A 115343-nucleotide genomic window follows, 5' to 3' on the forward strand; every position below is an offset into this window, starting at 1 on the left:
TCCGCCTATTTTCTTTTTCCGTGCCCGCTCGAAGTCCTTCTCAGCAAAGCCAGACTTTAAGATCTGATCCACTTCTTCTTTAATTCGTTTTAGCAGCAAATCCGGGTCCTTGGTATCTCCACCCATAGCTGAAAAAGCATATTGTTCTGAACTATTAAATTCATGGCCAAAGCTGTCTGAGATCAGTTCTTCATCATAGAGCTTTTGGTACAACGCTGTGCTGCTGCCAACCAGCAAATCAAGCATAAGCTTAGTGGCGAGATCACGCTTAAGCGCAGCTTCACCTGTAAGACCATCAACTTTTTCCTTAAATCCAAACATAATCTTAGGCATCGAAACAGCGAGTTTGCTTTCTAAGCGCTTCGTAGCGACTTGTTCCGGCTCCTCTTCAAAAATACGCTTAATCTCACCTTGTTTACCATAAGATTTCCCCTGCTGATTGCTGCGAATCAAGGAGAATACCTTCTCCGGATCCACACCACCCACTACGAACAACAGCATATTGCTGGGATGATAAAAAGAGTTGTAACAAGTGTAGAGTGTTTCTTTCGTAATCGTACTAATCGACTCTATAGTTCCGGCAATATCAATCCGAACCGGATGTTTCGAATACATCGCCTCAATAAGGCCAAAGTACACGCGCCAGTCTGGATTATCTGCATACATATTGATTTCTTGACCAATGATCCCTTTTTCCTTTTCTACATTCTCATCCGTAAAATAAGGTCGTTGCACAAAATCAACGAGTGTACTAAGGTTGGTCTCTATGTTCTCTGTTGCCGAGAAAAGATAAACCGTCTGATCAAAACTTGTAAAGGCGTTAGCTGAAGCTCCATTTGAGGCAAAAGTGGCAAATATATCGCCTTCTGGCTCTTCAAACATTTTGTGCTCCAAAAAGTGAGCTATACCATCAGGAACAGTGGTCTCTTCTCCACCTGCGACATGAAAATGGTTATCTACAGAACCATATTTAGTTGCAAATGTGGCGTAAGTTTTTTTGAATGTTGGTTTTGGCAATACATAAACCTGAAGCCCATTCTCCATCACCTCATGATAAAGGGTCTCTTGAAGTCTGTCGTATTGAATCTGTTCCATCTCTATTCCTCCTTCCCTGTCAAGAAATAAATCGTATCCAGCTGAAAGGTCTCCGCTGCAGCTTTTACTTCCCCTGCACCGATTTGTTCCACCTCTTCTAGCAGCTGATCCGCTGTCCGTTCTTTTCCTGACAACTGGCGGTTGAAGTCGTAAGAGATCATCTCAAAAGCAGAATCCGGAATCTCGGAAAGCTGATTGCGGATCATGGCTTTGGTCTGGCTTAACTCCAGATCACTGATATTGCCAGCTTTCATCTCTTCCAGTTGTTTCTCTATAATTTCAACAGCTTTGTTGTAATTTTGAGTTTCAATACCTGATTGTATCGTTCCAATCCCCTTGTGACCGTCATAGCGTGAAGAAGCATAGTATGCAAGACTGGCCTTTTCCCGTACATTGACGAAGAGTTTGGAGTGTGGATACCCTCCTAATATTCCGTTGTACATAAGTGCGGACGCATATGTATCGTCCTTATACGTAATTGATGTGCGCAGACCCATGTTCAACTTGCCCTGACTGACATCCAGCTTCTCCTCTACCGTCCGTACCTCGCTGACGGATACTGGGACAAACTTGGAGCTATATAAGCCCACCTCCGACTGAATGCGTCCGAAGTGATGCTGCACAAGCTTTTCAACTTCCTCAGTAGTCGTATCTCCCACTACATAGAGATCCAAAATAGCTCCATCCAGCCATGAGTTATAGGATTCGTACAAACTTTTTGGAGTAATCCGATCCAAATCCGCTCTTTGACCCAGTGGATGAAGGCGATAGGGCTCGTTACGGCACATTTCTTCGATACAGCGTTCCGCAGCATAACGAATCTTATCATTTACGATAGATTCCAGCTTCTTGCGCACTGTTTCACGCTCTGTTGCAACATAGGAAGAACGGAAGCTTCCATCCTCCACCAACGGACGGGTCAGGACTTCTCCTAGGAAAGCAAAGGATTGTTCAAGCAAGCTCTCCTGACTCTGCACGAAGGAGTCATTAATGGTGTCCATGCGAAACTGAACAATCTGATAATCGCCTCTTTTATAAATATCAAAACCAAATCCAGCGCCATACAGCTCCTCCAAACGCTCGCGGAATTGAGTAGTCTCTGGATAAGAAGCGGTACCTCTGCGGAGCACAAATGGGGCAAGTGCTGTAGGGGTTACCGTATCCTCATTAAGTGGGACGCCGGCATAAAGTGAGATGGCGTAGGTCTTGAACGCCTTGGTAGGCATCACGTGAATACGCATACCTGCAACGTTGCCATGCTGAAATACATTATTAGTCAAGTCCAAAACTCCTTTACCGCGTGGATAGTTGCTCATTAACATGTTTATGAATTAATAACCATTCTAAACCATTCCAAAGTAAGGAAGCAACCGGATGCCTCTTCCCGGTTGCTCTCTGGATTTACTTCTTTACTTATCTACATACAGAAAATATGCTGGCCGATAGTCTTGACCTGTGGACGAGTCCAAATCCATTTGGAGGTCGCCGTTTTAGGGTTGAAATAATACAAACATCCACCCGAAGGATCCCAGCCATTCAGCGCTTGCTGCACTGCTTTTCGTGCCTGCTCATTTGGTTCCAAATAAATCTGCCCGTCAGCTACAGCTGTAAAAGCCCCCGGCTGAAAAATAACGCCAGACGGCGTATTTGGAAAGCTCGGAGATTTTACCCGGTTCAAGATTACTGCAGCAACAGCAACTTGACCTTCGAAAGGTTCACCTCTCGACTCACCATAGACGGCATTAGCCATGATTTTGAGATCATTTTCTGATAATCCCATCGTATTCCCTGAAGACAGAGACGCTGAATCCGAATTATTGGTTGTATTTGTTTTGTTACCGGTGTTGTTGTTTGCTGTATTATTTCCGGTTGCTGAAGCCGACTCTGTTGGCTTCCAGTTCTTAGTTGCGTTATACAATTTCAGCTTAGTCTTAGCGCCTACGATGCCATCAGACTTCATTCCAAACTTCCATTGAAACCACGTTACTGAATTTTTCGTTTTCGGACCAAACTGACTGTCTATTTTCCCTTCATAAAAGCCCAGATGTTTTAAACGTCCTTGCAACTCATAAACATCCTGACCAGAAGAACCGAGTTTAATCGGAGTCGTGCTGAAGGCAGGCAAGGCCTCTTCTTCAGGATGATTTAGTTCATGGACAAATGACGCAGCAGCACTTTGCTTGGTCTGTAGTATGCCATTACCCTGGAGCAGCATTCCTGCAAACGGCGCGGCAGCAAGTGCAAGGGTTAAAGAAGCAAAGATCCACAACTTATGTTTCTTCATAGGGGTTCGCTCTACCTTTCTTTTGTGAGTTCTGCATGGATGGCTAAAGTTATTATGACGACTGTCAGGACATCCTATGCATTACTAAAAAAGAAGTAATAGCGTTTCATTGTAATTGAGAATAATTATCAACTATAATCGAAATAAGAAAACGTTGGAGTTGATATTAATCATGAATTTAAAGGACCACATTTTATTGTGGAACCACGCATTAATAGAAATTATTGATATACGCCATACTTTTCAACGATCAAGTGATCTGAATTCACATTATCAGCTGCCCTCAAGCGCATTCTTATTGATCATAAACGGCAAGGCCGAAATACTGATTGACGAGGTCCCGCACGAGATCGGCAACTTTCATATCCTTCATGGTGGAAAAGGAATGAACATTCAATTTTTACGCACGGAGGAACTACTGGAGTATTACTTAATTTTATATAAAGCAAACCTTTCACTCGCCTCACGCAACAATCTAAAAGCAATTATGGAACACAATAATCCCTTCAATCTCCAATATGGATTTACGCCTACTAGTCCACTGCCCTTATTTGATAAGATGGAGAACATGTTTACTGATTGGGGCAAAACAGGTCTTTTGGATCGGCTGCATGTTAAAACACTGTTTTATCAATGGATTTATGAGATGCTTAGGCAGCTGCATACGCTGGAAATACAGTTAATCCAACCTGATCCGCTAGATCAAGCAATTCGCTATATGCAGACTTATTATAAGGAAACCTTCTCTCTTGAAAAATTAGCTAAAGCGGTAAACAGCAGCCCTAGAACATTATCCAGATTATTCAGAACACGGCTGCAGACTAGCCCTGCTCAGTACTTAATCAGCATCCGCATGGAAAAATCGAAAATACTGCTCCTGAACACTGAGGCGAGCTTGCATGACATCGCAATTGCAGTAGGTTATCCTGATGGCTATTATCTAGGGAAAATGTTCAAAAAATATTACGGAACCTCCCCTGTCCGATACAAAAATAAATTGATCACCCAACCCAGTTGGCGTGATATGCCATCCCAAGGTGCACAAATTGACATTGCCCGAACACAACCTCTCCGTTATATTGATTATGATAATCATTATCAATATAACGGAGAAGGGGAATTACCAATGTTTAGAAATGCCAAACCATCCTTACTGCTCACCCTGTTATTATGCTTTACCATAGTGTTAAGCGCTTGTTCCACGGGAACCACAAATTCAAATGCGTCAAGCAATGGGACACCAACCCCCTCAGCAGAAACAAGTACAGGAGCAAATACAGACAAAGCTGCTGTCGAAGCACAAACCCGGATAATTTCCACAGTTAAAGGAGACATTGCCGTTCCCACTAGTCCACAAAGAGTCGTAGTTCTTTATTTGCTCGGTGATGTACTGGCTCTAGGCATTAAACCTATAGGTGTATCCGATGTATCCGAGGGTGCTGCATTTGAAGATGAGCTAAAAGATGTGCAAAAGCTTGGCACCTGGTTTGAGGCTAGCCCTGAAGCAATCCTTGCTCTAAATCCTGATCTTATCATCGTGCCGTCAGAGGAAACTTATGAAGCCCTCCACCAAATTGCACCAACAGTGTTAGTTCCGTATGAAAAAATGTCAACAGAAGAACGGGTGTTCTTTATTGGACAAGTCGTAGGCAAAGAAGATCAAGCAAAAGAATTATTTACTGATTTCCATAAAAAAGTTGAAGACAGCAAACAAAAGCTGCAAGAAGCTGGTATTCTGGATCACACAATATCCATCATGGAAGGTGGAAAAGACAACAGTATGGCTGTTGTGGCAAGCAAACAATTCGGACGTGGTTCGCAAATCATTTATGAATATTTAGGCATGAAGGCGCCGGAAATCATTCAACAGAAAATAGATACGGCGACTGGTGCGGATGGCGAATCCGTATCCTTTGAAGTCCTTGGCAAATACAGCGGTGATTATATCTTCCGCTCCTCTTATGATGGTATGGCTGATCTGACCCAAAACCCAATTTGGAACAATATCCCTGCCGTGAAAGAAGGCCGTTTGATGGAAATTGATTTTGGATTAGGTTATTACAGTGATATCTATTCTCTAAATGTGCAACTGGATTATATTGTTGAAGCTTTGCTTGCTGCACCAAGAGTCAAATAAGTACTCAGGATACAAAAAAGAGATGGTCCACTTCATAAAGTGGCCATCTCTTTTACTGTCTACTGAAGGTTTCGACGGGCTTGTCCAGCTTAGGAGCTGATCTTGTTATGCTGATATTGCTCAAGTGACACCAGCACCTCACGCGGCTTGCTGCCCTCGTAAGGACCGATGACTCCACGAGCCTCCATAGAGTCAATCAACCGGGCTGCACGGGTATATCCGACACGCATACGACGCTGTAGCAGAGACACTGAAGCCTGTTTAGCCTCCAGCACAATTTGTACGGCCTGCTCGTATAATTCATCCTGCGGCTCCTGATCCTCTGTGATTGTATCATCCACTTCAGGAACGATGGACTCATCGTATTCGGCTTCACCTTGACTGCTGACATATTGAACAATAGTCTCTACTTCTTGGTCGCTCATAAAAGCTCCCTGTACACGAATAGGTTTAGATGCGCCCATTGGCAAGAACAACATATCACCTCGGCCTAACAGCTTCTCTGCACCGGGCATATCCAAAATGGTACGTGAATCCACATTGGACGATACGCCAAAAGCGATCCGGGATGGAATATTAGCTTTAATTAAACCTGTGATGACATCTACTGAAGGACGTTGTGTAGCGATAATTAAATGAATTCCAGCCGCCCGCGCCATTTGTGCAAGTCGGCAAATTGCATCCTCGACATCATTGGCTGCAACCATCATCAAATCCGCAAGCTCGTCCACAATAACAACGATATACGGGAGAATTGCCGCTGGATTCTCAGCCATTAGCTTATTATAACCTTCCATATTCCGTGTTCCCGATTTGGAGAATAGCTCGTAACGCTTCTCCATTTCCACAACAATCTTCTTCAAAGCAAGACTTGCCCGCTTGGGATCTGTGACAACCGGAGCCAGAAGATGGGGAATTCCGTTATACACATTCAGCTCTACCATCTTAGGATCGACCATGAGGAATTTGACTTCATCAGGTTTAGCTTTGTATAAGATGCTTGTTATAATCCCGTTGATGCAGACAGATTTACCGGAGCCTGTTGCACCGGCCACCAATAAATGGGGCATCTTAGCCAGATTGCCAATAATGGTCTGGCCGGAAATATCACGGCCAAAAGCAATCGATAATCTGGATTCAGCCTCCTGAAAAATCTGTGTTTCCATAACTTCGCGCATGGTAACAATAGACACCTCAGAGTTCGGAACTTCTATCCCAATTGCAGATTTACCCGGAATCGGCGCTTCCATCCGAATATCTTTGGCTGCAAGTGCAAGGGCAATGTCATCCGTCAGATTTACAATACGGCTAACCTTAACCCCAATATCCGGTTGTATCTCATACCTCGTAACCGCTGGGCCTCTTACTACCTCCAGCACCTTAGCCCGTACCCCAAAGCTTTCAAGTGTTGCTTCTAACTTACGGGCTGTCTGCATATAATCATTCTGATCTCCAGCTTTGCCACCATTGTTAGGTTTGGCTAGAAGACGGAACGATGGCAGCTTATATGGCTTCGGTGGAGGTGGTGCTGGAGGAGCAGGAATAATCTCTCCATCTGGAGAAGCACCTAGCAGGCCTTCCAAGTCTATGCTTACATTCTCCTCAGACTCATCCGTAGGCTGCTGCTTAACGGCATTAGGTCCGGCTACAGCAGGTTTAGCTGCTTCACCACGAGCTGCGGGTGAGAATTCACTCCACTCTTCCCGGTCTTCTTCGTTTAACCCTTCTGAACGGATATGTTCAAAGAAGTCACGAATAATAGGCGTCACAGGTTCAATATCCAGATCCGCATCATCAAAATCATGATCGATATCGTCTAATGGAATTACATGACTATCTGGAGTTAATCCCGAAATAATCGGACCGGTTGAAGCACTTGCCACAATTGGACCCTGATCGTCATCCTCAGAATCTGCTTCCACCTGTGAACGCGTGGAGCCTGAGAACCAGCCAGATATTTTTTTCAAAAGGACAGGTTGTTTGCGATTAGGCAAATACCGATCGTCTTCGTCTTCTTCCTCCTCGTCATCATAGACAGGCTGCTTCACCTGCCGAGCCTTAGCTGGAGCAGCGGCTCTAGAAGGTCTAGCCGCTACGGGAACCGCCTTCGGACGGTTTGCAGCATGGAGACGAATCCCCTCCACAAACTTAACCAAGCGCACTCGCAAAAGCGTAAAAATCTCCACATAGGACAAGTTGGTAATTAGCATAAAGCTGATCGCCAGCATGACGATCATAAGCAGCTTAGCGCCCAGACTACCAAAAAGCCATAACAGCGCTGCATACTCCAACCCGCCGATGTACCCTCCGCTTATATCCTTACCCAGCATATAGACATTGCTTTCGTTCGAGCCAGGTGAAAGTGATCCCGAAAGATCATTATGTATTTGTGTCATTACATTGCCAGGATGTAACAAAGACAACGGGCCAAGCTTCTGCTCCATTGCAGATATTGTGCTCATAAGGCACATAGACAATAGAAGCAGAAGCACGCCAGTATGCCTGCTGTTCCACGAGGAAGGCCATCTTCGATGGATCATCACCATAAGTCCATAAAAAATGCCGATAAGCGGCAACACAAAATAAAATCTCCCTAATAAGTAACCCGCCATACTTGAAAGTGAGCGCCCTACGGCTGCTTCACCAGACAGTGCAATGACGGAAATAGTTATTAATAAAATTCCATATATTTCATATTTTAAAACGCTGCCGAGCAGCGCTTTTTTCTTCTTCTTTTTTCGTTTAGCCACGCCAGCCACCCCCGGAACAACATTATACCATATAATGGCGTGGCGTACCTATGTTCTCTTTTGTCAGAAAATGAATCTTTATGTTAATGTAATTATCGAACCTGGAGAGAACGCCGGATCTAGATAACGGTTCAGCGGACAATCCAATAATCTCACAATCCGCGCACGTCCTTCCTCCATCGGTTCAACCTGCATCAGCATGCCCTGCACACTAACTTCTCGGGTTGCGGCATAATTGTTAAATGCCCCCTCCCACACCTGTTCCATTGCAACTACTGTGTACAGTGTCATTGCGTAATCCCTCCTGGAGTCGATGCTGAGAAATCCCCGCCGATCATTCGGTTAAGATGCGCAAGTGCCGCTCCGATCCCGCCGACCTCATCCATCAGACCATATTTAACGGCATCCAAGCCCCCCACAGCCGTCCCGATATCACGATTGAGCTCACCTGTCTTAAACATGAGATCACGGAACTGTTCTTCAGAAATGCGCGAATGGGAAGTCACAAATTTAACGACACGTTCCTGCATTTTCTCCATATACTCGAAAGTTTGCGGCACTCCGATCACTAAACCATTCATTCGGATCGGATGAATCGTCATCGTTGCACTTTCAGCAATAATCGAATAAGTGGAGGAAACTGCAATCGGCACCCCGATGCTGTGCCCGCCTCCAATGACTACGGTTACCGTTGGTTTGGAGAGGGATGCAATCATTTCCGCAATTGCTAATCCCGCTTCTACATCTCCACCTACCGTATTTAAAATGATAAGCAGGCCTTTGATGTTTTTATTCTGCTCAGCTGCCACCAGCTGCGGAATGATATGCTCATACTTTGTTGTTTTGTTCTGTGGAGGCATAACAATATGTCCTTCAATCTGACCAATAATCGTTAAGCAAAAAATATCAGGCTCTCCACTTGGGACTACTGTTTGTCCTAGCTCCTTAATCGCTCCCATTGTAGTGGGCGGCATATTTTCATTAGGATTCGGATTAGTTTCTCCTGGGACAACTTCCTCATTTTTTGCTCCATTTGATCCTTCGATGTAGTTCATCTTCGCAGCTCTCCCTTGTTATATGCAGCTCTAGTCTGCTGTTGCCTTACTAACAATCCTTAGTATGACGTTTCAGGGTGCTGCATTATGCAATTTTCAGCTTATGAACATACAAAAACCCCTTCTCCCGTGGAAACCGTCCAATATTTCCGGGGAAAAGGGGCTCAGCCCTAGCTATATATTCATTGAAGGAGAAACTCTCCTTACACTTCCATGATAATTGGCAAAATCATCGGTCTGCGGCGCGTTTGTTCATATAAGAAACGGCCCAGCGAATCTTTTACGCTTGTTTTAAGGGAAGCCCACTCATTTACTTTTTCACTCATCAGGCGTTGCAATGTACTGGATACAATTCGGTTAGCTTCGTCGAGCAGCCCTTCGGACTCCCGAACATAAACAAAACCACGTGAAATGATGTCAGGTCCAGAAACAATTGCACCATTCTGCTTGCTAAGTGTAACCACGACAACCAAGATACCATCTTGAGACAGCAACTTACGGTCACGCAATACAATGTTACCAACATCGCCTACACCTAGTCCGTCAATCAATACGTTACCAGCTGTTACTTTACCAGCCTTACGAGCGGCACCGCCCTGGATTTCAACAATTTCACCGATTTCAGTGATGAAAATGTTCTGTGGCTCTACGCCAACCGATTCTGCCAGTAAAGCATGTTTGCGCTGCATGCGGTATTCACCGTGGATCGGAATGAAGAATTTCGGTTTCATCAGGTTAAGCATAAGCTTAAGTTCTTCTTGACTACCGTGACCGGATACGTGAACGCCGGAGTTGGAACCGCTGTAAATCACATTAGCACCAAGACGGAACAATTCATCGATAGTACGGCCTACATACTTCTCATTACCTGGCACAGGTGTTGCCGCAATAATAACGGTATCGCCTGGCAGGATATCTACTTTACGATGACTAGAACGTGCCATACGTGTCAATGCAGACATTGGCTCGCCTTGGCTGCCTGTGCAAAGAACAACTACACGATTTGCTGCCATTCTATTCATTTCTTCCGGTTCGATCAGCATTCCGTCAGGTACGTTCAAATATCCAAGCTCTGAAGCGATGGATACAACGTTGACCATACTGCGGCCAATTACCGTAATCTTACGACCCGTAGATTCTGCTGCATTAACCACTTGTTGAATACGGTGCACATTGGAAGCAAAAGTTGCTACAACGACACGTTGCTCAGCCTTGCGGAAAATATCTTCCAGCACAATACCGACATTCTTCTCAGATGGGGTAAAGCCTGGTTTCTCAGCATTCGTACTATCTGACAAAAGAGCAAGTACGCCCTTTTGGCCAATCTCTGCCATCCGATGCAGATTTGCAAATTGACCGTTGACTGGGGTGTGGTCAAATTTGAAATCGCCCGTATGAACAACATTTCCTTCCGGAGTCTCAATGCATACACCCACGGAATCAGGAATACTGTGGTTGGTTCTAAAGAAAGTTACCTTAAGTGAGTTCCCCAATTGAATTTCTGAATCTTCGTTGATCAGAATCCGTTTGGTGTCACCCAGCAGGTTCGCTTCCTTCAATTTGTTCTCTACAAGACCTAAAGTCAATCTTGTTCCATAGACTGGAACATTCAAATTCTTCAGGACATAAGGTAGACCACCGATGTGATCCTCGTGTCCGTGAGTAAGCACAATACCTCTTACCTTGTCACGGTTCTCTGTCAAATACGAGATATCAGGAATTACGATGTCAATACCGAGCATATCCTCTTCCGGAAACTTGAGTCCCGAATCCACGACTACAATGTCAGCTCCGTATTGAATAACATACATGTTTTTCCCGATTTCTCCGACTCCGCCCAATGCGAAAATCGTCAATTTATCGTTGTTGTTTTTTTTGGACAAATGAATCTAACCCTCCTATGATGTTGGACGTCATACTTTTATTGGTAAATATCGAACTTCGATTATTTCAGCGGCGCTGAACACATTTCTTTCAAACAGCCAATAACTTCCAATCGACGAGGAAATTCCTGAAATCTGTAAAATGCGCAATGCGAAAGCTCCCGATTCCGGGCAGTAAAGTTCATATTGAAGCGGACAAACGCCGTCAAAATTCACCGTCGCGCCCCTCGCGCGAAGACATGTCATTTATTTAAACAGACTCATCTTGGGACCTATCCTGTCTCACAATGTATTACATTGACGGAAGATTACCGCATATTTAATTTTAACCGCACCCAGTCACTTAAGATCATTATACATGATTTTTTTGGCAAAAGACAAGTCATCCGCCTCGTATCCAAATTCTTTCCTTAAATTCGCCTCAATATTTCAGAAAAAAAATATAAATGCAAAAACCGGCTCCCTCAATAGAGTAGCCGGTTTAGAACGTACATCAGCAATGATTAATTCTTAGTGAAAAAGTGCTTCAATAAAAGCCGCTTCCGCTTCCGTTGGCGAAATAAGCGGCAATCTGACTCCGCCCACAGGGATCCCCTTGAGTCCTAAAGCATATTTTACAGCTGAAGGATTGGGCAGCGGTTGTGGGCATTCAAACATTCCTTTAAAAATCGGGAACAGCTGGCGATGAATCTCTCCAGCAAGCTGAACATTGCCGGAGGTATAAGCGTAAATCATTTCTGACATCTGCGCACCAACCACATGGCTAGATACACTTATAATTCCGTATCCACCGACAGCCAGACTGGCAAGACCTGAGGCATCATCACCCGTATATACACGGAAATCATCTGAACAAGCAGAGGCAATAAGTGTTACCTGATCTACAGACGCGCATTCTTTCGTAGCAACGATGTTCGGAATCTCAGCAAGTCGCAGGGTAGTGGCCACGCTCATACTTACACCTGTTCGACCTGGAACATTATATAGAATCACTGGTAATGAAGTCTCTGAAGCAATCGTGGAAAAATGCTGATAAAGACCTTCCTGATTCGGTTTATTATAATAAGGAACGACCAAAAGCACTCCATCTACGCCTATTTTCTCCGCTTCCTTCGTCAGATGAATGGAATGTTTCGTGTTATTGCTGCCAGTTCCAGCAATAACTTTACAACGTCCATTCGCCTTTTCCAGCACAAAAGAAAACAGCTGCAGCTTTTCCTCATCGCTTAACGTAGGCGATTCCCCTGTCGTTCCGCAGACAACCAAAGCCTCTGATTTCTGTACCTCAATTAAATAATCGACAAGCTGTGAAGTTACATCCCAGTTGATTTCTCCACCCCCATCAAAAGGGGTTACCATGGCTGTTATTAATCTTCCGAAATCCACTTTGAATTCCTCCTTGTCAGCGGTGCAATTCAAACATAGCATGCAGCGAACGCAGGGACTGCACCATATCTTCTTTTTTCACAAGCACCCATATCGTTGTATTCGAATCCGCGGATTGTAGAATTTGAATGTTTTGCGAGCTAAGCGCCTCAACAATGCGCGCCATAATACCAGGCACACCATTAATTCCGCCCCCGATAACAGAAACTTTGGCACAACCCGACAAACTCTTAGGTCGCAAACCCAGCTGCTGTAGAGCAGAAATAGCCTTCTCTGATTTGTCATCAAAAACCGTATAAAGAGCTTCCGTAGGTGTTACATTAATAAAATCAACGCTTATCCCGTTATCTGCCATACTCTTAAAGATTTGCAGCTGCACTCCGGTTCCGTTACCGTCCGGGCATTCCACAGAAATCTGTGTAACATTGCTGACATAAGCAATCCCTGTAACGAATCGATCCACAATTCCCCCTGCTTGGATATCGTTAAATCCTTCTGGATTCGTAACCAACGTACCTTCAGCTTCTGAAAAGGTTGAACGAACACGAACTGGGATCTGTGCCTGCATAGCAATCTCAACCGCACGTGGATGAATGACTTTTGCTCCCTGATGAGCCATATTGCAAATTTCAGTATAACTAACGTAAGTTAATGGCTTAGCATCTTCAACGATCCGTGGATCTGCTGTAAGAATTCCGTTAACATCCGTATAAATATCCACCATATCAGCATGAAGAGCAGCACCCAGTGCTGTAGCAGAGGTATCACTGCCGCCACGGCCTAAAGTTGTCAAATCACCCGCCTCAGTCTGGCCCTGGAACCCGGTAACAATAACTACCTTATCCTCACGCAGCTCACGGAGAATGCGTTCCGGACGCACATCCAGAATTCTGGCATTACCGTAGTTGCTGTCTGTCAGAAATCCTGCCTGAGCTCCCGTTAACACTGTAGAAGCGATGCCTTCATTCTCCAGCAGCCCACATAGAGTAGTAGCTGAAATAATTTCGCCACAGCACATCAAGAGATCTTTTTCCCGGTCTGGAAGTGCATCTCCGTTCTGCACAGCCCAATCCAGCAAAGTGTCAGTTGCGTAAGGCTCTCCACGACGGCCCATAGCCGATACAACAATTACAAGACTATAGCCACTTGCCAGCTCCCTTTTGACATTGCGGATTACGTGTTCTCTAGCTTGCGGTGTGGATAGCGATGTTCCTCCGAATTTTTGTACCAGAATACCCATGTATAATTCCCCCATTATTATCAAAGCAAACACACTAATCATTCGTGAAAAGATTACGGTACGTGAGCTTATTCGTTAAGTAAGTTGTTAAATAGCTGTACCGCCCTCGAACCTGAGGACGGTAGCAATACTGCTTATATTTTTTTGATAGCAATGAACTTAGCTGGTTCCACTACGTTATCTTGGCACTTCTCATTGCTCATTTGGTGCATCTCCCCTTTTATTGTCCACAACAAAATCAGCCGAGCTCTGTCAATTTTCTATGCTGAATGAAACCGTTCGATGATCATCGGCTGTAGTTGTTTACCTTGCAAAGCGGCATAGCAAGCTTCCGGGATAAGATCCATGCGTGCCACGAGCGAGTTAGGTTTACCCTCAGGGTTATCTTGACCGAATGGTACAAAATAAATATGTTTAGCCACCAGAAGCTTAGCAATATTTGCGGCATTTAGGCCCAATCCATCATTTGTAGATATCGCTAGAACTAGTGGACGTCCGTTGCGCATCTGTGATTTAGCTGCCATTAGCACGGGACTATCCGTCATGGCATTAGCCAGTTTACTCGTTGTATTTCCTGTGCAAGGTGCTATTGTCAGCACATCCAGCAGCTTGGAAGGACCCAGCGGCTCCGCTTCAACAATTGTAGAAATGATATCATTCCCTGTTATATCTTTCAACTGTTTTAACCAATTTTGCGATGTCCCAAAGCGGGTGTCTGTTCCTAGTACAGAGGCAGAAACTATAGGTACTACGTTTGCTCCCCCGTCTACGAAGCGCTGAATTTGTGGCATTACCTCAGCAAAAGTGCAATGAGATCCAGTGATCGCATACCCTACTGTTTTTCCGTGCCAATCCATTTTATTCGTCCCCCTTGATTAAAGCCTCGTCCGAAATCGACTGTACCAGCGCATTTGCCATAATAATCCCAGCGCTTTTTGGAGCTACAATGCCAGGGAGTCCTGGAGCCAGCATCGCCTTAATCCCACGTTTCTCAGCATAACGAAAGTCACAGCCGCCTGGTGCAGATGCCAGATCAATAATTACGCAATGCGGCGCAAGCCGCGAGAGCACCTGCGCGGTGATGATCATACTTGGTATCGTGTTAAATATAAGATCCACATCCGGTACGTGAAGCAGCAGCTCATTGGTCATAAAAGGCTTCCAGCCCATTTCCTCAGCACGTGCATAATGTTCTTGTTTTCTGACACCAACCTTTACACTGGCCCCCAGTCCCTGTAGACTTCGAGCCATTGTAAATCCAGTTCTACCTAAACCCAGCACCATTGACTTCGAGCTGTGAATTGTAAAATCCGTGTTCTGAATGGCCATTACCAGCGCTCCCTCCGCTGTCGGGATAGAGTTGTAAATAGCCACATCATCACGATTAAGCAGTTCGATTAACTTCAGTGAGTGCTTGGTACACATCCCGCGCAAGTAACTTTTAGCCATCCCGGTATACACTAAACAATCGGATGGCAGCGCAGTGAAATGCTCCTCCAGAATCGTTAAACGCTCAGAAGAAAATAGAGCACTAATATTTCCTTCATCATCACAGCCTACCGTAGGCAACACTAATACATCTGCATTACTCAGCAGCTCTACCGTCAATTGTTCCAGGCTCACCCCTGGGCTAGGGGCCTCCCACTTATCGAACCCGGCAGCGCTTACCGTCGCATCCAATTCCACACATTTCCGAATCACTTCAAGCTGTCTCGCGTCCCCGCCCAGGAACACGATCCTGACGCCAGTAAGCATAGGGATGACGCTCCTTTCAACATACACTATCGACTATAAAGCATCTTATGCTGGGCATAGTTAATGGGTGAAGAGCGGAAATGAAATCCCCGGCACGCAAGGCTGATGATGAACTAATGGGTTACGGGTTACGGGTTACGGGTTACGGGTTACGGCTGATGAGTTAAGGACCGAGATGCAACTATTTGTGTATTTTTTGCCTTTTAGGAGGAGTTTCGGACTGGAGAGCTCTTATTCGATGTAAATAGGTTCGTTAACAGGTGTTATTGATCAAATAGTGACACTAGGGTCCGAAAACAGCCGAATTAAGCAGAATTGTTATAAATAAGAGCACTGGGGTCCGATAGGGGCTTCGTCTTTACTTTGACGGTAGGGTTAGAGTAGTGGCAGAGCGCCAATGAAAATGCTGAGTTTATTCGATGGGGGAATCGGAGTTAGTTGCATAACAATCGAAGAAATTAAAGTTTTGGATAATTAACTCTGCATATCAAAAAAAGCTCACGAATCATGCCTTGGGCATGAATTCGTAAGCTTTTTAAATGAATTGTAACAACAATCTTACTTGCCAGTATGGCCAAAGCCTCCGGCTCCGCGTTGTGTTTCGGACAACTCTTCCACTTCCACCAAATTAACCACTGGAACGGCTTGAAATACCATTTGGGCAATCCGCTCATTGCGAGCGATAGCAAAAGGCTCCTGCCCCAGATTGATCAAGAGCACTTTGATCTCTCCGCGGTAATCGGCGTCTATAGTTCCAGGTGTATTCAAGCAGGTAATCCCGTGCTTCAAGGCCAGTCCACTACGCGGACGGATCTGCGCTTCAAGCCCCTCTGGCATAGCCAGTGAAATCCCTGTTGGAATTAATGCCCGCTCTCCTGGTGCAAGTACAATTTCACCCGCAACGGCAGCATAAAGATCATAACCGGAAGCTTGCTCCGACATTTTACAAGGAAGATTTACATCCTCGTTTCCAGCAAGTTTATTGATTTGTACGTAATAAGACAAGATCATCTCTCCTAACATTTGCAATAGCTTTATCTGATGAGCCTACCATCGCTAAAGAAAGCGGCTCCGCGAACATATGGTCCAGTACACTGTTGATATTGTCCATTGTCACTAGCTGAATTTTGGCGATCATATCGTCCAATGTATTATGTCTTCCGAGCATAAGTTCATTTTTTCCGATACGATTCATTCGGCTGCTAGTGCTTTCGAGACTAAGGATGAGGCTGCCTTTAAGCTGCTCCTTACCTTTTCTCAGCTCATCTTCACTGAGGCCGTTGGTAGCAAGTTCGTACATCATTTCCTTGATTAACTCCATGACATCCTTTGTTTGCTTGGGCGCTGTTCCAGCATAGACCGTAAACAGACCAGAATCTGCCTGGGAGCTGTGATAGGAATACACCGAATAAGCTAATCCGCGCTTTTCACGAATTTCCTGGAACATGCGGGAGCTCATCCCTCCGCCTACGGCATTATTAATCAGCACCATAGCGTACTGCAGGGGATCGCCAGAACGGACACCTGGTAAGGAAAGACAGATGTGATTCTGCTCTGTTTTCTTGCGGTGAAATAAGAGCTCTCCATAGTAATCTGGTGGAGTCAGCGGAGCACTTGTACCATGATTATCAAAAGAACCAAAATGCTGTTCCAGCAGTTCAATCAATCCATCACTAATGTTGCCGGCAACGCTTATAACCGTATTCTCAATCGTGTATTGTTCCTTCATATACGCCCGAAGATCATCCGGCTTCATCTCCATTAGCCGTTCCTTCAAGCCAAGGATGGAATACGCAAGCGGATGGTCCTTGTAGGCAGCAGCACACATCAAATCATGCACAAGATCATCCGGCGTGTCCTCGCACATGGAAATTTCCTCAAGGATAACATTCTTTTCTTTCTCCAGCTCTTCAGCGTCCATCCGTGAACGGAAGAACATATCCGCTAACACATCTACAGCGATAGGCAGATGCTCATCCAATACTTTAGCATAATAACATGTATATTCCTTTGAGGTAAACGCATTTACATTGCCGCCGATGGCGTCAAACTGCTCAGCAATATCCTTGGCGCTGTACCGATCCGTACCTTTAAAAAGCATATGTTCTACAAAATGGGATATCCCGTTGTTTCCAGGATGTTCATTCCGAGAGCCTGTCTTTACCCAGATTCCGAAAGAAACGGACCGGCCGGTCGGGATTTTCTCCATTACCACTCGTAAACCATTGGATAACACTATTTTTTCCACTTCAAGTCCTCCTGGCTAATAGCCATGTTCTATCTAATTTAATTACACGTGCCTATAATCCTACCAGAAATACATCTCTCACTCAACATTAGAGGGGATTAGCCGCTCTGCTGAGAGTGTTTGACTAACTGTGCCTAGCTGTAACCCTTTTGCTTTGATTCCACGTATCATGGCCTTCAGAGCTTTGGAGGATGCGGCTGTGGGATGCATTAGGACTAGAGTGCCCGGTTCCGCTTTGCTTGTGATTTTGGCAACCACAGATTCAGGAGACGGATTTCGCCAATCTACGGTATCTACGGTCCATAGTACGGTTTTGAGCCCTAAGCTGCCTGCAATTTCTACCGTCTCCTGATCGAAATCACCAGAAGGGGGGGCGAACCATTTATTAGTGACTCCAAGCGATTCCTTCAACAGCTTTTGTGTCTTCTCAATTTCTACAGTAGCTCGTGCACGACTTAAAGTACTCATATTAGGGTGGGTATAAGCGTGATTCTCCATCTCATGACCGCGTTTTAGCATTTCTTTAGCCAGTTCCGGGTTTTTACTCAGCCAGCTCCCATCCAGAAAAAACGTAACTTTAACGTTCTCTTCATCCAAAACATCCAACATTGGCACAATGTACTCATTTCCCCACGCCACATTAATCATCAGCGATACCATCGGCTTAGCCGGATTCCCACGATATATGGGTTCAGCTCCCAGTTGATTCAGGGATATCTGTGGTTCGATCTGCCGATACACAAATTTTATAGGTTCTTTTGGTGCCAAAAGAGCATTCCGATATGTACTCTCTACATCAATTTCAAGCCCGTTATAACCCGGAATCGCCTTCCATACCCGATCAACCACAGCATTCACTGGAGGGGCATTAAGCTTGGCTGCGGCGGTCTCAATCCGTGCCCGAAGATCATTGTTCTCCGCCTTAGAAATATCCTTCCACACAGCTAGGTCATCCTGCGGCTTCAATTGCGCAAGCATGTCCTTTACCGGTCCCTGAGTGCTGCCAATTCCTATCACGATCGCAATACAAGCAACCACTAAAGCCACTTTTTCCGTCTTCATGACGACTTCCTCCCCGGTAGAAACGACTTGTAGTCCGTTCCACACGAATACAAAGACACTTTGTCCCAATCTATGAGACAAGAGAGGAATTTATGTCATAAGAACAGAGGCCAGAGGCGTGATAGTGATGCACATTACTTTATTTCATATAAAAAAAGAGCCAGAACGCAATCGCTTCTGTCTCCTTTTATTATGCTATTAGGTACTTTAGAAAAGGTACCTCTACAATCGAAACTTAAGCTTTAGCTCCAGTTTCCGAAGTCAATACCGCTTTACGCGACAGGTTAACCCGGCCTTGTTGGTCGATTTCGGTAACTTTAACGGTAATTGTATCCCCGACAGCTACAACATCTTCAACCTTAGCTACGCGCTCAGTAGACAATTGGGAAATGTGTACCAATCCGTCTTTACCCGGAATTAGTTCAACAAATGCTCCAAATTTCTCAATACGTCTAACTGTACCCACATAGATTTCTCCAACTTGTACTTCACGCACAAGTCCTTCGATAATCGAACGCGCCTTTTGGATCATTTCTTCATCTGAAGAACCGATAAAGACACGGCCATCTTGTTCGATGTCGATTTTCACGCCGGTTTCTTCAATAATTTTATTGATAATCTTACCACCAGCACCGATAACATCACGGATTTTGTCCGGATTGATGTTGATAATAATGATTTTTGGAGCATATTTGGACAGATTAGGTCTTGGCGCAGAGATCGCTTCATTCATTTTGTCCAAGATGAACAGACGGCCTTCTTTAGCCTGCTGAAGTGCATCCTGAAGAATTTTGCGATCGATACCGGCAATCTTAATGTCCATTTGAATAGCTGTAACACCTTCTGCTGTACCAGCTACCTTGAAGTCCATATCTCCGAGATGATCTTCCATACCTTGAATATCCGTCAGGATGGAGACATGCTCTCCGTCTTTGATCAGACCCATTGCTACGCCGGCTACAGGTGCTTTGATTGGCACACCAGCGTCCATCATAGCCAGAATGCTGGCACAGATACTTGCCTGGGAAGTAGAACCGTTAGATTCAATCGCTTCTGATACTAGACGAATCGTGTACGGGAATTCAGTTTCACTAGGAATAACCTTGGATAATGCACGTTCTCCAAGTGCTCCATGACCGATTTCACGGCGTCCTGGTGCTCTAAGCGGACGAGCTTCCCCTACGCTGAACGGCGGGAAGTTGTAATGGTGCATGAAACGTTTCGTTTCAGTAGGATCGATTCCGTCAAGAATTTGCACATCACCTAGTGCCCCAAGAGTACAAACGCTAAGGATTTGTGTTTGTCCACGTGTAAACAGACCGGAACCGTGTGTACGCGGTAACAGACTTGTATCACATTCAATCGGACGGATTTCATCAAGTTTACGTCCATCTGGACGAACCTTATCATGTGTGATTAGACGTCTTACTTCATCCTTCACGATATCATGTAGGACTTCTTTAACATCTTTCAGAAGCTCCGGTGCTTCTATGTACTTCTCTACGAAATACGCAACCGCTTCATCATTAACGACATCAATCGCTTCCTGACGCGCATGTTTTTCAGCTATTTTAACGGCTTCCACCAGACGAGCCTCAGCAAATGCACGGACCTCAGTATTCACGTCAGCATTCACTGTATGCAGCTTCACAGCCATTTTTTCTTTACCAGCCACTTTAACCAGTTCTTCAATGGTTGCAACGATCTTGCGGATTTCATCATGACCGAACATAATCGCTTCGAGCATCACATCTTCCGTCACTTCGTTCGCTTCTGCTTCAACCATCATGATTGCATCCTTCGTTCCAGCAACCACCACATAAACATCACTGATTGCTTGCTGAGACATATCCGGATTGATCACAAACTCTCCATTAATCCGACCTACAGCAACGCCGCCGATGGGTCCATCAAAAGGCACATCGGAAATACTAAGTGCAGCTGAAGTACCGATCATAGCAGCAATATCTGGTGCGCAGTCCTGATCCACACTCATTACCATGTTCAATACCTGAACATCGTTACGGAATCCTTCAGGGAATAGTGGTCTGATTGGACGGTCTGTCAAACGGCTTGACAGAATCGCTTTCTCACTCGGTCTACCTTCCCGTTTAATAAATCCGCCAGGAATTTTACCTACCGCATATAATCTTTCCTCATAGTTAACTGTAAGCGGGAAAAAATCCAGATCCTTAGGCTCTTTTGAAGCCGTAACGGTACATAATACCGAAGTATCCCCGTAACGCACCATAACGGCTGCGTTTGCTTGTTTAGCCAGGCGGCCCGTTTCCAGCACAAGGCGTCTTCCACCCAGCTGCATTTCTACACGTTTTTCCATAAATACCTCCTTGAATAGTAGTAGACCCGCAGTCTAAAATAGCAGGTTCACATATCGATCTAAATGAATTGGAAAGGCTTGTCCCAAAGGGAGGCTGCCTATTCTGTATGCATATAAGAAGAAACGGCTGGGCCTTACTGAAAAGTAAAGTCGCCGTTTTTGCGAATAATCTCATCGATCCTAATATTAAGTTTTCCCTAAATTTTCAAAAAGCAACCCAGCTGTCCCGCTGTCGCTCCGAGAAGGACATACGGTATACAACCAGGCTGCTTTAAGAGTAATCTTATGGAAAATTAACGACGCAATCCCAGTCTTTCGATCAGGGCGCTGTAACGTCTGATGTCTTTGTTTTTCAAATACGCCAGAAGTTTACGACGTTGTCCAACCATTTTCAACAATCCACGACGGGAGTGATGATCTTTCTTGTGCGTACGCAAGTGGTCAGTCAAATTAACGATGTTCTCCGTTAGGATAGCAACTTGCACCTCAGGGGATCCAGTATCGGATTCGTGAGTTTTGTGCTCGTCGATCAATTGATGTTTACGTTCTTGAGTTAATGCCATCCTGTTCACCTCCTTCAATATAATCGCCACTAGCCTCGTCACCGTCGGTGAGAACGTGCAACCAAGCTAAGGTTATGATGCTGTAAGCCAGCAACGTTACTTAGTATAGCATCTCCATTAACAAAAGTAAACGGCTTGTCCGGGATGACTATAAATTATACTCCAGAATCTTCTTCGCGGTTTCTGCATCCTCGCCAATCTGAGTAATCAATGCTCCAATGGAGTCAAACTTCCGTTCTGGACGAATGTAAGCTACCAATTCTACCTTAAGCTCTTGATCATACAGGTCACCCTCGAAGTCAAAAAGATGAACCTCAAAGCTCGGAGTTAACACACCCTCATGAAAGGTTGGTTTAACACCCACATTCATAACCCCGTACAGAACTTTATCCTTATAAAAGACTCGGACCGCATATACACCTTTGGTCGGAATGACAAAATGATCACTGAGCTTCAAATTGGCAGTTGGAAAACCAATTGTGCGGCCTCTCTTCTCACCATGCCCCACTTCACCACGCAGATGATAGCAACGTCCGAACCAGGAGTTTGCCAGCCCCAGATCTCCATTTTGGAGACTTTTACGAATGCCGGAGCTGCTAACCTTTTCACCTTCAAGCAGAAAAGGAGGAGCAACTTCCACATTCATAACACCTTCACCCAGTTTGCGAAGCATCTCAACATCGCCTTCACCTTGGTAGCCAAAGCGAAAGTCAAAGCCAACAACTGCTGTTACAATATGTAGCGGTAAAAGCATAACAGAGACAAAATTCTGTGGACTAACCCGGGAAAGCTGCTCATTAAATTCAACAACATACAGGATATCGACACCCATGCTGGCAAGAATCTCTTGCTTTTCAAAGGGTGGCGTCAAGTACCCTTCATAATCTCCCTTACCCATAACATCTTTGGGATGAGGATGAAATGTAAGGACTGCAGCCGGCACACCTTGTTTACGGGCTAAGGCTACAGCGGATGTAATGACGCTGGCATGTCCACGATGCAGGCCGTCAAACTGCCCTAGAGCAGCCACTTGAGGTTGTGCCCATTCGGCAGCAGTCTCCGGCGACATCGGATAGGTTAACGTTACGGTTCTCACGCTGTTTCTCACCTACAATTCACTTGGTAAAATTGATTTAAGCTTGTGCAAACACCTTTACTGGGGCAATAGCACCTGTCTCTTCCAGCTCATAAATGCCAAGAAACAATCCCTGAAGATCGTATAGCCGAATTTGACCTGTTGTCTTCACTTCTGGAGCAATGAACCGCGAAGACAAACGTTGCCCTTGCAGTGCTGCCTTCTTCTTCTCATCCATAACGGTATGCTTAGGCAAATGCGAAATTGCCTCATCAGCAGCGATTAAATGATCTTCCAATGTTCCGGCTTCCTTGTGCGCGGCAATATCCTCAAGGGATAAACAATGGCTGGCAGAAATTCCTGCCGACATTGTTCTCTCCAGCTTCACCATTACACCCGGCAGTCCAAGCGCACGACCGATATCTACACAAAGTGTACGAATATACGTGCCTTTGGAGCATAATACCCGGAAAGTGATGTCGGGATGATTACCTTCCCAAGTCATATCCGTCATTTCGATTTCATAAATCTCTACTTCGCGACTTTTCCGTTCAACGGTTTTGCCTTCTCTAGCCAATTCATAAAGACGTTTGCCGTCGACTTTCACCGCAGAGTACATGGGAGGAACCTGAGAAATTACGCCTTTGAAAGAGGCAAGTACTGCAAGAATCTCTTCCTCAGTTACATGAACCTCATCAACAGTTTCCGTAATGGTTCCAGTTAAGTCTTCAGTATCACTGGACATCCCCAGTCTCAGTGTTGCCACATATTCTTTGGGCAGCTCCTGAATATACTCCACAACGCGAGTCGCACGTCCCAGACAAAGCGGCAATACACCAGTCACTTGGGGATCTAGTGTCCCCGTATGACCAATTCGTTTCATGCCGAGAATCCGACGTGCCTTGGCTACAACATCATGTGAAGTGAAGCCTGCCGGTTTATAAACCGCCAGAACACCTTCTAATTCACTCATAAATGACGTCTTACCTCCTCAAGCACCTGAGCTATTGCCTCTTCAAGCGTAGCTTCTATACGCGCACCTGCAGCACGGGTATGACCGCCGCCTCCAAACGTTTGCGCCAATGCAGCCACGTCAACTTTACCGGCAGAACGCAGGCTAACCTTGACCGCATGTTCGTGAATAACTTTAAAAAGAATGCCTACTTCCACGCCCCGAATATTACGAGGGTAGTTTACGATTCCTTCCAAATCTTCATTAGCAGCAGCACATTCGATCATATGCTCGGGTGTAACATATAGCCAGGCAATATCTCCTTCAGGAGATAATTCCAGCGTATTTAAGGCTTTATTTAATATTTTAACCTGTGGCAGCGTCATTTCTTCAAGCAATGTCTCAGCGAGTTCAGGACCGTTAACCCCAAGGGATAATAGCTCAGATACAGCTGCCATTACTTTTGGTGATGTGTTGGTATAACGAAAACCACCGGTATCTGTTAACAGACCCGTATATATAGCTGTGGCGATATCAATATCCCATTCGATCTCGAATGTCTTCAGCAGGTCGAACAAAATTTCCGCTGTCGCAGCTGCATCCGGTTTGATTAAATTAACGAATCCATAACCGTTATTTGTTGGATGGTGATCAATGTTCAGGATAAGAGCCTCATTCGCAAAATAGCGATTTGTCAGCCCTACTCGCTGAAAATCCGCACAATCCACACAGATGACGTTGCTGTATTGACGGGGCGGTTCACTAGAGGCCATATTGATGATTTCATCCGAATGCCATAGGTATTCCATTCGCTTCGGGATCGGTCCTTCATTCAGCATAGTATATTTTTTGCCCAGACATGAGAGAAGCCAGCCCACCGCAAGGGTGGAGCTGACTGCATCTCCGTCCGGCTGAACATGCGACACTACAAGGTAATCGTCGTGTTCCAGCAGAAACTCACGGGTCTGCTGGAGACTTTGTTCATAGCTCTGCATTCGCCGTCTCCTTTTTAAAGGTTGTTCAAAATAGCATAACGCTATTTTGAACCCCACTTTAATCACTTATTTCTAATCGTTCTTATGAAGCTCTCCAAGAAGCTTCTCAATATGACTGCCATAAGCGACAGATTCGTCGAACTTGAAGATCAGCTCCGGTGTATGCCGAAGGCGAATGGCCTTGCCAAGCTCTGAGCGAAGAAAACCATTGGCTTTCTCAATCGCTTTAAGCGAGTCTGACTTCTGCTCTTCATCCCCGAACACGCTTAGGTATACCTTGGCTTGCGATAGATCGTTAGTCACGTCTACGCCAGTTACAGTTACAAAACCGATTCGAGGGTCTTTCAGACCGCTTTGGATAAGTTGACTAAGCTCTTTCTTGATCTGCTCGCCCACTCGTCCTGCTCTAATTTTAGACATCTATATTCACCTCTTCGCTTAGCGCTCTACAGTTTCCATAAGAAACGCTTCGATAATGTCGCCCTCTTGGACGTCATTATAGCGTTCCAAAGTTATGCCACATTCATAACCTTGCGCCACTTCTTTGGCATCATCTTTGAAACGTTTCAAAGTATCAACCTTACCTGTGAACACTACGATTCCGCTACGGATCAAGCGCATTTCAGCATTACGGGTAATTTTACCGGAAGTAACCATACATCCTGCAATGGTACCCACTTTGCTGATTTTGAACACGCTGCGAACTTCGGCGTGACCGATAACATTCTCTTTATAGATAGGATCGAGCATACCTTTCATGGCACTTTCGATTTCTTCAATTACATTGTAGATAATGTTGTGCAGACGAACATCTACTTTTTCTTGCTCAGCAGCTGCTTTGGTCTGTGCGTCTGGACGAACGTTAAAGCCGATAACGATAGCATTCGATGCTGCTGCAAGCGTAATATCGGATTCAGTAATCGCACCAGCACCGCTGTGAATGATCTTCACGCGCACGCCTTCCACTTCGATCTTAGCCAAAGATCCTTTAAGCGCCTCGACTGAACCTTGTACGTCAGCTTTGATAATCACGTTAAGGTCTTTGATCTCGCCATCTTTAATGTGCTGGAACAGATCATCCAAAGTTACACGGGTGTTCGTATTCAGCTCAGATTGACGTTGGGAAGTAGAACGTCTATCAGCAATCGCACGCGCTTTACGCTCGTCTTCAAAAGCCATAAACGGATCGCCAGCTTGTGGCACCTCAGTCAAACCAGTAATTTCTACTGGAGTAGATGGTCCAGCTTCTTTGATCTTACGACCTTTATCATTGACCATCGCACGTACACGTCCGAAGCAGTTACCTGCTACAAAGGCATCGCCGACTTTCAACGTACCGTTCTGAACGAGTATACGAGCAACTGGTCCACGGGATTTATCAAGCTCAGCTTCTATAACAGTACCGCGTGCCCGTTTGTCAGGGTTCGCTTTGTACTCATTAACTTCAGCTACGAGCAGGATCATTTCCAGCAGTTCTTCCAAGTTAATACGTTGTTTCGCAGAGAGGTTAACGAAGATGGTATCTCCACCCCACTCTTCAGGAACAAGTTCATAACTTGTAAGCTCTTGCTTCACCTTATCAGGATCTGCACCCGGTTTGTCGATTTTATTAACAGCGACAATAATCGGAAGTCCAGCAGCCTTAGCGTGTGCAATAGCTTCAACGGTCTGAGGCATAACACCGTCATCAGCAGCTACTACGATAATTGTCATATCCGTAACCTGTGCACCACGAGCACGCATAGCAGTAAATGCTTCGTGACCAGGTGTATCAAGGAACGTGATTTTCTTTTGGTTGATTTCGACTTGATAAGCACCGATGTGCTGAGTGATTCCGCCGGCTTCGCCTAGCGTCACATTGGTCGAACGAATAGCATCAAGTAGTGTAGTTTTACCATGGTCAACGTGACCCATAATAGTAACTACTGGAGGACGAGTCTGAAGATCCTCTTCATTGTCATTCTCTTCCACTGTTTCGAAGCTGTCCTCGTCAACAGGAATCTTCACTTCTACTTCTACGCCAAATTCAGCAGCGAGTAGCAAAATGGTGTCGATATCAAGTTCTTGGTTGATGGTAGCCATAACACCCATCGAAATCAGCTTTTTGATTACTTCAGAAGCATCCTTGTGAAGCAATTTCGCTGTTTCACCAACGGTCATGCTGCCACGAACGATGATTTTCTTAGGTGTGTTATCGATCTTCTCGCGGTGTACCATTGGCTGGTTCTTGCCACGGCCATTCTTACCACCACGACCGCGGTAGTTACCACCTTTACCATCATCGAAACGTCTTTGATTATTATTCGGTCTGCCACCAGTTGTGTTCTTTTTAGGACCTCTGTCATCACCGCGTGTGAAACCTCCGCCTGTGCCAGATTGACCTTGTGGACGGCTGTCAGTGCGTGGTGCACTGCTTTGTCCTTGCGGACGGCTGCCACTTGTGTTGCTGCCTTGTGGACGGCTTCCACCAGTGTTGCTGCCTTGTGGGCGGCTACCACCAGTATTGCTACCTTGCGGACGGCTGCCACCAGTATTGCTACCTTGTGGACGGTTGCCGCCAGTATTACTGCTTTGCGGACGGCTGCCACCGGTATTGCTACCTTGTGGGCGATTGCCGCCAGTAGTGCTGCCTTGCGGGCGGCTGCTGCTAGTACTGCTAGTACTGTTAGTACGTGGAGCACCGCTTTGTTGCGGACGTGCATTCTGCGTTGAACCTGTTTGTGTTCTGCGGGAATCTTGTCCGCTTTGGGGCCTTGGGGACGTCGTCGATTGGTTGTTGTTTTGGTTACTGTTCATACCTACCTGCTTTTCCTGTTGATTTTTGTTGGCATTCTGAGCACTTTGAGGTTCGGCTGTTACCGCACCGGTTGTTACCGGCCGGCTGCTGGTGCCGGTATCCCGCTTGGCTGCAGCGTTTGATTTGATATCCTTAAAGAACTGTTCAACTTTGTTCACGGATCCATTCTCCATGACACTCATATGATTATTCACAGGGACATTCAAACGCTTCAGAATAGTAATAATTTCTTTACTGCTCATGTTTAGTGACTTGGCGTATTCGTACACGCGCAATTTATCTTTGTTCTCTTCTTTAGTCAATAAATCCACCTCCGACAGTATCTCCGAGTTGCTTGGAGATCATTTCCGCGAATCCTTTATCCGTAATGGCCAGTACTACACGCTGGTCTTTACCAATACTTGCACCGAGTTCATCCCGGTGAAATGCGATTACTAGTGGAATATCGTAAGTTCCGCATTTATCACGGAACTTTTTTTGGGTATTATCTGAAGCGTCACCTGCCAGAACGACCAGCTTCGCCTCTGAAGACCGTACAGCTTTGAGTACAGCCTCGTCACCGGTGACTATCTTGCCTGCTCTCATGGCAAGCCCTAAATAAGAAAGCGCCTTACTCATTATCCTCACTATCCTTTGCTGCTAGAAACTGCTCTTCCACGGAAGTAAACTCCCGGGCTAGCTGGGCGTAGATTTCAGGACTCACTTGACATTTCAATGCACGGTCAAGTGCTTTGTTCTTTTGTGCCAGCTGAAAGCATTCAAGCTTGCCGCATATGTAAGCACCACGGCCTGACTTCTTGCCCGTCAGATCAATCAGCACTTCACCTTCAGGCGTTCTTACCACACGAATCAGCTCTTTTTTAGGCATCATCTCTTGGGTAGCAACGCATTTACGCAGCGGCACTTTTTTTTGTTTCATAACAAACGCCTCCCGTCAAGCAGGTTAATTAATCTATGGAGACGGAATCCTGATGCATTTCATCAATAGAAGATTTCGGTCTGCCGTATTCCTGCTCCGCTTGAGTTTCACTCTTGATATCAATCTTCCAGCCGGTAAGTTTAGCGGCAAGACGTGCATTTTGCCCTTTAATACCGATAGCCAGTGACAATTGATAATCAGGAACGATAACTCTCGCCATCTTCTCCGCTTCAAAGACTTGAACTTCAAGAACCTTTGAAGGGCTAAGTGCATTCGCAACATATTCCTGCACCAGATCAGAATAACGGACGATATCGATCTTCTCACCGCGAAGCTCAGTAACGATGGTCTGAACGCGTGTGCCTCTTGGACCTACGCAAGAACCAACGGGATCTACTTCTGGATTGCGGGAATACACAGCAATCTTCGAGCGGAAGCCAGCTTCACGGGCTACAGAACGAATCTCAACTACACCATCAAATATTTCAGGAACTTCAAGCTCGAACAGACGCTTCAGTAATCCAGGATGACTGCGGGAGAGCATAATCTGCGGACCTTTTGTTGTATTCTCAACTTTTGTGATATAAGCCTTGATGCGTTCGCTTTGTTTGAACTTTTCACCTGGCATCAATTCGCTAAGCGGAAGAACCGCTTCGATTTTACCAAGATCAATGTAAATGTTCCGCATATCTTGACGTTGAACTAGTCCAGTAACGATATCATCTTCTTTGTCGATAAAAGCATTATAGATAAGTCCACGCTCTGCCTCGCGAATTCGTTGAGTTACAACCTGCTTAGCAGTCTGTGCGGCAATACGTCCAAAATCACGCGGTGTCACTTCAAGCTCAGCGATATCTTCCAGCTGGAAATGCGGGTTAATTTCTCTGGCTGCCGGCAATGAGATTTCAGTCCTTGTATCCAGGACCTCCTCAACAATTAACTTGCGGGCAAACACTTTAATGACACCTGTATTGCGATTCATGTCAACACGCACGTTCTGTGCTGCATTGAAATTACGTTTATAACTAGAGATCAGCGCCGCTTCAATCGCTTCAAACAGCACATCTTTACTGATGCCTCTCTCCCTCTCCAGCTCATTCATTGCTTCAATAAACTCCATACTCATGAATTTCCGGCCCCCCTTTCAAGACGTTAAAAAATAATGGCCAATCTCGCACTTGCGACCTTGGCGTACGGTACTACATGTTCTTTTTTGCCCGCGGAGATGAGCAGTTCCTCGTTCTCGAACGAGAGCAAACGACCTTCAAATTCTTTGAGTCCTTGAATCGGCTCATAAACAGTCACATACACGTCCTTACCTACCGCTTTAGCTACATCCGCAGCTTTTTTGAGAGGACGCTCTGCTCCCGGCGAGGAAACCTCAAGGAAATATGCCTCAGGAATAGGATCATTCTCATCTAACTTCTGACTGAAATATTCGCTAATGATCCCGCAGTCATCAATATCAATGCCGCCTTCTTTATCTACGAATATACGCAGAAACCAATTGGAGCCTTCCTTCACGTATTCAACGTCCACCAGTTCGAAACCATTGTCGTCGAGATAGGGCCCGAGCATCTGCTCTACCGTTTGTTTAATTTTAGATTTGGGTGTGCTCAAAAGAAAATTACCTCCACGAACTTGTCTTTTGCTATATACCAAAGATAAAGAGTGGGTTTCCCCACTCTTTACACAACGGACTTATCTCATTATTACCAAAGAAATTATACCATAGGGAAACTGGACTGACAAGTGCTAGCCCTTGACTCCCCCTTTGGAGCACTCTTTTCTAGCCATGAAATAAGTGTTGTTAAAGCCTTTAAAATAGGGAAAGTTGATTGCTTTCCGGTAAGCCGCGGAAGCAGCCCATGCCGGTCAGCAGCTCTATAACCGTCTTACTTGCCTTTGATTTCTGCTGGAAATCTTCAATAGACAGGAACTCGCCAGCATCTTTCGCAGCAGCTATGTTGATAGCAGCATTCTCACCAATTCCCGCTAAAGCAGAAAACGGAGGAATCAAACTCTTGTCATCAACAATAAACTTATTCGCTTCTGAGCGGTAAAGATCAATGTTTTTGAATGTAAACCCACGTGCCGTCATCTCCAAAGCCATCTCAAGGACAGGCAACATAGCCTTTTCCTTAGGCAAAGCTTGAAATCCTTTTTGCTCAATCTCTACGATCTGACGGCTGATGGCTTCATACCCCTTACAGCACAATTCAATATCAAAATCTGCTGCACGTACAGAGAAATAAGTCGCATAATATTCAATAGGATGATACAGCTTGAAGTAGGCGGTACGTACTGCAGAAATTACGTATGCAGCAGCATGCGCCTTCGGGAACATGTATTGAATCTTTAGACAAGAATCAATATACCATTGTGGGACCTTGCACTTTTTCATTTCCTCGATCCATTCGTCAGACAAACCTTTACCTTTACGAACACTCTCGGTAATTTTAAAGGCCAAGCTCGCATCCATTCCCGCTTTATAAATTAAGAAGAGCATGATGTCATCACGACAACCGATAACGGTCTTAATGTTACAAGTGTTATTCTTTATAAGCTCTTGAGCGTTACCAAGCCAAACTCCAGTACCATGAGACAAACCTGATATTTGCAGTAAGTCAGCAAAGCTGGACGGCTTCGACTCAATAAGCATTTGACGTACGAACTTGGTACCCATTTCGGGCACACCATAGGTCGCAACCGGTGATCTGATTTCGTCAGGTCTTACTCCAAGTGCATCTGTAGAGTTAAACATGCTCATTACTTTCGGATCATTCATCGGGATAGAAGTTGGATCAACACCTGTCAAATCCTGAAGCATCCGCATCATCGTCGGATCATCATGACCCAGAATATCAAGCTTCAGCAAATTCGCGTCAAAAGCGTGATAATCAAAGTGTGTGGTCTTCCATTCAGCATTGACATCATCCGCCGGGAATTGTACTGGCGTAATATCTTCTACCTCCATATAGTCTGGAACAACGACTATACCACCCGGATGCTGTCCCGTACTACGTTTAACGCCTGTACAGCCAGCCGCCAGACGGCCAACTTCAGCTCCACGCCAACGTTTCTGGTGAAGTTCTTCGTATTTTTTTGCAAATCCGAAGGCTGTCTTCTCAGCTACGGTACCAATCGTTCCGGCACGGAATACATTTTTCTCACCAAACATTTCTTTGGTAAAGTTATGTGCATTCGGTTGATATTCCCCTGAGAAATTCAAGTCGATATCGGGGACTTTATCCCCCTTAAATCCAAGGAAGGTCTCGAACGGAATATCCTGGCCTTCACCTTTGAGCTTCAGACCGCAATCCGGGCAGACTTTATCTGGTAAATCGAATCCGCTCCGCACACTACCGTCCAGGAACCATTCATTATGGCGACACTCGGGGTTTAGGCAAATATAATGCGCAGGCAAAGGATTAACTTCTGAAATTCCTAGAAATGTAGCTACTACAGATGAACCTACGGAACCCCGCGAGCCTACGAGATACCCATCCTGATTTGACTTTTTAACGAGACGTTCAGAAATCAAATAGTTGGCAGAGAACCCGTATTTAATAATCGGTGCAAGCTCTTTCTCCAAACGGGCAATAACTACCTCAGGCAGCTCTTCACCGTAAATGGATTTGGCAGTATTGTAGCAGGTCTCGCGAATTTCTTCGTCCGCCCCGTCAATAATTGGTGTAAATAGCTTATCTGGAAATAGCTCCAGTTCTTCAAAACGCTCCGCCAGCTCAACTGTATTTGTGACAACGACTTCCATCGCTTTTTCAGCACCAAGAAATTCGAATTCAGACAGCATTTCATCTGTTGTGCGGAAGTGTGCATCCGGTTTGCGTTGGTCTTTAAGCGGACTAAAGCCCGTGATCCCATTAATCGTAATATCACGATACAGCTTGTCCCGGGGTTCAAGATAATGTACATTCCCCGTTGCGATAACAGGTTTATTCAACTGTTCCCCTATTTCGCAAACCTTCCGGACTACATCGCGAAGCTCATCAGGGCCTGCTACAAAGCCCTTGTCCACCAAGTGCATGTACATGGTCAATGGCTGAATCTCCAGCACATCATAAAAATGAGCAACCTCCATGGCTTCCTCAGTCGTTTTGTTGAGTACTGCTTCAAAAAACTCTCCACGTTCACAACCGGAAATCACTAGCAGTCCATCTCTATGCTCTTCCAGCTTGGATTTTGGAATACAAGGTACACGTTTGAAATATTCCGTATGTGACATGGAAATGAGCTTATAGAGATTCTTTTTCCCTATTTGATTTAGTGCATAAATATTACAGTGGAACGGTCGTGTGTTCGAAAGATCATTACCCACATAATCGTTTAGTCGATCAAGGCGGGTCATGCCCTTCATCTTTTCAGCATCTGCGAGCAATCCTGTTAATATACCGCCGAGTGCTATGGTATCATCAATCGCACGGTGATGGCTTTCCAGAAGAACTTTATATTTATCGGCTAATGTGTTCAGCCTGTGATTCTTCATGCTTGGATATAGTAACCGCGCGAGCTCAAGCGTATCAAGAGATGGATTCGGAAGCACAGGTTCACCTATTTTACGTAACGAGGCCTGAATAAAACCCATATCAAATCTGGCGTTATGAGCTACAAGGATACTGTCACCCACAAATTCAACAAACTTACGCAGCACTGGTTCAAGATCAGGAGCATCCTTAACCATTTCATCCGTAATATTGGTCAATTGCTGAATATGATAAGGGATTTTCTCATGCGGATTAACAAAAGTAGAATAACGGTCTACTTCTTTGCCTTCGCACATTTTAATGGCCGCCAGCTCCGTAATATTATTGCGGGTAATCGATAAACCCGTGGTTTCTATATCAAACACTACATAGGTAGCTGTCTTCAAGTCCAAAGGCTGAGCGTTCTCAACAATATTCACAGAGTCATTCACAACATTAGCTTCCACGCCATAAATCATTTTTATCTTATGCTTATGAGCTGCATGGTTTGCATCAGGAAAAGCCTGAACGCCGCCATGATCAGAAATCGCAATCGCAGGATGCCCCCACTGGGCAGCTGTTTTGACATAGGTAGTGATCGGAGTGACCGCATCCATCGTACTCATCGTAGTGTGAAGGTGGAATTCCACCCGTTTCTTAGGAGCTGTATCTTTACGCGCAGGCGGTGCCTTAACTTCCGTTAAATCCGAAGGGATCATCACGAGCTCAGGAATCTGCATAAAACGGTCATATTCTACTTTCCCGCGTGCTCTTACCCATTTGCCATTAGCTAGCTGACTCATAACCTTCAGATCATCTTTAGTCTTCGCGAACATCTTCATTTGTAGAGAATCCGTAAAATCGGTCAGACTGAAAGTGAACAAGGTACTGCCATTGCGAAGCTCCTTACGATCCAGACCAAAAATGGTACCCTGAATTGTAATTTTCTTCTCTTCATCTTGAATTTCAAGAATCGGCACGGCCTGTTCCTTAATTTCATACCCCACTTGAAGCTTAATTACTTCATTAGGATCGCTATCATCAGCAGGAGCTTCTGTTTCCACAGCAGTCATCATCTGCTCAACGATCTCGCGTTGTTCTTGCTGAAGCTTTTGCTGAAATTCTTCGAATGCTTCAACATTATTATTTTCGTTCTCCGCCATTAGTAATTTAACCTTTAAGGAGAGACCGAAATACTTATCATAAAATTTAATAATTGCTCCATCGATGCTTTTTTTGCGAGCTAACTCCATCGAAGTGGAATCACTCATCGTTAACATTAAAGTATCCTCTTTAAGCTCCTGCGAGGAGCGGGTCAGCCAGCCGTTTACCGATGGAATCTCCCGATGTACCCACTCCAGAAACAGTCCCCAATATTCCTGGACAAGCTCCGCTCTGCTAACCTTCTCATCATATAGGAACAAAAAGCTTACTTTAGCTATATGCTGTAGCTTCTCACGCATTCTAAGGCAAAATGTCCGATATACCTGTGCTGGAACCAGACTATCTTTCGCTATAACGATTTGCCAGTCCCGGTTGCCACGACTGATCTCAACACGTTCTATATACCCATCCAAAAAGTAGGGGTCCATGATTGCAGGTGGAATTTCACCCTGCTTCATCAAGAGCTCGAACCTTTTTCTTCTCTCCTGGTTTTGTTCCATGCTTTCCTCCCACCTTTAATAACCCAGTTAAAACTATCCATGATATACAGTGAAAGTACAATATGATAAGAAGAAACGATGTAGTCGACTTTTAAAGACGACAACTGTTTCTCGTAAAAATATAAGAATTTATAGTGAAAACCTATAAATTCTTATATTTTAAAAAGCTTCTGGGTTCAAAAAGCATTGGGTTCTTACGGCCCGCCGACTCCTCTCGCCAGAAGCTAAATTAAAATACTACAAGACTGTTGATCGGTGCCTAAAGATTAATATGCCTTTGCAAAAACCACAGTATGCTTGGCTGGTTGGCCACAGCATATGCAGACTTGCTTAGTCTCCGCTGGATCAAAAGGAATATTGCGGCTACCCGCACCTGTCTCTTCCTTAACTTTGGACTCGCATTCTTCGGAACCACACCATCCCGCTAGAGCAAATCCACGTTTTTCGTCCATCGAAGCTTTCATTTCCTCCAAGGAATCCACAGAATAGAAATGGTCCTCACGGAATTTCAGCGCACGTTCGAACATTTCATTGTGAACCTGTTCAAGCATTGTTTGAACCTCTTCTACGAGGTTTTCCTGTTGAATAACCTTCTTCTCACCGGTGACACGTGAGACGAGAACGCAGACGCCATTCTCCATATCGCGTGGTCCAAGCTCCAAACGTACTGGCACTCCACGCATTTCATATTCATTAAACTTCCAGCCTGGGGTAACATCTGAACGATCATCTACACGTACACGAACGCCAGCATTCTTCAATTCCTTAAACAGCTCGTCCGTCCGCCCAATCACAGCTTCGCGGGTCTTAGGAGGTCCGATAGGAATCATAATAACTTGCGTTGGAGCTACCTTAGGCGGCAGAACAAGACCGCGGTCATCTCCATGTACCATAATCAAGGAGCCAATCAAGCGAGTGGTTGAGCCCCATGAAGTAGTGTGTACATACTCCAAATTATTGTCACGGCTTAAATATTGAATCTCAAAAGCTGTGGCAAACTTGGTGCCAAGGTAATGTGAAGTAGCAGCCTGAACAGCGCGTCCATCCTTCATCATCGCTTCAATAGAATACGTATCTACCGCACCGGCAAAACGCTCGGAAGGTGTCTTTTGTCCGGTAATAACCGGAATGGCAAGATAGGTCTCGACAAAATCACGGTAGTTATCCAGCATCCGCATAGTTTCTTCACGAGCTTCCGCTTCATTCTCATGCGCGGTATGCCCTTCTTGCCAAAGAAACTCAGTAGTGCGGATAAATGGCAATGTACGTTTCTCCCAACGAACCACGTTCGCCCATTGATTGATAAGTACAGGAAGATCACGATAAGATTGAATCCATTTGGAGTACATGTGGCCGAACATGGTCTCTGAAGTAGGACGAACTGCGAGACGTTCCTCAAGTACGTCACCACCCGCTTCTGTTACCCATGGCAGCTCTGGATTAAAGCCTTCAATGTGATCCTTTTCCTTCTGAAAGAAACTCTCTGGAATGAACACTGGAAAATAAGCGTTTCGATGCCCAGTTTCCTTGAGTCGACGGTTCATTTCCTCCTGAATATGCTCCCATATTTCATAGCCTTCTGGCTTAAATACAATACAGCCACGAACAGGAGAGTAATCCATCAAGTCTCCTTTTTTAATAACATCAATATACCAGCGTGAGAAATCCTCGCTTTGCGGCGTGATTTCCGTAACGAATTGTTTATCTTTTGCCATGTAATGGAATGCCTCCCGAAGAAAATTAGCCGCTGATCAAACGTAAAATATCATTATACGTAACAGCAATCATTAATAAAAATAGCAGTGCAAAACCTACAAAGTGAACCATGCCTTCATGACCCGGATCCACAGGTTTGCCACGCAGTGCCTCTACACCTAGGAATGCCAGACGGCTTCCATCGAGTGCCGGAATCGGCAAGAGGTTAAATATCCCCAGATATAGACTCAAAATAGCGGCCCAGTATGTAAGATACTGAATACCTTGTTGAGCAATTTGACCGGTTACTTCAAACGTACGAACCGGACCTCCAATATCATCCATATTGAATTTATTGATCAATTGTTTAAAGCCCAAAAAGATAGCTTCTGTCGTATCGACCATAGCTTTTCCTGAACCTGTTATCGTCTCGCCAAAACCAGCTTTACGAGTAGGCAGCTCAGGAGTGATGCCTATTTTACCGCCTTCTTGCCCTTCCATACTACGAGGAACTAGCGTAACGTTAAGGGTTTCCTCTCCCCGCTGCAGCGTCCAGTTCATTTCTTTCCCTTTGGACTCCGAGGTCAAGCTAATCATTTTTTGGTAATCAGCACCGATCTTCTCACCATTGATGGAGACAATGATGTCGCCCTTTTGGAGTCCTGCTTCTTGCGCAGGCATTCCTTCGGAGACGTCGCCAATCTTAACAAAAGTAGGATTTTCAACTTGAATACCGACCATTTGCAAATGGATGGCGAAGAGTACAAAGGCTAACAGAAAGTTCATCACAGGACCCGCAACAATAGCCAACGCACGCTGACCCACGGTCTTGCTGCCGAATTGACGATCTTTAGGTGCAATTTGTGTCTGTTGCGTTCCTTTAATCATCATCGCTTGCGGATGAACATCATAAGTAGTAACTTCTCCGTCCACATCTAAGGTAATCTGCAATTTATCCTCGAGATCGGTATTCAGCGCCTCACCACGGATAACATTTCTACGGGTGTCTAGTGCATCCAGATAAATGTTTTTAACTTTATTGTCTTGTCCGAGCCTTACCGCAATGGTCTGTCCAGAACCAATCTCGACAATCTCAGGATCTTCACCAGCCATACGGGCATAACCGCCAAAAGGCAGTAAGCGAAGAGTGAACTGAGTCTCATTCCGTTTATAAGAAAACAGTTTCGGACCGAAACCGATAGCAAATTCCCTCACGAGAATACCGGCGCGTTTGGCAAAATAATAGTGACCCCATTCGTGTACAGTCACAAGTACAAAAAACATGAGCACCGTTAAAAAAACGACCTGAACCATTTCCAAACGTATCATCCCCCTTTAGGTGTAAGACCGAAGTATGTCCTCTTAATTTATCATTATTCTCCGATCAGGCACAAGAGAATCAACTGTCCCAACCTATTTTTAGGGCAAAGTAAGTATTTCCAGTCAAGCAATAACACCATCGGTGTCCCTTAAGGAGTCGGTACGCGTTTACGCGAGAAATATAAGGATACTGTATAAAGTGAAACTTATACTTTCTTATATTTCTAAAAGGAGATCTTTCAACGTTCTACAGCGTAGCTGCCAGTTCTCGAACACGTCTATCACAGGATTCAATTTGTTCCAGATTCGGATTATGCTCGTTATTATGACGATCTAGCACTTCTCCGATAATCTCCTCAATACGCAGAAAAGAGATCTCATGACTCAAGAATCGAGCAACAGCTATTTCGTTCGCAGCATTAAAAGCCGTAGTCGCTGTTCCACCAGCTTTTCCACAATCTATCGCTAGCTTCAGTGCAGGGTAACGTTCAAAGTCCATTTCACGGAAGGTCAAACGTCCTATCTCTGCTAACGACAAACGCTGTGCCGGAGATTCCCAACGAGCTGGATAAGTAAGTGCATATTGAATCGGGACACGCATATCGGGATTGCCAAGCTGGGCAATAATACTGCTGTCACGGAATTCAACATAAGAGTGAATGATGCTCTCCGGGTGCAGCAGCACATTCACTTGTTCATACGGAAGACCGAATAACCAATGCGCTTCAATAACCTCTAGGCCCTTGTTCACCATTGTAGCAGAATCTATCGTTATTTTCGCGCCCATGCTCCAATTCGGATGACGAAGCGCATCTTCTACCGTCACATCCTTAAGCTGATCACGCGTAAAGTCACGGAATGAGCCGCCGGATGCTGTTAAAGTAATATAGGCAATATCTGAGATGTTCTCGCCATTGAGACATTGATAAATAGCTGAATGCTCACTATCAATCGGCAACAGCTTAACTCCCTTACGATTAGCAAGATCAGTGACCAAATGTCCGGCCGTTACTAATGTCTCCTTATTGGCGAGTCCAATATGTTTGCCAGCTTCAATTGCCGCTAGTGTTGATTGAAGCCCTACGCTTCCCATAACAGCCGTTACGACCATTTCGGCATCGCCGCCAGCCGCCACTTCAACAAGCCCTTCATTCCCGCTGTAAAGCTCTATACCAGAAGGTAGGCTGGATCTAATCTCATCTGCCAGCTCTTTCGTTGCCACAGAGACTCTACGCGGGTTAAAACGACGAACTTGCTCCAGTAATAATGTTGTATTTGTTCCGGCCGCCAAGCCATCTACTTCAAAAGAGTCTGGGTGCATTGCGATGACATCTAGAGTCTGAGTGCCGATCGAACCCGTCGAACCTAGAACACTTATTTTTTTCATAGTTATACTCTCTCTCCCTTCGTTTAATAGTAAGGCATAAGCATTACAATATGTACGAATGGAAATACGATAATCCAGCTGTCACATCGATCAAGAATACCGCCATGCCCTGGCAAAAGTGTACCTGAGTCTTTAATGCCATACGCACGTTTATAAGCTGACTGCACAAGATCTCCAAGCTGTCCTAATATCGCACAAGAAAGCCCAATAAGCAATGCTCGTCCTATCGTCAAGTGTTCAGGAGCAAGCAGCGCAAACACGATAGAAATAAGCATCGAGATCAGTACCCCGCCAACAGCACCTTCCACCGTTTTGTTAGGACTGATGGCCGGCCAGAGCTTGTTCTTGCCAAAGCTTCTGCCTACAAAATATGCCCCCGCATCACTGCCCCAAATGCAGAACAGGAGCAAAAAAGTCCAGAACAAACCATGTCCGTCATCCGATGCACGAGCCACGGCCATATAAGAGAAGCCCATTCCAATGTATACAATACCAGTAAACAGCAAGGCTGTTACTCGAATATCTAATTTATTTTTAGTAAAAACGGTGACCAGAAGAAACAATAACAGCAGAATCCAAATCCCTTGCTCCCAGGACAACGGCTCATTAACACCAAGCAAATTCCATGGGATCATGAAGCTTAGAATAGCTGCGTAACCCAGAACAGTAGTACCGGAAAGCGTAGGAATACCTATCATTTTGACAAATTCATAAAAACCTATAAGAGCCATAGCAATAAGCAGAACCTGATACGGCCAGTTTCCCAGTACACATAACCCTAAAAATAATACTCCGGCAACAATTCCGGTAATCAATCGCTGCTTCAAAGGTTCCATCTCCTAACAAGCTACTTCAGTCCACCATAACGGCGTGTTCGTCGTTGATATTCAGCAACGGCCTGATGCAAATGCTCTTTGTCGAACTCAGGCCAGTACACATCAGTAAACCACAGTTCACTATAGGCAACCTGCCATAACATAAAATTGCTAAGCCGAATTTCTCCGCTTGTACGTATCAGCAAATCAGGATCGGGTAAACCAGCAGTTAATAGTCTGTTGTTAATCAACTCTGATGTAATTTCTTCTGGCGACAATATACCAGCTTGGATATCTTTCCCTAAGCTGCGCATACAGCCTTCTATTTCATTGCGTCCACCATAGTTAAGAGCAAAATTTAAGATCAATCCAGTATTCTCTTTTGTTCGAGCTACCGCCTCTTCCATAGCCTTACGGGTATATGAAGGTAAAGCGTCAGCGTCACCCATCATGCGTACTTGAACATTCTTCTCGATTAGCTCATCAAGCTCAATCGCCAGAAACTCCCCAGGCAAACGCATCAAGTAATCGACTTCTTCTTTCGGGCGTATCCAGTTTTCTGTCGAGAACGCATACATCGTTAAGTATTTAATACCTAATTCGTCTGCAGCGATCGTAGCACGTTTGACAGCCTTCATGCCGTTCTGATGACCCATAACGCGCGGTAAGCCGCGCCGTTTAGCCCAGCGTCCATTACCATCCATTATCACAGCCACATGCCGGGGAATGTTATCCGGTGAAATCTCGACTGACTGTTGCCTGTCTTTACGGCTCAGCCACGCTTGAATCCGTTTGATCATTTCCGTTTCCTCCAAGCTCTTATCAGAAAGAGACAAACCCCACCATTAACGGAGGGGCCTTAAGTCTCTTGAATATCATTAAACTTCCATAATCTCTTTTTCTTTGGAAACAAGCACTTTGTCAACTTCGGCTATGAACTTATCCGTTGTTTTTTGAATGTCTTCCTGATGTCCACGGGACTCATCTTCAGAGATACCGTTTTTCTCCATCTTTTTAATATCATCGTTGGCATCACGGCGAATGTTGCGGATCGCAACTTTCGCTTCTTCACCAAACTTTTTAGTCAGCTTAACCAAGTCCGTCCGACGCTCTTCAGTCAGCGGAGGGATAGAAAGACGAATAATGGTGCCGTCATTGGCAGGTGTCAATCCGATATCGGATTTCATGATCGCCCGTTCAATATCAGACATCGATGTTTTGTCCCACGGCTGAATCAACAGTGTCCGGGAATCCGGAGTACTAATGTTGGCCAGCTGATTAATTGGAGTAGGTGCCCCGTAATATTCAACTTGAATACGATCGAGAAGTGATGTTGTTGCACGTCCTGCACGTAATGTTGCCAAGTCCCGTTTCAGCGATGAAATCGCTTTTTCCATACGCTCTTCAGCATTTTTTTTGACCGATTGTGGCATTAATCTACACTCCCTTTAACAATCGTTCCGATCTTCTCACCGAGAACGACACGTTTGATATTGCCTTGTTCTGTAATGGCAAATACAATGAGCGGTATATTGTTATCCATGCATAAAGATGAAGCTGTTGAATCCATAACACCGAGGTTTTTGTTCAGAACATCCATATAAGTAAGCTGTTCGAATTTCTCAGCGGTACTATCTTTGAACGGATCAGCAGAATATACTCCATCAACCTTATTTTTCGCCATCAGAATAACTTCTGCTTCGATCTCTGCCGCTCTAAGTGCTGCAGTAGTATCTGTTGAGAAGAATGGGTTACCTGTGCCTGCTGCAAAAATAACAACACGGCCCTTCTCCAAGTGGCGAATCGCACGACGACGAATGTATGGTTCAGCAATTTGCTGCATCGAGATCGAAGTCTGTACTCTTGTTGGCACATCGATTTGCTCCAATGCATCCTGCAGTGCAAGTGAGTTCATTACTGTTGCCAGCATGCCCATATAATCTGCAGTAGCGCGATCTATGCCGCTTGCGCTGCCCGCGATCCCGCGCCAAATGTTCCCCCCGCCACAAACAATCGCAACCTGAACGCCAAGTTCTACAACTTCCTTGATCTGTTCAGCGATGGAAATAATCATGTCGGCATCAATACCATATCCGTTTTGTCCTGCCAAAGACTCTCCACTTACCTTAAGGACTACTCTCTTAAATACCGGCTGTTCCAAATGTATACCCTCACTTTCTGCAAAAGACGGAACACTACGTGTACGTGTTCCGCTCTTCTGATGCTTGCCTTTATTCAATTCTTCACATTTATGATGAAACTATTATTGATTAACTTGTGCCATAACTTCTTCAACAAAGTTATCCACTTTCTTTTCCAAACCTTCGCCTAGTTCAAAACGAGCAAAACGACGGATCGAGATGTTTTCTCCGATGGTGCTGATTTTTTCATTCAACAATTGGGAGATTGTTTTGTCAGGGTCTTTAACGAAAGTTTGCTCAAGCAAGCAATATTCTTCGTAATATTTACCAATACGTCCTTCAACCATTTTTTCAATGATTTTCTCAGGCTTACCTTCGTTCAAAGCTTGAGCTTTCAGGATTTCTTTTTCTTTCTCAACATCTTCTTGTGGAACTTCTTCACGACGAACATAACGTGGGTTTGCTGCAGCGATTTGCATAGCGATATCGCGAGCAAATTCCTTGAAGGAATCTGTTTTACCAACAAAGTCAGTTTCGCAGTTGATTTCTACAAGTACACCAATACGGCCGCCAGCGTGGATGTAAGATTCTACAACACCTTCAGTAGCAATACGTCCTGCTTTGTTTGCTGCTGCGGACAGACCTTTTTCACGAAGTAATTCTGCTGCTTTAGTGATATCGTTATTAGCTTCTTCAAGCGCTTTTTTACAATCAAGCATACCAGCGCCTGTTCTTTCACGAAGTTCTTTTACTGCTTTTGCATCAACTGCCATTGTTTATTCCCTCCAGGTAATTGTCGTTTTCTTACATTATTCAAGGCCTTTATCCTAAAAAAAGGGCAGTGAGAGGTTATCCACCTGCCAACCACCCTTTTCATTTAAGTTCTTGTATGTGTTAGTCGCTACTTAAGCAGTAGTTGTGTCTTCGCCTTGGTGAGCTTCAACAACAGCGTCTGCCATTTTACCAGTCAACAATTTAACAGCGCGGATAGCGTCGTCGTTACCTGGAATTACGTAGTCGATTTCGTCTGGATCACAGTTAGTATCAACGATAGCTACGATTGGAATACCCAATTTGCGAGCTTCTGCAACTGCAATACGCTCTTTACGCGGGTCAATGATGAACAGCGCGCTTGGAAGACCTTTCATGTTCTTGATACCGCCCAAGAATTTTTCAAGACGATCTTTCTCTTTGCGAAGAAGGATAACTTCTTTCTTAGGTAGTACTTCAAAAGTACCGTCTTCTTCCCAAGATTCCAATTTCTTCAAGCGATCAATACGCTTTTGGATAGTTTGGAAGTTGGTAAGAGTTCCGCCCAACCAACGTTGGTTAATGAAGAACATACCGGAACGTTCTGCTTCTTCTTTTACGGAATCTTGAGCTTGTTTCTTTGTTCCTACGAATAGGATTGTGCCGTTGTCACCAGCGACGCTTTTTACAAAGTTGTAAGCTTCCTCTACCTTTTTGACTGTTTTTTGCAAGTCAATAATGTAAATTCCGTTTCTTTCAGTGAAGATATAACGATCCATCTTTGGGTTCCAACGACGAGTCTGGTGACCGAAGTGTACCCCAGCTTCTAGAAGCTGTTTCATGGAGATTACTGCCATCTTCACACACCTCCTAAGTTTGGTTTATTGTGTGTCTCCTCCGCCATGCGTCATCTTTCAGCAAGACTTTCTTCAGAAGAAAGCACCCCTTGTCGAAATCAACCGGCGTGTGTTTTAACACCGTCAATTACTATACCATATTATCTCAGTGTATGCAACGATCACTTTAAAGTTATTAATTTCTCTATTATCGAGTCAATACTTTCTCCCTTATTAAAGCTATAAGAACCGGATTGAATTTTGGTATTAATCTTACGTTTGTTTGCAGCCTCTAGAAAAGTAGACTTATCTTTAATGACGCCAGCCTTCGCTAAAATATCTGTTGTTGCGGTCAATGTGCTGCCAGATGGAATTCGAACAGAAACACTAGCATTTGCTGTGACTTTAGGCGTTACAGGAGCTACAGCGGTTGGAGCGGCACTGGCCTTTGGAGTGACCTTTGGCTGCTCAACCTTGCCGTTAGTAGGCGTAGATGGCTTGTTCGGCGCAATGGCTTTATCAGAGCTCTCAGGCGTTGTAGGTGACACTGCCGGCGTGGGGGAGGCTGCAGCAGCCGGCGCAGAGGGGCTGACGTTCTCCTTGCTTTCTGCTGTCGCCCCCCCGGTCTCTGTGACTTCCTCTTTATTATCATTCTCAGTTTCCCCTGAGGAAGGTACTGCAGCTTCATCGATGACTTTCATATTCAGTTTCTCCGCACCCTGTAGAACTTGTTCTTTGGTAAGTGGAGCCGCTCCACCGGAGATCATTAATTGAAGTAATAAAGCGCCAGTAATTAGTCCTGTGCCTAGCCCGAACAAGAATGAACGGTTCTTAATCATACCGATTCCTCCTGTTTGGCAAGTTGCAGAATCAGTTGCACTTCCCCTCGCTGAAGTCCAGCTGTCTTGGCAATGGAGTCTATCGATTTGCCCTGCTCATGCAGTTCAAACAATCTTGGGTAACGTAATTTTATCGAACTAATAGGTTTCGCTTTCACATCTGGCGACACTGAACTCATCTCTGCTGGGAGAGACGGATCTTCGTTTACACCAACTTTAACCTTCGAACCTTGTTCAACCGACACTGCAAGTTCTTTCAAACTCTTTTCTTCCTCGGCCACTCGTGCTTCTAGCTTTAAAGAGCTGTTCTGCAACTCTACCACTTGACTCTGTAATTCATTAACCTGTCCCTGCAGTACATTATGATTAGTTTGCGATTGTTGTTTAATACTACTAACTAATTGTACCAGTTCCTCATTCTCGCGCTCTATGTCTGCCATATATAGCTCAAGCGCAGCCTCTGTATCTTTGAGGCTTTGCTGATTAGCTTTTCCTTCCTTTACACGTGCGGGAAGTAAAAGGGCATAAAGAATAGCGGCGACACCTACTAGCACAATATAAACCCATGGTTGCAAGTGCCTTATCTCCTTTTACATATCAGATGTAGATTCGTGTAGATTCTTATTAAAGACTTAGATCAATGCGTTGGCCTTTGTAAGGATGCTCAGCATCACGGGTTGCAGGCGGGTTCGAATGTTTATCTGACGAAGAATTGCCACCTGAATGCTGATTGCCTTTTCCACCGCCATCCCGTAAAGCTGATTCAGAAGACTCATCCACTTCAGTGCTCCGCATGGCCAATTCCTGACTTTGTTTTACATTTTGCCCAGCCAATTGATGTTGGTCGATAGCAGGACGTTGCTGAGATTCATTCTGAAGCTTGCCCGCCTCCGTGGTGCGAGGCAAAGCAATTTGCAGTTCCACCGGTTTTAGGCTCATCTTAACCCTTCTCTCACAAGTAATGGCCGGCCGCAAATGCTGCCCGCCCGATTAATTGTACGGCGTTAAAGATATATCCCCATCACTGTAAATAAACACAACCCGCTCCGTAGCATCCTTAACAAATCGGGTATATCTGCCGATCATGATCTTTGAACCGCCATAAATGGTTTTGATAACCTCAACTCTCGCTCTACCTGTATCTTCTAACATTCTTTCTATCTCTAGCACCCGTTCTTTAATTCTTTTTTCTTCACGTTGATGGGATTGTTTTGTAGCATTTAATTTGACGCGAAGCGCCACTTTATCCGCAGGGAGCTGACCGTTAGTAGCCAATTGATTTAATAGATACAAAGCTTTAGAGGTTTTATCCTCGTTCTCCAGCAGCTGCCGCAGCTCTTGACGAAGTTCATTAATCTCATTTCTAAGCTCTGGAACCACGCCTACCTCAATCACAGTCGCAGTGGACATGGTGTTACCTATAGTTCTTGCTACAACTCTTTCTCCAGACTGAACGATTCCACCCACAATCAAACCTTTAGAGCCGTTACAGATAACATCTCTACCAGCACGTATATTGGAGTGCATAATACTCTGAGAAACAATTACATCTTCCCCAGCGGTTACGTTTCCATCTTGAATGAAAGAAACCTTCACACTTTTTCCAGCGGTAACTTGGCCTTTGTTATATCCGATAATTCCACCAGTAATTTCAATGGAGCCCCCAGAGATTAACTCTGCACCTTCAACGCCGCCTACAACCCGAATATCACCGGCAGACTTTACCGTAAAGCCTGAAAGGACATTCCCACGTATGACGACTGTACCTACAAAATCAATATTTCCAGTGCCGTAATCGACATCACCATTCACTTCATATACAGGAAACACATTGATTTTCCCGTTATCAGTTAACGTGACCAGTCCATCAATCGCTGCGTACATCGAAGTGCCATCGTTATCAATGAGTACATTTTTCCCGATTTTAAAATGAGCTTCCTTTCCAGCCTTGAAAGCAAGCTCATCACCAGTTACAGTCATCCCTAACTTTCCAGGCTGGGCAGGGATAATTTTAGCTATTAACTTTCCTTTAAGCACATTACGAAGCCGGACCAAGTCCTTGTAGTCGACCTTACCATCCGCTTTCTCAAGCGGTTTGCGGTCCTCTTCCAGATCAACTGTAAGCATAACTCGTCCATCTGTGCCATGCACAGCAGGATAACCTGCAGCAATCGGAACTTTACTCCAAAAAAACTCCTCAGGATGACTACTAATACGTTCGACAACATCACTCTTGATACCGTAGCGAATATTGTGACTGTGCAGGAAGGCTTCCAGTTCTGTAGATGAGCAGGAAAAATTCTCATCCTTTTTGGAGAACTGCAAATACGCGATTCCTTTGTCCTCCGAAAAAGTTATACTCAAGTACTGATTCAAAGCATATTGACCGATCAAATTTTGCTCCCCCTTGTCACCGCTAACGGTTAATCGTTCTGCATAAGGAGATCACGGTTCTTCTCGAGCGTTCCCCTCAGCCGCAAAATAGCTTTGGAATGCAACTGCGAAATTCTTGAAGGAGATAACGACATGACCTCAGCAATCTCACTTAAAGATAAATCTTCATAATATAAAAGGGACACAACGGTCCTTTCTTTCACCGTTAATTTCTCAATACCTTTGGTGAGCGCTTCGCGCAAGTAGAATTCATTTACCTTGCTATCCGGATTCTTAGCTTTATCGTCCACCAGTATGGACATTCGGGTCTCTGATTCCTCTTCACGAATCGGGTCTTCCAGTGAACAAAGTGACATCACAGCCACATCCTGCAACATATTTTGAAATTCCAGTTCACTAATATTAAGGTATTGGCTCATTTCCTCGTCACTAACTGACCTTAAGTGCTTCTGCTCCAGCTGCTGATAAGCGTCCTCAATTTTTTTAGCTTTTTCCCTAACGGATCTAGGTACCCAATCACTTTGGCGTAATGAATCTAATATCGCACCACGCACACGCCAGGACGCATAGGTCTGAAACTGCAATCCTCGTTTGTAGTCGAATTTCTCAATCGCATCAATTAGTCCCACAACCCCATTACTGGCTAAATCATCTTTGGATACATTTTTGGGTAATCCCACAGCCAAACGACTGGATACATAATCAACAATATGGAGATAACTCTCTATCAGCTTCTTTTTGGCATCAGGGTCTCTGTGTTCTTTCCACTGTTCCCATAGCTCGTCAGTTTCCAATTGAGAAGCTTTACGCTCGTTCAATAGCTTTCACCCTTCCCAAAGTTTAGTCAGCGAGCATTCGCGGCGAAATGTACCTTCCAATAAGATCACCGATTCCGCCTCAGCCCTCACTTATTCTTCTTTCAGGTGACGAACGGCCTTGGCCAATTCTTCAGGATCCTTCATCGAAACTAGCTTAGGAGGTGTAAGAGGCTTAAATCCCTCGCTATTTTCGTTTCCTTGTCCTGGCTTCGGTTTTAGTAGATTGATTAATTCTTCATCCTCATTAGGCGTGCTGATATCCAGCTTCGCCCCAAGTTCTTCACCACCAGTATCCACTTCATCCGGAGGCGATGTTTGAATCATAATAAAACCCAATACCCATCTTACGAGGAAAGCAAGCAGAAACCAGATGATAAATGCAATTAGGCTTCTTAATAAACTAGTACCCAATACATTGTTACTGTAGGTTACAAAAAAGGTAAATATGAAACCTACCAAACCCGACACCAAGTTTATCAAAATGTTTCCAATCATATTCATAATTATAGTTCCTTAGCGCCTTTTTGCACACTGCGAATAAACAATATACCAGTGTTGCAGGCTATTTCTATCGTACGGCCATAATTGCCGCCTGTGTCTTCTGCGATTAACGGAATTTTTAAATTTTCAAGTGCTAGTTTACAAGATTCAACATTACGAGGCCCGATCCTCATGGTGTCGCTCCCCCCGGCAAAGGCAAACATTTGTGAACCTCCGGCCATCTTGGCTACGATCCGGCTCCGAACCGCCCCAAGCTCTAGCAGACGGGATAAGAGCTCCGGCACTGCAGTATCTGCAAACTTAGCGATGTTTAACTGCCCTTCCCTAGCAATCTCAGATGATGGGAGCATTACATGCGCCATCCCTGCAAGCTTTTTTCCAGGGTCAAACAATGTTAATCCCACGCAGGAGCCAAGACCTGTGGTACGAATTAAACTGTCTTGGCTACCCACGTTAAGATCCGCCATCCCTACTTTAATAATGCTTTGTTCTTCAATCATTTTCAAAAGGAACTCCTAGCGATTTGAAGATTTTCGGGAATGATTCCGGATCGGGAATAAGGAAAAATTGCCCTTCAATTTCGTTTTTTCCTTCGAAGAAGGTAGTGTCGATCAACAATGCATCGTCCCCCATCTGCCCGAATTGCAGCAGACCGTAGCTAAGGATAGCGCCAGCCATGTCCATAGCAAGGGCCGGCACCGTTGGATACATAGAAAGTGCGGTGAAATCTGCTAGAGAAGAAAGATACGATCCTGCCAAAATATTGCCAATTTCGCTTAGTGCAGAGAGCTCCATTTCTCCAAGCTCTTCATTACTCGATAGCTCAATGCCCGCAATACGACTAAGCAAGTTCATAGCCGCTTCTGGTGACAGAATGAAAAACAGGTTACCTGGAGCTTCACCCTCCACACGTAGAAACACCGCATATACAAGTTCTTCGGCTCCGCCAACTTTATCTGTTATTTCTTCAAAGTTAAGGAGCTGTACCTTAGGAACAGCCATATCTATCGGCTTATTCAAGAGCTGTGATAATGCGGTGGCTGCATTTCCAGCACCAATGTTCCCAACTTCCTTAAGCACATCCATTTTGAAATCCTTATAGTGCTTAAATAGTTCCACAGGTTAGCCCTCTAGGCTTTCTAATTGAACGATTTCGCTTTTGTTAAGCACTTCTGACAAGTTAAGCATAATCAGTAAGCGCTCGTCTCCAATCTTGGCCACCCCATCCAAATACTTTGCCTTGATGCCGCCAACAACATCAGGAGGTGTATCAATAGAATCTCTGTTCAAATCTATAACATCATTTGCAGAGTCTACAATGAAGCCTACTTCCATTTCATTAACAGAGACGATGATGATTCTTGTCTGATCGGTGTGTTCAGCCTCTTCGATGCCGAAACGGCCCCGTAGATCAATTACAGGAATAACAACCCCACGTAAATTAATTACACCTTTGATAAATGAATAGGTCTTAGGTACACGAGTAATGGGCATCATGCGCTCAATAGTTTGTACCTTTTCAACTTCAATTCCATATTCCTCTACGCCTAATTTAAACACTATCACTTTAATATCTTCAGCCATGGAATGAACCTCCCTGTTCTATCCTAGTTATTTAATAAAAGCGTTCGGATCAATAATAAGTGCTACTTGACCATCACCAAGAATGGTTGCGCCAGATATTCCTTGTACATCAGGCAAATATTTACCCAGATTCTTAATCACAACCTCGTTCTGGCCAATAAAATCCTGTACTGCTAAGGCAACTAATCTTTCTCCCTTGCGCACCACTACGATTTCTGTTTCTTCTTCGGTACTCTCATCATAATCTGGTACTGAAAAGAGACGACTTAGTGAAACCAGAGGAATATGCGAATCACGGAATTCTACCATTTTATTGCCATGGATTGTACGGATCTGAGATTGCTTCACGATTCCGGTTTCCACTATAGAGGTCAAAGGAATGGCATACTTCTCGGAACCTAATCGGATAAGCATTGCAGCAATGATTGATAGAGTTAAAGGCAGCTGCACTGAGAAATTTGTTCCTTTACCTGGAGCAGAATAAATCGTTACATTGCCGCCTAAAGAAGAAATCTTAGATTTCACTACATCCAGCCCTACCCCGCGGCCTGAAACATCAGAAATGACCTCTGCTGTACTGAAGCCTGGGGCAAATAACAACTGAAAAGCTTCATCGTCCGACATACTGGCTGCCTGCTCTTGTGTTATAACACCCTTCTTCACAGCAGATTTCAGAACCTTCTCTGGATAAATCCCTGTTCCATCTTCTTCGATCTCAATGAAGACGTGATTACCACTGTGGAAAGCCCGCAAATAGACCGTTCCGGTCTCAGGTTTACCAGCAGCAACACGATCCGCAATGGATTCGATACCATGGTCAACTGCATTACGCAATAAATGCACCAGCGGATCCCCGATTTCGTCAATGACCGTTCGGTCCAGCTCAGTTTCTGCTCCCGTGATGATAAGATCTACTTTTTTGTCTAGTGACTTGGCTAGATCACGAATCATACGTGGGAATCGGTTAAATACTGTATCTACTGGAACCATCCGCAGCTTCATTACAATATTCTGGAGATCTCCGCTTACCCGGCCCATATGCTCAACCGTTTCTGTAAGATCACCATTTTGAACCTCAGAAGCCAGCTGTTCCAATCGGACACGGTCGATAAGAAGTTCACTGAATAAATTCATCAACACGTCCAAACGTTCAATATCTACACGAATGGTACGTGATGGTGCCCCACCTGTTTTGTGAGCTGCCGGTTTGTTTCCTTCTTCTTTGGTTGGCAGGGGTTTAGCGGCAGAAGCGGCAGGTGTAGCTGCTGCTGGAGCCTCAGTAGTCGTGGCAGCCACTTCAGAGGCTGCTGCTGTTTCTTGACCCAGCTGTTGCAGAGAGTCTTGATCCAATGCTACTGCCGATACCTTATCAATCTCAGACAGATTTAGTATCATAGCCTGAATTTGATCAGCACTTTTTTGAGTTATGTAATAGAGAGAGAAGCTTTGATCAAATTTCTCTTGTTCAATATCCTGAACGGATGGGAAGGATTTAACCACTTCACCTGAACGCTCCAAAAGATCAAACACCATATATGCACGTACTGCCTTAAGCTGACAATCCTTGCGAATGGTTACGTCCACATATAATACTTGATGTCCTTCTTGAATCGACTGTTCTAGAACAGAAAATTGAAACTCATCTAAATGAATCGGGGTTTCAACCGCTTGTGCAGCAGGTCCTGAGACAGAAGCTGCCTCACCACCCGCAACAGGAATCTCTCCCCGGACTATAGCCTGTAAGGAGGAGACGATAGACGAAACATCCGCTTTACCCTCGCCTCCTCCCGTAATATCCTCAACCATAGACTCCAAGGCATCCAAACTTTTGAACAACGTATCAAAAATGAAATCCTGCATGCGCAGTTTGTTGTTGCGTACCAAATCAAGAACATTTTCCATTTGGTGTGTGAGTGAAGCCAAATCTTCAAAGCCCATAGTTGCTGCCATACCTTTTAAGGTATGCGCAGAGCGGAATATTACCTGTACAATACTAATGTCCTCAGGATTCGCTTCCAGCCCCATCATGCTCTCGTTCAATGACTGCAGATGATCGTTCGACTCATCAATAAACATGGATAAATATTGGTTCATGTCCATCAGTGAGCACCTCCCCTTTGAGTTCGCTTTTCTGTTATTTAACAGCTTGCACCAGCCTTGGAGCAATTTCTTGCAAAGGCAGTACGTGCTGGACGCACTGTAATTCCACCGCAGATCGCGGCATTCCATATACGACACAAGTTTCTTCGCTTTCAGCAAAGGTTGAGGTTACCCCAGAGTCGTATAAGGATTTCATCATTCTTGCCCCATCACTACCCATCCCTGTCATTAGTAACAAATGACGTTCTAACGATGTGAGCGGCAGCAATGATTCAAATAAAACATCCACAGAAGGTCGATGGCCATTACGTGCCTCCTCCTTTGTGAGTACAACCGCATATTGCCCTCTAGAGGATGGGACAACTTGTAAATGATAGCCTCCAGGTGCTATATAAGCAGTTCCTTTTTGCAATATCATCCCCTGCTCAGCTTCAATCACTTCTAGCGGGCTGAAGGTATTCAGTCGCTGGGCTAGTGATTTGGTAAAGTTAGGCGGCATATGCTGCACAATAACAATAGGCGCTGGAAAATCTGCAGGAATCTTCTCCAGAAATACCTTTAGGGCACGTGGTCCACCTGTAGAGCACCCCACGGCAACCAACTTTTGCAGATCATTACTCCCATACTTCCGGACCTGAGGATTTGCAGGAGCGTCAGAAGACACTTCCACTTTAGGTTTAGGCAACGGTTTTGGTGGGGTAGCGTTATTCTCTACTCTTGACCTTGCATTACTCTTTTCTGATAAAGGTGGTGGAGTAGAGATTAATGGTTTTGCTGCTCTTTTAGGAACAGTATGATCTAACGGCTGCTTCACCCGCGGTTTTTTGGTCACTTCATTTTTGAGTGAAGCTTTAGGTTCTACCTTGGGTTTGCCGGGCATCACTCTCGGTACAGTTGGCGGTGCGACTTCTACTGGCGGTATGTCTGGCAACTTAAATGCAGAAGCACGTGCTTCGCGCTGCTCCCGGGCCATCATAGCCTCTTTCATTTGTTCCCTTAAGGATTCTCCCACTCCCATGATATCCTGAGAGTTGGTAATCGAAGGTTTACGAATAAAGTCAAAAGCGCCCCATTCCAGTGCAAGAATGGTTTCCTTCATGCCCTCTTCATTGATCCCTGACAGCATAATCACTGGCAGAGGGTCTGAGGCCATTATTATTTTCAGCGCTTCCAGGCCGTTCATTTCTGGCATTTCTACATCCATAGTAACCAGATCTGGACGAAGCTCATTGATTTTTTCGATAGCCTCACGACCGTTTTTTGCTGTTGCCGTCACCTGAAAGTCAGCGTCATTTTCAATTAAATCGGAAATGATCTTGCGCATAAATGCCGAATCATCAACAACCAATACTTTATATGGCTTCATATCATTTCCACCTCTGTCCCAAATTCAGAACAACTATTTACTTCGCTTTAACCATTTATGGATAAAGCCTTTAATCCCTTGGACTTTTGTGGTCTTTTTAGAATCAATGGTCAAATAACTTAGGGCAAGCCGATGTATATCCTTTGCAGCAATACTGTTTGGAAAAGCCAATGTGAAAGGCGTTTGCCTTTTGACAGCCTGCACTACATGGGCATCTGAGCTTATATGACCAAGATAAGAAATATCTAATTGCAAAAAACGACTGGCGGCCATTCGGATCTTGTCGCTTGTCGCTATGGCTTCCCTTTCATCACCTGCCTGGTTCACAATCAATTTAAAGGAAGTCTCAGGATAGGAACGATTCACAACCTTCATTAATGCGTATGCATCTGTGATAGCTGTTGGTTCTGGTGTAGTAACGACTAAGCAATCGTCGGCAGAAGTTATAAACTTCATCGTTTCCTTAGATAATCCAGCACCTGTATCGAACAAAATATAATCCATGCTGTCCGCGATAAGTGCTATCTGATTTGTGAAATAATCAAGATCAGACTCTGAAAGAGTAAATAGCTCATCCATTCCAGAGCCACCAGCTATAAAAGGGAGCGAATTCGGACCGTATTGAATAATCTGCTCGATATCCGCTTCTCTTTTTAACAAATGATAAAGATTATATCTCGCCGATACGCCCATCAACACATCTATATTAGCCATGCCGATATCTGCATCGAACAGCAAAACCCGTTTGCCCATAGCTTTTAAAGTTAGAGCGAAGTTAAGTGTAAAATTCGACTTACCAACGCCCCCTTTACCACTACACACCGTAATGATCCTGGCGGATGATCCCCCTCTTACAGCTACTTTAGAATCCTGACTGGATACAAGCTGTCTTAAGGATTGTGCCTGATCCATCATGTTTCACCTGTTCCAAGAAGCAACTCACTAAGCTGTCCTTTGGTAGCCATAAGCAGATCATCAGGTACATTTTGACCATCGGTCATATAAGACAAGGTAAGTGGGAAGTCATTCAGGACATTAAAGAGCGGGCCGTAACTCCCCGTCTCATCCAGCTTTGTGAAAATAACCTTGTCCAGTCTATATCTGCCGAAATGCTCTGCAATAAGTTTCATATCTCGGCTTTTGGAGGTCAGGCTAAGCACAAGATAGGTTTCACTTCTCAATTCCTTCGCAAGCAAGCTTTGCAGTTCTGCTACTAGCATATCATTGCGATAATTTCGGCCAGCTGTATCCATTAATACTAGATCACAACTCTCCAAGCGAAAGAGTGCTCTTTGCAAATCTCCTGGCGATTGGACAACCTCCAGTGGGACATTGAGGATAGCAGCATAGGTTCGCAACTGTTCAACAGCTGAGATTCTATACGTATCGGAGGTGATAAATCCTACCTTGCGTCCGTGCTTAAATAGCTGTTCTGCCGCAAGCTTAGCTATGGTTGTGGTCTTTCCAACTCCAGTGGGTCCGGCAATATATACAATTTGAGTATCCCGGGCAATTCCATCAGCAATTCGTCCCGTCAGGAAACCATCAATCTGTTCTTTAAGAGATCCCATAAATTTCTCAGGTCCCCAAGTACGCCCTTCATCTACCCAACGTTCCGAGATGTTACTGATCCATTCCTCAACAAGCACAGCATCCATTTCTTGCTCTAATAAAAGATCCCGTAGCTCCTGCAGACTGTCTGGCAGTTCTCTTCCACCTGAGGATTGTCTGGCAATTCGCTCCATCCAGAGCTTCATATCTCTAATCTCACGTAGAACATCATTTTCGAGAGCAGTGGCAACCTCTGGCGATTGTTCTAATCCTAATGATTCATACAACGCTGATACAGAAGGTGCATCTTCCAGATTTAATTCAGGAAGTTTTTGCTCAGGTACTGGCTCCGGATGCTTGGCTATCGATTCTTGTACATTGATAGCTTCCGATAAGGCTGCGGCAATCTCAGCAAACGTCCGTGACTCTTCTGGCTTTTCTAATGAAACAGAAGGTACGGAAGGTATAGAAGATGTAGTTGAAGCAGATGACGCTTTTTGATAAGCCTGTGGTACTGCACTCCGTGGAATGTTCATCGCTGGCGCAGCCGGCTTTTTTGGAACATTATTCTTCTCTGCCTTTTCTACTGCTGCTACAACTTCTATTTTTTTCTTCTTAAATAACCCTAAAAATCCGCCGATTTTGATTTCCTTTGTACTTAAAATGACGGCCTCGCTCCCAAGCTCGTTGCGAATGGAAAGCATGGCGTCAGGCATCGAATCGACCACGTAACGCTTCACTCTCATAAATTCACCACTCCGACGCTTTGTATTTCAATGTTAGGCTCTAGCTCGCTATAAGACAGTACAGGAATGTCCTGCATCGTTCGTTCAATCACCTGCCGCAAATACATACGAATGGTTGGTGATGTGAGCACTATTGGCTGTTGCCCTGTCTGCAGCAATCGATTGATCTGTTCACTTAACCGCTGATAGATCGTTTGTGTCGAAGTTGGATCAAGGGCCAAATAACTTCCCTGTTCAGATTGCTGCACACTCTCGGAAATTTTCTTTTCAAGATTAGGTCCAACCGTGATGACTTTCAGTGTCTCTCCTACTTGTGAGAATTGCTGAGTAATCTGTCTGGACAAGGACTGACGAACATATTCAGTGAGAATATCCGGATCCTTGGTGTATGTCCCATAATCCGCCAATGTCTCAAAAATCGTAACCAAATCTCTGATCGATATCTTTTCACGAAGCAGCTTAGCAAGAACCTTCTGCACATCCCCAATCGCCAATACGGAAGGAATAAGATCGTCGACGAGCACTGGATAATTATCCCTAAGGTTGTCCACCAGCATCTTAGTTTCTTGTCTTCCTATCAGCTCATGTCCATGACGTTTGATTAACTCCGTCAGATGTGTTGCGACAACAGATGGAGGGTCTACTACAGTATAGCCGGACAATTCAGCCCGCTCTTTAACCGATTCATCAATCCATAATGCTGGAAGCCCAAAGGATGGTTCGATGGTCTCAATACCGTTTATAGATTCATCATCATATCCTGGACTCATTGCAAGGTAATGATTAAGTAATAATTCACCACCGCCGACTGTATTTCCTTTAATTTTTATGACATATTCATTCGGTTTTAGTTGAATATTGTCGCGAATGCGAATAACAGGTACTACAAGACCCATTTCTAGGGCACATTGCCGTCGAATCATGATGATACGATCTAACAGATCGCCTCCCTGACCTGTATCCGCCAAAGGAATAAGACCATAACCAAACTCGAATTCAATGGGATCAACTGACAGCAAATTAATGACACTTTCCGGACTTCGTACCTCTTCAATCTGCTTCTCTTCAACAAGTTGCTCTTCGGCAATCTGTTTCTTATTTAAATTTTGTCCCATACGGTAGGCTGCAAAAGCCAGCAATCCGGCCAATGGGAGCGTTGTAATCATATGTATGGGTGTAAAGAGTCCAAGAAAAGCTACCGTAACTGCGACAATATACAACAATTTCGGATAGGACAACAACTGTCCTGTCAGCTCTTCTGCAAGATTACCTTCCGAAGAAGCTCTAGTAACAATCAAGCCGGCTGCTGTCGAAATCAGCAAAGCTGGAATTTGACTGACGAGACCGTCCCCGATGGTTAATACAGAATAAGTGGATAACGCAGTAGCAAAGTCCATCCCGTGAACCATCATACCGATGATAAATCCACCGATGAGGTTGATCAGCAAGATGATAATACTCGCAATCGCGTCTCCTTTAACGAATTTACTCGCACCGTCCATGGCTCCGAAAAAATCCGCTTCGCGTTCTACGTTACGACGACGCTCACGTGCCTGGGTTTCGTTAATCATGCCTGCGTTAAGATCGGCATCAATACTCATTTGCTTACCGGGCATCGCATCCAAGGTAAATCTAGCGCCTACCTCAGCTACGCGCTCTGAACCTTTGGTGATAACAATAAACTGAACTACTACCAGGATCAGAAACACGATAAACCCAACAGCAATTTGTCCGCCAGCGATCCAGCTACCGAAAGTAGATACCACTGAACCGGCATCTCCGTAAGTCAGGATCAGTTTTGTAGTCGAGATGTTAAGTGACAGACGAAACAGTGTGGTTACTAGGAGCAATGAAGGGAAAATTGAAAATTCGAGTGCATTTTTCGTATTCATAGCAACCAGAATGATAATTAATGCGATTGAGATGTTAATAACAAGCAAAACGTCCAATAGCCAGGACGGGATAGGCAGAATCATCATAAGCACGATCCCGATGATGCCTAGCAAAACTGTTAAATCTTTAGCTTTCAATGTCCTAACCCCCCGCCTTATCTCCTCTTACCTTTAAGCTTATATACATATGCCAGCACTTCAGCCACAGCCTGGAACAGATCATTTGGAACGACATCTCCAATCTCTGCCCTTTGGAATAATGCCCGTGCCAGCGGTTTGTTTTCCATAGTCACGACGCCGTGCTCTTTAGCCAGCTCCCGGATGCGAAGTGCTACATAATCCTGCCCTTTTGCTATAATCTGCGGTGCTTCCATCTTGGTACCGTCATATTTAAGCGCAACAGCAAAGTGCGTAGGATTCGTAATGATTACATCCGCATTTGGAACTTCCTGCATCATACGCTGCATGGCCATTCTACGTTGGCGTTCCCTGATCTTACCTTTGATTAGAGGGTCACCCTCCATTTTTTTGTATTCATCCTTGATATCCTGCTTGGACATTTTTAGGCTTTTTTCATGCTCGTATTTCTGATACATGTAGTCCAGAAAAGCCATAACCAATAGGGCAGCCCCGATTTTCAAACCAAGACTCATCGTCAGCTTGGCCGCAAATTTAAAAATCCCCTCCGCACTGATATGCGACAGGGATGCAAAGTTCTTCTTTTCTCCCCATAAAGTGCTATATACCAGATAAGCGATAATTAGAAGCTTAAATATGGATTTCAGGAACTCGACAAACGAACGCATGGAGAAAATATTTTTGAACCCTTTTATCGGATTAAGCTTGCTGAATTTAGGGGTGATCCCCTCTCCTGTGGTCATAAATCCCACCTGCGCCAAATTGCTTACCAGCGCCATAACAAAAACTATTCCAAGTAATGGAGCTAGCAAAATCAGTATTTGTAGTCCATATTGATTAAATAGCAGCGTTATATTCTCAGGAGTAACCTCCAGTGTCATTTGATTCTGAAATACGTCCATATATAGCTTCATGAAACGCTCTTTCATAAAACCACCAAACATCATCAAGCTAACTATTGCGGATAACAATACAACTGCACCGGATAGCTCAGCACTTTTGGCTACTTGACCCTTTTTACGAGCATCTTGCCGTTTCTTCGGGGTTGCTTTTTCCGTCTTTTCACCGGCGAATTGTTGAAGATCCAGTCTATACCGCTTCGTCTTAGGCATAATACGCTCCCCTTACGGTCACCTACGGACTCTTCCCCATGAGACTCAATAAATTCTCCATGGATTCGAACATGATATCGAAGAGATTCTGAAACAGCACAGCCAGACCAGGCATGAGCACTAAAAGCAGTGCAAGACCTATAATGATTTTGAGCGGAACCCCAATAACAAATACATTATATTGCGGAGCCGTTCTCGCCAAGAAAGCAAGGCCAACATCAGTCAGAAACAGCGCAGTTACTAAAGGAGCCGACATTTGAAAAGCGAGTACAAAGGACTGCACAAATGTTCGAACCAGAAACTCTGATAAACTACCGTCAATCATGCCTAGAAATAAATCATTATTCATAGGAACCCATTTATAACTGTACACAATAGCATCTAGCAGATGGTGATGACCATTCATGCTCAGAAACATTAGCAGGGCAATCATATATTTGAAATTACCGATAACAGGTGCAGATGTTCCAGTCATAGGATCAATGACATTAGCAATACCGAAGCCAATCTGAATATCTATAAACGAACCTGCTGTCTGAATCGCCATAAACATCAAATATCCAATGAAACCTAGCAATAAACCTATTAATACCTCTCTGGCAATCAGCAAAATATAACTGAAATCCTGCGGGATTGTAAGTCCTGTTCCGTTAGCACTAAAGACAACCAATGCTACAAAAAAAGAAATGCCAATCTTAAAGGTTGTCGGGACCCCTTGTGAAGAAAATACAGGAACGACAACAAAAAAAGCGGTTATTCGACAAAAAATAAGCAAAAAGACGGGTAAACTTTGCAGTATGGTCTCCATGTTCATTGTTTAACCAATATACATGTAGAGATTACCTAAAATTTGGCTTGTAAAGTCAATCAGCTTCGTGACGATCCACGGACCAAATAGCAATAAAGCCAGTAGCACTGCGACGATTTTGGGAACAAACGCTAGCGTCTGTTCCTGAATCTGTGTCGTAGCTTGAAAAATACTGATTATTAGTCCTACCACCAGACCAAGAATCAGCATGGGTGCGCTGACTTCCAGCACTAAATATACGGCTTGGCTTGCTAGCCCGATTATAAACTCCGTACTCATCCCTCATGCCTCCTCTTTAGGTCAGGTGTTAAAACTAAGAAGTAGTGATTTAATGACTAAGTACCAGCCGTCTACCAGTACAAAGAGCATTATTTTAAAAGGTAATGAAATCATAACCGGGGGAAGCATCATCATTCCCATGGCCATCAGTGTGCTCGCCACAACAATATCAATAATCAGGAATGGTATGAAAATTAAGAAGCCCATTGTAAAAGCCTTTTTCAATTCACCAATTGCAAAAGCTGGCACCATCACCGTCAGTGGAATATCACTGTATGTAGCCGGTTTAGTAGATCCGGTATAACCGGTGTATTTCATAAATAACAGAAGATCTTTGGTGTTCGTCTGTTTAAACATAAATTCTTTCATCGGATCAGCAGCTTTATCAAAAGCCTCAGTTTGGGTGATTGTCCCCTTCATATACGGCTGCAACGCATTTTCATTCACTGTGGCCAGCGTTGGTGACATAATGAACAGGGTCAAAAACAGAGCAAGTCCTACCAGCACCTGGTTCGGAGGCATTGCCTGAGTACCCAGCGAGGTTCTCACAAAACCTAATACGATTACAATTCTAGTAAAGCTAGTCATAAGAACCAGAAACGCCGGAGCAATACTCAGAACCGTAACAAGAAGAAGAATTGATATGGAACTGGTACCACTGCTTGAACCTTCATTACCGACCTGAATATTAACATTAGGTATAGGATCAGCATGTATCGGCGTCATCATAACCACACTGATAATACCGAACAGCAGAATAGCAAGAATTAGCTTCTTTTTCATATATTCCTCGACTCATCCTTAGTAACATCATCCCGAAGCAGCTCTTCCATTTTCTCTTTACGCTCTGGTGCAGAACGAAGCTTGGATTGCAGAGTCTCGTAAAAAGATGATGTTTCACTAAGTTCAATTTCCTGAGATGGAACCTCCCCACGCAGCTTTACCTTTACCTTGGCAATAAGCGGTGCGAGGAAATTATTCTGGTTAGAGGACTGATCCTCAAATGCCGCAATGATCAATGCTACCTCATCCGGATCGGTGACTTTATCCAAAATGGATATATTCTCACCAATCCCGATTAAGTAAAGACTGCTTCCCAGTTCGATAACCTGCATCGACTTATTAGGTCCAAGCCCAATTGCACCAAGCGTTCTTATGGAACGGTTGCTCATAAAGGTCTGATTACGTCGTCCAAGAAAACGAATTAGTACCACTATAAGTACAATGATTATCGCCAGGACAATAATAACTTTAAACAAATTCAGCAGGGTGTTACTGCTTCCGAGCGTTTCGGAATATAACATGACTTTATCCTACGCGCCCAACGTTTTGTTAATAGCTTCGATAACCCGGTCAGCTTGGAAAGGCTTCACGATAAAGTCTTTAGCTCCTGCTTGGATTGCATCGATAACCATAGCCTGCTGGCCCATGGCTGAACACATAATAACCTTTGCAGCCGGATCTACTTTTTTGATTTCTTTCAGGGCGGCGATTCCGTCCATCTCAGGCATAGTAATATCCATCGTGATGAGGTCCGGACGCAGTTCCTTGAATTTTTCTATCGCTTGAGAACCGTCCTGAGCTTCGCCCACTACTTCAAATCCGTTTTTCGACAAAATGTCACGGATCATCATTCTCATAAATGCTGCATCGTCCACGATTAGAATTCGGTTAGCCATTTTTACAAAATCCTCCCTAAGTATGCTTATTGTAATTTCTGAATTCGGTCCCACTGGCTGACGATATCCGTAACGCGTACGCCAAAGTTTTCGTCGATAACAACGACTTCACCTTTGGCAATAAGCTTGTTGTTAACCAAAATATCTACAGGCTCACCTGCGAGCTTGTCCAGCTCAATAATTGAGCCTTGTGACATTTCTAAAATATCTTTGATCTGCTTCTGGGTCCTTCCTAATTCTACGGTTACTCTAAGCGGTATGTCCATCAATAAATTTAAATTATTTTCATCAATATGACCAAAGGCCCCACCATTCAGATTTGCAAATTGCACAGGCTGTACATTTACATTGCGATTTGCCTCAGAATTAAGCGGTGGTGTCTGTCCATATGGCATCCCTTGCGGTGGCATACCGTATGGTGGCATCCCAGGCATTCCGTATGCTGGCATACCCGCTGGAGGATAATAATACCCGCCTTCTGGCATCCCTGGATACGGTGGCATACCCTGCGGTGGATATGGTGGTTGCGTTCCTCCTGCGGGCTGTGAGGGCGCCTGTTGCACCGGAGGTGCTGGAGGTGGTGTCTCAGCAGAATTAGTCACGGCAGGTGTTTCAGCCATTGTGACCGCTGCCTCCTCCTCTGCAGGACTAACATCACCAAGAAGCATGGATACCATATCTTTTGCGAACTGAACAGGCAAGAGCTGCATAATAGTAGAATCTATCAAATCACCAATTTTAAGCCGGAACGAAATACGAATTAGGGTCTCATCGTCTGGCAGACTGCCTACTCCTTCTCCGCTGGACATATTCAAAATGTCGATACCCGGAGGCGAGATATTAACAAAACGATTAAAAATCGTAGACATCGATGTAGCAGAAGAACCCATCATTTGATTCATAGCTTCTTGCACAGCGCTAATATGAATTTCATTCAACTCTTCATCCTTAGGTTCGCCAGCACCGCCAAGCATTAGATCGGCAATAACCTGCGCATCCCTAATCTTAATAACAAGTGAGTTAATCCCTTGAAACCCATCCACATATTGAACGTGAACAGCTACATGCGGTTTAGGAAAAGCAATTTCAAACTCCCCGCGTGTAATGATCGAAACTTGAGGGGTTGTAATATCTACTTTTTTCCCTAGTAAAGTGGAAAGTGCTGTTGCTGCACTGCCAAACGTTATATTACCAATTTCGCCCAAAGCATCCTGTTCAAACGGTGTTAGATAGTCATCTACCGTTTTCTCCGTAGGAGCTAATGAGCCCTCCGCAGATTGTCTCAGAAGGGCGTCGATTTCTTCTTGGGATAAATAATCTTTACTCGTCAAATTCTTCAACTCCTTCATTGACAATTTCGTCTATTTGCACGGCTACCCGATCTTTAACCATTCCGGGACTTCCGATGAACTTAAGCTTCTCCCCTACCTTAATCGACAGTCCAGAATCTACGTTTCTGTTGAGAGAAATCACGTCACCGACACTAAGCCCTAGAAATTCAGATATGGATAAGCTCGATTCTCCAAGTTCAGCAACAATCGGCAGCTTCGCTTTATGAACTCTAGCTCTAATGGCCAGAAGCTCATCTTCATCCCGCGTCTTCTTCTCTGTCACAAACCATTGGTGAACAGAAAGTCTGGACATGATAGGCTCTAAAACGACATGCGGTATACAAAGATTGATCATGCCTGTTGTGTCTCCAATTTTGGTACTTAGAGAGATTAATGCAATGGTCTCATTGGGCGATACAATCTGCATGAACTGCGGGTTCGTCTCAAGAGCTTCCATCCGCGGATGAATATCCAGCACCGTTTTCCAAGCCTCCTGCAGACTCTCAAAACATCTACTAAAGATACGCTCCATAATCGTTGTTTCGATCTCAGTTAGAGCATTAATCTTAGAAGGTGCAGTTCCAAAGCCTCCAAGCAACCTGTCCAGCATAGCAAAAGCAATGTTAGGATGAACTTCCATTACCATGCGGCCCTCTAAAGGTTCTGCTTCAAAAATGTTCAATATCGTCATTTTCGGTATGGAGCGAATAAATTCATCATAAGGGAGCTGCTCTACTTGAACGACATTAATCTGAACGAAGGTGCGCAATTGGGCTGAAAAATACGTTGTAAGATAACGGGCGAAATTGTCATGTATCCGTGTAAGACTGCGGATATGATCTTTGGAAAAGCGGACAGCCCGTTTAAAGTCATAAGAGCGGATTTTCTTCTGAGTTTCTTCCTTTTTAAGTTCATCGGCGTCCATCTCACCTGAAGAAAGTGCAGCAAGTAGAGCATCAATTTCGTTTTGTGATAGTACATCAACCAATTCAATCACCCCCCCATCAAAGAATTATCAGGAATAAAGCTACACAGAAGCCAAAAGGAATTTGGTGATTTCGATCTGAGTAATTTGGCCCTCAGTCAATGTCTTATTGATCAGATTAATAAGCTTACTGCTAAGCTGATCTTTTCCATTCGCTCCATTAAGGTCCTCAGGTTTGGTATCTGCAAGCGTCTTGATAATTATTGGTTTGATTTTGATCTCTTTTATTTTTTCGAATTCTTCCTTTGATTTCGCAGAACTCAGTTGGAAGGCGAAATCTACTTGAAGGATAAAATCGGGATCAGCAAGATTTGTTTTGATATCAATGATCTCTGCCGTCAATTCGACGATTTCATCTGCAGTTAAATGTTTTGTTTCCACATTTTGAACAGCAGCACTTACCTCGTTCGTATCTTTCGGAAAGATCCTGTCCATTAGTAAAAATGCGGCGACCACGATCAGAGTAATCGCTAGTAATATCGTGATGAGCCACGGCATCATCTTTTTCATGTTAGCTCCTCCATTGACTGGATTTTAATGGTGGCAGCATATGTGCCTATGTCCCTGTTATAATCCCGGATCTTCGTAATAACCTCATCGGCTTTTTCGAGAACGATCAGTCTTTTTCCGGTTACGAGCGTAATATATGTATCCGGGCTTTCTTCTACCATTTCGACCAGTAGGGCATTGATCCACATCGGTGTTCCATTTAATCTTGTTACCGATATCATAACAGGCCTCCTAACAAAATAGGGGGAGGAGTAACTCCCCCACGACTCCGCATGAACCATTTAAGAAAATATAAAATTTATTGATTAAATTAACGCTTCAGGTTTACTACTTCCTGCAGCACTTCATCAGAAGTTGTGATGATACGGGAATTCGCCTGGAATCCACGCTGTGATACGATCATTTCTGTAAATTCATTGGTAAGATCCACATTGGACATTTCCAGCTGTCCAGAGATGATTGCCCCGGTGCCATCTTCTGTATTGTTCGCTGTAGTCGGAACTAGTTCGCCTTCTGCATTCGCATTAAGTGTCATACGATACAGATTGCCTCCGATTTTCTCCAGACCAGATGGGTTAGTAACCTTGGCTACACCAATCTTCACCCCAGCTCCAGTCGTTCCATCTTCCATGGTCTGAACAATTGTTCCATCATTAGAGATAGAAAACGCCGTTACATCGTCACCTAATTGAATGATCCCACCGTCGGAATCTAAAACATGAAGTCCGTCAGCGGTAACCAGATTACGCGCAGCGTCAATGTGGAAATCTCCGGCGCGGGTCAAAAATGCAGTATCTTGATCCTCAGTAAGCTTAACCAGGAAAAAACCATCTCCATCGATACGTAAATCTGTTGGGTTGTTGGTAGTTTGAGCACTACCAGCCAAATGTAGGGTATCTATAGAAGCAATACTAACACCTAGTCCAACTTGTTTCGCATTTACCCCACCTTGACCATCCTCACCCGGTGCAGTAACACCAGAAACGGTTTGGCTCATAATATCCTTGAACATAACACGTCCGGATTTAAACCCGATAGTGTTTACGTTAGCAATATTATTACCGATTACATCAAGCTTAGTTTGAAAGCCTCTCATTCCTGAAACCCCTGAATACATTGATCTTAACATGTTTAATGTCCTCCCAGATTATAGAGTCCTAATAACTTTCCAAGTGAATTGGGACCGCGTCAGTCGGTCAGCGGCCGCCTCGGCTTTCCGTTAGGACCAGCCTATTATGAAATCACTATTGCACTATCGATTTGTGTAAATACATTATCTTTGATCGAGTTACCATCCATAGCAGTAACTACTGTGCGATTAGGAACGCTAACGATAAACGCCAAATCCTTCATTAATATCAAGGATTCTTTACTTCCCTTAGCAGCAGCTTTGTCCACAGCAGATGAAATTTGATCCAACTGACCGCTTCCAAGCTCTATCCCTCTTTGTTCTAGGCGCTTAGCAGCATGATTGCTGAATTTTAATAGTTTCTGTTGCAGTAAACTCTCAAAAGAAGCTTCCCCCGCCACAGACTGCTTAGGCAGCGAAGATCGTTGTAACGTTGTAGAATGCAGGGACGCAGGATACAGTTGGCCTATAGTAAGCCTGTCACTCATATGCTCGCCCCGCTTCCTCCGCTATTCTCCGGAGTATTACTATCTGTACCAGAACCGCTTTCTGGTGTTGCTGCGGCATTCTGAATTTGTGTAATATCGGTTAAAGCAATTCTGTCTTTTCCCACAACCGCATATTGAATACCATTGCTAACAACGATAGATTCAACATTACCTGTCTTAGGCAGCTTTGTGGCGGTGTCTGTCCAAGTAATATCTTTACCAATCAACCCGGATACAGATCCAAGGGACTGATTCATAGCATTAAGCTGAGTAGAGATATTCATCAATTGCTCCACGGATGTAAACTGGGCCATTTGCGCAATAAATTCTTTATCTTCCATCGGTTGCATCGGATCTTGATTTTGCAGCTGAGTAATCAAAATCTTCAAAAACTGATCCTTACCTAAAGTAGAATTACCCGTTGTCCGTGCACTAGAGTCGGGAGTTGTATAATTCCACTGATCTTTAGTAGAGACCGGAACTGTTGTCGCCATAACCACTCACCTCTCTTTCCTTTGTTATTAAAGTTAAGCCTTAGCAGAAAAAGATCCACCTTGGGACTGATCTTCTTGTCCCGCATTTGAAACCCAGTCCTTCCATTCACCATTCAGCTCTGCGGCTAGAACAGCATCACTGGCTTCCTCTCTGCTTTCTTTGGAACGTCTACCCTGCTGTCCACTTCCGGAATTAGGTTGGCGTCCTTCCTGCCCCCATTGCGAATTGAGTGGGGTATTATTTTGCGTAACTTCCAGCTTCTCCACTTGAAGACCTTGAGATTGCAATGCAGCGCGAAGCTGGTTCATTTGTTGTTCCAGCATATCTTTAGCGCCGGTATGTTCAGTCATGAACTGGGCAACTAAATGACCATTTTGCATGGTGATCTTAACATCAACTTGTCCGAGATTTTCTGGAAAAAGGGATATAGTCGCTTCAGCGATCCCACCTTTTTGCACAATCTCTAATTTGCCTGTAATGAAACCTGTCATTTCTTGAGCAAATTGCTGAACCGGAACAGGCGCTGCTGGCACTTCAGCCTTCAGCGGTGCTGTAATTCCTCCGCGCAGAGATAACTGCCCCGCAGTAACAACCTCATGATCCCCTTCGTTAGCTGTAATTCCTAGCGGGGAATCTTGAGCAGATTCTGTTGTCTTCGTTTCCCCGGTTACGCCTGTCTTGATTAACGGTGTGTTCGCAGTCTCTGCTTCAGCTTCTTGCACAGTTCCTGATGTCACAGGCGAGCTTACAACCGTATCATTTTTCACTACAACAGCTTCTCCGGAACGACTGCTCACATTCTGAATTGTTTTATCCGTTTGGTTATTTTTGCTTTCAGTAATAACGGGCTGTTGTAAGGAAGAATCAGAATTAATACTCACATTGCTGGTCTTTCCCTTCCCCTTATTAGTGTTAGAGGAGGACTCTTCTAAAAGCGCTGTGAAATTATTCAATAAACTGATTCCCTTAGTTGCAACTTCCTCATTGCCACTTACTGCAGCTTCTTGAATCATAGAAACTAAACTTTGCAAGTCATCTTGAACTGCAAATCTTAATGTATCAGCATTCTGTGCCAATGGTGACAAGCTTCCAGCCACTTCTGCTTCCGTTGTAGTAGTACCATTCTCTGCAGCATGGCTTCCAGATAGAAGTGCAGATACCTGAAGAATCCAAGCTTGCAAGGCTACCAACAGAGCTGGATCACTACTGATACTTTCATCCAGCTTCTCAACATCAGCAGCAAGTTTTTCAAGGAGCTCACCCTTCTGAGTGTCTTGCCCTGCTTGCTCTTCTCCAGTCGGCTGCACTTCCTTTAACAGGCCTTGCAGCAAAGAAGCTAGATTTCCCAATAGGGGTTCAGCTGGAGTCGACGAGGTGTTGGTATTGCCTCCCATGGTTTGTACCAGGGTTTGAGCAAATGGTGCAGCCGTCGTTGTTGTGCCCGTTGTAGTCGATGAACTCCCGTTTACTGCAGTTGCGTTTGCACTGACAAGCGATTGAACGACTAAACTCATTTATTTTTCACCTCCTTTCCCTATCTATTTAGCACCCATCAGACGATTAACAATTTTCGCAGTTTGCGCGCTATCATTTTTAGTCATTTCTCCCAAAATAGATGAACGAACACTATCACTTACGGTATTCATAATCGTCACGACCTTATCAGGGCTAATCTTGTACATTTCTCCTAGTAACGATGCTGCATTAGCAGGAGTCATTGAGCTGAAGGTCTGATTCAACTTTTCCTTATCCAAATTCTTACTGGTTGTTGCTGTTGCTGTTGTGCCGGCATCTTTCTTCAATCTAGATTGAAGGGCTGCGATCGCCATGTCACTCGAAGATGTGGTTTCTTTTAACTTAATCGTTACATCTGCAGCCTTTTGCGGATCCATTTTTTCCAAAATCGCAGTTTTACTCGCTTTATTCATGACACTGAAGATCTGTACCATTTCTTCTGTAGTTAAATTCTCCATGATCGGTGCAGCCTTCGAAGCTTTCATGCCCGCATACAGCTTAGCCAAATCAGAAACCTGTTTCTGATAAGGATCTTCAGTTTCTTCTGTGCTTGCCTCTGCGGTTTCAGCTTCCTTCTTCATACCCTCAATCTGTGACTCTAGCGCCTGAACCTTGGTATCCTGGGCTGTTTTTTCATCTGTAACCTTCTTCAGGTTTTCTTCCTGCTGGGCGAGCTGAGCTTTAAGCTCCTTAATCGTTGTCGCTGAGCTCACTTCCTGCTTTTTGCTTTCTTCCTTCGGTTTAGAAGGATCTGCAGGCGGATCAGGAACCCATTTTTCCAGGATAGGAATTTTATTCGCAACTTCAAGCACATTATTACGAATGTCCATATTAAAAAGCGTCAACAGTACTCCAAGCAGTACTAGCGTGAAGATAATCGGTATCATTAAGAATAAGAACCGCTCAAATTTCCCCGCTGACCCTTCATTTTCAAGTTCCATATCATTATCAATATTAGCCACTAGCGGAAACCTCCCGGGTTAGAGGGATTTCATCGCGAAGCGGACGGTTGCCATCTCATCCAGTTCGTTTTGTTCCCGTAAAATCATACTTTGATGAAACAGTGTCTCAGCCTTGTCTTTTGCCTTCAACCATACTTTTTCATCTAAAACCTTAGTGCTTAACTGATCTTGTTTCTTCTGGACTTCTTGATGTGCACGGCTAATGTCCGTATGCTTACGGGCAATGCATTTATCCAGATATTCCACATACTCCTGCATTTCACGAATCTTAATCATAGGTGTCTTTTGCTCTGCGGCATTTTGTAAGGATAGCATGATAGCACTCCGCTGAAAGATGAGTTCATCCAGGCTTCTTTCCTGTGCCTGCAATTCTCCAAGCGCGCTTGAGAGCATCCATTCTGCCTGTGTCTTCTCATTGCCCTTCAAGTCAACGACTTTTTGAAAAGTATAATGAAACCTCATAATACCGAATCAACTCCTTGAGAACTGTGAAATTAAAGACTGTTGAACTTCAGCCAGCGTAACTTTTTCATTCACCTTTTGTTTGGTGAAATCCCATATACTGTCGATAAATTCCATCGACTCGTCGATTTGAGCATTAGAGCCTCTCTGATAAGCTCCAATATTAATCAAATCCTCTGAATCCTTGTAAACGGCCATAAGGCGCTTCACATTCTCCGCTGCTGCAATCTGTTCTTCTGGAGCAATATCCTTCATTACTCGACTTATGCTGGAAAGAACATCTATTGCTGGAAAATGTCCTTTGTTAGCAATATTTCGATTGAGTACGATATGTCCGTCAAGTATCCCTCGGACTGCATCTGCGATTGGCTCGTTCATGTCATCACCATCAACCAGTACCGTGTAAAAGGCTGTTATAGAGCCTGTAGGACCTGTACCGGCACGTTCCAGCAATTTGGGTAAGCTGGCAAACACCGAAGGTGTATATCCCCGCATGGCTGGCGGCTCTCCAACTGCAAGTCCAACTTCACGTTGGGCCATGGCATAACGGGTGACCGAATCCATCATCAGCATTACATTAAGGCCACGATCGCGGAAATACTCGGCAATCGTTGTAGCGATAAGCGCACCTTTTATGCGAATCAATGCAGGTTGGTCTGAGGTAGCAACAATTACTACGGATCGCTGCAAGCCCTCTGGTCCCAAATCCCGTTCAATGAAATCCAATACTTCTCTGCCACGCTCACCAATCAGAGCAATAACATTTACGTCAGCCGATGTATTCCGGGCAATCATCCCCATCAAAGTACTCTTGCCGACCCCCGAGCCAGCAAAAATACCGACCCGCTGTCCCTTGCCAATCGTTAGCAAACCGTCAATCGCTCTCACACCAATACTGATGGGTTCCTGCACCCGCGGTCTATTAAGTGGATTGGAAGGAATATTAAAGGTAGAGCTATGTGGCATTCGTGCTGGAATGAGAGAGCCATCAAGCGGCTGCCCCAGACCATCCAGTACTTTTCCTAACAATTCAGAACCTACTTGCACGCTAAGCGGCTTACCAGTGCCCACTACATCACAACCAGGTCCAATCGCCTGCAGTTCACCAAGTGGCATCAATAGTACCTTGTTATCACGGAAACCAACGACCTCAGCTTGCAGCGGTTTGTTTCCTTTAGAAGGGTAGATGTAGCATACATCACCTATACTTGCGTCAGGACCTTCCGATTCAACCATTAGACCGATTACCTGCGTCACTTTCCCATTGATCCTCACCGGATCGAGATTACGAAGTTGCTCCTTATAACGGTTGCTATTAAGCATCGTCTTCCCCATTTCTCTGCTCATCGGTGTCCAGCGCAATTCTTACCAGCTCTTTCTTGATCTCTGCGAGCTGAGTGTCGATTCGAGCATCAATGCTGCCAAAGGAAGAGCGGATAACACATCCTTGGTCTTTTACCGTTGAGTCGGGCAAGATTTGCAGTTCAGCCTGTGAATCAACAGCTAGTGATAATTCTTCCCGAGCAGCATTCACAAAAGCGAACTGCGCTGGGGATACACAAAGTGAGATCAAACCTTGTTCTCGCTTACGAGCCAGATTTTTGCGAATTAAGTCCATTGCGAATTGTGGTTCTACCGTTAACTGCTTGTCCACAATTTTCTCTGCAATATCACAGCTTAACTCTACTAAAAAAGGCTCCGCTTCCTGAATAATCACTTCTCTTGCTTTATACGCCTCAGTCAAAACAGCACGCGCTTCTTCCATCATCTCTGCGATCTTATGCTTCATCTCTTCCTCAGCCTGAGAAACACCTTCCTCATAACCTTGCTGATGAGCTTCAGCTTTGATAGCTTCGATCAGATGTTCATCCTGCTCACGCCGTTGTTTCCACCACTCTTCAGCCTCCGCTTTCGAGGACTCTACAATCTGTTCCGCTTCAAGAGATGCATTCCGAACCTGCTCTTCAGCAAAATCCTGAGCGTCCTTAAGCATTTGCTTACGCGTCTCTTCTGCCTCTTCACGTGCGGGATCATGATAGTCAGTCTCGCTTAAAGTCTCCTCGGGAACGGGCTCCTCAGTTAGGCCCGCATATTGCCGGGCCTGTTCCAGTCTCTTAAAGACATCAACCGGAACATACTGGGAGTGTTTGATCAGCTTAGACAATGATGTCATCTCCTCCGCCACGAGCGATGATAATTTCACCAGACTCTTCGAGTCTGCGGATCGTGCCTACAATACGAGTCTGTGCTTCTTCAACATCACGCAGCCGCACAGGACCCATGTATTCCATTTCTTCTCGGAACGTTTCTGCCATACGCTTGGACATATTTCTGAAAATAACATCCCGTACTTCTTCGCTGGCAACCTTGAGTGCAAGCTGTAAATCCGCATTATCGATATCACGAACAATGCGCTGTATTGAACGATTGTCCACATTAACAATATCTTCGAATACGAACATCCGTTTTTTGATCTCTTCGGCAAGCTCTGGATCTTGAATTTCGAGAGAATCCAGAATCGTACGTTCTGTCCCCCGGTCAACCCCATTCAAGATTTGTACAATTGATTCGATACCACCGGCATTTGTATAATCCTGGGTTACTGTAGCGGAAAGCTTCTGCTCCAGCACACGTTCAATTTGCGTAATTACCTCTGGAGAGGTACTGTCCATCACAGCAATTCTTCTAGCCACCTCTGCCTGCTTCTCTTGAGGAAGCGAGGAAAGGATTGCAGCAGCTTGTTCAAATTGCAGATAAGACAATACAAGTGCAATAGTCTGTACATTTTCATTCTGGATAAAGTTGAGAATCTGATTAGGATCCGCTTTTCGTGCAAAATCGAAAGGTCTTACTTGCAATGTTGCAGTCAGACGATTAATGACCTCCATTGCTTTTGTTGATCCAAGCGCTTTCTCCAGAATTTCTTTAGCGTAGTTAATACCGCCTTGTGATATATATTCCTGGGCGAGGCATATCTGATGGAATTCAGACATGATCGACTCTTTTTCACCGCTGTCCACTTTGCGAACATTAGCAATTTCAAGAGTCAGCTGTTCAATCTCCTCGTCTCTTAAATGTTTGAAAATTTGCGCCGATACCTCGGGCCCTAGTGTGATAAGCAGGATCGCAGCTTTTTGACGGCCACTAAGTCCCTGCTGGCTAGCCTTTGCCATTAGTTCACCTCTGTTCGTCTGCAAGCCATGTACGCAGCAGATTTACGAATTCGTCTGGCTTCTTCTTGGCCAAACTTTCCAATTGCTTACGAACTTGACTTTCATTCGTCACGCTCTCCAAGTTAATAGAAGGAAATTCAGTAGGAACCTGCAATGGAATGTCTTCATCTTCCTCTTCCACAGTCTGTTTACGACTCCGGTAGATTAGATATCCTCCACCTGCTCCAACCAGCAATGCTGCTGCTCCGATAGCCCATATCATCCAAGAAGCGAGACCACCTTTAACGGTGTTGGCATCGGTGCCACCAAATTGTTGCGAGTAGACCGAAACCTTTTTGGTCAAATCAGCGTCTGTATATGTAGTACCTGAATCTGCAAGAGAAGCGCGAACAATATTCACCAAAATATTTTGAATTGCAGCTGATGTTGCATCATCTAAACTTTTTTCTCCTGAAGGTGGTTCAACTGCAACATTTATGGTTAAGTCTTTAACAGTATACGGACTAGCAATAACATCTTTAGTAATTCGGTTAACTTCGAAGTTCCTCGTTTCCGAAGATTCCTCCGAGGTAGAAGTATCCGCACCCGCATTAGAAGGATAGCCCGTAACATCTTGAGAACCAGTGCCAGCCACTCCGCCAGTCGTGTTACCTTGACCCGAATACGAATTACTAATTATTTGTGAACTGATCTCAATCCCCCTCATGTTCTCTGTATCCACAGGGGTAACAAGATCTTCCTTCCGGTTTTCCTTGTCAAAGTTCAACTTTGAGAACACAAGAACATCCACTTTATCAGGACCGGTAAGAGTGCTAAGGAATTGTTTCACATTTTTCTTTACTTCTTCTTCGAATTTCTTCTGAAGAGCGAAGTTTTCTTCAACTTGGTTTGTGACACCAGCCTGTCCACCTTTAGCTGTTGGCATTAATTCAATTTCATTATTTGCAATGGTAATGTTGTCAATTGGTAAATTAGGCACAGCAGTTTTCACAAGATTGAAATACCCGTCAATATTGTCTTGGGTAGGTCTAAATCCTGGATCAAATGAAAGCACAACGGATGCAGATGCCTGCTCCTGATCAGCCTGTGAGGCAAAAACTGTCTCTTTAGGCAAATTAATCAGCACTTTTGCATCTTTAATCCCTTGCATACGTCTCATTAACTGTTCAACTTCACCGTTTAATGCATTATTGTACTTCACGTTAAACTCGCTATCTGTTGTACCTATCATTGACGAATTTTCGTCAAAGACTTTATATCCGATAGAGCCACCTTGAACAATCCCCTGAGAACCGATATCCACCTTGACCCGAGCTGCTTCTGTACTTGGTACAGAAATACTCTTTCCATCTTGACTTAATCGGTATGAAACACCTGCTGAATCTAAGGCTTTCATTACTCCAGCCGAATCCGTACTGTCCAAATCTTGAAATGCTACTTCATATTCTGTTTTTGAAAGCTGCATGGTCATAACTACGATTATTATTAGAATGATAAACAATGTTGAAAAGAATAAAATCTTCTGTTTACCACTAAATCTGTTCCAATACAAGAGAACCTTCTCCCGATATTGGGCAAATCTTTCATTCACAGTGTCACCCCATCCGAAACTAAGCTAGGATTTATTATATTTGAGTTCTCATAATTTCTTGATAGGCTTCAATCACTTTGTTCCGGACTTGTGTAGTCAACTGTAAACTCAGTAGAGCCTGTTGGGAAGAAATCATCACTTCGTCAATGTTCACTTCTCCCAATACAAATTTATTACTCATATCCTTAGCTTGTTGTTCCTGATCAGCCACTTTATTGAGCGCATCCTCAAGATAAGAGCCAAAGCTCTCCATCGAATTAGCAGGAGTGGATGAAACTTCGGAAGATGTCGGTTTCATTGCAAGCTGCTGTACAGCCTGAACCCCATTAGATATATTCTGTATCAACTGTTTCCCCCCCTTAAGTTAATTAACATTCATTTATCTACCAATTTCGAGTGCCTTGCTTACCATAGCTTTGGATGCATTAAGCATCGTAACATTGGCATCATAAGAGCGAGATGCAGATAACATATCAACCATTTCTTTGGTAATGTCTACGTTTGGCATATAGACATATCCTTCAGCATCCGCATCGGGATGGCTCGGATTGTATACCGGCTTCAATGGTGAAGTGTCTTCTATGATCGACTGCACCTTAACCCCTTCATTGCTATTATTCATTTTCGAATTTAGTATATTCGAGAATTTATTACTTTCGTTCGTTTCCAAAACAACCAACTTACGTCGGTAAGGAACAGCCTTGCCATCCACCACGGATGCTCTTGTAGTTTCAGCATTGGCTACGTTGGAAGAAATTACATCCATCCGCAACCGTTGAGCCGTTAATGCAGATGCGCTGATCCCAAAACTACTTCCAAAGTTCATACTCTCTTATCCTCCTTGAATTACGGCTCGCATCATCGAAATCTGACTGTTAATCTGTTCAACATAAGAACTATACCTAAGCTGATTCTCTGCGCTTAACGCCATTTCGCGATCTACATCCACATTGTTGTCGTTATTGTTCATAGAGGTAGTTTCATCAGTATTTTCAACAGCAGCGGGAACAATTGTGTTGCTGCCAAATTGATAATGCCGGGTATCCGAAACTTTCGCTCTAAGTGTAGATTGGATTCCACTTTCCTGTTGTTGCAGGATACTTTCGAATGAAACATCAGAACGTTTGAAATTGGGCGTATCTTGATTAGCCACATTATTTGCTAGAGCATTTTGTCGTTTATAGGCAGCATCAATGCCTCCCTGCAATCGTTGAAAACTGACACTATTCAGCAATCCCAAGACAATTCCTCCTTTCAAAGCTATCATAATGAAAAGAATTCCACAACTTCCATCAAAAAACCTGCTTGCTTTCGACAAATAAAGAAAAAAATACTCTAAATTTACGGTATTCCGTCGAACGCTGTCGCAATGAATAACACTTAGCATTTTCACATACATTGATTTTCATTTAATTTGTATATTATTACAATAAGAAATAAGCCCTATCTTTTTAGAAAAGACAGGGCTTTTAGCACTTTATTACTATTTATTTACATTTTCAACTCATTTTTTTCTTTTTAATTGCATGTTTTGACATAATTTTACGTTTTCACGACACCAATTTGTAATTTATCTAATCCGTTATGCCCAAATTCAAAATACATAGATTTTTTGTTTTTTTGTCGCTTTAAAGAATATACTGACTTAAATCACGATCCTGAGCTATACTTGCCAATTTCTCGCGCACATACTCCGGGGTAATAACCATTTTTTCTAAAGTCAGCTCAGGTGCTTCAAAAGAAAGATCCTCTAACAGCTTCTCCAAAATAGTATGAAGACGCCGGGCACCTATGTTCTCCATATTTTGATTCACTGAAGCCGCTATTTTGGCGATCTCATGTATAGCATCCTTCTGGAATTCCACTTCTAAATTTTCTGTTTTAAGCAGATTCACATATTGTTTAGTTAAAGCATTCTCTGGTTCCGTCAAAATAGAAACGAAATCCTCTAACGTTAGACTACTCAGCTCTACGCGAATCGGAAAACGACCTTGAAGTTCTGGAATCAAATCTGAAGGCTTAGCAATATGGAAAGCTCCGGCAGCCATAAAGAGTACATAGTCTGTCTTCACAGGACCGTATTTCGTCATAATGGTCGAGCCCTCTACAATCGGCAAAATATCCCGTTGCACGCCTTCACGCGACACATCCGGTCCAGACCCTTTTCCCTGACTCGCTACTTTATCGATTTCATCGATAAAAATAATGCCTGATTGTTCAGCCCGAGTCACGGATTCCTGGATCACATCATCCATATCAATCAGCTTGGCCGCCTCATCCTGAATGAGTACCTTGCGCGCTTCGCGAATAGGAAGCTTACGTTTCTTCGTCCGCTTAGGCAGCAAACTGCCGAACATCTCTTGCATATTCATACCCATCTGGTCATTTCCTTGACCTGCAAACATATCCATCATAGTTGGCGCTGTATCCTCAACATCAATTTCAATGATGTCATCTTCCAGCTGACCAGCTAACAGCTTAAATCTAACCCCACGGCGGCGTTCACTTAGGCTTCCATCCTGCTCAGCGTCTTCTTTAGAGTCCTCTTGGGCAGAATTCCCTCCAAAAATCATCTCGAAAGGATTCTTTTGTGATTTATTTTTGGAAGACGAAGGGACCAATATAGAAACAATCCGCTCATTAGCCAGTTCTTCCGCACGATCCTTAACCTTCTCCGTACGCTCAAGCTTCACCATACGAATAGAAGTCTCTACCAGATCACGAACCATAGATTCCACATCTCGACCTACATAACCGACTTCAGTAAATTTAGTGGCCTCCACTTTGATGAACGGTGCATTAACAAGCTTTGCTAGACGCCGGGCGATTTCTGTCTTTCCCACACCTGTAGGTCCGATCATCAAAATGTTCTTAGGAACGACTTCATCACGCAGTTCCTCTGCTAGCAGACTGCGCCGATACCGATTACGAAGCGCAACGGCTACCGATTTCTTGGCTTGCTTCTGACCTACGATATATTTATCCAATTCGGCTACAATTTGACGGGGTGTAAGCGATTGATTCACCATCGTGAATTCCTCCTTGTCTCTATGGCACTGAGTCTATAATTGTTCAACAATAATGTTGGAATTAGTGTACACACAAATTTCAGATGCTACCTGAAGCGATTCTCTAGCAATATCCGCAGCGGAGAGATTGGGTGCATGACGTTTGAGTGCTCGACCTGAAGCCAGCGCAAAATTACCACCGGAACCAATCGCAAGAACGTCATCATCCGGTTCGATAATTTCACCATTTCCGGAGATCAGGAGCATTCCTTCCTTATCCATAACAATCATCAAAGCTTCAAGCTTCCGAAGAATACGATCTTGACGCCAATCCTTCGCTAATTCAACTGCAGCCCGCTGCAGGTTCCCATGATGCTCCTCCAGCTTGCCCTCGAATTTTTCGAATAGGGTAATAGCATCCGCAACGGATCCCGCAAAGCCTGCTATTACTTGTCCTCTGTACAGGCGACGGACTTTTCTGGCCGTCGTCTTCATAATAACACTCTCTCCGAATGTAACCTGTCCATCACCTGCTATAGCTGCCTGTCCGTTATGTCTTACAGCACAAATTGTAGTCGCATGAAAGCTGGGTACCATGATTGTAAGTTACCTCCTTAAGATGGGCTTTGTTCGCTATCGACAACCTCCGGCTCCGAATAAGCGAGTCCTGTACGGTTGGCATACTCGGCAAGACTGTCCAGAGCGCGATGAGCTAACATTTCATTCTTTTCCTTCTTATTGCGGATCTTCTTCTCTACCTTCGGCAACAGACCGAAATTGGCATTCATAGGCTGAAAATGCTCTGGATCGGCAGAAGTAATATAAGCTGGCATGCTGCCTAGAACAGTATCCTGCGGGAAGATCAGTCCTTCCTGACCGAGTGCTGCCCGTGCAGCATTAATACCAGCTATGAGCCCGGAAGCAGCTGATTCCACATAACCTTCTACACCTGTCATCTGTCCAGCAAAAAAGAGTCTTTCCTTGCCTTTCATCTGATAGGTTGGGTGCAGAAGCTTAGGAGAATTAATAAATGTATTTCTGTGCATCACACCATAACGAACATATTCAGCATTCTCAAGACCAGGGATCAGCGAGAATACACGCTTCTGCTCGCCCCATTTCAAATGGGTCTGAAAACCAACAAGATTGTAAAGTGTGCCAGCAGCGTTATCCTGACGGAGTTGCACAACCGCGTAAGGAAGTTTACCTGTATGCGGATTGATAAGTCCTACTGGCTTCATTGGGCCAAATAACGCTGTTTGCTTGCCGCGTTTCATCATGATTTCGATAGGCATACAGCCCTCAAAGTATATTTCTTTCTCAAAATCCTTGAGTGCTGCTGTCTCAGCAGAAATCAACGCATCATAAAACACGTCGAACTCCTCTTCTGTCATCGGACAGTTCAGATAAGCCGCTTCACCTTTATCATAACGGGAAGCCAAATACACCTTGTTCATATCAATGGTGTCTTTCTCAACAATCGGTGCTGCTGCATCATAGAAGTAGAAATACTCTTCACCCAGCAGCCCTTTTATTTCAGCAGATAATGCCGGTGAAGTTAGTGGGCCCGTTGCAATAACAACAATCCCTTCCTCCGGTATATGCGTAAGTTCTTCATTTATGACTTCAACGAGCGGATGATTATGCAAAGTATGGGTGATCTCACCTGAGAATCCGTCACGATCTACGGCGAGTGCTCCTCCTGCGGGTACCGCGTGTCGGTCAGCAGCACCTAATACAAGAGAGTTCAAACGCCGCATTTCTTCCTTCAATACACCTACAGCATTTCCTAATCCATTCGCACGCAAGGAGTTGCTGCATACCAGTTCAGCAAATTGATTCGTGTGATGGGCTGGTGTCTTTACTACGGGTCTCATCTCATATAATCTTACCGGAACTCCTAGTGATGCTATTTGCCAAGCGGCTTCGCTTCCTGCGAGACCCGCTCCAATTACTGTTACTTTTGCTGTATCTGACACTGTCTTTTTTCCTCCCATAGAGACTATTAATCTGCTAATTCTTCTTCGTTGTCTAGAACCGCCTCTGTATGATCACAAGATGTACATTGTAGCTTGGTTCCTTGCTTATTACGTTTCTCAATCATCCAAGATCCACATGATGGACATGGTTTTATAGAAGGTCTATCCCATGAAACGAAATCACAACCAGGGTACTGGTCGCAGCCATAGAAAACTCGCCCTTTTTTGCTGCGTCGCTCCACAACCTTACCTTCATGACATTTAGGGCAAGTTACGCCAATATCCTTGATAATCGGTTTCGTGTTTCGGCAATCCGGAAAGCCAGAGCATGCTAGGAATTTCCCAAAGCGACCCAGCTTATACACGAGAGGTTTACCGCATTTCTCACAGATCTCATCAGAGACTTCATCTTCAATCTCAATTTCTTTCATCTCTTCTTCCGCGAATACCAAACGCTTCTCAAACGATTCGTAAAACTCTGCAAGAACCTTTACCCAGTCTTCTGAGCCCTCTTCCACATGGTCAAGATCCCCTTCCATGTTCGCGGTGAATTCAACGTTTAGGATTTCCGGAAAAAATTGCTCCATCTGCTCTATAACAAGCTCGCCAAGTTCGGTTGGCATGAATTTTTTCTCTTCAATAGCCACATAACCACGCTTCTGGATGGTTTCCAGCGTTGGGGCATATGTACTTGGACGGCCTATACCCAGCTCCTCAAGCGTCTTTACAAGTCTTGCTTCCGTATATCGTGGAGGCGGTTGTGTAAAGTGCTGTTTAGGCTCGATCTCCTGCTTATTTAAAGCATCTCCCGCTTGAAGCGGCGGCAAATACTTGTCTTCATCTGTAGTTCCGTCATCGTTGCCTTCTACGTAAACCTTCATGAACCCGGGGAATGAAACCTTCGAACCAACAGCTCTGAATGTAGCAGTACCTGCAGCAATATCGACCGAAAGCGTATCCAGCAGGGCAGAAGACATCTGACTTGATACGAATCGCTCCCACACTAGCTTGTAGAGACGGAATTGATCACGGCTCAAGAACTCTTTGACCATTTCTGGTTCGCGTAATGCCGAGGTAGGACGAATCGCTTCATGCGCTTCCTGTGCTCCAGCTGCCTTTTTAGAATACTGCCGTGGGGATTCTGGCAAGAACTTCTCACCATACTTAGCTGTTATAAGCTCTTTAGCTTCATCCTGAGCGGTGACAGAGAGACGCGTGGAGTCAGTACGCATATAAGTGATCAAACCTACGGTACCTTCTTTACCGAGTTCCACACCTTCGTATAGCTGCTGTGCAACAGACATTGTCTTAGCGGCACGGAATCCAAGCTTACGGGCTGCTTCCTGTTGAAGTGAACTGGTGGTAAAAGGAGACGAAGGATGACGTTGTCTTTCCTTCTCCTTCACATCACTCACCTTAAAAGATGCGTTCTTAATGGCTTCAAGAACCTCCTGAACATCACTTTCCTGGTTCAGTTCTTTTTTCACACCATTCAGCTTATGAAACTTAGCTTCAAAGACGGAATCCCGGATTCCAAGCTTCGCTGTTATGCTCCAATATTCGGTGGGTACAAAAGCGGAGATTTCATTCTCACGATCCATAATGATCTTCACGGCAACGGATTGTACACGTCCAGCAGATAAACCTTTTTTGACTTTCTTCCATAATAGAGGGCTAATCTTGTACCCTACCAGTCGATCCAAAATACGTCTAGCCTGCTGTGCATTCACGAGATCCATATTAATCTTACGCGGTGTCTTAAAAGCATCTTTTACCGCTTGTTTGGTGATCTCATTAAAAACAACTCTGCATTCTTGTGTATTATCTAAATCCAGCGCATGCGCCAAATGCCAAGCAATTGCTTCCCCTTCGCGGTCGGGGTCAGCTGCGAGATAAACTTTTTTAACTTTTTTACTAGCGTCTTTCAATTCCTTCAATATAGATCCCTTACCGCGGATAGTAATATATTTGGGACTGAAATCATTCTCCACCTCAACACCAATTTGACTCTTCGGTAGATCTCTAATGTGTCCCATTGATGCCTTTACAATATATTTACTACCTAGATATTTGCCAATTGTCTTCGCTTTTGCAGGCGACTCGACAATAACTAATGCATCTGCCATAGACTCTTCCTCCTCGTTAACACTCGCACCTCTATATTAAATTACCTTATAAATAGCTCCTGGTAATTGTGTTACCGCTTTTTTTATGATTAAAGATAACAGAACTGAATGCAAATGTCCAAAATCCCATCCTGTTCTTACAAGCAGATCGTCCAATATAAAAGGGCCTTGATGCAGTATATGGTATAGGTGAGACTCCTCATTTGTCAATTTCTTTTCAATCATAAAGTCGTCTGCTGTCTGTTCGGTAGTGCTATTATTCCCTGTTTTTATTACGTTTGTCGGCAAATAAGAAGTATATTCTTCTATAATATCTAATCCACTGGTTACCAGCTTTGCCCCCTGCTTGATAAGCTCTAACGCCCCTCTGCTCTTAGGTGATGTAATAGGTCCGGGAACTGCGAAGACATCCCTCCCAGCTTCCAAGGCAGCATCGGCTGTAATAAGTGATCCACTGCGACTGTCAGCCTCCACGACCACTGTCCCCCGTGATAAACCTGCTATGATCCGATTACGCTGTGGAAATAATCCAGGATGACTTTTAGTTCCAAGAGGATACTCTGTAATGACAAGCCCATCCTGAGAGATACGCCGCTCCAGTTCAATATTCTCAGTTGGATAGACTTTGTCCAACCCTGTTGCCACTACCGCTATGGTCCCTCCACCGCTTCTTAGCGCCGCTTCATGACAAATGCTATCGATCCCCCTCGCAAGTCCGCTAACCACCGTTAGACCTGCTGCACTAAGCTCCTCCGCGAGAATCTCCCCTACCTTTCGTCCATAAGCTGTTGGCACACGAGTGCCAACCATCGCCACACTAGGAGTTGATAACAGTTCCAAACGCCCTCGATAATAAAGGATCCACGGTGGCTGTGCCGTCTCCTTCAACAAAACAGGATAAGCCGCATCAAACACAGTTACCATCTTCACTGCACATTCTTCCATTAATAAGCGCCTTTTGGCGATCCATTCTAATGTATATATGGAAGCAAGATAATTCGACAGCTTTCCGTTCAATCCGATCGTTTCCCAATCTTTTGCACTAAAGCAAAATGCTCGTTCTGACATTAAACCGGCTCTGCGAATCTTGTCGATACTCTTCCAGCCAATCCCCTCCACTTCATTAAAACCAAACAGCAGATCTTTTTCTTCCATATAAGCTTACTCTCCTTTAATGGAAGGGTTAGCCTTCCCTATTTTGTAACATGAATTAGAGGAATGCAATATTTTCTTGTAATTCAATATTTTTCTATGTTAAAAAACAAAAAAAGCAACCTTTTATCCCTTGGATAGGAACAAAAGGTTGCTTACCTCTGAAATAATTATACACGAAAGAAGCCCACTCGCGTAGAGTGAATTCCTTCAAGTAAATAAAATAATTAATGCGTTGTAAAAGCGCTAAGAATACCGCGTTCTTCAAGCACACTTACTAGCGTTGAGCCCATTTCGGCAGGTGTAGGAGCAACCTTGATTCCGCACGATTCAAGTACGGCAATTTTCTCACTCGCTGTGCCCTTGCCTCCGGAAATAATAGCACCCGCATGCCCCATACGTTTGCCAGGAGGTGCAGTAGCGCCGCCAATAAACCCTACTACCGGCTTAGTCATATGCTCACGAATCCACTCTGCTGCTTCTTCCTCTGCGGTTCCGCCAATTTCACCAATCATGATGACTGCCTTTGTACCCGGATCCTCATTAAAAAGCTTCAGAATATCAATAAACTCTGAGCCTTTAACAGGGTCTCCGCCAATACCTACAGCTGAAGATTGCCCGATTCCACGCGTGGTCAGCTGATGAACAGCCTCATAGGTTAGAGTTCCGCTGCGCGAGACAACACCTACATACCCTGGCATATGAATATAACCCGGCATAATTCCTATTTTGCACTCACCAGGAGTGATAACTCCCGGACAGTTGGGTCCGATCAATACAGTAGAGCGCCCCTCCATATAACGGGACACTTTTACCATATCAAGCACTGGAATCCCTTCGGTAATACAAATCACCAGGTCGAGTTCTGCGTCCACGGCTTCCATTATGGAGTCTGCTGCAAATGCTGGCGGTACATAGATTACACTAGCGGTTGCGCCTGTAGCCGCCTTAGCAGCTACAACAGTATCGAATACCGGAAGGCTAACCTCACTGCCATTTTCAAGCGTGATGTTGACAGATGTTCCACCTTTACCCGGTGTTACCCCTCCAACCATCTGTGTTCCATAATCCAGCGCACCTTTAGTATGGAACAAACCCGTTGATCCTGTAATTCCCTGCGTGATAACTTTCGTATTTTTATCTACAAGAATGCTCATGCCTTAAGTCACATCCCTACTTATATTGTCAAATACGATAACTGGCTTCCTAAATCAGGCCATTATTGCACAAGAGACACAATCTTACGGGCACCGTCCGCCATAGAATCAGCAGCAACAATATTAAGTCCCGATCCGGCCAAAATCTGCTTGCCCAATCCAACATTTGTTCCCTCAAGACGCACAACCAGCGGTTTGGTCAAACCCAGTTGACTAGCCGCTTCTACAACACCGTTAGCGATAACATCACAGCGCATAATACCACCGAAAATGTTAACAAAAATTCCGTTCACCTTTTCATCGGATAAAATGATTTTAAAGGCTTCTGTTACCTTCTCGGTCGTTGCACCGCCTCCTACATCCAGGAAGTTGGCGGGTTCGCCCCCATAATACTTAATAATATCCATAGTCGCCATCGCGAGACCTGCACCGTTTACCATGCACCCAATATTGCCATCAAGTGCAATGTAACTAAGGTCATACTTCGAGGCTTCGATTTCCTTTAAATCCTCTTCATCCAAATCCCGCAGCTCTAGAATATCCTTATGACGGAACAAGGCGTTGGAATCAAAATTCAGTTTGGCATCCAGTGCCATCACATTCCCATCCGCAGTCACTACCAATGGGTTAATTTCGGCAATAGAGCAATCTTTATCCACGAAAGCTAAATATAGCGCTTGCATGAATTTCACAGTTTTGCCTACCAGCTCATTAGGAATAGAGATACTGTAAGCCAGCTTACGCGCCTGGAAAGTCTGCAAACCCACTGCCGGATCAATGATCTCTTTAAAAATTTTCTCCGGATGTGTTGCAGCTACTTCTTCAATCTCAGTACCGCCTTCTTCAGAAGCCATCATGACCACTCGGCCAGTACCTCTGTCAACTACGATACCAATGTAATACTCCTTAACAATTTGACAACCCTCTTCAATGAGCAGTCTTTTTACTACCTTACCCTCCGGTCCAGTCTGGTGAGTTACTAGAGTCTTACCCAGAATCTCAGTTGCGTAACTACGCACCTCATCGATATTCTTAGCAACCTTTACTCCTCCAGCTTTACCGCGTCCACCTGCGTGAATCTGAGCTTTAACTACAACAACCGGTGTGCTCAGTGACTCTGCGGCTTCTACCGCTTCCTCCACTGTATAAGCTACTTTTCCATTCGGTACGGCTACACCGTACTTCTTAAGCACTTCTTTTCCCTGATACTCGTGGATATTCATAGCGGTAGCCTCCTAAAGTAGCGTGGTGACTAAACAGGCAGCCTGTTGTCATCTCGCTTTCCGTTTTGATTGCCGCGGGGTTAGGGATAGGCTGATGTTATACATGCAGCACTATTCCGGAACCAGCAGAAACTGATCTACCACTCGTAAAAAGAATGGCATTATTTCTGCAAGAGACATTGTGTAAATCTATAAGACTAAGCTTATATTTACCTATATGCCATACAAAGGAACCCAGAATAGTGTAACATGTTTTTAAAACGCTTACCTTAAATATATTCATGATTTGTACACATTTTTTCGCTTGATTTCATGCCGGAATGCGAACGATCGCATTGACTCCTTACTACGCTTACTTTTTACTATCTTGGATATTAGCTTCGTGAACACGATTCAGTAAGTCTTTAAACTGATCAAGTAGCTCTATGGATTCATTATTTGTCAGTGTCGTTTCTTCCATCATTTTGCCGGGAATACACACGGCATCACTTTGGAGTGCCCAGCCTTGTTTCGTTAGTGAGATTAATACCTTTCGCTCATCCTGCATCGAGCGTTCACGTATAATTAGGCCTGCAGCTTGCAAGCGTTTCAATAGCGGAGTCAGCGTGCCTGAATCCAAAAATAACGCCTCACCAATCTCTTTCACTGTACATTGCTGCCGTTCCCATAACACAAGCATTACTAAGTATTGGGAGTAAGTTAAACCGATCTTTTCCAAATACGGTTGGTACAGCTTTGTAATCTCACGCGAGCAAGCATAAATGGTAAAACAGAGCTGATTCTCGATCAGCAGCTCTGGGGTTGTAGTCATTTTCTGCATATCTTCTTCACTCATTTTCATATTTATTCACCCGCCTTATCTCTTTATTTTATCATAATTCCCTCATATATCATAATAATAGCAAAAAATTAATTTGACTTTTATATTAATTGTGATAAATTAGATTGTACACAAACTAATTAATGAATAGGAGAGATTTATTATGATGACAATTCAACAAAAGATGTATGAAACCACAGTTAAAGCCGTTGGGGGAAGAAACGGTTATATAGAATCAGAAAGCCCTAAACTCAACCTTACGATCAGTACACCACGTGAAATGGGGGGTGCCGGTGGTGAAGGCACTAATCCTGAACAATTATTCGCAGCTGGCTACTCCGCTTGTTTTGACAGTGCTCTGAACATGGTTGCTCGTCTTGGAAAAGTGAAGATTGAAGGCAGTGAAGTTACGGCCACTGTAAGCTTTGGTAAAGTTGAAGATGGCGGATTCGGCATTGCGGTTAAGCTTGACGTGCTGGTTAAAGGCGTTGACAGAGAAACCGCAGCATCTTTGGTAGAAGCTGCCCATGGCGCATGTCCTTACTCCCGTGCCACTCGTGGCAATATCGAAGTAGAACTGAATGTACTGTAAGAAATTATAGAGAAAAATGCATGTGAAATTTGCTAAACGATCTAACCTTCGTTTGAATACGTGGCATTTCACATTCGAAGTCGCTAACGGACACAGTTGATCTTAAACGCAACTTAATCCCATATTTGGGATGCTATCGGACCTCATAGCAGCTAATGGAATGAAAACCACTCAATATAACCTTCTTCCGAAGGAATAGCGTCTCCAGAGTCCGAATCTACGCTCCAAGGGCTAAAAACTTGCAAACAACGTCCTCTAGGTCCGTTCCGTAAGCATCAGTGGATAATAATGGTTCGGCGGTGCTCGTCACTACCGGTCCATAGTATAGAGCAGCGATTCTCATTAACGGGAATCGCTGCTCTTTTATCTTTATTCCTCCGCTAATACCTGTCGATCCAGATTACGGTATTGCACAGCTTCCGCGAGATGTGCAGAAGAAATATCCTGTGCACCCTCCAGATCAGCTATGGTACGGGATAGCTTAATAATCCGATCATGCGCTCGCATGCTTAGACCTAAATTCTCCAAAATATCATACAGCATTTGAGCACTCTCTCGGTTTAGGCTTGCATATTTCCGAAGGGAAGCACCGGAAAGTTCACTGTTCCATGAAATCGCCAGTCGTTTGTAACGTTTAGCTTGGATGGCCTGAGCAGCCAACACCTCCGCACGCATCTCTGCTGACGATAAAACATGCCCCTTCCGATTCCATTCCTTCGGGCGGGGAACATCAACCTGTAAGTCGATCCGATCCAATAATGGACCGGATATTTTGGCTCGATATTGGGCAATCCTTGATGGACTACAGGTACAATTTTGCTGGGAGATACCGCTTCCAAAAAAGCCGCAGCTGCACGGATTCATCGATGCAGCGAGCATGAATTTGGCAGGAAAAGTAAAGGAAGCCCGGGCACGACTTATAGTAACCACCCCATCTTCGAGGGGCTGTCGCAGCACTTCAAGCACATTCCGGGAGAATTCAGGCAATTCATCCAGAAACAGAATACCTCGATGCGCAAGACTTACCTCACCTGGCTTGGGAATACCGCCCCCTCCAATTAATCCGGCAGAAGATATCGTGTGGTGTGGAGAACGAAATGGACGACTTCGCAGCAAACCGTTGTGTGCATCCTTCAAATTTCCAGCCGCACTAAAAATTTTGGTTACCTCAAGTGCCTCACTGTCCGACAATTGTGGAAGGATACTGGGAAGGCGTTTGATCAGCATCGTTTTGCCTGTGCCAGGTGGGCCGATGAGCATAATATTATGCATCCCTGCAGCCGCGATAGTTAGTGCTCTTTTCACATGTTGCTGTCCAAGCACATCACTGTAATCATCCATTATTTCATTCGCTTCGGAAGAAGCAGCCTCAGAATCAGAATATTTAGGGTTATATTTGAGATGCTCTACAGAAAGAACAAGCACCGGAGGTTGTTCTTTTGCCCCCGTCCCCATACTCACGGATACAGGAAAAGGAAGTGGTGATCCTTCAGATTCTTCTAGAGGAACTAGCTTATCTATAATCGGACCAAAGCTAGCCACAGATTCAGCAGCATTCGCTAACGCTTGCAAATGGTCGATGGTATAAACATTCATGCCACTGATTAAAGCGGCTTCTGCCGCATTGCCTTGCGGGAGCAGAACGGCTTTAAACCCGCTTTTACGCGCTACTTCAACCATCGGCAGCACACCCGAAACCGGACGCAGACTGCCGTCGAGCGCAAGCTCTCCAATCAAAAGCATCTCTTGAGCTGAAGGCATAATCAACTGGCCACTAGTTATCAGTATCCCCAAAGCAATCGCTAGATCAAAAGCGGAACCTTCTTTACGCAGGTCAGCTGGAGCAAGATTGATCGTAATACGCTGCTGTGGATAGCGGTAACCGCAATTTTTAACGGCAGCCCTAACTCGTTCAACAGCCTCGCGAATCGCTGAATCTGGTAAGCCAATGATATTCGTCTGCGGCAGTCCATTTGCAAGATCGATTTCCACACCGATCATTACCCCTTCAATCCCATACAGACACGCGCTAAACATTTTCCCATACATAATAAAAACACCTCATCTCCTGAATTACACCCTAATTTGGGGTGTCATAGCTTCAAGAAAAAAGGTGCTTCCTTATTTTCCAAATATATATTAGCTGTTAAGTACATTATAGAAGTTGTGTCCTAACGCAATCTGTGAGCAATTTATCTTTAGAATAAGAAATTCAAGTTTTACATAAAAGCGAAAGCACATCTCTAAAGACCTACATCAATCCCCTTCTTTAACTACGACCGAGTCCCTAATCTGCTCAAAAGTCAACGGTTTATAGTTCCAATGCTCTACACAAATGTTAAAATGATTGTTTCCCTCATATTTTTGCCCATGAATATGGCCGTGCACATTTACGTAAGGCATATGTTTATTCATGTACATAGGCTCATGTGAGAGGAAAAAGAAATCCTTATAAATCAAAGGATATTCACTAACCTCATCAAAACCTGCCTCAAGCCACCAACTTCGGCTGCGGCCGCGATCATGATTGCCAAGGATCAGGATTTTGTATCCATGCAGCCTGGCCACAATCGCACGAGTTGCCTCCTTATTCAGAAAAGAAAAGTCTCCTAAATGAAATACTTTGTCGTCCGGATTCACTACCGAATTCCAACTTTCAATCATAACTTCATTCATTTGCTCTACATCGTTGAAGGGTCTGGATTCAAAATCAATGATCAACTTATGCCCAAAATGATGATCAGATGTGAAAAAAATCTTAGCCATGTGCACCCTCCTTTTGTTTCTATTCTAATGACAGTATGTATGAAAAAAGCTCCGACTACCCATAAACCCTAGGAAATTCGGAGCCCCGAGGACTTTTCCGCCTAATTTCTCACGAAATTATACGTATCATTCTATGTCATGAGGCGATGACGGAATACCTCTTTATTGTTAATGTTACTTTTCCCAGTCGCGCCGCTTACTCGAACGTTTATTAACATCACTCTGAATCAGTTCAGCTAAAGGAGGCGCCTCCTCATTGTCAATGAGCCAGCCACGCATCTCCTTGATCGCTTCCACCTGTCCATTGCCTTTGTCACGCCATGTAAGCAGTTCAATAACTCTAATTACAAGCGCTAAGAGACTGCTATTGCTGTTTTGCGACTTTTCAGCCCGGATTTTTTGAAATAACGCTTCATTTTCCCAATCTATTAATATTTCCTCCGCTATAGTGGGCCGCATTACCGTGAAGGTCTTATTGCAATTATCGCAACAGACGACAGATATTGGCTCTGCTTTAAATTCCACTTCAATCTTCTGCTGGCAATATTGGCATGTAAAACTAACCTGCATTTCAGAAGGTTTATTCTTCACTAGACAGCCCTCCTCATGATGACATTAAAAAGTTACTCCTAATGTTTACCCATTTCTTTTGAGAAATGACCCACAGTGCGGAAGGTATGTAAAGACTTTTTTATCAGAACAGCAGCAAATTCATAAAGAATCGCATGAGAAAATAGAGTTACTCTTAAAACGCCTCGCGAATATGACTAAGTGAAGCTAGACTAAGATCGTCATTTAACAAGACGCTAATTACATCAAAAGAAACCCGCCGTTCCTCATAACCCTTCATATGCAAATAAACCTGTGTTGTACTCCGAACCTGGTTTATTTTGCGAGCATTCACCGATTCTTCTGGAGTTCCCTGAAGCAGCTCTCCACTGCGGCTACGAACTTCGACAACAACAATACAGTCTTCACGCTCCGCAATGATATCAAGCTCTCCAGTACGACAACGCCAATTCCGTTCCAATATCATATACCCGCTAGAAGATAGGTACTGCACAGCTCCGTTCTCTGCAGCAGCTCCTTTCTCTTTGCGGTTATAGTGCTTTCTTACATAGGGCTCTTTCATTCTTGTCCCCGTTCACCAGCGGAACGATCGCTCTGATACACAAAGCTGAGGATTTCCGCCACCAGCTGATAGAGCTCAGACGGAATCTGTTGGTCCAGATCAAGCTTTGAAAGCACCTCCACGAGGGCTGCATCTTCCTGAACAGCAACCCCGCTCTCCTTAGCCTTTTGCAGAATAAGGTCTGCTATCGCGCCTTGTCCCTTGGCTACTACGACAGGAGCCTCGTTTTGTCCGGGACTATATTTGAGAGCGACCGCTTTTTTGAGCCCTTGTGAAATTGGCTGTACAGGCTCATTCATATACGGTAATCCACTCCTTTGTAAGCCTCAGGAACATAATCAACAAACTTATTAGTATTGGAGCCAGCAAGCTCTTTAGGCAAATTCAATTCTGGCAAGGGTTCGGTTCTTAAACCTGATAATTGATAACCGATGGATTCTACCGCAGTTTTTATATCTTCACGCCGCGTCTCCAGCAGCTCAAGCACCCACGGATGATCATTATGAAGCTTAAGACTAACGATTCGATCGACAACCTGCACATCTACCAATGTCTGCCCTAGCTGCTTCATGTCCAAATCGAACCATAATCGACAGTTAGCTGCATCCAACTCCCCTTTGCGGCCCCGCCTGGACTGGATATGAACCGATGCGGTTTCCTGCCCATCTGGACCTTGCAGCGGCAAGAACAATGTAACCTGCGCGAAGGGAGCAGTCCGATCTGTATTCAGCAGCAGCTGTTGGCCTGTCAGCTGCTGCACTAGCCCGCTCGCGGCATCTTTTACCGCGGGCGGCACCTCGCTGCTGCTCATAAGCTGCAGCAGCACGCCCTTCAACGTGTCGGCAGCTTGCTCCCCGCCGACACTGCCTAGCGCGGCTGCAGCTGTCCCCGCTGCCGCTCGCGCCGTCTCCGCGGACGGCAAAGCGCCGCCGCGCACGGCCTGCTGCTCGTGCTCCGCACCGAGCAGCTTCAACACCCGCCCTACCCACGACTCCGCATCCGCGGGTGGGGCGGTGTCTGGCTGCACCGGCGAAGCCGCAGCAGCCGTGGTCTCCCCGCGCGGCGCTGCCGGCGCGGGGGCAGGATCTTGTCCCGCCGCGTCAGCGGGCGGGACGTTCGCGAGCTGCGGCATGCTGCCGCGCAACTCGGTGAGCACGCCCTGCAGCTTCGCGAGCAGGGCAGCCCCGCTAGGCGCAGCAGCTTGGCTTGCTGCACCAGCTTGGCTTCCCGCAGCAGCTTGGCTATCTGCACCAGCTGATCCAGTGGCGCTTGTATTCGCGCCACTGATACTACCCTGCGCTCTATCTTTATTTAGACTCATTTCATTGCCATGAGTTTCGCTCTGATTAGAACTATTTTGATTGCTTACAATTCCGTCCCCTTGCGTGTTAGCAGCACTACTCTGAGTTCCTGAAGCAAGCGTAGAAGTTATTTTCCCAGTCAAAGGTTCACCAGTATTTCCACTCTTCGAGAGCTGAACTACCTCACCAGCCTCTTCGGGGACCACTGGCTTGGCAGTTACAATACCGGTTTCATTCTCAGGAGTTTCAGCTGTACTTGCAGCTGCACTTCCTGATATTTCTGATTTCACTAAATTCAAAGGAATTATTGGTTCATCAGAAATAACTCCGGCTCCCGTTGCCCCTCCTGTTGCAGCAGCACTTCCGCTTGTAGTAGTAACACCAGCACTACCTTCAGCAGGTTTACTTACAGGTTGTCCAGTTCCTTTAATCGAAACCTGGTCCATTTCCGCATCAGCATCACCTGCTGATACCACTTCCCCGTTAATCACAGCGCCCGTACCTGTCGTTACAGGAGCATTCAGCTTTCCGGTCGGGGTACCCATTCCAGGTTTAGCTTCGGCTGTTGTTGTTTCTTCACCGGCGACTTGACCTGCCCAAATCGTAATCTGTTCTTCGAGCGCTGACAAAAGCTGATGAAGCTGCGGACCAAAAACCGCCTGCTGCAATCCTTTCACACTTTCAGGGGTAACCGGCAAGCCCCGCTTTACAGAAATGACAGCTGCATCAAGCCATTCTGAGGTCGGCACGCCCGCAGGTTTCGCACTCATTACAGCATCCAGAATCGCCGCTGTCTCTTTGGTAAGCGGAATACCACCCGACTGCATCGCCAACACAATTTCCCGACCCGCTTTGGAGTCAGTAAGCCCAAGCGATTCCAATGCCTCGCCCATGTTTTGCGGGGTGGCTAACACCGTTTCGCCGAGGGAGACCGGCTTCAATACGGGCAATCCGCCTTCTCCGGGTGCTCCAACCTGTAAGTTCAGGGTCTCTCCTGGCAGTAGTGGTGTTTCCAACTCCGCACGAACAGGTGTGCCTTGAATCTGCACAACGGCTTCTTTTCCCGAATCCGATACAGACAATACAACACCACGTACAACCTGCCCTTCCTTCAATTCCAAAGACTTGGCTGCTCCCGGTTTATTATCCCCGAGCAATCCACGGATCAATGTTCCGATATTCATACCGTTTCTCCTCCCTCCATTTTCTCTCTTCTTACTATATCGGTATTAATCCGACTTTTTTGAGCGGTGAATTTATCCAAGCTTAAACGCCTTTGGCGTCTTTTATATTCTGATATTTCTAAAAAAGGGTTTGCTGTTCAGCAAGAATCTTCCCAATAAAGCTGCGCCGATGCATAGGTGTCGGACCTAACGCCGTAATTTGTTCCCTGTGAAGCTTGGTCGCATAACCTTTATGTATCGCAATCCCATAATCAGGGTATAATTCCTCCCACACCCCTTCACACAGTCTATCTCTTGTTACTTTAGCTATAATCGAAGCTGCCGCAATAGACTGGCTGTTAGCATCCCCTTTTATGATCGCCTGCTGCGGCAACGGAAGATCAACTTTTTCAGCATCGATTAACATATAGTCCGGGGTATGACTAAGACCTTCTACCGCTTTTTTCATCGCCAGACGAGAAGCCTGTTTAATATTAATTTCATCAATCATGCGGGAATCCACATAACCTACACCAATAGCTATCGCCTGCTCCATAATAATCTCGAATAAGGCATCTCTTTTTTTCGCTGTAAGCTTCTTAGAGTCGTTGACGCCATCAATAATAAGCCCTTCCGGCAAAATCACCGCTGCTGCAACAACATCCCCAAACAAACAACCTCTGCCTACTTCATCTACGCCGGCTATACGGCGATAAGACTGTTCCCAGCCCTCTTTTTCATAACTCAACATATCTATCGTACTCACGATCTGTCACCGCCAATTATAAATTATTCTATAAACTACATAAGTCAGCTTACCATAGTAAAGCTCACATGGTCATGTACAAATAACCACTCCAATTTGATCCAAATCAGCAAAAAAAAGAGCCCCCGAAAATTTCCGGATGGCTCTTCCATACCCATTCATTTAAACGCCTTTAAGGTGTTTCCAGCGTAAAACGACCAAGCTTACCTGCCCGCAGCTCATGCAGCAAAGCACGTGAAGCTTTTTCTAGATCAACACGTCCACCGCTAATCAGACAACCGCGTTTACGACCCACGGCTTCCATAACTGCAACGATCTCATCAGGGTTCTCAAGATCCTCAGGAAGCTTCTCAATACCAAAGCGCTCTTGAAATCTGGAACCATAATCCTTGACCAAATACTTCACTGCATAAAAAGCAATGTCCTCAATGTTCAGGATTTCTTCTTTGATCGCACCCGTCACGGCCAAGCGGTAACCCACGTCTTGATCCTCAAACTTCGGCCATAAGATACCAGGAGTATCCAGAAGCTCCAGATTACCTCCTGTTTTAATCCACTGCTGGCCCTTAGTAACCCCCGGGCGATCACCCGTAGCAGCGATACTCTTACCAGCCATTCGATTAATCAGCGTTGATTTACCGACGTTAGGAATACCGACGATCAATGCGCGCATAGCTCGTGGGTTCATTCCCCTTGCGATCTGCCGATCAATCTTTTCCTTCAACAGCAACTTGACCTGCTCCGGAATCTCCTTAACGCCTGTTCCAGTAGATGCGTCCACAGGATGGGCAACATGCCCTTGTTCCTTAAAGTACGCCAGCCACTTCCGAGTAATTTCCGGATCCGCCAGATCCGCTTTGTTCAAAATAATTAATCTCGGCTTGTCCCGCAAAATATCGTCAATCATCGGATTGCGGCTGGAAAGCGGCAGACGGGAATCGAGCAACTCTATAACAACATCAATCAGCTTCAGCTTATCCTCGATTTGCCGCCTAGCCTTCGTCATATGACCAGGAAACCAATGAATGGCCATTGCCGTCACCTCCTTTGACTTCTGTCAACTTAATGGTTAATCAGTGTAATATCTTTTATCGGCCAGAAGATTAAATCTGCACGACCCACAATATCACCCAGCGGCACATAGCCAATCATCCGGCTGTCTGTACTATCCGAGCGATTATCCCCCATAACGAAAATATGTCCTTCTGGTACAGTACCATCCGTGAATTTTTCATTTGGGAAATCTTTATTATTATACAGAGCGTTGTTACTATGCGCAGCATCAATAGCGCCTTGGATGTAAGTCTCGTTAACAACCTCACCGTTAACTGTAACTACATCTCCTTCTACTTTCACAGTATCTCCAGCCACACCAATTACACGTTTAATAAAATCTCTGCCTTCAGATGGCACGTGGAATACAATAACCTCACCCCGCTGCGGAGATCTTATATCGTATAAAATTTCATTAACGATAACACGTTCTCCCGTATGGAAATTAGGCTGCATGGAAGGTCCATCTACAATAAAAGGCTTGAATAAAAGCCAGCGAATCAGTATAACCAGAACTAAAGCAATCGCAATGGCCTTGACCCATTCCAGCACTTCATTTTTCTGTTTACGTGGGTTCTGCTCGCTTGATTCCAAAGTTTCGCTTTGTTCCTGCTGCATAGTTCACCGTCCTCTCTTAATACTACTCTTACTATACAACACAAAAAAACTCCTGCCAAAAACCCCTCCACAGATACTCCTTCAGGAGGCCTTTTCGGAGAAGCTTATCCCCAAGCGTATATGTCACACGCATTGTATACCAAGCTAAAACGCCCTCAGCGTCCTTTTAAGGACGGTATGCGTTTATGCGAGAAATATAAGAATAATGTATAACGTAAAACTTATGCTTTTCTTATATTTTCAAAAAAAAATAAAGCGAAAGGGGCTTGAACTCAAGCCCCTCTCCTCTGTCACTATTCTAGCGACGAATTTCTTTAATTCTCGCTGCTTTACCACGTAGTTCACGAAGGTAATAAAGCTTAGCACGACGCACTTTACCACGACGAGCCACTTCGATTTTTTCGAGTTTAGGCGAGTTGATTGGGAATGTTCTTTCCACACCAACACCGTAAGAAATTTTACGAACCGTAAAAGTCTCACTGATTCCACCGCCACGACGTTTGATTACAACGCCTTCGAACAACTGGATACGCTCACGAGTTCCCTCGATAACTTTTACATGCACCTTCAAAGTGTCACCCGGACGAAAACTAGGGATATCTTTACGAAGTTGCTCTTGCGTAATAGCTTGTAGGATATTCATTAAGGACTTCCTCCTTCCGTACAGGTGTTCTTGCCTCTTCCGGAGAGATCTGAGCTCTCCCTCATTATCCGCAGCGGACCACCGTATTCCACACAACAGAGTTAATAATATCATAAAGGACGGGCTAATACAACTTATTTTTCTATTTTATAACGGTAACATATCTCTTTTTTTTGCCTTAGACTGGCAGTCTTTACACAAGCCGACCACGGTTCCATTGTCTTGAGCATAGAAGATCAACTTCCCATTCTTCTTCTTGCAAGAAGAGCAAGGTTGCTCCCCTGGACTCTGTTTGGCTTTGCGATGACTATCCATTGAGATCACATTACTGCTAGTCGTGCGCAAAGGATCGCTTGAGCTGCTTGTTTTCTTTTTCTGAACGATATAATACCCAACACCCAGCGCTAGCAAGACAAGCAAAATAACTACATATTTCATCTGGCTCCCTCCGCTCTTCATGATTTACTTGAGGTAAGAAAATAAAAAGACCGCCCTGTGATGCAAGTAAGGCAACGGTCTATATCGTATTCGCAAACTAGCCTTAGCACATCTCACTATAAAAAGCGCTTTTCAGTAGCTGCTGAAGATTATATATGAGAGCATCTTCGCTCTTTTTATATGTACTCTTACCCATTTTAATGTGAGCGTAAGATCTATATTTCATTTTAGCACAATTGAAATTTGAAGTGTAGTGAACACTTTTTAAATACCTAGTCTTTGGTCCAGTATATTAACCCGCCTACAGCCGTTTTTACAATAAATCCCCATAGGCTATACTTACAGAAGTACGTACATAACGTAGCGCTTAGGGAAGAACACATATACCCAAAAATAAGGAGGATTTTATTCAATGAAAAAGAGTAATACAACTAGCGTAATGGCAGCTGTAGCCGTCTTGTCCGTCGTACTTCTGGCAGGATGCACAGAGTTACCGGGTAGGCAATCCGCTAATAATGAACTAGGAAAGAATATTACTGAAGATGTGCAGCAAAATATTGGTGAGGCTGTGAAGCAAGAGCTAGGTAAAGCCGCTGCAAGCGTGGAACAGGCCGTTCAGGATACAGCTACCAAGGTGGTCGACGAAGTTAAAGCAAACAGCATTAGCAAAGAACTATCCTTATCTAAAGAGATCGGCTCTGCTTCAGTGCTTAGCATGAACAATGCAGTGGGAGAAATAGAAGTTACATCAACTACGGGTGATCAAATTAATGTGAGTGCGACAATCTTAGCCCATAACGGCTCCGGTCATAAAGCTGACCGCCAGAAAATCTTGGATGACGCTGAGATTTCAATAGACGTTAGTGGCGATACTCTGAAGGTATCTACAAATTCCAAATCAAATCCGAAGAAGGATTTATGGACTTGGGCTCAAGACAAATACGGTTATTCAGATTTTAGCATTAACTATACCATTGAGATCCCCACCCGTATGGATGAATATCAAATCACCAATAATGTCGGGCAAATTCGTCTCCGCAATCTGGACGGAAATTACCGCATCGTCAGCAACGTTGGAGCTATTGATATCGAAGGAGCTAACATCACCGGTAAGTCCACTCTAGAGTCTAATACAGGAAGCATACGTATGGATATAGCCGGAATGAAGAGTGATAGCCGTCTTAAAGCGACAACAAATGTAGGTAGCCTCAATGCTGTTCTAGCCGATGGCGTGAAATGTAGCTTGGTGGCTAAAAGTGATCTAGGCCAGATTACCGGGGTTGAGGGTGGCAAACGTGATGTTAACGGAGGAGGTCCTTTGTTGTCCTTAAGCTCAGATATAGGTGCAATTACAGTAGAGTAACCAACCACTAAAAACAGACCGTCCGGATTAGCGGACGGTCTGTTTTTGCATCATCATATCAGATTAATGCAATAGCCAACAGCGTGAACAAGCTGAGAGTTAAAATATTGTCAGCAGCATAAGGGTAACCAAAAAATGCAGAAGTCTGCACAGGTCCATTGGATCCTGTTCTTAAGTAAACATTATATCTGTCCACATCTGTAATCACACCTTCATGCTGTCTGCCATCAGTAGTCAGGATACGTACCCTTCTATTCTTACAACGTAAGCAATTATAATAAGCCTCCACTAGTGTACTCCTCCTCATTCGTAATGATATACTCTATGGTGAGGAGTACAGGTCGGTAACGGCTAAGTTACATAGGTCATTTGTTTGGATCGATATTTACTTTCCGTTCTCTGCATTTTTTGTATTCCCAAAGGTTATATATAAGGAAAGACATATTCTCGGCTTGTTATCCGTACCATCCTATCCATTCAAGGAGGCCAATCGAATGAATGTAGCACGTAAACAGTTTATTAAGGAAGGCGTACTGCGTATTACCATCTTTATTATTTTATCATCGCTTACCTATACCGTTCGCAACTATGCATGGGCAGTTACTGTTCTCGTATGTTTTGCGCTTTACGCTCTACTTACAGGAGTATATCGCCTCTTTCGCAAAGAGTAGAATGCGCCTCCACGAATTTTTATAGTTAACCAAACGCCCCCTTTCCAAAGAGTTTTTAATTCTCCTTGAAGAGTGGGCGTTTACATTCTGATCAGAATCACAGGGTTTGACCTCTTAGTAGAGCACAATAAAACCATTAGATGTAGTGAACTTTCGTTCGCTATACTCTAATGGTTTTATTGGACTTGCTTATTCATACTTAATTATTAATCTTATATGTTCAAGCTTTAAAGGGCGAATGGGAATTACGATTTGCGATTTGTATAATAATCGATAATATCATTCACAGTGCGGAGCGGCTCCGCATCTTTGTGGATCGTGTCCACGCTAGGCTTGAATTCTTCACGCGTCTTCGTAGTCACTTCAGTTCATTCCTTTCAATAGTTAAGCTTGCTGCATCGTAAGCTGCATATAGTATTACGCCACCTCTATCTATTACCCCAAATAGAAGAGTTCAACGCACCTATGCTAATTTGTTTTGGAAATTACGCAAAAAAAATACGAGATTATAGCCCTTCTTATACTTAAGTAAACATAACAAAAACGCCTCCTTAACGTAAGATACGTTAAAAAGACGTAAAATATGCCTGTTTTATTAAAATTTTACTCCGGCTTGATTTCATTTTTCAGACGTTCCAGTGTTTTCTTGTCTTTCAATGTTAGTTCTGCACTTTCGAGCAAATCAGGTCTACGTTCAAGTGTACGCTGTAACGCTTGCTCTCTCCGCCATACTTCGATGTTGGCGTGATGGCCACTCAGCAACATATCTGGTACCTTCCAGCCGCGAAATTCAGCGGGTCGAGTGTAGTGAGGATATTCCAACAGCCCTGTACTGAACGAATCGGTGATCGCAGAGGTTTCGTTTCCAAGCGCCCCTGGCTGTAGCCGAACTACTGAATCAATAACCGTCAGTGCTGGTAGTTCTCCACCCGTTAACACGTAATCGCCAATCGACAGTTCATCTGTAACCAGATGCTCCCGTATCCGCTCATCGTAGCCCTCATAATGACCACATATAAAGATTAGATGCTGCTCTTGTGCCAGTTCCTCAGCAATCTTCTGATTATAGGTCTTTCCTTGTGGACACATAAGAATGATGCGTGGCTTCACAGAGGAAGGCGACGGGACTGCAGCTTCAGAACCATTCTCCAAAGGACTAGCCTCGATCCCCAATACATGTTCTACCGCTGCAAAGATCGGGTCAGGCTTTAGTACCATACCCCCGCCCCCGCCATACGGTGTATCATCCACACTGTTGTGCTTATTTCCTGAGAAATCACGAAAGTTCACAGCATTCAAAGATACAATCCCTTTTTCGCGTGCCTTACCAAGAATACTTGTGCTAAATACGCCTTCGCACATCTCCGGAAAGAGCGTTAGCACATCAATTCTGATCATGGCAATAGTCCTTCCATTAAGTGAACCGTAATTCGTTTGGCCTCAATGTCCACGTTCAGCACTACATCGTTAATTACAGGGATAAGGATGTCTTGACCTTTAGCAGGCTTAACAACCCACACGTCATTTGCACCTGGCTGTAAAATTTCCGTAATTGTGCCAAGCGGTTCACTTCCAGCATCATCCGTATAAACTTCACAGCCAACGATTTGGTGGAAGTAATATTCATTCTCTGGCAGATCAACCAGATCATTACTTGGCACCTTAAGCAAACTTCCCTTATACTTTTCCACTTCGTTAATATTGGTATATCCCTTAAGCTTAACGATAAACATACCCTTATGCTCTCGAGCGGATTCTACAGTCACTTCGAATTTTGCACTGCCATCCGCAGGGATGACGAACAGCTTCTTGTCTTTAGCGAAACGAACCTCAGGAAAATCGGTATGGGATAATACTTTAATCTCCCCGCGAATTCCATGTGTATTCACAAGCCGGCCTACGGTTAATTCTTCCGTCATATAACCCTCTCCTCTACAAGCTTCATCTATATATTTGAACAAAAAGGAGCCGGGATATACTATCCCTAGCCCCTCATTGTACGCATTATTTAAGATAAAATATCTACAGTTACGCGTTTATCGCTCTTGACTGCTGCAGATGTGACTACTGTACGGAGCGCCTTGGCGATCCTGCCTTGCTTGCCGATGACCTTTCCTACATCATCTGGATGTACGGACAGCTCATAGACAATCAAATGCTCTTTCTCCACAGCCCGTACCGTCACATCTTCTGGATGATCCACTAAAGCCTTAGCAATTACTCCAACTAATTCTTCCATAGAGGACCCTCGCAATCAGTCATTATTTCTGTTGCTTAAGCTCATGAAACTTCTTCATCACGCCTGCTTTGGAAAGCAAGTTGCGGACGGTATCAGATGCTTGCGCACCTGTTTGAAGCCATTTAAGAGCTTTTTCCTCATCGATCTTAACTACTGCCGGTTGTTCAATCGGATTATAATAACCGATTTCCTCGATAAAACGACCGTCACGAGGGGACCGGGAATCGGAAACCACTACACGATAGAAAGGCGCTTTATGCGCTCCCATTCTTTTTAGACGAATACGTACTGCCACGAAAAATCACCTCCTTATAATAGTTTCCAACATTAGTTGGTCAGACATTCAAGATCATTTAAAAGGGAATTTCAGCCCTTTTCCACCACCAAGACCTTTAAGCTGCTTCATGGCATTTTTCTTGGAGGCTTTGCCGCCTCCGCCCATCATGCCGGAGAATTGCTTCATCATCTTACGCATCTCATCAAATTGTTTGATGAGGCGGTTGACCTCAGCGACTGAGGTTCCGCTGCCGGTTGCAATACGCTTGCGGCGGTTATGGTTAATGATCTCAGGCTGTTGCTTCTCCGCCTTAGTCATAGAATGAACTATGGCTTCAACGCGTCCCATTTGCTTATCGTCGACCTTTAAATCTTTAATGCCCTTGGCTTTGTTCATACCCGGAAGCATATCAAGAATTTGATCGATAGGGCCTAGCTTCTTCACCTGATCCATTTGCTCTAGGAAATCGTCGAACGTAAACTCTGCATTACGCATCTTACGTTCCATTTCTTTAGCCTTGTCAGTATCAATGTTCGCTTGGGCTTTCTCAATCAGCGACAGCATGTCGCCCATACCCAGAATCCGCGAAGCCATACGTTCCGGATGGAACGGCTCCAGCGCGTCGATCTTCTCCCCTAAAGCGGCGAATTTGATCGGGCAACCGGTAACAGCTTTTACTGACAGTGCAGCACCACCACGGCTATCGCCGTCGAGTTTCGTCAATACGACCCCTGTAAGCTCAAGCTGCTTATTAAAGCTCTCGGCTACATTCACGGCGTCTTGACCCGTCATAGCATCTACTACAAGAAGTACTTCATCAGGATTTACAACATTGTGAATCTGCTTGAGTTCTTCCATTAGTTCTTCATCGATATGCAGGCGGCCTGCAGTATCGATAATAACATAATCAAGTCCGTTATCCTTCGCATGTTGTACAGCTTGTCTGGCAATTTCTACCGGACTAGTCTGATCACCAAGTGAGAATACAGGAACCTTAATCTGTTCTCCCAGCACTTGCAGCTGCTTGATAGCAGCAGGCCGGTAAATATCTCCCGCAACCAAGAGCGGACGATGATTGCCCTTCTGTAACAGCTTAGCTAGCTTACCCGAAGTGGTTGTCTTACCAGCCCCTTGTAGACCCGCCATCATAATGACGGTCGGCGGCTTGTTCGACTTGGCCAGCTTCGCTTGGCTTCCGCCCATCAGATCGGTTAGTTCCTTGTTGACGATGTCGATAATTACCATGCCAGGCGTAAAGCTGTCCATGACTTCCTTGCCGATGGACTTTTCTTTCACCTTAGCCACGAATTCTTTAACTACCTTGAAGTTAACATCGGCTTCCAGAAGGGCTAACCGCACTTCACGCATAGCTTCGTTTACGTCTTCTTCGGATACTTTACCTTTACCGCGTAGCTTGCTGAACACATTCTGCAATCTTCCGGTTAAACCTTCAAACGCCATATGCAGATTTCTCCCTTCATGCTACTCTAACCTCTGCAAGCGATCCACGATCTCCGCGAACCGAAGTTTATATTGCTCAGGCAGCATCCCATTCTCCGGCAGTCTGCGCAGCTCTTCTAAATATTTAGTACGACTCTCATGTTTCACTAATAGTCCAAGTTTTTCTTCATAATTCTCAAGGACTTGCTCAGCCCGCTTAATATGCTCATAAACAGCTTGGCGGCTGATTTCAAATTCAGCGGCGATTTCTCCCAAGGAAAAATCATCGTGAAAATAATATTTAAGAAACGTTTGCTGCTTATCTGTAAGCAGTCGTTCATAGAAGGCAAAAAGCAAATTGATACGATTCGTTTTCTCGAGCCTATTCTCCTGACTCATTAAGGACAACCCCTTCGTCAAGGAAAAACACTTTACACCTTCACAACGTCCCTTATGATACCTAAAAGAAAGAGAGATGTCAAGCACTTTTGCTTGTCATCTCTTTCTTTATTAAAAATCCATATTTTCCGCGATAAATCCGCTTGAAATTATTGGATTGGCAGTACATAAATCAATATGGCGAAGAAATGTGTGACACTGCCCGCAAGAACAAAAACATGCCAGATCGCATGATGGAACGGAAACCCTCTCCATACATAAAAAACTGTGCCTAGAGTATAAAGCACTCCGCCAGCCATCAGCAGAATCATACCACCGTCCGCTACCACTGCCGATAGAGGATTCCAGGCGATAACAATCAGCCAACCCATAGCAATGTAGAATACCGTAGACATGAACAAGAACTTTTTAACAAAAAACGCTTTGAAGAAAACGCCAAATACTGCGATTCCCCATATAACACCAAATAAACTCCAGCCAAGTGTTCCCCGAATAGCTACTAGCAAAAAGGGTGTATACGTGCCTGCGATAAACAGATAAATAGAGGAGTGATCGAAAAATTCGAACAAATCCTTCGCCTTGCCCTCTTTGAGACTATGCACAAGTGTTGAATTGAGATACAGAAGCAGCATTGTCGTTCCATAAATGGAGAAGCTGACTACATGCCATGCCGTTCCTTTCAGACTTGCAAAAACAACAAGCAGGACAAGTGCAGCGACGCTTAATACAGCTCCGATCCCGTGCGTAATCGCATTCGCGACTTCTTCTCTCCGGGTGTAGGTGTGAGTATTTGCCATATCCATATCCTTCCGTCTAAGCTTTCTTTCTATTATACCACGCGGACCTCACTGGATTACAGTTTGTAAATCTCCGTGTATTTCTCCTCCAAATAATCAGCCAGATAATCTGGACTGAGCGGCTCACCTGTTACTTGTTCGATAATTTGCGAAGGGGTCAGGCTTTTTCCGAAACGGTAGATTTTTTCTGTTAACCATTCTTTAATCGGCAAAAGATTTCCCGCAGCAATCCATTCATCGTAGTTCGGCAGCTCCTTGCGGAGTGTATTCAAGATTTGGGCAGCATACATATTTCCCAAAGAGTAGGATGCAAAATATCCGAAGTCTCCACCGGACCAGTGCACGTCCTGCAATACACCAAGCGCATCATTAGGCGGTGTAATACCTAAATATTCTTGATATTTAGCATTCCATACCTGAGGCAGATCTTTGACAGATAGACCTTCATTAAAAATAAGCTTTTCGATCTCGTAACGCACAATAATGTGCAGATTGTATGTAAGCTCATCTGCTTCAATTCGGATGAATGAATTTTCCACACTGTTAATAGCCCGGTAGAAATCCTCTACATCTACATTAGCAAGCTGCTCTGGGAAATGCTGCTGCAGATCACCGTAATAACGTTGCCAGAACGCACGGCTGCGGCCGATCATATTCTCCCATAGTCTCGACTGAGATTCATGAATCCCCATCGATGCGCCTTGAGCCAGCGGTGTTCCCACTAAATCTTGGCTGATATTTTGTTCGTAAAGCGCATGTCCACCTTCATGCAGTGAGCTGAAGACGGCGCTAGTCACGTTATCAAGTAAATAAGCGGTCGTAATACGAACGTCACCTGGATTCAGCCCTGTAGCAAAAGGATGCACACTCTCATCCAAGCGGCCTGCGTCGAAGTCATAGCCCATTTGCTTCAGAATAAAGTTACCAAACTTTTGTTGCTGCTCTTTAGGGAAAATCTGCTGCAAGAAGCTGGTATCAGGTTTATTAGGTGAAGCAGCGATAGCTTCCACTAACGGAACCAAGCGGCTGCGGAGGCGACTGAACACTTCATCCACTTTTTCTACCGTGAGATCAGGCTCATACATATCTAGTAGCGTATCGTAACGTGTGCCATTAACACCCCAATAATCGATGAACTCTTGTTTCAGAGCTACGATTTTACTCAAATAAGGTTCAAATGTAGCAAAATCATTGTTCTCCTTAGCTTCTTCCCAGATTGTTTGGGAATGCGCAGACAGGACAGCGTACTCTTCAAATCTTTTGGAAGGAATACTCTTACTGCGCTCATACTCTTTGCGGCAATCGTTGACGATCTTTTGTTGATTAGCCGTAAGCTGGCTCAATACTTCTGGACGGCTGAAAAATGCTGTGAAGTCACCCATCTCCTGTGAAATCTCGAGTCTGAACAATTCTCCACTCAGCATCCCAATCGTACCGGAACGTACTTCTACTCCTTTACGCGGTGCACCTGTGCGCAAATCCCAGTGCATTAATTCTATGGCCTCTGAATATCCACTAATTTTTGCTAATAACTCGCTGAATTGTTCCCATCGTTCCTTTACTTGTTGTTCCATTCTACTCCACCTGCTTTCTCTGTTTTACAGACTCCTCTTGATGATACTTTTTTGAATGAGTATAATCAACTTCAGAGATTACATCTCTAATTTTAAATATTTAATGAGTTACATAAGAAGCAGAGCATGCTTCGAACAAAAATCAAGGAGCGTGAACAGGGCTATGATGATTCAAGTTACACCTCTCGCAGAAAGGAAGTTGAAGGAAAGGCTTGGAGATCAGCCAGGATTTTTCAAGCTCTTTTATGATACGGTAGGCTGCGGGTGTGACGGAATTAATGTGTTACTGATTGTTTCAGAAGTGGAGCAAGGCGATTCTAGGATAGAGACGAATTCTCTTCCCTTTATCGTAAGCCGGCAACAGGAAATCTTTTATGAAGACAAGATGCGACTCGACGCAGAGGAACGTTTCTCTTCCTATAAGCTGGTCAGTGATTCTCAGATTTATGGCAACAATATCATGGTAAGAGATATGCGCAACGTAAGTACAATTCAAGGAATTTAAGGGAGGAAGCTAATATGAGCCACGTATCAGAAATTATTAACTTTAATAAAAGTTTTGTAGAGAATAAGGACTATGAAGCTTATTTAACCAGTCGTTATCCTGACAAAAAAATGCTGATCATCACCTGTATGGACACTAGACTCGTTGAATTATTGCCGAAAGCCATGAATTTCAAAAATGGTGATGTCAAAATCATCAAAAATGCTGGTGCGGTTATTTCTCAGCCTTTTGGTAGTGTTATGCGTAGTGTAATGGTAGCTCTTTATGAACTAGATGCTGAAGAAGTAATCGTGGTTGGACACTATGAATGCGGTATGGCCTCCCTCAATGCGGACCATATGATCAATTCCATTAAAGAACGTGGAGTATCTGAAGAAGTGCTGTCTACACTGGAGAATTCCGGAATCAAACTTACAAAATGGCTGCGTGGGTTTGACAATGTCGAAGAAGGGGTAATTCAGACTGTGGACCTGATTAAACGTCATCCACTGCTTCCCCCTAATGTACCTATCCATGGCATGATCATCGATCCGGCAACCGGAGCGCTTGAGCTTGTCGCTGATGGGTATAAGTAACGAATGACGACTCTCTAACTGCTGTTTGCGTGGATCCTGGATCCACGCTTTTTTTGTGCATAAAAGTATAAATTATGATAAATAAAATTGAAACCTTGTGGGGCATGTCTGCGTATTACCGACCATACACAAAAATTCATGCTCACAGGAGGGTTTTCGTACTAAATGAAACCAATGAAACGCGTAATGATGATTCTAATGGCCTTCACTCTGTTTTTTGCAGTGGTTGCTCCAGACTTTGCCGATGCACGTCGAGGTGGCGGCGGATTCAAATCCGGCACTCGCAGCTATTCAACAACCCCAAAAAAATCAACAACAACAAATAACATCAAAAAAAGTGACAGCACTAAAAGTTCCACAGCAGGATCTGCTGCAAATACAAAACGTGGCTTCTTCAGCGGCGGCAGCTTAATGAAAGGCATGATGATCGGTGGTTTGGCCGGATTATTATTCGGTGGAATGTTTGGTGGAATGGGAGCTTTTGGTGACTTCCTAGGCTTTGCCGTTAATATGCTAGCTATCTATGTATTGGTTATGCTCGTGATGTCCTTCTTCCGTCGTAGAAAAGAACGTCGCCGCTTAGAAGAACAGGATGGTCGTTACTAATGTCTACAATTGTTCTAAGCATGGATGAGATCATCAATGCCCTCTGTCTGCACATGGCGGAACGAAAGGCTGTTCGCCCAGAGGATGTTCAGGTAGAACTGAGCTGGGAAGAAGATACCGGTTACTCTGCAGAGGTTTGGGTACAGGGCCGCAGTCAATTTCTAGTGGAGTCCAATATGATTGAAGCGATCCTGCGATACATGCTCAGCGAATATGGTGTTCGCGCCTATCGTGAAGATGTAAGACTGGACCTGGATGAGGAAATCACAGCGATTGTAAATACAGGGAACTAATAATAGTAAAAGGGACAACCCGAGGGGTTGTCCTTTTTTGATATAACGCTATTCATAGAAATATTGCTTTACCGTCCCTACTCCGTCTGCCACTTCAATTTCTGCATAAGCTCCATTAATAAAAGTAACCTGCGGCGGGACATGACCACAATCGATATCATAAACGATCGGTACCTTAAGCTCTTCAAATAGTTCAGCATATATATCCTCGGCAGTATAGTTATCCACAGGCCGATTAGCTGGACTTCTGCCAAACATAATCCCCGAACAATTCTCAAACCACCCTGCCAGCTTCATCTGCACTAAAGATCTGCGTAAATCCGCTGTGTTCAATTCACAATTTTCCAAATACCAAACTATAGGTTCGTCATGAATCATTTCTTGCTGAAAATGCTGGAGCTTTCCATAAGGTGTGCCGATCAAATGCCTAATTACATCTATACAACCACCCAACAGACGTCCTTTCATCGTTACAGCATCTGTAGTTAGAGACTTCCAATAAGTCTCCTCTGTCAAATGAAAAACGCATGGCGAAGGCACATCATGCTGCCATTCCCGCTGATATTTAAGAGATGAATGCTGCACAATGGACTCACCCACTGGTGTCTCTAGAACCGCATGCCAGAGGGCTGTAGTATCATCCGAATACTCTCCCCGTAAATCAATGAGATTCGCTCCGTGGGCAGTAGCCAACCCGGTTGTCAGCGTGACCGCAAGCAGCAAGACGCTTATATCTGAATATCCCACGATCCATTTGTCCTGCAAAGCATCAAAATCAATAAATTCCAGAGCTTCAATTAACAATTCCCCGCCCCAAGGCGGAATAAGGACATCGATTCCATCATCTTTGATCATCTCATTAAACTCATGACCACGAACATTGGCTGGTGCAGATTTAGCCTTATCTTGCTTCCATGCCGTTTCGCCGATAATGACATTAAATCCTTGCGACTTCAACCGGCTGGAGGCCAGTGTTAGTAGTTCTGCATTTTGAATGCCTACTCCAGATGAAGGTGCTGTAACGCCTATCGTCGCATTTTTTTTCAAAAAAGGGTATCTAATCATATGCCACCTCCCAGAGTTTGTACCCATTATATCCCTAAAGTGATAATGAGAACACCTTCTTCTAACACATACTTTACGCCTACAAAAAAAGGACCTGGCGGGATGCGTCAACGTATGACCGCAAATCCTGCACATGTCCTTCTTCAATTAAACCCAAACACTAGATTAAAGAGATAGCAAGCAGTTCAAACAACACAAGCGGTAAAATCACATTATTATTGTATGGGGGACCTGGATAAGGTCCTGGATATGGGCCCGGTCCCGGGCCCGGATGAGGATGATACGGCTGATGAGGGTTGTAAAACCCGCGGGGCATTTGCCCATTAGCTGCAACGTTCAGATACAAGTGTTTATTATCTACTCCGGCTATAACGCCTTCATGTACAAAGCCATCTATTGTCTGTACGTTCACCTTATGGTTAAGGTATGGCTTGCAAGATTGATGTAGGGAATCGCGGACACCGTGCAGGTGCCGGATCACAGCAGGATCAGCCTGATAAATCACATTCTGTTGCTGCCCAGTGTTAAATGTCGACATGGATGTTCTGACCTCCGTAAATGGATTTGCTCCATTCTATGCAGAAGCCTAGATTACGGTGCCTATTAAATGGGCTATTCTTAGAATGGCAGAGCGACCTTCTCAACCTTAACATTTACAGAAACTAGAGACAGTCCCATCATATTTTCAACAGCATTTCTTACATTTTGCTGCAGTATATAGCAGACCTCTTGAATCACACATCCGTAATTAACTATGACCTGAAGATCGATGGCAACATCCACTTCTTTTACTTCAACGGACATTCCTTTTTTTACATTTTTACCGCTTAGACGTTTAGCCCAGTTGTCCGAGATACTGCTTCCTGACATGCCGGCAATACCCGGTGTGTCCAGAACCACTTGCCCGACGATCGAAGTCACCACATCATCTGAAATATGAATTAGTCCTTGCTCCGTTCCTTCATTCATAGAAATCCCTCCATAATGTTTTATTAACTTAAGAGATATCAGGACTCTCCTCTACCTCTATCTCTACCCGGCGTTGCTTGACAAACAAATAATAGGCCTTGGTCAAGACGATTTTAACAATCATATACAGCGGAATAATCAGCAATATCGCAATGATCCCGCCTAAATCACCGCCAACTAATACCAGGATAATCGTTGTCAGTGGATGAATATCGAGCTTTTTCCCAAAGATGTAGGGAGCGATTAAATTATCCTGTATCTGCTGCGCTACCAGAACAATGATGATGGACCAGACGGCTATAGACGGCGATTGAATGAATCCGATGATGAAAATAGGGATACTAGACAGTATCGCACCAATAAAAGGCACGAAGTTCATCACAACTGCGATTACAGTCAACAGCAATGCATATTGCAGGCCGATAATAAGGAAACCAATATACATCAGAACGCCTAAGGCTAAATTAACAAGCACCCGGCCCACGATAAAGCCACTAAGCGCACTGTCGATTTCAGTCATCATTGTAGTTCCTTCTTCACGATACTTCTTTGGAAAGAAACTTACAATCTTACGTCCGAATTTCCCACCTTCCTTAAGCATGTAGAATAACATAATCGGAAAGGTGAATAAAATGATCGCGAAATTCGAAACAAAAGAGAACAATCCTGATACGTAATTCGTTAATAGCGTAAACCCTTTATTCAAATAATCCGTCAATGTGGAGGCTGGATTCGCATCAGCAGGGATCAGCGCAGACAGAAATTCATTATCTTCTAGTTTCAATAGCTGTTGATTCAAGGAGGCAATGAGATTCGGCATATTATCGACGAAATTAACTAATTGTGTGCGAAGTGAAGGCCAAACGCCGATAATAAAAGCAAACAGAAGCACTAAAATAACTACATATACGATGATAATCGCCAAAGAACGATTCAGCTTATATTTCTCCAAGGTATCGATCAGTGGCCGCAGCAGGTAATAAAAGAAACCCGCCAGCATTAAAGGCACTATAATGACACTGAACAAAGACAGGATCGGTGTGAATAAAAAATCTACGCGTGAGCCTAAATATACAATGCCTAACACTAAAAGAATCGCTAGACAAACTCTGATGAAATTGTTCAGTTTAGCCATAGTTTCTCTCCCGTCTTCTGATTTGGATGTCTTCCAGCTCGTTATTTCGGAATCCGGATGGTGAATACCGTAGGTTCCTTCTTTCGGCGACTGAGATGAAGCGTACCCCCCATTTTCTCTGTATTTTTCATAGCTATCGAGAGACCTAGCCCTGTTCCTCCCGAAGCTGTCCGCGCTTTATCTCCCCGAACAAACGGATCAAACATTGTGGACCACAGCTCTTCTGGAATACCCACTCCAGTATCAGCGATTTCAATCGTGACTTCTTTCTCCAAAGGAATCACCTCCACACGCAAATGTGTGCCTGGAGGATTATAGATCAGTGCATTGGAGATCAAATTATGAACCACACTCGAGAGCAGTTCCGCATCAAAGTTCAAAAACACATCCTCTTCGGGAACATTTAGATGCAAAACAAAGTTCTTTTGTTCAATCTCTCCGTACGTATCTGCAATGATTTCACGAATAAATTCGCCCAGTTCTTGATGCTCCATTCGTAGCAAGAAATCCGGTGAATCTATTTTTAACAGCTCCAGCATGTTCTGAATCAGCTTAGTAACTTGTGAGGATTTATTATAAATATAGCTTAAATATCTTTTTTGGCGTTCTTCATCCTCGCCTCTACCCTCTACAAGCGCCTGGGCAAAGCCTTGTATACTCGTTATCGGCGTCTTCAGATCATGGGACAGATCAACCATCATCCGTTTCTTACTTTCCTCTGCCTGGCGTTTTTCTTTGGTCGTCTTTTCAATTACGTCTGCCATATAATTAAAAGTCTCTCCAATTTGCGAAAATTCCTTCTCTGCATATAAAGCGATTCGAGTATCATAATTCCCCTGAATCATCTGCTTCAATCCAAGCGTGATGATACGCAGTGGTTTCCTGATTCGCCGCGCCACCCAATAGCTGTACACGATAATTAGCAAAAGAATCATTCCCACACCCAAAAAGACGTAGTATGAAAGCGAATGATTAAAGTAGGCCACGAAGGGATCACTATTAATGGTGATGGTGATAGCTTCCCGCGGCAGCTTCAAGAGCAGCCACTCCGATTCGCTCTGAGCATTTAGCGTGGTCAACGAATAAAAGTAAGCTTGATCTTCTCCATTTTCCAAACTTTTTAAAAGCTGGTTACTGGTATATTGGGTTACACCGTCTTTTTTTTCTCCAACAACCTTGGTGACCTTCATGTCTTGATCCAAGACCTCGATCCATCCCCCGCTACGCAGAAGACGTTTGGTTTCTATCCCATGCTCCAGATTATCTCGATAAGCACTAGCTTCCACCTTCAAATCAGGATCAGCGATTTTATTTTTTTCAAAAATATGGGTCACATCAAGATTAATAAACAAATAATATACAATCACGAGAAAAAACAAAATACAGATAAACAACAAAAAATCCAGCGTCAGCGATGATTGTAAAGGTCGTTGATCTCTATTGCTCCATAGGCGCTTCAATTTTGTATCCCAGCCCTCTAATAGTCTTTAAATATACTGGCTTTTTGGAATCTTCCTCAATTTTTTCCCGGATATTGCTGATATGTACCATGATACTATTATCTTCGTACACATAGAAATCTTCCCACACGGCCTCATATATTTTTTTGCGTGTAAAGACTCGTCCAGGCTGCTTCATCATTAGTTCCAAAATTTTGTACTCGGTAGAAGTAAGCACCACAGGTTCACCTGAACGATAGAGCAGACACTGGCTTTGATCCAGCATTAATTCACCTAATACAATCTGTTCAGCTTCTTTTTCCTCAACGACTTGCGCATCGAAATGATGTACACGCCGCAGCAGTGCTCCAACACGGGCTACTATTTCTAATGGATTAAACGGTTTGGAAATATAATCGTCGGCTCCTAGTTCAAGACCCAGAATTTTGTCATGATGTTCGCTTTTGGCAGATAAAAATAACACTGGAAAATGATGCACCTCGCGGATCTTTTTCAATAATTGCAGTCCATCCAGACCCGGCATCATAATATCCAGAATTGCCAAATCAACTTTATGGTTCTGTACCTGCGTTAAGGCTTCAGTACCACTGTTTGCTTCCAAAATGTTGTACTCTTTCTCTAGATATAATCTTAGCAATTCCACAATTTCTGCTTCATCATCAGCGATCAATATTGTATACATGATAATCCCCCCATCTAACTATATTCTGTGATTATTAACAGAGCCTAAACACAATCTAAAGAATAGCTAAATTATCACATAGTAATAAAATAAAAATCGCACACGGGAAACCGTCCCATGTACGATCGTAATTTGTCTGGATTGTGAGGATCACTACTTTAAAAAGCTACGCCAATTCCGCCTTCCCCAGCATAGGTTCCCATAACCGGACCCATGCTTGAGAGTAAGACTTCTTTGAAGGGATGCTTTAGTAAAATGCGTTCTTTAATCTCGAGTGCCAGCTTCTCACAATTACTGTGTACAATAGCGATAACCGCTTTCTCGTAATCATGCTGCTTCTCATCCAAATGCGCTAGCAGACGATTCAGTGCTTTTGGAAGACCCCGGGTCTTCTCCACTACTTCGACAGTGCCTTCTTCGCTGATTTTGAGCAGCAACTTTATATTGAGTACAGACGCTACGGCTCCCGAGAGCCGACTTAGACGTCCGCCTTTCATTACATTCTCCAGAGTGTCCAGCGTAAAATAAGCGTTAACTTCCTCTATCTGCTGAAGTACCTTTTCCTTGAGCTCTTGCAAGCTTGAACAAGTTAAGGACCACTGCGCCGCCAGGCCGACAATCAATGACAGCCCGCCTGAGAAGTTTTTGGAATCTATAACCTCTATTGCATTGGTATGTCCTTCATCCTTATACATTTCCATAGCAATCATAGCCGTCTGATAAGTGCTACTAATATTAGAGGACATACAAATGACCATAATGTCAGTTCCCTCCTCCACTTGCTTGAACTTCTCAAGGAATTCGTTGGGACTTGGACTAGCTGTGGTAGGCAGCTCCTTGGATTCGCGCATTTGAGCATAAAAGCTTTTCGTGTCCGTATCTGCCGGCATTAACTCATGCCCAAAATGAACCGGTAGGTGGATCACGGAAACATTATACTTCTCCATGTAGTCAAGGGGTAGGTCTGAACCGCTGTCTGTTATGATCTTGATTGCCATAATATAAGTACTCTCCTTTCAATATCAGTACTATTATAGCCACCATAAAATGAAATCTCCAGTAACCTTTATAACTTGAAAAATTCTTCGATCTGTGTTATGTCTTTCTTCCTTAACTTGTCCTTATATGATATGGTTTATGAATAAGCGTATAGAAATGGAGTGTATGTATGAGTAAGGGTAGAGTATGGAACAGAGGCAAACATGATGGTACAGGACTATCGAGGAAAAAAACCGTAGATCAAGAGGGTGCAGCTTCTACTGAAACTGAATCCACAGAACCTTCGAATGAACCTTCCAATTCAAGAATTGATACCGTAAAACCGATGAATCGCACGAATTGGGTGACCAGACCCACCCGTGTCAGCAATAAAGATTCGAAAGACAAACGATAATTCATACATTCTGAGATTTGAGGACCCAGATGACGTTATTGGCAAATTTCCAGCCTTTTGAGCAGAGTTTCGGACTCCAGAGCCGTTATTCCGTAGAATGAGGTTCATATATGGTGTTTTCCGTGCCATTAGTGGCTATGCGGTCCGTTAGCATCCCAAATGTGGAGTAAAACTGCGTTTAAGGTCATCTGTGTCCGATAGTTATCTTTGTACATGCAAAAGTAATGAAATCCAGCGAACAACAAAAAGGGTTGTCCCAGTAGCCATTTCATCATTTCATGGCTTATGGAACAACCCTCTTCTATTTTCTACGCCATATATCCTAACTCCGCTTCATCTCTGGAGGGGGCTTCGCCAATTAACTGCTTCAATAGTTTTTTCATCATTACCGAAGCCTTTACTTTGGTATGAAGACACGGAGAAACCTCTATTTCATAGTTCCCTTGTTTGATAGCTTCCTTCAATTCTTCCACCGTTGAGCAGGAGTCTTGCAGTCGATTCACAACACTGCCATACTGCAAACACTGATGACTGTCACTGCCAGCAATCACAGGCACACCCAGCTTCTCAGCAAAGGGCGTGATCAGGTTTTTATAGGTCTCCACCCCCTGCATGTAAATATCCTTAGCGTTGAAATCAAAAGCGTCTAATCGCTGAAGCAATGCCGGATCCAGTTGATGTAAAGGTGTAGAAGTTCGGAAGGGATGGGCTCCGATTTTCCAAAGATTATGTTCGTCGGCCATATCAAGCAACTGCTTAAAAGGTATGAAATTCCCCTCCTGCGTATGCTCATCTAGTAAAGCGCGAACAGCTAGAACATTCTCCTTCAGTCCGATCAACAGGATATGACCTGTCTCCGCGATATCCACTTCCATGCCTGGAAACAGTTTAAGTCCGTTCACATCGTAATAATGCCCGTTATAGGGATAAGTCTGATCCAGCGCATCATACATCGCAAAGAAATTAGAAGTATTAAAATGCTCGGTCAATGCTACAGCCTGTAATCCATTCGCCTTGGCTTCGAACATCATCTCCGCAAAATATTCGGGTGAAAACGTAGATTTCTTAGATAATTTACCATGGGTATGCAGATCAATATTCATCATGTCTAATTCGTCTCCTTTGAGCTTGTAAGTTATGTTAATACACCAGTTCAGGGTAGAGATAACCAATACAGAATATCAAGATGACATAAGCAGTGGATCCGGATAAAAAGTACCAGTCGGACCGCTTCATTTTTAAATAAGATAACTTGATCTTCTTCACTTTCTTATTATTAAGGCCGTAGCTAAATCCCCGAGTCTCAAGTGCTTCAATCGTTGTTCGAGAACGTTTAGCTGTGTTCAACATGAGCGGGTAAAATGCCAGAATGACGATTCGCAAATAATACGTTATTGTTCGCCAATAGAAAATTCCATGTTGAAGCGGTCGTTGCCCTCTCAATCTAAAGGAAAGTAGGATCTGATGGAATTCCTCTAGTAAAGTAGGCAAAATACGATAGCCATAAGATAAGCTGAATGCAAAGGTATCAGGGATTCCTAAAGACAGTAAGCCGTCACTAAGTCGTTCCGGATCAAGACTAGAGAAAACCGTTATACTCGCCAGCGAAATCACCGAAAGCTTAAGCGTCAGTGTCAGCATAGGCAGCAAGGATTCAATCCCCCCACCGAAAAAGAGCGTCAATATAAACATCCAGCCAATCTGGCTGATTAAGCCGAGACATAATATAAAAATAATATAAGGGCTGACCCGGGAGAGGACGGTCGTTAAAACCATAAGCACGAACATCCCTAACAGGATTGTCCGGTTATGTACAAACCAAGGCACGATGGCAAAAAAGAGATACCAGAGCAGCAGGGTTCGCGGGTCCAGCCTGCCCAGAAAAGTGC

118 protein-coding genes (2 of these 118 only partly in view) are annotated in these 115343 nt (G+C 44.4%); 9 read left to right on the top strand and 109 right to left on the bottom strand.

All coding sequences use genetic code 11. From position 1 onward, the window contains the following. From yfmH to sleB, 3 genes are all read right to left on the bottom strand, one after another. Nucleotides 1-1095: the 5' portion of an EF-P 5-aminopentanol modification-associated protein YfmH gene (yfmH, locus tag NSQ91_RS19205; protein ID WP_340919426.1), read on the bottom strand. It extends 186 nt beyond the left edge of the window; the window shows 1095 of its 1281 coding nt (coding positions 1-1095); its start codon is at nucleotides 1093-1095; its stop codon lies off the left edge, out of view. A 2-nt stretch (nucleotides 1096-1097) separates the two neighbouring features. Further along, nucleotides 1098-2336, bottom strand: coding sequence for an EF-P 5-aminopentanol modification-associated protein YfmF (yfmF, locus tag NSQ91_RS19210; protein WP_254848801.1), 1239 nt, complete (start codon nucleotides 2334-2336; stop codon nucleotides 1098-1100). A 176-nt stretch (nucleotides 2337-2512) separates the two neighbouring features. Next, nucleotides 2513-3379 (bottom strand): spore cortex-lytic enzyme, encoded by an 867-nt coding sequence (gene sleB / locus NSQ91_RS19215; protein WP_076127869.1) that lies wholly within the window; start codon nucleotides 3377-3379, stop codon nucleotides 2513-2515. 172 nt (nucleotides 3380-3551) lie between these two features. Here sleB and NSQ91_RS19220 point away from each other — a divergent pair, with 172 nt between their 5' ends. Further along, nucleotides 3552-5516 carry an AraC family transcriptional regulator gene (locus tag NSQ91_RS19220; RefSeq protein WP_076304470.1) on the top strand — a complete coding sequence of 655 codons (1965 nt, stop codon included), beginning with the start codon at nucleotides 3552-3554 and terminating at the stop codon, nucleotides 5514-5516. Between the two features lie 89 nt (nucleotides 5517-5605). Here NSQ91_RS19220 and NSQ91_RS19225 read toward each other — a convergent pair whose 3' ends face one another. The 77 genes from NSQ91_RS19225 to NSQ91_RS19605 form a co-directional block, all read right to left on the bottom strand. Beyond that, nucleotides 5606-8266: an FtsK/SpoIIIE family DNA translocase gene (locus NSQ91_RS19225; protein ID WP_076179908.1), complete on the bottom strand. Its 2661-nt coding sequence runs from the start codon at nucleotides 8264-8266 to the stop codon at nucleotides 5606-5608. Between the two features lie 78 nt (nucleotides 8267-8344). Beyond that, on the bottom strand, nucleotides 8345-8557 hold the full coding sequence (locus NSQ91_RS19230; RefSeq protein WP_076127863.1) for a YlzJ-like family protein: 213 nt from the start codon (nucleotides 8555-8557) through the stop codon (nucleotides 8345-8347). Then, nucleotides 8554-9321, bottom strand: a complete 768-nt coding sequence (locus NSQ91_RS19235; RefSeq protein WP_076136428.1) for a ClpP family protease — start codon at nucleotides 9319-9321, stop codon at nucleotides 8554-8556. Before NSQ91_RS19235 ends, NSQ91_RS19230 begins: the two co-directional genes overlap by 4 nt. A 203-nt stretch (nucleotides 9322-9524) precedes the next feature. Next, nucleotides 9525-11204, bottom strand: coding sequence for a ribonuclease J (locus NSQ91_RS19240; protein WP_076127859.1), 1680 nt, complete (start codon nucleotides 11202-11204; stop codon nucleotides 9525-9527). Between the two features lie 510 nt (nucleotides 11205-11714). Beyond that, nucleotides 11715-12590 carry a 4-hydroxy-tetrahydrodipicolinate synthase gene (gene dapA / locus NSQ91_RS19245; RefSeq protein WP_076304471.1) on the bottom strand — a complete coding sequence of 292 codons (876 nt, stop codon included), beginning with the start codon at nucleotides 12588-12590 and terminating at the stop codon, nucleotides 11715-11717. 16 nt (nucleotides 12591-12606) lie between these two features. Next, on the bottom strand, nucleotides 12607-13830 hold the full coding sequence (gene dapG, locus NSQ91_RS19250) for an aspartate kinase (RefSeq protein ID WP_036688442.1): 1224 nt from the start codon (nucleotides 13828-13830) through the stop codon (nucleotides 12607-12609). A 260-nt stretch (nucleotides 13831-14090) separates the two neighbouring features. Next, nucleotides 14091-14687 (bottom strand): dipicolinate synthase subunit B, encoded by a 597-nt coding sequence (locus NSQ91_RS19255; protein ID WP_036688443.1) that lies wholly within the window; start codon nucleotides 14685-14687, stop codon nucleotides 14091-14093. A 1-nt stretch (nucleotide 14688) separates the two neighbouring features. Next, a complete protein-coding gene (gene dpsA / locus NSQ91_RS19260) occupies nucleotides 14689-15585 on the bottom strand; it encodes a dipicolinate synthase subunit DpsA (RefSeq protein ID WP_076182605.1) in 897 nt (298 codons plus the stop codon). 558 nt (nucleotides 15586-16143) lie between these two features. Continuing rightward, complete coding sequence (gene dut / locus NSQ91_RS19265) at nucleotides 16144-16590, bottom strand: dUTP diphosphatase (RefSeq protein ID WP_172628834.1); 447 nt, start codon at nucleotides 16588-16590, stop codon at nucleotides 16144-16146. Continuing rightward, nucleotides 16565-17833, bottom strand: a complete 1269-nt coding sequence (locus tag NSQ91_RS19270) for a M16 family metallopeptidase (protein WP_036688449.1) — start codon at nucleotides 17831-17833, stop codon at nucleotides 16565-16567. The genes dut and NSQ91_RS19270 overlap by 26 nt, the downstream gene beginning before the upstream one ends. A gap of 78 nt (nucleotides 17834-17911) precedes the next feature. After that, a complete protein-coding gene (locus NSQ91_RS19275; protein WP_076182607.1) occupies nucleotides 17912-18895 on the bottom strand; it encodes a polysaccharide deacetylase family protein in 984 nt (327 codons plus the stop codon). A 235-nt stretch (nucleotides 18896-19130) separates the two neighbouring features. Continuing rightward, nucleotides 19131-21233: a polyribonucleotide nucleotidyltransferase gene (gene pnp / locus NSQ91_RS19280; protein ID WP_076127850.1), complete on the bottom strand. Its 2103-nt coding sequence runs from the start codon at nucleotides 21231-21233 to the stop codon at nucleotides 19131-19133. Between the two features lie 293 nt (nucleotides 21234-21526). Next, nucleotides 21527-21796, bottom strand: coding sequence for a 30S ribosomal protein S15 (rpsO, locus tag NSQ91_RS19285; RefSeq protein WP_036656390.1), 270 nt, complete (start codon nucleotides 21794-21796; stop codon nucleotides 21527-21529). A gap of 148 nt (nucleotides 21797-21944) precedes the next feature. Next, a complete protein-coding gene (locus NSQ91_RS19290) occupies nucleotides 21945-22892 on the bottom strand; it encodes a bifunctional riboflavin kinase/FAD synthetase (RefSeq protein WP_076127848.1) in 948 nt (315 codons plus the stop codon). A 37-nt stretch (nucleotides 22893-22929) separates the two neighbouring features. Continuing rightward, nucleotides 22930-23844: a tRNA pseudouridine(55) synthase TruB gene (gene truB / locus NSQ91_RS19295; RefSeq protein ID WP_076127847.1), complete on the bottom strand. Its 915-nt coding sequence runs from the start codon at nucleotides 23842-23844 to the stop codon at nucleotides 22930-22932. Beyond that, nucleotides 23841-24818 carry a DHH family phosphoesterase gene (locus tag NSQ91_RS19300; protein WP_076106341.1) on the bottom strand — a complete coding sequence of 326 codons (978 nt, stop codon included), beginning with the start codon at nucleotides 24816-24818 and terminating at the stop codon, nucleotides 23841-23843. The genes truB and NSQ91_RS19300 overlap by 4 nt, the downstream gene beginning before the upstream one ends. Nucleotides 24819-24890: 72 nt before the next feature. Further along, nucleotides 24891-25238: a 30S ribosome-binding factor RbfA gene (rbfA, locus tag NSQ91_RS19305; protein WP_076127845.1), complete on the bottom strand. Its 348-nt coding sequence runs from the start codon at nucleotides 25236-25238 to the stop codon at nucleotides 24891-24893. A gap of 18 nt (nucleotides 25239-25256) precedes the next feature. Continuing rightward, nucleotides 25257-27917 carry a translation initiation factor IF-2 gene (gene infB / locus NSQ91_RS19310; protein ID WP_076127844.1) on the bottom strand — a complete coding sequence of 887 codons (2661 nt, stop codon included), beginning with the start codon at nucleotides 27915-27917 and terminating at the stop codon, nucleotides 25257-25259. Next, nucleotides 27910-28233, bottom strand: a complete 324-nt coding sequence (locus NSQ91_RS19315) for a YlxQ family RNA-binding protein (RefSeq protein WP_036688466.1) — start codon at nucleotides 28231-28233, stop codon at nucleotides 27910-27912. The genes infB and NSQ91_RS19315 overlap by 8 nt, the downstream gene beginning before the upstream one ends. Further along, on the bottom strand, nucleotides 28226-28534 hold the full coding sequence (gene rnpM, locus NSQ91_RS19320) for an RNase P modulator RnpM (protein ID WP_036688467.1): 309 nt from the start codon (nucleotides 28532-28534) through the stop codon (nucleotides 28226-28228). The genes NSQ91_RS19315 and rnpM overlap by 8 nt, the downstream gene beginning before the upstream one ends. A 28-nt stretch (nucleotides 28535-28562) precedes the next feature. Then, nucleotides 28563-29660, bottom strand: a complete 1098-nt coding sequence (nusA, locus tag NSQ91_RS19325; protein WP_036688470.1) for a transcription termination factor NusA — start codon at nucleotides 29658-29660, stop codon at nucleotides 28563-28565. Nucleotides 29661-29686: 26 nt separating this feature from the next. Next, nucleotides 29687-30154 carry a ribosome maturation factor RimP gene (gene rimP / locus NSQ91_RS19330; RefSeq protein ID WP_076127842.1) on the bottom strand — a complete coding sequence of 156 codons (468 nt, stop codon included), beginning with the start codon at nucleotides 30152-30154 and terminating at the stop codon, nucleotides 29687-29689. A 199-nt stretch (nucleotides 30155-30353) separates the two neighbouring features. Beyond that, nucleotides 30354-34682: a PolC-type DNA polymerase III gene (locus tag NSQ91_RS19335; protein ID WP_076190907.1), complete on the bottom strand. Its 4329-nt coding sequence runs from the start codon at nucleotides 34680-34682 to the stop codon at nucleotides 30354-30356. Between the two features lie 266 nt (nucleotides 34683-34948). Then, complete coding sequence (gene proS / locus NSQ91_RS19340; protein WP_036688477.1) at nucleotides 34949-36397, bottom strand: proline--tRNA ligase; 1449 nt, start codon at nucleotides 36395-36397, stop codon at nucleotides 34949-34951. A 25-nt stretch (nucleotides 36398-36422) separates the two neighbouring features. Next, a complete protein-coding gene (rseP, locus tag NSQ91_RS19345) occupies nucleotides 36423-37697 on the bottom strand; it encodes an RIP metalloprotease RseP (RefSeq protein WP_076127839.1) in 1275 nt (424 codons plus the stop codon). A gap of 247 nt (nucleotides 37698-37944) precedes the next feature. After that, entirely contained in the window at nucleotides 37945-39084 is a 1140-nt protein-coding gene (locus tag NSQ91_RS19350) for a 1-deoxy-D-xylulose-5-phosphate reductoisomerase (RefSeq protein WP_076190901.1), read from the bottom strand. A gap of 23 nt (nucleotides 39085-39107) precedes the next feature. Then, on the bottom strand, nucleotides 39108-39911 hold the full coding sequence (locus tag NSQ91_RS19355; protein WP_076127836.1) for a phosphatidate cytidylyltransferase: 804 nt from the start codon (nucleotides 39909-39911) through the stop codon (nucleotides 39108-39110). 20 nt (nucleotides 39912-39931) lie between these two features. After that, nucleotides 39932-40699, bottom strand: a complete 768-nt coding sequence (locus NSQ91_RS19360) for an isoprenyl transferase (RefSeq protein WP_076127834.1) — start codon at nucleotides 40697-40699, stop codon at nucleotides 39932-39934. 78 nt (nucleotides 40700-40777) lie between these two features. Beyond that, nucleotides 40778-41332: a ribosome recycling factor gene (frr, locus tag NSQ91_RS19365; RefSeq protein WP_076127832.1), complete on the bottom strand. Its 555-nt coding sequence runs from the start codon at nucleotides 41330-41332 to the stop codon at nucleotides 40778-40780. Beyond that, entirely contained in the window at nucleotides 41332-42060 is a 729-nt protein-coding gene (gene pyrH / locus NSQ91_RS19370) for a UMP kinase (RefSeq protein WP_036688491.1), read from the bottom strand. Before pyrH ends, frr begins: the two co-directional genes overlap by 1 nt. Before the next feature lie 102 nt (nucleotides 42061-42162). Continuing rightward, nucleotides 42163-42813, bottom strand: coding sequence for a translation elongation factor Ts (gene tsf / locus NSQ91_RS19375; protein ID WP_036688492.1), 651 nt, complete (start codon nucleotides 42811-42813; stop codon nucleotides 42163-42165). A gap of 132 nt (nucleotides 42814-42945) precedes the next feature. Continuing rightward, complete coding sequence (rpsB, locus tag NSQ91_RS19380; protein WP_036688493.1) at nucleotides 42946-43647, bottom strand: 30S ribosomal protein S2; 702 nt, start codon at nucleotides 43645-43647, stop codon at nucleotides 42946-42948. 161 nt (nucleotides 43648-43808) lie between these two features. Continuing rightward, nucleotides 43809-44465 (bottom strand): endolytic transglycosylase MltG, encoded by a 657-nt coding sequence (locus tag NSQ91_RS19385; protein ID WP_076127830.1) that lies wholly within the window; start codon nucleotides 44463-44465, stop codon nucleotides 43809-43811. Beyond that, nucleotides 44462-45040 (bottom strand): hypothetical protein, encoded by a 579-nt coding sequence (locus NSQ91_RS19390; protein WP_076127828.1) that lies wholly within the window; start codon nucleotides 45038-45040, stop codon nucleotides 44462-44464. Before NSQ91_RS19390 ends, NSQ91_RS19385 begins: the two co-directional genes overlap by 4 nt. A gap of 49 nt (nucleotides 45041-45089) precedes the next feature. Beyond that, nucleotides 45090-45404 carry a hypothetical protein gene (locus NSQ91_RS19395; protein WP_076127826.1) on the bottom strand — a complete coding sequence of 105 codons (315 nt, stop codon included), beginning with the start codon at nucleotides 45402-45404 and terminating at the stop codon, nucleotides 45090-45092. Between the two features lie 51 nt (nucleotides 45405-45455). Beyond that, a complete protein-coding gene (locus NSQ91_RS19400) occupies nucleotides 45456-46859 on the bottom strand; it encodes a DUF342 domain-containing protein (RefSeq protein ID WP_036688497.1) in 1404 nt (467 codons plus the stop codon). A 29-nt stretch (nucleotides 46860-46888) separates the two neighbouring features. Continuing rightward, a complete protein-coding gene (locus NSQ91_RS19405; RefSeq protein ID WP_076304472.1) occupies nucleotides 46889-47677 on the bottom strand; it encodes a FliA/WhiG family RNA polymerase sigma factor in 789 nt (262 codons plus the stop codon). A gap of 90 nt (nucleotides 47678-47767) precedes the next feature. Further along, nucleotides 47768-48178 (bottom strand): hypothetical protein, encoded by a 411-nt coding sequence (locus NSQ91_RS19410; RefSeq protein WP_370510671.1) that lies wholly within the window; start codon nucleotides 48176-48178, stop codon nucleotides 47768-47770. A gap of 2 nt (nucleotides 48179-48180) precedes the next feature. Next, on the bottom strand, nucleotides 48181-48678 hold the full coding sequence (locus tag NSQ91_RS19415; RefSeq protein ID WP_036688499.1) for a chemotaxis protein CheD: 498 nt from the start codon (nucleotides 48676-48678) through the stop codon (nucleotides 48181-48183). Continuing rightward, on the bottom strand, nucleotides 48671-49264 hold the full coding sequence (locus tag NSQ91_RS19420; RefSeq protein ID WP_282579874.1) for a chemotaxis protein CheC: 594 nt from the start codon (nucleotides 49262-49264) through the stop codon (nucleotides 48671-48673). The genes NSQ91_RS19415 and NSQ91_RS19420 overlap by 8 nt, the downstream gene beginning before the upstream one ends. Nucleotides 49265-49300: 36 nt before the next feature. Continuing rightward, a complete protein-coding gene (locus NSQ91_RS19425; RefSeq protein ID WP_036688501.1) occupies nucleotides 49301-49762 on the bottom strand; it encodes a chemotaxis protein CheW in 462 nt (153 codons plus the stop codon). 27 nt (nucleotides 49763-49789) lie between these two features. Continuing rightward, nucleotides 49790-51862 (bottom strand): chemotaxis protein CheA, encoded by a 2073-nt coding sequence (locus tag NSQ91_RS19430; RefSeq protein ID WP_076304473.1) that lies wholly within the window; start codon nucleotides 51860-51862, stop codon nucleotides 49790-49792. A gap of 34 nt (nucleotides 51863-51896) precedes the next feature. Beyond that, nucleotides 51897-53228 (bottom strand): protein-glutamate methylesterase/protein-glutamine glutaminase, encoded by a 1332-nt coding sequence (locus tag NSQ91_RS19435; protein WP_076127819.1) that lies wholly within the window; start codon nucleotides 53226-53228, stop codon nucleotides 51897-51899. Nucleotides 53229-53261: 33 nt separating this feature from the next. Next, nucleotides 53262-54143: a MinD/ParA family protein gene (locus tag NSQ91_RS19440; protein ID WP_076276206.1), complete on the bottom strand. Its 882-nt coding sequence runs from the start codon at nucleotides 54141-54143 to the stop codon at nucleotides 53262-53264. Continuing rightward, entirely contained in the window at nucleotides 54140-55525 is a 1386-nt protein-coding gene (gene flhF, locus NSQ91_RS19445; protein ID WP_076304474.1) for a flagellar biosynthesis protein FlhF, read from the bottom strand. Before flhF ends, NSQ91_RS19440 begins: the two co-directional genes overlap by 4 nt. Next, complete coding sequence (gene flhA / locus NSQ91_RS19450) at nucleotides 55522-57555, bottom strand: flagellar biosynthesis protein FlhA (protein ID WP_036688509.1); 2034 nt, start codon at nucleotides 57553-57555, stop codon at nucleotides 55522-55524. The genes flhF and flhA overlap by 4 nt, the downstream gene beginning before the upstream one ends. Before the next feature lie 17 nt (nucleotides 57556-57572). Further along, on the bottom strand, nucleotides 57573-58667 hold the full coding sequence (gene flhB / locus NSQ91_RS19455) for a flagellar biosynthesis protein FlhB (RefSeq protein WP_076304475.1): 1095 nt from the start codon (nucleotides 58665-58667) through the stop codon (nucleotides 57573-57575). A 22-nt stretch (nucleotides 58668-58689) separates the two neighbouring features. Beyond that, on the bottom strand, nucleotides 58690-59475 hold the full coding sequence (fliR, locus tag NSQ91_RS19460) for a flagellar biosynthetic protein FliR (RefSeq protein WP_076220245.1): 786 nt from the start codon (nucleotides 59473-59475) through the stop codon (nucleotides 58690-58692). Between the two features lie 9 nt (nucleotides 59476-59484). After that, nucleotides 59485-59754 (bottom strand): flagellar biosynthesis protein FliQ, encoded by a 270-nt coding sequence (fliQ, locus tag NSQ91_RS19465; protein ID WP_076220246.1) that lies wholly within the window; start codon nucleotides 59752-59754, stop codon nucleotides 59485-59487. A gap of 21 nt (nucleotides 59755-59775) precedes the next feature. Beyond that, on the bottom strand, nucleotides 59776-60537 hold the full coding sequence (fliP, locus tag NSQ91_RS19470) for a flagellar type III secretion system pore protein FliP (RefSeq protein WP_036688518.1): 762 nt from the start codon (nucleotides 60535-60537) through the stop codon (nucleotides 59776-59778). Beyond that, complete coding sequence (locus NSQ91_RS19475; RefSeq protein ID WP_036688521.1) at nucleotides 60534-61058, bottom strand: flagellar biosynthetic protein FliO; 525 nt, start codon at nucleotides 61056-61058, stop codon at nucleotides 60534-60536. Before NSQ91_RS19475 ends, fliP begins: the two co-directional genes overlap by 4 nt. A 9-nt stretch (nucleotides 61059-61067) precedes the next feature. After that, the gene (locus NSQ91_RS19480; protein WP_076127811.1) at nucleotides 61068-61433 is read right to left on the bottom strand and encodes a response regulator; all 366 of its coding nucleotides are present in this window, start codon (nucleotides 61431-61433) and stop codon (nucleotides 61068-61070) included. A gap of 26 nt (nucleotides 61434-61459) precedes the next feature. After that, nucleotides 61460-62764 (bottom strand): flagellar motor switch phosphatase FliY, encoded by a 1305-nt coding sequence (gene fliY, locus NSQ91_RS19485; RefSeq protein ID WP_076182668.1) that lies wholly within the window; start codon nucleotides 62762-62764, stop codon nucleotides 61460-61462. Then, on the bottom strand, nucleotides 62754-63752 hold the full coding sequence (gene fliM / locus NSQ91_RS19490) for a flagellar motor switch protein FliM (protein WP_036688529.1): 999 nt from the start codon (nucleotides 63750-63752) through the stop codon (nucleotides 62754-62756). The genes fliY and fliM overlap by 11 nt, the downstream gene beginning before the upstream one ends. Nucleotides 63753-63791: 39 nt before the next feature. Continuing rightward, entirely contained in the window at nucleotides 63792-64259 is a 468-nt protein-coding gene (locus tag NSQ91_RS19495; protein ID WP_076100380.1) for a flagellar basal body-associated FliL family protein, read from the bottom strand. Next, nucleotides 64256-64480 (bottom strand): flagellar FlbD family protein, encoded by a 225-nt coding sequence (locus NSQ91_RS19500; protein ID WP_036688535.1) that lies wholly within the window; start codon nucleotides 64478-64480, stop codon nucleotides 64256-64258. Before NSQ91_RS19500 ends, NSQ91_RS19495 begins: the two co-directional genes overlap by 4 nt. Nucleotides 64481-64569: 89 nt before the next feature. Beyond that, nucleotides 64570-65388, bottom strand: a complete 819-nt coding sequence (gene flgG, locus NSQ91_RS19505) for a flagellar basal body rod protein FlgG (RefSeq protein WP_036688538.1) — start codon at nucleotides 65386-65388, stop codon at nucleotides 64570-64572. Between the two features lie 104 nt (nucleotides 65389-65492). After that, entirely contained in the window at nucleotides 65493-65876 is a 384-nt protein-coding gene (locus NSQ91_RS19510; protein ID WP_036688541.1) for a TIGR02530 family flagellar biosynthesis protein, read from the bottom strand. Continuing rightward, nucleotides 65873-66370, bottom strand: a complete 498-nt coding sequence (locus NSQ91_RS19515) for a flagellar hook capping FlgD N-terminal domain-containing protein (RefSeq protein ID WP_036688543.1) — start codon at nucleotides 66368-66370, stop codon at nucleotides 65873-65875. Before NSQ91_RS19515 ends, NSQ91_RS19510 begins: the two co-directional genes overlap by 4 nt. A gap of 33 nt (nucleotides 66371-66403) precedes the next feature. Beyond that, nucleotides 66404-67885, bottom strand: a complete 1482-nt coding sequence (locus NSQ91_RS19520; RefSeq protein WP_076190878.1) for a flagellar hook-length control protein FliK — start codon at nucleotides 67883-67885, stop codon at nucleotides 66404-66406. A gap of 24 nt (nucleotides 67886-67909) precedes the next feature. Next, nucleotides 67910-68827: a MotE family protein gene (locus tag NSQ91_RS19525; protein WP_076127908.1), complete on the bottom strand. Its 918-nt coding sequence runs from the start codon at nucleotides 68825-68827 to the stop codon at nucleotides 67910-67912. Nucleotides 68828-68866: 39 nt separating this feature from the next. Further along, nucleotides 68867-69310 carry a flagellar export protein FliJ gene (gene fliJ / locus NSQ91_RS19530; protein WP_076304476.1) on the bottom strand — a complete coding sequence of 148 codons (444 nt, stop codon included), beginning with the start codon at nucleotides 69308-69310 and terminating at the stop codon, nucleotides 68867-68869. A gap of 9 nt (nucleotides 69311-69319) precedes the next feature. After that, complete coding sequence (fliI, locus tag NSQ91_RS19535) at nucleotides 69320-70633, bottom strand: flagellar protein export ATPase FliI (protein ID WP_036688546.1); 1314 nt, start codon at nucleotides 70631-70633, stop codon at nucleotides 69320-69322. Continuing rightward, nucleotides 70626-71474 (bottom strand): FliH/SctL family protein, encoded by an 849-nt coding sequence (locus NSQ91_RS19540; RefSeq protein ID WP_036688548.1) that lies wholly within the window; start codon nucleotides 71472-71474, stop codon nucleotides 70626-70628. The genes fliI and NSQ91_RS19540 overlap by 8 nt, the downstream gene beginning before the upstream one ends. Further along, nucleotides 71467-72483, bottom strand: coding sequence for a flagellar motor switch protein FliG (gene fliG / locus NSQ91_RS19545; protein WP_036688550.1), 1017 nt, complete (start codon nucleotides 72481-72483; stop codon nucleotides 71467-71469). Before fliG ends, NSQ91_RS19540 begins: the two co-directional genes overlap by 8 nt. 4 nt (nucleotides 72484-72487) lie before the next feature. Further along, on the bottom strand, nucleotides 72488-74074 hold the full coding sequence (fliF, locus tag NSQ91_RS19550) for a flagellar basal-body MS-ring/collar protein FliF (protein WP_076182681.1): 1587 nt from the start codon (nucleotides 74072-74074) through the stop codon (nucleotides 72488-72490). Nucleotides 74075-74108: 34 nt separating this feature from the next. Further along, nucleotides 74109-74420 (bottom strand): flagellar hook-basal body complex protein FliE, encoded by a 312-nt coding sequence (fliE, locus tag NSQ91_RS19555; protein WP_036688553.1) that lies wholly within the window; start codon nucleotides 74418-74420, stop codon nucleotides 74109-74111. 33 nt (nucleotides 74421-74453) lie between these two features. Further along, nucleotides 74454-74900 carry a flagellar basal body rod protein FlgC gene (gene flgC / locus NSQ91_RS19560; RefSeq protein WP_036688555.1) on the bottom strand — a complete coding sequence of 149 codons (447 nt, stop codon included), beginning with the start codon at nucleotides 74898-74900 and terminating at the stop codon, nucleotides 74454-74456. Between the two features lie 6 nt (nucleotides 74901-74906). Further along, nucleotides 74907-75314, bottom strand: a complete 408-nt coding sequence (flgB, locus tag NSQ91_RS19565; protein WP_036688558.1) for a flagellar basal body rod protein FlgB — start codon at nucleotides 75312-75314, stop codon at nucleotides 74907-74909. A 388-nt stretch (nucleotides 75315-75702) separates the two neighbouring features. After that, nucleotides 75703-77103, bottom strand: coding sequence for an ATP-dependent protease ATPase subunit HslU (gene hslU / locus NSQ91_RS19570; RefSeq protein WP_036688559.1), 1401 nt, complete (start codon nucleotides 77101-77103; stop codon nucleotides 75703-75705). Between the two features lie 33 nt (nucleotides 77104-77136). Beyond that, nucleotides 77137-77679 (bottom strand): ATP-dependent protease subunit HslV, encoded by a 543-nt coding sequence (gene hslV, locus NSQ91_RS19575; protein WP_036688562.1) that lies wholly within the window; start codon nucleotides 77677-77679, stop codon nucleotides 77137-77139. A 17-nt stretch (nucleotides 77680-77696) separates the two neighbouring features. After that, entirely contained in the window at nucleotides 77697-79079 is a 1383-nt protein-coding gene (trmFO, locus tag NSQ91_RS19580) for an FADH(2)-oxidizing methylenetetrahydrofolate--tRNA-(uracil(54)-C(5))-methyltransferase TrmFO (protein WP_076100371.1), read from the bottom strand. 8 nt (nucleotides 79080-79087) lie between these two features. After that, entirely contained in the window at nucleotides 79088-81187 is a 2100-nt protein-coding gene (gene topA / locus NSQ91_RS19585; protein ID WP_076304477.1) for a type I DNA topoisomerase, read from the bottom strand. A 36-nt stretch (nucleotides 81188-81223) separates the two neighbouring features. After that, nucleotides 81224-82342, bottom strand: coding sequence for a DNA-processing protein DprA (gene dprA / locus NSQ91_RS19590; RefSeq protein ID WP_076304478.1), 1119 nt, complete (start codon nucleotides 82340-82342; stop codon nucleotides 81224-81226). 224 nt (nucleotides 82343-82566) lie between these two features. After that, a complete protein-coding gene (sucD, locus tag NSQ91_RS19595; RefSeq protein WP_036688571.1) occupies nucleotides 82567-83496 on the bottom strand; it encodes a succinate--CoA ligase subunit alpha in 930 nt (309 codons plus the stop codon). A gap of 62 nt (nucleotides 83497-83558) precedes the next feature. After that, nucleotides 83559-84719 carry an ADP-forming succinate--CoA ligase subunit beta gene (gene sucC, locus NSQ91_RS19600; protein WP_038571984.1) on the bottom strand — a complete coding sequence of 387 codons (1161 nt, stop codon included), beginning with the start codon at nucleotides 84717-84719 and terminating at the stop codon, nucleotides 83559-83561. A gap of 352 nt (nucleotides 84720-85071) precedes the next feature. Beyond that, on the bottom strand, nucleotides 85072-85560 hold the full coding sequence (locus NSQ91_RS19605; RefSeq protein ID WP_340919459.1) for a MarR family winged helix-turn-helix transcriptional regulator: 489 nt from the start codon (nucleotides 85558-85560) through the stop codon (nucleotides 85072-85074). A gap of 142 nt (nucleotides 85561-85702) precedes the next feature. Between NSQ91_RS19605 and NSQ91_RS19610 the strand changes: the two genes are divergently transcribed. Then, nucleotides 85703-86131, top strand: a complete 429-nt coding sequence (locus NSQ91_RS19610) for an organic hydroperoxide resistance protein (RefSeq protein WP_036688575.1) — start codon at nucleotides 85703-85705, stop codon at nucleotides 86129-86131. Between the two features lie 369 nt (nucleotides 86132-86500). On the opposite strand, the gene NSQ91_RS19615 is transcribed toward NSQ91_RS19610, so the two are convergent. From NSQ91_RS19615 to NSQ91_RS19665, 11 genes are all read right to left on the bottom strand, one after another. After that, on the bottom strand, nucleotides 86501-88180 hold the full coding sequence (locus tag NSQ91_RS19615; RefSeq protein WP_340919461.1) for a YifB family Mg chelatase-like AAA ATPase: 1680 nt from the start codon (nucleotides 88178-88180) through the stop codon (nucleotides 86501-86503). 207 nt (nucleotides 88181-88387) lie between these two features. Continuing rightward, on the bottom strand, nucleotides 88388-88897 hold the full coding sequence (locus tag NSQ91_RS19620) for a metallophosphoesterase (protein ID WP_076304594.1): 510 nt from the start codon (nucleotides 88895-88897) through the stop codon (nucleotides 88388-88390). A gap of 174 nt (nucleotides 88898-89071) precedes the next feature. Beyond that, nucleotides 89072-89488, bottom strand: coding sequence for a hypothetical protein (locus tag NSQ91_RS19625; RefSeq protein WP_081383206.1), 417 nt, complete (start codon nucleotides 89486-89488; stop codon nucleotides 89072-89074). Between the two features lie 154 nt (nucleotides 89489-89642). After that, entirely contained in the window at nucleotides 89643-90029 is a 387-nt protein-coding gene (locus NSQ91_RS19630) for a YraN family protein (protein ID WP_076281600.1), read from the bottom strand. Further along, complete coding sequence (locus NSQ91_RS19635) at nucleotides 90026-90328, bottom strand: EscU/YscU/HrcU family type III secretion system export apparatus switch protein (protein ID WP_038571992.1); 303 nt, start codon at nucleotides 90326-90328, stop codon at nucleotides 90026-90028. The genes NSQ91_RS19630 and NSQ91_RS19635 overlap by 4 nt, the downstream gene beginning before the upstream one ends. Beyond that, complete coding sequence (locus NSQ91_RS19640) at nucleotides 90325-92514, bottom strand: DNA ligase (RefSeq protein ID WP_340919467.1); 2190 nt, start codon at nucleotides 92512-92514, stop codon at nucleotides 90325-90327. The genes NSQ91_RS19635 and NSQ91_RS19640 overlap by 4 nt, the downstream gene beginning before the upstream one ends. Nucleotides 92515-92632: 118 nt before the next feature. Continuing rightward, nucleotides 92633-93244 (bottom strand): ribonuclease HII, encoded by a 612-nt coding sequence (locus tag NSQ91_RS19645; RefSeq protein WP_076100429.1) that lies wholly within the window; start codon nucleotides 93242-93244, stop codon nucleotides 92633-92635. Between the two features lie 187 nt (nucleotides 93245-93431). Next, a complete protein-coding gene (gene ylqF, locus NSQ91_RS19650) occupies nucleotides 93432-94292 on the bottom strand; it encodes a ribosome biogenesis GTPase YlqF (protein WP_036688587.1) in 861 nt (286 codons plus the stop codon). A gap of 29 nt (nucleotides 94293-94321) precedes the next feature. Beyond that, a complete protein-coding gene (lepB, locus tag NSQ91_RS19655) occupies nucleotides 94322-94930 on the bottom strand; it encodes a signal peptidase I (protein ID WP_036688589.1) in 609 nt (202 codons plus the stop codon). Between the two features lie 298 nt (nucleotides 94931-95228). Then, the gene (gene rplS, locus NSQ91_RS19660) at nucleotides 95229-95573 is read right to left on the bottom strand and encodes a 50S ribosomal protein L19 (RefSeq protein WP_036688590.1); all 345 of its coding nucleotides are present in this window, start codon (nucleotides 95571-95573) and stop codon (nucleotides 95229-95231) included. A gap of 147 nt (nucleotides 95574-95720) precedes the next feature. Next, nucleotides 95721-96011, bottom strand: a complete 291-nt coding sequence (locus NSQ91_RS19665; RefSeq protein ID WP_051491579.1) for a hypothetical protein — start codon at nucleotides 96009-96011, stop codon at nucleotides 95721-95723. A 412-nt stretch (nucleotides 96012-96423) separates the two neighbouring features. Between NSQ91_RS19665 and NSQ91_RS19670 the strand changes: the two genes are divergently transcribed. Next, nucleotides 96424-97374: a hypothetical protein gene (locus tag NSQ91_RS19670; RefSeq protein ID WP_340919470.1), complete on the top strand. Its 951-nt coding sequence runs from the start codon at nucleotides 96424-96426 to the stop codon at nucleotides 97372-97374. A gap of 58 nt (nucleotides 97375-97432) precedes the next feature. On the opposite strand, the gene NSQ91_RS19675 is transcribed toward NSQ91_RS19670, so the two are convergent. After that, nucleotides 97433-97663: a hypothetical protein gene (locus tag NSQ91_RS19675; RefSeq protein ID WP_036688596.1), complete on the bottom strand. Its 231-nt coding sequence runs from the start codon at nucleotides 97661-97663 to the stop codon at nucleotides 97433-97435. Between the two features lie 205 nt (nucleotides 97664-97868). Between NSQ91_RS19675 and NSQ91_RS19680 the strand changes: the two genes are divergently transcribed. After that, entirely contained in the window at nucleotides 97869-98045 is a 177-nt protein-coding gene (locus NSQ91_RS19680; protein ID WP_155288145.1) for a hypothetical protein, read from the top strand. 603 nt (nucleotides 98046-98648) lie between these two features. Here NSQ91_RS19680 and trmD read toward each other — a convergent pair. From trmD to NSQ91_RS19720, 8 genes are all read right to left on the bottom strand, one after another. Then, nucleotides 98649-99440, bottom strand: coding sequence for a tRNA (guanosine(37)-N1)-methyltransferase TrmD (gene trmD, locus NSQ91_RS19685; protein ID WP_076304596.1), 792 nt, complete (start codon nucleotides 99438-99440; stop codon nucleotides 98649-98651). Further along, nucleotides 99440-99964 (bottom strand): ribosome maturation factor RimM, encoded by a 525-nt coding sequence (rimM, locus tag NSQ91_RS19690; RefSeq protein WP_036688599.1) that lies wholly within the window; start codon nucleotides 99962-99964, stop codon nucleotides 99440-99442. The genes trmD and rimM overlap by 1 nt, the downstream gene beginning before the upstream one ends. 89 nt (nucleotides 99965-100053) lie before the next feature. Further along, nucleotides 100054-100284 (bottom strand): KH domain-containing protein, encoded by a 231-nt coding sequence (locus NSQ91_RS19695; RefSeq protein ID WP_036688600.1) that lies wholly within the window; start codon nucleotides 100282-100284, stop codon nucleotides 100054-100056. A gap of 22 nt (nucleotides 100285-100306) precedes the next feature. Beyond that, nucleotides 100307-100579, bottom strand: a complete 273-nt coding sequence (gene rpsP, locus NSQ91_RS19700) for a 30S ribosomal protein S16 (RefSeq protein ID WP_036688604.1) — start codon at nucleotides 100577-100579, stop codon at nucleotides 100307-100309. Between the two features lie 54 nt (nucleotides 100580-100633). Beyond that, the gene (gene ffh, locus NSQ91_RS19705) at nucleotides 100634-102022 is read right to left on the bottom strand and encodes a signal recognition particle protein (protein ID WP_076304592.1); all 1389 of its coding nucleotides are present in this window, start codon (nucleotides 102020-102022) and stop codon (nucleotides 100634-100636) included. A gap of 21 nt (nucleotides 102023-102043) precedes the next feature. Then, nucleotides 102044-102400 (bottom strand): YlxM family DNA-binding protein, encoded by a 357-nt coding sequence (ylxM, locus tag NSQ91_RS19710; protein WP_036688609.1) that lies wholly within the window; start codon nucleotides 102398-102400, stop codon nucleotides 102044-102046. Between the two features lie 149 nt (nucleotides 102401-102549). Then, nucleotides 102550-103197, bottom strand: a complete 648-nt coding sequence (trhA, locus tag NSQ91_RS19715; RefSeq protein WP_036688612.1) for a PAQR family membrane homeostasis protein TrhA — start codon at nucleotides 103195-103197, stop codon at nucleotides 102550-102552. Between the two features lie 56 nt (nucleotides 103198-103253). After that, a complete protein-coding gene (locus NSQ91_RS19720; protein ID WP_076127097.1) occupies nucleotides 103254-104771 on the bottom strand; it encodes a carboxypeptidase M32 in 1518 nt (505 codons plus the stop codon). Nucleotides 104772-104934: 163 nt separating this feature from the next. Between NSQ91_RS19720 and NSQ91_RS19725 the strand changes: the two genes are divergently transcribed. From NSQ91_RS19725 to NSQ91_RS19740, 4 genes are all read left to right on the top strand, one after another. Beyond that, nucleotides 104935-105276, top strand: a complete 342-nt coding sequence (locus NSQ91_RS19725; protein WP_076127099.1) for an iron-sulfur cluster biosynthesis family protein — start codon at nucleotides 104935-104937, stop codon at nucleotides 105274-105276. A 14-nt stretch (nucleotides 105277-105290) separates the two neighbouring features. Beyond that, nucleotides 105291-105851 carry a beta-class carbonic anhydrase gene (locus NSQ91_RS19730; RefSeq protein WP_036688619.1) on the top strand — a complete coding sequence of 187 codons (561 nt, stop codon included), beginning with the start codon at nucleotides 105291-105293 and terminating at the stop codon, nucleotides 105849-105851. 174 nt (nucleotides 105852-106025) lie between these two features. After that, complete coding sequence (locus NSQ91_RS19735) at nucleotides 106026-106457, top strand: hypothetical protein (protein ID WP_081383222.1); 432 nt, start codon at nucleotides 106026-106028, stop codon at nucleotides 106455-106457. An 8-nt stretch (nucleotides 106458-106465) separates the two neighbouring features. Further along, nucleotides 106466-106750: a YxcD family protein gene (locus tag NSQ91_RS19740; RefSeq protein ID WP_036689115.1), complete on the top strand. Its 285-nt coding sequence runs from the start codon at nucleotides 106466-106468 to the stop codon at nucleotides 106748-106750. 48 nt (nucleotides 106751-106798) lie between these two features. Here NSQ91_RS19740 and NSQ91_RS19745 read toward each other — a convergent pair whose 3' ends face one another. From NSQ91_RS19745 to NSQ91_RS19775, 7 genes are all read right to left on the bottom strand, one after another. Beyond that, on the bottom strand, nucleotides 106799-107815 hold the full coding sequence (locus NSQ91_RS19745; protein ID WP_076218233.1) for a S66 family peptidase: 1017 nt from the start codon (nucleotides 107813-107815) through the stop codon (nucleotides 106799-106801). A 160-nt stretch (nucleotides 107816-107975) separates the two neighbouring features. Further along, on the bottom strand, nucleotides 107976-108353 hold the full coding sequence (locus NSQ91_RS19750; protein WP_036688624.1) for a hypothetical protein: 378 nt from the start codon (nucleotides 108351-108353) through the stop codon (nucleotides 107976-107978). 80 nt (nucleotides 108354-108433) lie between these two features. After that, nucleotides 108434-108784, bottom strand: a complete 351-nt coding sequence (locus tag NSQ91_RS19755) for an Asp23/Gls24 family envelope stress response protein (protein ID WP_076127105.1) — start codon at nucleotides 108782-108784, stop codon at nucleotides 108434-108436. Between the two features lie 28 nt (nucleotides 108785-108812). Next, entirely contained in the window at nucleotides 108813-109919 is a 1107-nt protein-coding gene (locus NSQ91_RS19760; protein ID WP_076304589.1) for an AI-2E family transporter, read from the bottom strand. A 41-nt stretch (nucleotides 109920-109960) separates the two neighbouring features. Then, nucleotides 109961-111379 carry a sensor histidine kinase gene (locus tag NSQ91_RS19765; protein WP_076182735.1) on the bottom strand — a complete coding sequence of 473 codons (1419 nt, stop codon included), beginning with the start codon at nucleotides 111377-111379 and terminating at the stop codon, nucleotides 109961-109963. Beyond that, on the bottom strand, nucleotides 111357-112064 hold the full coding sequence (locus tag NSQ91_RS19770; protein ID WP_170914177.1) for a response regulator transcription factor: 708 nt from the start codon (nucleotides 112062-112064) through the stop codon (nucleotides 111357-111359). The genes NSQ91_RS19765 and NSQ91_RS19770 overlap by 23 nt, the downstream gene beginning before the upstream one ends. Nucleotides 112065-112219: 155 nt before the next feature. Further along, nucleotides 112220-113059 (bottom strand): DegV family protein, encoded by an 840-nt coding sequence (locus tag NSQ91_RS19775; protein WP_036688632.1) that lies wholly within the window; start codon nucleotides 113057-113059, stop codon nucleotides 112220-112222. Between the two features lie 170 nt (nucleotides 113060-113229). Between NSQ91_RS19775 and NSQ91_RS19780 the strand changes: the two genes are divergently transcribed. After that, on the top strand, nucleotides 113230-113454 hold the full coding sequence (locus NSQ91_RS19780) for a hypothetical protein (protein ID WP_076190853.1): 225 nt from the start codon (nucleotides 113230-113232) through the stop codon (nucleotides 113452-113454). Nucleotides 113455-113762: 308 nt separating this feature from the next. Here NSQ91_RS19780 and NSQ91_RS19785 read toward each other — a convergent pair whose 3' ends face one another. Together NSQ91_RS19785 and NSQ91_RS19790 are read right to left on the bottom strand one after the other, a co-directional pair. After that, the gene (locus tag NSQ91_RS19785; RefSeq protein ID WP_305953529.1) at nucleotides 113763-114560 is read right to left on the bottom strand and encodes a PHP domain-containing protein; all 798 of its coding nucleotides are present in this window, start codon (nucleotides 114558-114560) and stop codon (nucleotides 113763-113765) included. A 34-nt stretch (nucleotides 114561-114594) separates the two neighbouring features. Continuing rightward, on the bottom strand, nucleotides 114595-115343 hold the 3' portion of the coding sequence (locus tag NSQ91_RS19790) for an energy-coupling factor transporter transmembrane component T family protein (RefSeq protein WP_339187586.1). Its footprint extends 85 nt past the window's final position; 749 of the gene's 834 nt are visible here — the last part of the coding sequence; its start codon lies beyond the right edge, outside the window; the stop codon is at nucleotides 114595-114597.

Source organism: Paenibacillus sp. FSL R7-0048, from assembly GCF_038004505.1.
In the GTDB taxonomy this organism is placed as follows: Bacteria; Bacillota; Bacilli; order Paenibacillales; family Paenibacillaceae; genus Paenibacillus_AQ; species Paenibacillus_AQ odorifer.

What these genes read in the sequence shown, in the direction of transcription:
- pnp (WP_076127850.1), bottom strand. Translation starts at nt 21,233, where the DNA reads ATGGAAAAACGTGTAGAAATGCAGCTGGGTGGAAGACGCCTTGTGCTG.
- NSQ91_RS19500 (WP_036688535.1), bottom strand. Translation starts at nt 64,480, where the DNA reads ATGATATCGGTAACAAGATTAAATGGAACACCGATGTGGATCAATGCC.
- ylqF (WP_036688587.1), bottom strand. Translation starts at nt 94,292, where the DNA reads ATGGCCATTCATTGGTTTCCTGGTCATATGACGAAGGCTAGGCGGCAA.
- NSQ91_RS19750 (WP_036688624.1), bottom strand. Translation starts at nt 108,353, where the DNA reads ATGTCGACATTTAACACTGGGCAGCAACAGAATGTGATTTATCAGGCT.
- trmFO (WP_076100371.1), bottom strand. Translation starts at nt 79,079, where the DNA reads ATGGGAGGAAAAAAGACAGTGTCAGATACAGCAAAAGTAACAGTAATT.
- tsf (WP_036688492.1), bottom strand. Translation starts at nt 42,813, where the DNA reads ATGGCAGTTGATGCAAAAGCAGTAAAAGAACTTCGTGAAAGAACAGGC.
- nusA (WP_036688470.1), bottom strand. Translation starts at nt 29,660, where the DNA reads ATGAGTATGGAGTTTATTGAAGCAATGAATGAGCTGGAGAGGGAGAGA.
- NSQ91_RS19525 (WP_076127908.1), bottom strand. Translation starts at nt 68,827, where the DNA reads ATGGAACTTGAAAATGAAGGGTCAGCGGGGAAATTTGAGCGGTTCTTA.
- NSQ91_RS19630 (WP_076281600.1), bottom strand. Translation starts at nt 90,029, where the DNA reads ATGAAAGAGCCCTATGTAAGAAAGCACTATAACCGCAAAGAGAAAGGA.
- NSQ91_RS19695 (WP_036688600.1), bottom strand. Translation starts at nt 100,284, where the DNA reads ATGGAAGAATTAGTTGGAGTAATTGCTAAGGCTTTAGTGGATCATCCA.
- NSQ91_RS19645 (WP_076100429.1), bottom strand. Translation starts at nt 93,244, where the DNA reads ATGTTGAGTTATGAAAAAGAGGGCTGGGAACAGTCTTATCGCCGTATA.
- sucD (WP_036688571.1), bottom strand. Translation starts at nt 83,496, where the DNA reads ATGAGCATTCTTGTAGATAAAAATACGAAAGTTATCACGCAGGGAATT.
- NSQ91_RS19300 (WP_076106341.1), bottom strand. Translation starts at nt 24,818, where the DNA reads ATGCAGAGCTATGAACAAAGTCTCCAGCAGACCCGTGAGTTTCTGCTG.
- NSQ91_RS19435 (WP_076127819.1), bottom strand. Translation starts at nt 53,228, where the DNA reads ATGAAGCCATATAAAGTATTGGTTGTTGATGATTCGGCATTTATGCGC.
- NSQ91_RS19255 (WP_036688443.1), bottom strand. Translation starts at nt 14,687, where the DNA reads ATGGATTGGCACGGAAAAACAGTAGGGTATGCGATCACTGGATCTCAT.
- sucC (WP_038571984.1), bottom strand. Translation starts at nt 84,719, where the DNA reads ATGAATATCCACGAGTATCAGGGAAAAGAAGTGCTTAAGAAGTACGGT.
- NSQ91_RS19610 (WP_036688575.1), top strand. Translation starts at nt 85,703, where the DNA reads ATGATGACAATTCAACAAAAGATGTATGAAACCACAGTTAAAGCCGTT.
- fliJ (WP_076304476.1), bottom strand. Translation starts at nt 69,310, where the DNA reads ATGAGGTTTCATTATACTTTTCAAAAAGTCGTTGACTTGAAGGGCAAT.
- NSQ91_RS19410 (WP_370510671.1), bottom strand. Translation starts at nt 48,178, where the DNA reads ATGAATATGATTGGAAACATTTTGATAAACTTGGTGTCGGGTTTGGTA.
- NSQ91_RS19670 (WP_340919470.1), top strand. Translation starts at nt 96,424, where the DNA reads ATGAAAAAGAGTAATACAACTAGCGTAATGGCAGCTGTAGCCGTCTTG.
- NSQ91_RS19730 (WP_036688619.1), top strand. Translation starts at nt 105,291, where the DNA reads ATGAGCCACGTATCAGAAATTATTAACTTTAATAAAAGTTTTGTAGAG.
- NSQ91_RS19230 (WP_076127863.1), bottom strand. Translation starts at nt 8,557, where the DNA reads ATGACACTGTACACAGTAGTTGCAATGGAACAGGTGTGGGAGGGGGCA.
- dprA (WP_076304478.1), bottom strand. Translation starts at nt 82,342, where the DNA reads ATGGAAGAAAAAGATCTGCTGTTTGGTTTTAATGAAGTGGAGGGGATT.
- NSQ91_RS19440 (WP_076276206.1), bottom strand. Translation starts at nt 54,143, where the DNA reads ATGATGGATCAGGCACAATCCTTAAGACAGCTTGTATCCAGTCAGGAT.
- rplS (WP_036688590.1), bottom strand. Translation starts at nt 95,573, where the DNA reads ATGAATATCCTACAAGCTATTACGCAAGAGCAACTTCGTAAAGATATC.
- fliP (WP_036688518.1), bottom strand. Translation starts at nt 60,537, where the DNA reads ATGAAAAAGAAGCTAATTCTTGCTATTCTGCTGTTCGGTATTATCAGT.
- rimM (WP_036688599.1), bottom strand. Translation starts at nt 99,964, where the DNA reads ATGACGGAAGAATTAACCGTAGGCCGGCTTGTGAATACACATGGAATT.
- NSQ91_RS19780 (WP_076190853.1), top strand. Translation starts at nt 113,230, where the DNA reads ATGAGTAAGGGTAGAGTATGGAACAGAGGCAAACATGATGGTACAGGA.
- NSQ91_RS19635 (WP_038571992.1), bottom strand. Translation starts at nt 90,328, where the DNA reads ATGAATGAGCCTGTACAGCCAATTTCACAAGGGCTCAAAAAAGCGGTC.
- NSQ91_RS19760 (WP_076304589.1), bottom strand. Translation starts at nt 109,919, where the DNA reads ATGGCTAAACTGAACAATTTCATCAGAGTTTGTCTAGCGATTCTTTTA.
- hslV (WP_036688562.1), bottom strand. Translation starts at nt 77,679, where the DNA reads ATGGTACCCAGCTTTCATGCGACTACAATTTGTGCTGTAAGACATAAC.
- ylxM (WP_036688609.1), bottom strand. Translation starts at nt 102,400, where the DNA reads ATGAGTCAGGAGAATAGGCTCGAGAAAACGAATCGTATCAATTTGCTT.
- NSQ91_RS19235 (WP_076136428.1), bottom strand. Translation starts at nt 9,321, where the DNA reads ATGAACTACATCGAAGGATCAAATGGAGCAAAAAATGAGGAAGTTGTC.
- hslU (WP_036688559.1), bottom strand. Translation starts at nt 77,103, where the DNA reads ATGGTGAATCAATCGCTTACACCCCGTCAAATTGTAGCCGAATTGGAT.
- NSQ91_RS19430 (WP_076304473.1), bottom strand. Translation starts at nt 51,862, where the DNA reads ATGGACATGAACCAATATTTATCCATGTTTATTGATGAGTCGAACGAT.
- fliI (WP_036688546.1), bottom strand. Translation starts at nt 70,633, where the DNA reads ATGCTTAATAGCAACCGTTATAAGGAGCAACTTCGTAATCTCGATCCG.
- NSQ91_RS19775 (WP_036688632.1), bottom strand. Translation starts at nt 113,059, where the DNA reads ATGGCAATCAAGATCATAACAGACAGCGGTTCAGACCTACCCCTTGAC.
- dapG (WP_036688442.1), bottom strand. Translation starts at nt 13,830, where the DNA reads ATGGGTATTCTGGTACAAAAATTCGGAGGAACATCGCTATCCACACCG.
- flhB (WP_076304475.1), bottom strand. Translation starts at nt 58,667, where the DNA reads ATGCCTAAGACGAAGCGGTATAGACTGGATCTTCAACAATTCGCCGGT.
- NSQ91_RS19755 (WP_076127105.1), bottom strand. Translation starts at nt 108,784, where the DNA reads ATGAATGAAGGAACGGAGCAAGGACTAATTCATATTTCAGATGATGTG.
- NSQ91_RS19680 (WP_155288145.1), top strand. Translation starts at nt 97,869, where the DNA reads ATGAATGTAGCACGTAAACAGTTTATTAAGGAAGGCGTACTGCGTATT.
- NSQ91_RS19275 (WP_076182607.1), bottom strand. Translation starts at nt 18,895, where the DNA reads ATGAAGACGGAAAAAGTGGCTTTAGTGGTTGCTTGTATTGCGATCGTG.
- NSQ91_RS19745 (WP_076218233.1), bottom strand. Translation starts at nt 107,815, where the DNA reads ATGATTAGATACCCTTTTTTGAAAAAAAATGCGACGATAGGCGTTACA.
- NSQ91_RS19315 (WP_036688466.1), bottom strand. Translation starts at nt 28,233, where the DNA reads ATGAGTAAGGCGCTTTCTTATTTAGGGCTTGCCATGAGAGCAGGCAAG.
- NSQ91_RS19425 (WP_036688501.1), bottom strand. Translation starts at nt 49,762, where the DNA reads ATGGCTGAAGATATTAAAGTGATAGTGTTTAAATTAGGCGTAGAGGAA.
- NSQ91_RS19475 (WP_036688521.1), bottom strand. Translation starts at nt 61,058, where the DNA reads ATGTTATATTCCGAAACGCTCGGAAGCAGTAACACCCTGCTGAATTTG.
- NSQ91_RS19615 (WP_340919461.1), bottom strand. Translation starts at nt 88,180, where the DNA reads ATGTATGGGAAAATGTTTAGCGCGTGTCTGTATGGGATTGAAGGGGTA.
- frr (WP_076127832.1), bottom strand. Translation starts at nt 41,332, where the DNA reads ATGCCACAATCGGTCAAAAAAAATGCTGAAGAGCGTATGGAAAAAGCG.
- rbfA (WP_076127845.1), bottom strand. Translation starts at nt 25,238, where the DNA reads ATGTCTAAAATTAGAGCAGGACGAGTGGGCGAGCAGATCAAGAAAGAG.
- ffh (WP_076304592.1), bottom strand. Translation starts at nt 102,022, where the DNA reads ATGGCGTTTGAAGGTTTAACCGGAAGATTGCAGAATGTGTTCAGCAAG.
- flhF (WP_076304474.1), bottom strand. Translation starts at nt 55,525, where the DNA reads ATGAGAGTGAAGCGTTACGTGGTCGATTCGATGCCTGACGCCATGCTT.
- NSQ91_RS19385 (WP_076127830.1), bottom strand. Translation starts at nt 44,465, where the DNA reads ATGATTAAGAACCGTTCATTCTTGTTCGGGCTAGGCACAGGACTAATT.
- NSQ91_RS19220 (WP_076304470.1), top strand. Translation starts at nt 3,552, where the DNA reads ATGAATTTAAAGGACCACATTTTATTGTGGAACCACGCATTAATAGAA.
- NSQ91_RS19520 (WP_076190878.1), bottom strand. Translation starts at nt 67,885, where the DNA reads ATGAGTTTAGTCGTTCAATCGCTTGTCAGTGCAAACGCAACTGCAGTA.
- proS (WP_036688477.1), bottom strand. Translation starts at nt 36,397, where the DNA reads ATGGCAAAAGATAAACAATTCGTTACGGAAATCACGCCGCAAAGCGAG.
- NSQ91_RS19605 (WP_340919459.1), bottom strand. Translation starts at nt 85,560, where the DNA reads ATGAAAATGAGTGAAGAAGATATGCAGAAAATGACTACAACCCCAGAG.
- NSQ91_RS19335 (WP_076190907.1), bottom strand. Translation starts at nt 34,682, where the DNA reads ATGGAACAAAACCAGGAGAGAAGAAAAAGGTTCGAGCTCTTGATGAAG.
- NSQ91_RS19360 (WP_076127834.1), bottom strand. Translation starts at nt 40,699, where the DNA reads ATGATCAAACGGATTCAAGCGTGGCTGAGCCGTAAAGACAGGCAACAG.
- fliQ (WP_076220246.1), bottom strand. Translation starts at nt 59,754, where the DNA reads ATGAGTACGGAGTTTATAATCGGGCTAGCAAGCCAAGCCGTATATTTA.
- NSQ91_RS19640 (WP_340919467.1), bottom strand. Translation starts at nt 92,514, where the DNA reads ATGAATATCGGAACATTGATCCGTGGATTGCTCGGGGATAATAAACCG.
- NSQ91_RS19395 (WP_076127826.1), bottom strand. Translation starts at nt 45,404, where the DNA reads ATGAGCCTAAAACCGGTGGAACTGCAAATTGCTTTGCCTCGCACCACG.
- NSQ91_RS19720 (WP_076127097.1), bottom strand. Translation starts at nt 104,771, where the DNA reads ATGGAACAACAAGTAAAGGAACGATGGGAACAATTCAGCGAGTTATTA.
- sleB (WP_076127869.1), bottom strand. Translation starts at nt 3,379, where the DNA reads ATGAAGAAACATAAGTTGTGGATCTTTGCTTCTTTAACCCTTGCACTT.
- NSQ91_RS19725 (WP_076127099.1), top strand. Translation starts at nt 104,935, where the DNA reads ATGATGATTCAAGTTACACCTCTCGCAGAAAGGAAGTTGAAGGAAAGG.
- trhA (WP_036688612.1), bottom strand. Translation starts at nt 103,197, where the DNA reads ATGGCAAATACTCACACCTACACCCGGAGAGAAGAAGTCGCGAATGCG.
- lepB (WP_036688589.1), bottom strand. Translation starts at nt 94,930, where the DNA reads ATGCAGCAGGAACAAAGCGAAACTTTGGAATCAAGCGAGCAGAACCCA.
- NSQ91_RS19785 (WP_305953529.1), bottom strand. Translation starts at nt 114,560, where the DNA reads ATGATGAATATTGATCTGCATACCCATGGTAAATTATCTAAGAAATCT.
- flgG (WP_036688538.1), bottom strand. Translation starts at nt 65,388, where the DNA reads ATGTTAAGATCAATGTATTCAGGGGTTTCAGGAATGAGAGGCTTTCAA.
- NSQ91_RS19665 (WP_051491579.1), bottom strand. Translation starts at nt 96,011, where the DNA reads ATGAAATATGTAGTTATTTTGCTTGTCTTGCTAGCGCTGGGTGTTGGG.
- NSQ91_RS19350 (WP_076190901.1), bottom strand. Translation starts at nt 39,084, where the DNA reads ATGAAAAAAATAAGTGTTCTAGGTTCGACGGGTTCGATCGGCACTCAG.
- NSQ91_RS19510 (WP_036688541.1), bottom strand. Translation starts at nt 65,876, where the DNA reads ATGAGTGACAGGCTTACTATAGGCCAACTGTATCCTGCGTCCCTGCAT.
- fliR (WP_076220245.1), bottom strand. Translation starts at nt 59,475, where the DNA reads ATGGAGACCATACTGCAAAGTTTACCCGTCTTTTTGCTTATTTTTTGT.
- NSQ91_RS19515 (WP_036688543.1), bottom strand. Translation starts at nt 66,370, where the DNA reads ATGGCGACAACAGTTCCGGTCTCTACTAAAGATCAGTGGAATTATACA.
- flgC (WP_036688555.1), bottom strand. Translation starts at nt 74,900, where the DNA reads ATGAACTTTGGAAGTAGTTTTGGGATCAGCGCATCTGCATTAACGGCT.
- rnpM (WP_036688467.1), bottom strand. Translation starts at nt 28,534, where the DNA reads ATGAAACAAAAAAAAGTGCCGCTGCGTAAATGCGTTGCTACCCAAGAG.
- yfmF (WP_254848801.1), bottom strand. Translation starts at nt 2,336, where the DNA reads ATGCGTATTCACGTGATGCCTACCAAGGCGTTCAAGACCTACGCCATC.
- fliG (WP_036688550.1), bottom strand. Translation starts at nt 72,483, where the DNA reads ATGGCAAAGGCTAGCCAGCAGGGACTTAGTGGCCGTCAAAAAGCTGCG.
- NSQ91_RS19480 (WP_076127811.1), bottom strand. Translation starts at nt 61,433, where the DNA reads ATGGCTAACCGAATTCTAATCGTGGACGATGCAGCATTTATGAGAATG.
- NSQ91_RS19495 (WP_076100380.1), bottom strand. Translation starts at nt 64,259, where the DNA reads ATGAAAAAGATGATGCCGTGGCTCATCACGATATTACTAGCGATTACT.
- rpsB (WP_036688493.1), bottom strand. Translation starts at nt 43,647, where the DNA reads ATGGCAGTAATCTCCATGAAACAGCTTCTAGAAGCTGGGGTACACTTC.
- NSQ91_RS19420 (WP_282579874.1), bottom strand. Translation starts at nt 49,264, where the DNA reads ATGGATGTGCTTAAGGAAGTTGGGAACATTGGTGCTGGAAATGCAGCC.
- NSQ91_RS19620 (WP_076304594.1), bottom strand. Translation starts at nt 88,897, where the DNA reads ATGGCTAAGATTTTTTTCACATCTGATCATCATTTTGGGCATAAGTTG.
- NSQ91_RS19735 (WP_081383222.1), top strand. Translation starts at nt 106,026, where the DNA reads ATGAAACGCGTAATGATGATTCTAATGGCCTTCACTCTGTTTTTTGCA.
- rpsO (WP_036656390.1), bottom strand. Translation starts at nt 21,796, where the DNA reads ATGGCATTAACTCAAGAACGTAAACATCAATTGATCGACGAGCACAAA.
- topA (WP_076304477.1), bottom strand. Translation starts at nt 81,187, where the DNA reads ATGGCAGATGCATTAGTTATTGTCGAGTCGCCTGCAAAAGCGAAGACA.
- truB (WP_076127847.1), bottom strand. Translation starts at nt 23,844, where the DNA reads ATGAGTGAATTAGAAGGTGTTCTGGCGGTTTATAAACCGGCAGGCTTC.
- dpsA (WP_076182605.1), bottom strand. Translation starts at nt 15,585, where the DNA reads ATGCTTACTGGCGTCAGGATCGTGTTCCTGGGCGGGGACGCGAGACAG.
- NSQ91_RS19415 (WP_036688499.1), bottom strand. Translation starts at nt 48,678, where the DNA reads ATGATTGAAGAACAAAGCATTATTAAAGTAGGGATGGCGGATCTTAAC.